Raw genomic sequence first — 91,573 nt, 5'->3', positions numbered from 1 at the left:
GGATGCTTTGATTCCACAAACTGATGCGATGCACTTGAAAAGTGGATTCATAGGCTCCTTTGATTCCACAATCGCTTGGATGTGCTTGAAAAGTGGAATCATTGGGCTGTTTTGATTCCACGATCGTTGGAATGCACTTGAAGAGTGGAATCATGGCACTTGAAGAGTGGAATCATGGCACCTGAAAAGTGGAATCATAGGCCCTTCATGATTCCACGAGGTAACCATCATAATCTCGCATATGCCAATCTAGCGACGGAAACAGAAAAGAAGAAATTAAAAATTCCCATTTCCCAACTCTTTCGTTAAGCCCAAAAGAAAAAACGCCCAATTAGAAATCGGGCGTTTTTCAACTGCTTTTCAATATTTACCTAACTTGTCCATTCCCCGTCATCCTATACTTAATCGTTGTCAGCGCCGGCAAGCCCATTGGTCCGCGTGCATGGAGCTTTTGGGTAGAAATGCCGATTTCTGAGCCGAATCCAAGCGCGCTGCCATCTGTAAATCTTGTTGAAGCATTATGATAAAGGGCTGCGGCATCGACTACGTGCATGAAGCGCTTAGCTGTTTCCGCGTTTTCTGTGATGATGGCTTCTGAATGTTTTGTGCCGTATTGATCGATGTGATCAATGGCTTCCTCAAGATTGCTTACTGTTTTAATCGCAAGATCCAGGCTTAAATATTCGTCCGCCCAGTCTTCTTCATTTGCAGGAATCACATTTGGAAGAGCATCGGCTGCTTCCTTGTCGCCATGAACGGTAATGCCATGCTTTTTCACTGCATCTGCAAGTACTTCTTTATTTTCAAAAAGCCAGTCACGATGAACAATCAGAGTTTCCGCCGCATTACATACTGCAGGACGATCTGTTTTGGCATTGATGAGAATGTTCAGCGCCTTATCCGTGTCAGCTTCTTTATCAAAATATATATGGCAGTTTCCTACTCCAGTCTCTAAGACAGGTACTGTCGCATTTTCAACAACCGCCTTGATTAAAGAAGCGCCGCCTCTTGGTATCAGAACGTCAATATGCTCCTTCATTGTGAAAAGCTGCTGTGTTGCCGCACGATCCGTTGAAGCGATAAACTGAACGGCTTCTTTCGGAATTTTCGTTTTCTCAAGCGCACGGTGCATCACTTCCACAATCTTTTTGTTAGATGATAGGGCAGATGATCCGCCTTTCAGGACAATCGCATTCCCTGATTTAAGCGCAAGTCCTGCCGCATCTGCCGTTACATTTGGGCGTGCCTCGTAAATCATGCCGATGACGCCGAGAGAAACACGAACTTCCTCTACTTTCAGACCGTTTTCAAGCGTCCAATCGGATAGAACATCCCAAGTCGGATCAGGAAGATCGGCCACCTGGCGCAGACCCTCTGCAAAATCGCCGATTCGTTCTTGATTGAGAGCCAATCTGTCCATATAGGCCTCATCAAACCCTTTTTCTCTGCCCTTATCCAAGTCTTCTTTATTCGCATCCAAAATCACTTGGTATTCTTTTTCTAATTCATTTGCTACCATTCTAAGAGCTTCATTTTTTTCCTCTGTCGTTAACAAACTTAATGCTTTCTGTGCTTTTTTCGCTGTGATTGCCTGTTCTTCCACCGTCATTGGTTTAAGAGCTGCAATACTCATCAAAACGCCTCCAGTTCATTTTTAGCTTGGCACCTTTATTGAAAAATCGAGAGAGCAAACAAATGTCTCCTGATCAATCGCTGCCATTGTTTCATTTTTAGTATCTCTTTTTAAGTTTTCCGTTGAAAAGTTGATTCTGCCAAGACCGAATTCTTCTCCGTCTTCATCAAGGATCGTAACGACTGCGCCATCATTAAAGCGTCCGTTCACTTCCTGTATATCGACGGGATAAATGTTTCGCTGTTTATCGATTATGGCTGTTTTCGCTTTATTCGAAATCATAATCTTGCCTTCAGGACCGGAATGGAATGCGATCCATTGTTTTTTCTTATCAAGATTGAACGCATTCGGCTTAGGTTCAAAATACGTGCCTTTTGCTGTTCCGTTTACAGCATCCATCAAGATATCTCTTGTGCTTGATTTTCCTAAGAAAGATTGAATGCCAGATGCCATCGCTATCTTAAAGGCTGCAATTTTAGATTTCATGCCGCCAGTTCCGACTGCACTTCCAGAACCGCCGGCTGCTGCTTCAATTTCCGGTGTGATGGCATCCACTTTATCGAGGAGTTTGGCATCCGGATTGCTGTTTGGATTATCATTATAAAGTCCATCGATATCGGATAAAATAATCAGCAGATCTGCGCCAATCAACGCTGCAACCTTAGCAGAAAGCGTATCATTATCTCCAAACTTCAAACGATCGACTGTTACCGTATCATTTTCATTCACGATTGGAATAATGCCCCTTTCAAGCAGCACATTCATCGTATTTTTCATATTTCCATAGCGTGTTTCATCGGAAAAATCACTTCTTGTAATCAAAAGCTGTGAAGCGACATATCCGTGAGATAAAAAGAGTTCTGAATAAGATTCCATTAACAGACCCTGTCCGATGGAAGCTGCTGCCTGTTTTTCAGGCAGCGCTGACGGCCGCTGAATGCATCCAAGCTTGCGGTAGCCCGCTGCCACGGCTCCTGATGAAACTACTACCGTTTCATAGCCGGCATCCTTGAGTTCGACAATCTGATCTGCCAGCTTCTCAAGCTTTCTGCGGCTTACCTCGCCGTGCATACTTGTCAGCGAGCTGCTTCCGATCTTAATAACAACTCTTTTTATCTTTTTCTCTTCTTTCAACATCCTATCCCTCCTGAGAATCTGTGTCTAACCTTATCTAGTACATTCGGGTTAAGACGTCATCAATGCTCCTGCCATTTCTTCATTCAGCTCTTTCGAACGTTTTGCCGCATGATGAATCGCCTGTGAAATGGCTTTTCCGCCATTATTTTTCCGCAATGCCTCAAGTCCTGATGCTGTTGTTCCATTTGGTGAAGTCACTTTTTTCCTTAAACTCTCCGGTGCTTCGTCGTTTGCCATAATCATTTTCGCTGCGCCGAGAATGGTTTGAGCAACTATCTCGCGTACCATTTCCTCGTCCATTCCTTTTTCAACGCCCGCCTGCTCCATATGCTCCATTAAGTAATAGAAGTAAGCCGGACCGCTTCCTGCAATTCCTGTGAAAATATCCATCTGCTCTTCTTCAATTAAGAAGACTTTTCCCATACAGCTGAGCAGTTCTTTCACCGCAAACACGTTATCCATAACGGTATGTCTTCCAGGGCTTAGTGCTGTAGCTGATTCCTGGATCATGCTTGACGTATTCGGCATCACGCGTACAACCTGCTGATTCAGGTTTAAATGATCTTCCATGAACTCTGTAGAAATACCAGCTAAAACAGAAATCACAACCTGATCCGCTCTTACTTTATCTTTCAGTTCCCGGAGCGCATCTGCTGCGCCCTGCGGCTTCATCGCCAGGATAAACAAATCGATTTCTTCATATGGCAGTGCATCCTGCTGTACCGCGTTCACGCCATAAACATGATTCATTTCTTCAAGACGCATTTGATTGCTTCTATTTGTTACATAAATTTTTTCTGCAGGGATGCTTCCGACTTGTACAATCCCTGAAATCATGGATTCTGCCATCGATCCCGCACCTAAAAACGCAACTGTTTTTTCTCTTAACATAATGAGCCCCCTCAAAAATCTCTGTTCGTGTCCGTTCGTTTTTTTCAACGGTTATAATCGTAACATGCTGAGAGAGAGATTCAAGGGAATCCAGGACATTCATAAGGAATAGGCCGAGATAGTGAAAGGAAGCGTTATCATTGACGGGTTACCTATCAGCAAATCGGTTTAATCGGGAATAATCGGCTGTAATCGGGATATTTGCGGAAATTTGGATTTAACGTATTAGAGATAATGAACAGGTCCTGCTGGGAGACGCTTGGAAAAAGGAAAGTATTTTAGCTATTTCGGCAAGTAAAATTCTGATTGAGGCAAGTAAATCTGGTGAAAAGGAAAGTATTCGGCCGAAAATGGAAAGTATTCAAAAAAGAGCGCCCCCGTTCTTATCAAAGGACACTCTTCTCTTTATTAAGCTTCCAATTATTGCGGGATTATTCAAAGCTCTTCCAAACCACAGGAAGCAGATCCATTAATTCATGGGCAAGCATCGTATGTGCTGACCTCTTTTCTGACCATTTATCTGCACATGCTCCGTGAAGATAGACAGCATTTAAGACAGCATGTTTCCATTCGTTATGGCAGCACAGCATGCCAAGCATCATCCCTGTTAAAGTATCGCCTGTGCCGCCTTTTGCAAGTGCGCTGTTCCCTGTCGGATTTGCCCAGACTTCCCCATCCGGAAAAGCGCAAATCGTCTCGTTCCCTTTTAGAACGATCGTCACGCCAAGCTTTTTCGCCCATACGGAGGCTAGGTGCGGGCGGTTTTGCTGCAGCTCTTTTACATCAACACCCGTGATTTTTGAAAATTCCCCAGGATGCGGAGTCAGAATAACCGGTGATTGTCTTTTCCTATACGTTCTCTCAGACAGCGCCCCAGCATCCAATACAACGGGGCAATCCAGTTTCAGCACCTGTCTAATGGCCTTTTCTGTTTCTTCATCCGGCTCTATGCCGGGTCCTGCTGCAATCGCTTTGTACTTGGACAAATTAACTTTGTCATCTGCCAGCTTCTTCAATCCATTTCTCAAATAAGTTGCTTCCGGCAAACTCGGGACAACATACGGAATGACTTCTTCAACTGTGCCAATTTCAAGCTTCCCGATCCCGCTGCGCATCGCACCAAGACCTGAAAGCAGTGCAGCTCCAGGCATGTCCTCGCTTCCTGCTATAAGAAGACCCGTTCCGTACGTGCCTTTGTGGCCTGAAGCTTCTCTTTCAGGAAGAGTCGATTTGACGTTCTCTTCTGTCCAAAAGGAAGTCATGCAGATTACCTCATTTCTAATTTATGGATAGCTCCCTAATACGAGGACGCGCTGCCCTGTACCATTGAAGGCAGAGAATAAAAATAATCACGATATCAGCCAAATCTCCGCCGTAGTACATCAGCATACTGCCAGTCTCAGCCTGATCTGCCGGCACTCCGTTTGGCGGATGAGCATAGATATACTTCGACAAGATTCCGTGGCCTCCAAGTGCAAGCACAAGGACAATTGCCCGATAAACATAACTCGTCCTGTGCGGCGCGGGATCAATGTAAATGATGGATACTGTAAATAAATAACCTGCTAAAAATACATGAATATGGATGACGGCATGTAGCAGGATGAACTGATGCATGACTGCGTATAAATCTGTTGTATAAAGGACCCAAAGACCTCCCACATTCAATAAAGCAGCCGTAGCCGGGTTACTTAGAACGCGGACTGGACCGCTCTTCAGCAAACCCGTAAGCCGTCTTGCCTGATTCACTTTTAAGGCTCGTAAAAAGAGTGTCATTGGTGCAGCAAGAGCCATAAGCAGCGGCGCAATCATGCCGAGAAGCAAGTGACAGAGCATGTGCGCGGTGAAATCCATGTGGGCACGGTTAGCTAGAGGCCAGCTAACTGCAGCAATTGCGCAAAGAATCCCAATAAACCAGAAAACAGTTCGGTAAACTGGCCACTTTTTGCGCCTGTGATTAGAGGTCAAGACAGCCGCGGCATACAAAACCAATGCCACGACAAACGGCAGAGCCAATAGTATTTGAGGTCCAATTCCGACTGCATGATGAGAATGATGCATTCTACTCAGCCTTCCGCTTTTTTGTCTGTATGATAAGAATAATGCCGGCAATCAGCATCAAAGCTGCAATGATATTCCAGATCCAATCATATATGTACACATTGTCCACATAGCGAATCTGGTGAAGCCCCATCAGCTTATGCTGAACAGTGCCATCATACAATTGAAACACGCCTGCTCCAAAAAAGACGCCGCCCCACCATCTCTTTAACCATAAACCATTCCGGCGTCTGAGGTCCGCAAACAAAAATAACCCTCCAATTGTCGCAAGCCAGCTGAACGCGTGAAAAAGGCCATCCGAAACCAAGCCAATATCTGTTGTCGATTTATCATAAAAATGATGCCAGTGAAGAAGCTGATGAAAGATGGTTTCATCAATAAAAGCGACAAGGCCAAGACCAAATAAAAGACCGGACCATACATTCCGCGATAAATAGTTATAGCGATTTGAACCTTGAGTATCCATACGAGCCTCCTTTTGAAATATGTCTTATCTCAAAAATTCCCTTTCCCTTTCTCCTGTAAACGCTATAGATGATAATCCCTTCTTTTTACATACTGGATGATTTAAATATAGAAAAAAGATAAGACTTTCTTTCCATTAAAAAAGGTTACGAGGATTGTCATTTTTACAAAAAGAAAACCTCCACTGCTTAAATGCAATAGAGGTAACAGGGAGCTATTCAGGAATACCTGCTTGATTTAATGGAAAAAAACGCAGTTTTACTTCGCCGATCATTTTCTTTTCAGAAACCGGGCCTATCTCGCGGCTGTCCCTGCTTTGCCGCCGGTTATCTCCCATCACATAATAAGCGTCTTCGGGAACGATAGCCAGAAAATCTTCTGTCAGCTGTTCATTATAAGGGAGGTTCTTTTTAGATGCAGCCAAATAAGGTTCACCGTATTTTTTTCCATTAATATACAAAGTATCCTGTCTCATTTCAACTGTATCACCCGGAAGTCCGATGACACGCTTGATATAATCCTTTCCCCGCTCTGGCGAATGAAAAACGACCATATCAAAACGCTGAATGCCGCTTGTCTTAGAAATAATCAGCCTGTTTTGATCCTGAAACGTCGGCTGCATGGACTTTCCTTCCACCAAAACAGGCGCAAATAAAAATTCTCTGCAAATCAATGCAATCACGACGGCAAATACAATTGACTTGATCCAGCTCCATACTTCTTTTCTTGTATTCTCTTTCATTGCTGTCCCTCCAATCGAGCTCGACTGCTTTTCTCTTAAAAAGAGGCAGTCTGCATCAAAAAGATTCAAGCCTTCATATAATTTTCCGTTGCGATTTATTTTTTTGAAGACCAGAATGCGATTCCAAAAACAATCCCGATGGCAATTCCCATTCCAATATTATCAAGCGCGATTCCAATTCCTGCACCAAGTGCAATGCCAAGGGCCAAACCCGTTTGGTTCTTTTTTTCAGCACTCATTTTCACCCGCTCCTTATATGACTATCTACGAAAGTTAAAAGCGGAAAGTTTCAAAATGCAGGGAATATATCTATATAGTGCCATAAATAAGGAGTGATGTCCCTTATGAAACATATTGCGTCAGCCATCTATTTTTCATTCGGCTTTTTGTTTTATTTTCTTCAGTGGTTTGGAGGATTTTATGCACCGCCATTCATTAGCTTCATTATCTTTCTTTTCTTCTGTGCCGGATTTGCCTATTTTTTGTCTGCCATCAGACCATCAAAGCAGAGCGGCGAATAAAAGAAGGCGGACCTCTTAATAAGGCCGCCTCTCCTGGTTACTGATCCGGATATGTTTCCTTTAAAAAAGTGACAGACTGCCGAATCAGTTTCCTCATCACCTCAATATCAATATCAGCCACCTTGTTTATGTAGACACACGCCTTCCCGGTCGTATGCTTTCCAAACTCCTTTAAAAGCTCGTCGCGCTTCGTTTCACCTGGTGCAAAGTAAAGGCTGATTTTTGCTTTGCGCGGCGAAAAGCCTACAAGCGGTGCATCCCCTTCATGACCCGACGCATATTTGTAATGATACGAACCGAAGCCGATGATGCTTGGTCCCCACATTTTAGCCTCATAGCCCGTCGTTTCTGTGAAGATATCCAGCAGCTCGTAAGCATCCTCCCGCTTCTTAGCAGAATCAACAGCCTCTATAAACTCAAGAACACTATTGTCGGTTTCTTTTGTTTTCAATTCATACGCCACAAACTTCGCTCCTTTACAGATTCTTTTTCAAATAGTGGTGCTTAAAGTCTCTTCCAACTCCATCAAGCGTGCCATATACTTCGTATCCATGCTTCTTGTAGAAATCCACGGCCTGAAAGCTGAGGGTGTCGACTTTTACAAAATCGCATTTTTTAAGTTTAGCCAGATTTTCGGCTTCTGCCAGCAGCTTTGATCCGTGGCCTGAGTGCCGCAGATCCTCATCGATCATCAGAGTATGAATCTCAAGCCAGTTCCAGCAGATTTCTCCTAAAATCCCTCCGCGGACCATGTCATTTTCATCTTTGAGATACAAATTAACCTCCTCATACCTGCCGTTTAAATCCTCCGGAAAGTGAAGAGAATTGTACTCATAAAGTTTTTGATTGACGATGTTTTTGCTGTACGGACTATCTTCTTTTAAAATGTAGTAAGTCATATGCTGTCTCCCTGTCTATTTAATATGTTTCTTAATAATTCTTTTTAAAGATACCAAGTTCCTGTTTCTTTTTGTTCTTTTTCTGTGAAATAAACAAAAAAGCCAAAGAAACTTTGACTCTTTGTTTTGCTGATCGATTAAGGTGTATTTCCGTATACCTTGCCGGTTGAAGAACTGATCGTGCCGTTATTGACATTCAACGTATAAGACAGGCCACCTGACCCTGTCCATGTTGAGAGATTGAACGTGTTTCCATCAGTCAGCTTGTAAATGGAAATATTATTATATGTAAGCGAGCTTCCGCTTACACATCGAGTTGGCGTCTGATTGGATTTGGCCATGTAAACAGCCGCATTCACTGCTCCAGGCTGAGTAACCACTTTGGCTGTTCCGTCTTTTTCAACAAGGAGCGCCGATTTTTCATTCAGACCGATGCCTTTAGCAGATGTACCGGTTTCTTCCCCGTCCTGTATGTTGCGAGCCATGAAAGTGAGCAATCTTCCCATACGGTCTCTTTGCTCAAAATGCGTGTCTGTTTGGATGTTGTTATTGTGCGGAGTCTGAATCAGATAGTCTGTAAAGGAAATGAGAGAGCTGTAAGGGTTAGTAAGTGCAGTAACAGAGTCGAGTGTTCTTGATCCTGCAGAGATGGCATCATAAATATGATCTCCCTGTATCATGGCACCCGCACTTGTGCCGCCAAACGGAACAGTTTGAATTCGGTTGTTCAAGGCTGTTAAAGCTTGAGAGCCTTCAAGGAAATCTACATAATCCGCCTGATTTCCACCTGCGAAAAATATAGCTTCTGCTTTGTTGATTCTGTTGATGAGCGAGGAATCCGAGCCTGCCTGTGTTAAATTGTCTACCACGACAGTATTAACCGAGTTAAGAGGTTTTCCAATGGACTTAGCCAGATCATATACATACTGATTGTAGCCGTCAGTACCGGTCGCCCGGAGAATAAGGAAATCTCCTCCGTTTGCCTTTTGAATCATCCATTCAAATGCTTTGTCGACATCTGTGCTTCCTCCCATGTAAACCTGACCAAATGAAGTAGTTGTTACTTTATCCGCCGTGCTTCCAGTGGTGTAGAGAGTATACGGTGAGGCAGCAGCATCCGCCGAACCCTGAGGTGCTGAAACAATAAATCCTCCTATTAATGCAGCACAAATCAATAGCTTCTTCCCGGCCACTCGCAAATCCTTTACTCGTTTCATTTTATTCCTCCTATTATCTTTTTTGAAAATTCAAACTAATAATATGCAAGATATGTGCCAAGAAGAAAACAAGCAGAATTATCAAGAGTTTCGCTACTGGAGACTTTCTTTTTGGATGATTTTGGTTGTTGGAAAAAGCTAAATAAGAACCTAAACAACCAATTATTTTGACAAAAAAAGAAGCTGCCATTGTTCAGCAGCTTTCCCCTGTTTATTTGACAATCCCAAGCACAAATCCATCGTACCCTTTGCTTCCGACCGTCTGAATAGCCGCCGCCTCGATTCTAGGCTCCTTTGAAAGCAATTCCATCAGCGACCGGACACCGTTCACATTCTCGTCCAAGCTGTTTTCATCGATGACCTTTCCTCCGCGGACCACATTGTCTCCCAAAACTACGGTTCCAGGTTTAGAAAGTTTCATCGCCCATTCAAAATAGCCTGGATAATTTACTTTATCGGCATCAATAAAAATAAAATCAAATGGTTCCTGATCTTGAAGTGCGGGAAGCGTTTTGAGCGCAGCTCCAACCATAATCTCAATTTTATGATCAAGACCGGCTTTTTTCATATTTTCGATGGCAACACTCGCATGCTTTTCTTCATATTCAAGCGTGATCAGCTTTCCGTCTTCAGGCAGCGCACGCGCAAGCCAAATACTGCTGTAGCCGCCGAGCGTCCCTATTTCAAGAATCCTTTTCGCCCCTTTCATCTTCGCGAGCAAATAAAGCTGCTTGCCCTGGTTAGGGGCCACATCAATCTCTGGCAGCCCCGCCTCTTCGTTTGCTTTAAGAATATAAGACATATCAGGGTCAGTCGAATGAAGTTTAGATGCAAAATAATCGTCTGCTTTCTTCCAAATTGCTGGTGTCGTCATATGAGATCGTCTCCCTTTTCTTTAATTCTGGTTCTTATTCCCACTTAAACGTAAAACTCGCCACGATAAAAGCTCCCACAACCCAGCATCCCAAAATCAGCGTTTCCGTTCCAAGTGCCAAAAAGGATGCTCCGACGTTCATCACTTCCCTTAATGCATGGCTCAAATGGGAAATTGGAAGCACATAGACTATCGGCTGCAGGAAATCCGGCATGTTTTTTATCGGGAAAAAGACGCCTCCTAAAAAAAGCATTGGGAAGGAAAGGAATCCTGCGATTGGTGCCGCACTCTCCGGTGTTTTTGCAATTCCGGCAATGATAAATCCGATCGCCATAAAGGCAAGCGTGCCTAAAATAACAAAAGCAATCAGTGTCAGCCAAGATCCGCGTACATCCACCCCGAAAATCAGCTGCGCTATTACAAGGACAAGCAGTGCCTGCAAACCATTCAGCATAAGGCGCGCCGTGATCTGAGCTGCAATGAAGGTCGACGCCTTAAGTGTCGTTCCCTGCATTCTTCTTAAAATACCCCGTTCTCTCCATGCCGCGATCTGCCCTGCCACCCCGTTCATGTTGTTGCTCATAATCATCATCGCCACAATTCCCGGTACTAGAAAATCAATATACTGCAGATTCAGCGTTTCAATTCCTTTCGGCTCCGTGACGACGACAGGCTTGTAATCTGCTTTTTCTTTGCTGATCTGATCAACCGCTCCATTTACAAGCTGCAGTCCAAGCTGGGAGACTGCTGTATTTGTTTCGTCATAATAGACCGGGATTTTGAAAGGAGTCTCCTGATCAAGCTCTTCACCATAACCTTTTGGAATCACAATCAAGATTTGCAGATTCCCCTGATTCACCTCACTGAAGGCGATGTCCTCTTTCGACTCCATTTCAAGCTCCATCGCTTTATTTTTCTTTAATGAAGATACAAATGCCTCCGATTCAGCGGATTGATCCTGATCGACGACTCCAACCGTCACCGACATGCTGTTCCCGCCTCCCAAAAACGAGCCTAGCATGACCATCAGAAAAATCGGAAACGCAAGCGTCCAAAACAAGACTTGGCGATTGCGCATAAAAATACGCAGCTGGGTTAACGTTAACTGCCAATATGCCCTCATGCTTCCCTCAGCCTCCTTCCCGTCATATGAATAAAGACGTCCTCAAGCGTTGCCGTCCGAATTTGTAAGTCTGCCAATTTCAAGCCGCGGTCTGCAGCCGTTTGAATAAGGCTCGTTAAAGTCGCCTGAAGATTATCCGTATAGAGAATGGTTGCATCCTTCTGCTTTCCGACCTGCTTAACGCCCTCAATTTGAGTGAGATCCATCTCTGGTGCTTCTTCCTCAAAACGGAATTCCACCGCATTTTCAGAGTGAAGGCTGCGGACAAGCTCGGCCGGCGTATCGAGTGCAATCAGATTTCCCTGATCCATAATGGCGATCCTGTCGCAAAGCACATGAGCTTCATCCATGTAATGTGTTGTCAAAACAACCGTCACACCTTTTTCCTTCAGGTTAAAAATAATATCCCACAGCGTTCTTCTGGCCTGCGGATCAAGTCCCGTCGTCGGCTCATCCAGAAAAATAATCAAAGGATCATGGACAAGAGCGAGCGCAATTGCAAGTCTCTGCTTCTGTCCGCCTGACAAACTTTTAATTCTGCTCTTTGTTTTATCCGTTAAAAGCATATCCTCAATCAGCGGATGAATCGGAATTTGTTTTTTATAAAAACTCGCATACAAATGAAGGATCTCCTCCACCGTCAAAAGCTCAAAAAGAGTCGTCGACTGCAGCTGGACACCAATCACTTCCTTTACTTTCTTCAGATCCCTTACCACATCAAACCCGCCGATATCAGCCGAACCGCCATCCGGCTTCCGCAGCCCGACCAGCATCTCCAAAGTTGTCGTCTTCCCTGCACCATTCGGCCCAAGCACTCCAAATACTTCACCTTTATACACGTCAAAAGCAATTCCATTTACCGCAGTAAAATCGCCATACTTTTTCACCAGGCCATTCACGGCAATAATCCGTTCCTGATCACTCATTTTTTCACACTCCAAAATGAGACAGTCTTGCTGCTGCCTCAGATTTGTTTATATAGGTATGTATTCTTTGCGGGAGGGCTTTATCCCTTTCTATGCCATCTCATTAATCTTAAGTTCAATCATTGCAAACTCCCTCAGTAAACATTTGGACTTATCATCTAGAAATGACGCAGTATAATGAAGGTAAGGAACACTTATTAAAAGGATTGAAGTTTGATGTTTGCAAACTTCATGTGCGAAATCTCTTTTCAAGGAAGGAGGATTGCTATGACATTAGATCAGCGTTGTGTGGGGATTTTAAACAAAATTGTGGAAACGCCCCGTTTTGTGCCGACTTCAGAGATTATGGAAGCGATGAATATCTCGAAGCGGACTGTCTATTATGATATTGATAAAATTAATGATTGGCTGAAGGATCATGAGCTTGAAGCATTAAATTATGTCCGCTCTGCTGGTTTTTACGTATCTGATATCACACGTGAACAAATCAAACAAAAATTTACACATCCCCGGCAAGATCAGATGTATGAACATTCTCCTCAAGAAAGAAAAGCCTGGGCTGTGGTAATGATTCTGACAAGGGAAGAACCAGTTTTTCTGCAGACGTTTCTAGATCGTTTTCTTGTTAGCCGCAGCACCATGCTTTCAGATATTAAGCAGATAAAACAGGAGTTAAGCAGCTACAACCTGACTATTCTCTTTAAAAAAGAAAAAGGGTACTACTTATCAGGAGCTGAGCAGGACAAACGAAGTGCATTGGTTTCTTATATTACAGAGCTGACTGACGGACAAAGTTTAGATCAGCTTTTATCAGACGCAAAGAGGAGTTTAATAGCAAGCGGACCAGCATCACTTAAAGACTTTAAGAGACTTACAATCAGCGAGATTCATACTCTCTTAAATGAAGCAGAACAACTAATAGGGGTTCACTTTACAGATGACATTATCAATCAAATGAGCGTACATCTAGCTTCATTTATAAAACGTTTTGCTCAATCCAAATTTGTAACAATAAACCCTGTGGAAAAACAGGTTATCGTTCAAACAAAAGAATTTCAGGCATCTAAATCTATTTGCTCAAAAATTGAAAACGTTTACCAAATAAAAGTTCCTGAAGATGAAGTTTATTATATGACGACCTATCTTCTAGGAGCCAAAATCAGCGAATATAAGCGGGAACCGATTGATGACCAAGACTCTTTAAATATGAAGAAAATAATTACCAGGATGGTAGATTCCTTTCAAACATATGCATGCGTGGTTTTTAAAGAAAGACAAGCGCTTGAGAAAAACTTATTTTTGCATTTAAAACCTGCATACTATCGAATTAAATATGGGATTGATCTTGAAAATCCGCTGACCTCATCTGTCCAAGAGAAATATCAGGACATTTACTTGTTAACACAAAAAGTCATTCATCACTTTGAAGATGTACTTGGAAAACAGGTATCTAAAGACGAAATCGCTTATATATCGCTGCATTTTGGGGGCTGGATAGAAAAAGAAGGTGTTTCTGTACAAGCCAGAAAGAAAGCAGCGGTAGTATGCGGAAGCGGGATCGGCACCTCAAGAATTGTCCAAAAACAGCTGGAGGATTTAATTCCAACATTAGATGTCATTAAAGTGATGACCAAACGAGAGTATCATAAAAGCGAACTCGGACAGATAGATTACGTCATCTCAACAACTCCTATTAATGAACGGGATGTCCCTGTTTTCATCGTTCACCCCATATTAACCCATGCTGAAAAGACAAACCTGCTTGCACAAATTGAGGCATCGCCAACTTCAATGCCGGGTGACGTTGAAGCATTAATGACAATCATGAAAAAACATGGTGTGATTACGGATGAAAAAGGGCTGCAGCAAGAGCTTATTCACTATTTTAAAGCGAATAGATCTACAGAAAATGAGGTGAGGAAAAGACCAATGTTAAATGACATCTTAACAAAAGAAACGATTCAGTTTACAAATCAAGTTGATAGCTGGAAAGAAGCAATAAAGATTGGAGCAGAACCTCTTTTAGCAAATGAGTCTATTAAAGAGAGCTATATTGAAGCAATGATTAACAACGTAGAAAAACTCGGACCATATATCGTCATTGCTCCAAAAATCGCCCTGCCTCACGCCCGCCCGGAAGATGGAGTAAATAAAGTAGGGATGAGTTTTCTCAGAATAAAAGAGGGCTGTTCATTTTCAGAAAAAACTGAACACCATGTACATCTTTTATTCGTGCTGGCAGCAATCGATAATGAAACGCATTTAAAAGCCTTATCTCAATTTTCAATGATGCTGTCAAACCCAGAAAACATTTTGAAACTGGAACAAGCTGAAACAACGGATGAAGTTCTATCTGTTATCAATCAATATTCAACTAATTAGGAGGAAAAATGATGAAAAAGATTTTAGTAGTTTGCGGGAATGGATTAGGAAGCAGCTTTATTGTTGAAATGAATGTAAAAACGATTTTAAATGAGCTTGGCGTTCAAGCTGAGGTATCTCATACAGATTTAACAACAAGTAAATCAGAACAGGCCGATCTTTACCTGGGTTCGAAAGATTTAGTAGAGTCACTGGATGATGGAACAAGAACCGTTGAAGGGTTAACAAATATTTTAGACACCAATGAACTAAAAAGCGTTTTGGAAAAACACCTTAAATAGAAAGAGCTGCTCAAGTAAAGAGGAGGGTCTCGAATGATTGATTTTATTATGAAAGATGTGCTGGGTACACCAGCCATTCTTGTTGGATTGTTTGCTTTTATTGGACTTGTTCTTCAGAAAAAAGGGATTGCAGATACGATTTCAGGAACACTGAAGACCATTATGGGATTTGTTATTCTTGGTGCCGGAGCCACGATCTTAATTGGCGCTCTTGACATATTTGGAAGCATGTTCGAAAAAGCATTCAATATTCAGGGAATTATCCCAAATAACGAAGCGATCGTTGCAATTGCACAAGAAACACTTGGAACGGAAACAGCCATGATCATGCTTTTCGGGATGCTCGTTAACATCCTTATTGCCAGGTTCACTCGTTTCAAATACATTTTCTTGACAGGGCATCATACCTTATTTATGGCCTGCCTGCTTTCTGCCGTTTTCGCAACAGGCGGAATTACAGGAGTTCCGTTAATCATTATTGGATCACTTATATTAGGAAGTTTAATGGTGCTTATGCCGGCACTTCTTCAACCATATGTAAGACAAATTACGGGAAACGACAGTATCGCTCTTGGCCACTTTGGTTCGATTGGATATTTCACTTCTGCATTCTTGGCAAAACGGACAGGAGACAAATCGAAATCTACAGAAGATATCAAAGTGCCGAAATCTCTTGGTTTCTTGCGTGATACATCTGTAGCCATGAGCTTAACAATGACTATCCTCTTTTTAATTGTCGCACCCATGGCAGGAAAAAGCTTTGTCGAAACAGAACTGAGCAGCGGCACAAACTTCCTTGTTTTCTCCTTTATGCAAGCGATCACTTTCGCTGCCGGGGTATACATTGTATTAGCGGGCGTTAGGATGTTAATTGCTGAAATCGTGCCGGCTTTTAAAGGGATTGCAGATAAAGTGGTAAAAGATGCGAAGCCCGCACTTGATGCACCTGCCGTTTTCCCTTTCGCTCCAAATGCTGTCATTATCGGGTTTCTATCAAGTTTTGCAGCTGGTGCACTATCGATGTTTATCCTGCCATTACTAGGATTAAAAATCATTGTACCAGGCCTTATCCCCCATTTCTTCACAGGTGCTGCAGCAGGAGTTTTCGGGAACGCCACCGGGGGCAGACGCGGCGCTATTATTGGAGCATTTGCCAACGGACTATTAATCTCGTTTTTACCGGCACTGTTATTGCCTGTCCTTGGATCATTAGGCTTTGAGGGTACGACTTTTGGAGATTCAGACTTTGGGGTTGTTGGTATATTAATTTCATTCATCATTAAACTGTTTACGTAAGATAGAAACAGCAATTCATTGATGCGCAGTATAAGAAGTCCTTCATCAGATGTAATTTGCTCAAACTAAAAACCCAAGAACGCTGATATATAAGCATTCTTGGGTTTTATATTTTTGAGCTTGAAAGGTATTTTTTGGGAACCCTCTCGTTTTTCTTCCTTTTTTGATCAGCGCCCACCAAATAAGAAAACCTTGAAACCCATTTTGACAGCTTCCGCTACATTATACTTAAATGATTATTTTCGTCCCATCAAATCTTGTAAAGGTAAAGCCTTTAAACTTTTCATTATAGGTTTTCTTATAGGATTGAAGGATGCCAATCGCCACTGATTCACCTAATTTCAGACCTTCGACTCCGTCAGATCGAAAGTGTACGCCAGCCGTATCTCGTCCATGTGCAATATTAGAGGCAAGTTTATTTAATTCTCCTCCTATTGTTAAGGTTGAACCAACATAAGGAATGAGGGCTGTACCATCAGAATTAGCAGTCACCGGATTTGGAATGGCGAAGGATTCATTAAAGAAAGCTTTGAGGATTGTAACACAAGCTCCGGCAATGCTTGCATGTCCGGCAGGGTATGAAGGATGGGTCGGACAGCCTTCAGGATAGGCTATTGGAAGCAAGTACGTACCAAATTTTCTTTTTATATGTTTAATTGCATTAGATTCCAGCAATTCTTGTTCTATAGGGTAGGACGATGCACCTGTTAGATGATTATGAACAAAGCCCCCAAACTCCTCTGGCCGAAGTTTGCGATGAACTAACCATTTATGAAACCATGCTGCTTCTAACGCATTTCTAGTTGCTTTTGTGATGAAATCCAGCATATGCACGGATCCAAAGGTAATAAAGCCGCCTTGAGTTTTCGATTGGAAATAAGGATTATCTTGATCAAGAGCGCCTTGTCCATATGGGATCAGTATTAAGCAAGCGTTAAGAAAAGCCTGGAATGAATAGTCTTGATGAACCCATTCTCCGAGATCTCTGCCGCTCCGGATATACCTTGGGACTGAATCAAGATGATTTGGTGAAGATGGGAGATGGCCATTCTGAACAGCTGCCCATTCGTTATATGACGTCAGGTAGTCGTCCCCCGGCACTGGAGTATAGTATTGCTGTGTTACAGTTTTAATTCCTTGCCGAATATCCTTCCAGAGGAATTGAGAAATCAATGGTCCTGTCAGCTCTCCATCTGTATTCCCCCTGAACAAGGTTCGGCTCGTAACTGCTCCATTCTCTTTTGGTCCCCTAAAATCAGACAGCTTTGAAAGTTCAGAGGCCGCTTCCACTATCAGCGGATTCTGATCGTAATCTGAATAAGGGACATCTCTGGTAAGTGCCCGCCAGTAAAGCTCCGCCATTTCACCCGCTTGCCACGCACTGCTGAACCGGGGAGGAACAGCTATGCTTAACTGATGACTATCTTGGCCCACCAGATTAAATGAATAGGCGGCCTGAGGATTGGCAAGCTTCACAACATTGCCCATAAGGATCGATTCGAAGTCTTCGGGTTTTCCTGATGTTAGTGCTTTCTTCAAGGTTTTATATGCTTTTTTATCTGCTTCCCCAAGCAGATTATGAGGCAAAGCTTTAGAAAAATTCCCGATTTTATTTGGATAAAGCCCCTCATCTCCGTTACATCGATGTGCACGGTAATGTCTATCAAAATACTTTGCTTGTTTCATACGCAGCTTCAGTACTTCATCCCGACGTTTTTTTTGTGAAAAAGGTCCGATTTGACATGAATTCTTTTTGGAATGCGGCTTACTGCCGTTTGCACTTAATCTTTTCGATTCTTCCATTACATCATACCCCTCATAGTAGGTTTCTATAAATTTCCAAAAAAGCTTAAAAATTACAAAAATCCTGTTATAACTTCAAATTATGTAAAGGTATTTATAATGTATAGTCTATTGGATTAGGGTATTTAGATCATTTTGAATGAATGGTTAACTTTTAACAGAAAAACAAGGAATTATTGACATGATTGGTTCTAAGCTTGCAATAGGGAACTAACTCTTAGCATAAAAGAAAAAATAAATTATGCTATGATAAGAGAAAAACGTTTTCAAGCAACAGGGGGATATCAATGAAACTCGGAGGCTTGCCGCAGCAGCTCTACACCATAACCGAATGGATCACCAGAATCTTTACAGCCAACATTATCTGGCTTTTCTTCAACCTGCCTATCGTCTACTTAACATTCAATCTATTTGCTATTAATGAACCAGCCGGCTTAATAGTTAACGGTCTGACCATTGCATTTTTTGCTCCATTTATCCTGTTCCCGGCTACAACTGCACTCTTTGGCATCGTACGCAAATGGGTGACCACGGACAGCCAAGTTCCGCTGATCCGCTCCTATTGGCGTTTTTACAAAGAAAACTACGTACGCAGCATGACCGGCGGCCTGATTATTGTCCCACTCTGGATTATCCTGGTCATCGACTATTTTTACTTTGAGAGCGCCAACTCGCCGCTCTACTATGTTTTTCTTGCAGCTGGCATGTTCATGTTTGTCTTTACTCTGCACTTCTTTTCCAACACGGTGCACTTTCATCTAAAATTGTTCCAATCGCTTAAAAACTCCATGCTGCTCTCACTGGGAAAGCCGGTACATACAGTTGGTATTGCGGCATGCGCTTTAATCCTGTTTTACATAAGCACAAGCCTGTTTCCTCTTCTGGTGCTGCTTGGATTAGGGAGTCTTGTGGCATTGGCTGCGTTTTTTGTTTTTCGTAAGGCTGCCTGAAAGGTAAGATTGAAAGCCTGCTTTCTTTTAAAGTCAGGCTTTTTTGATACGATATTCTTGTAAAAATTCGTTTTGCTGACTTTTGCAGAACGCCGGAAGATGATTGCTTCCCTTTTTGATTTCACAATAAGTCTTATATTCGATACGCACACTGAGCTGGCTTGAAAATTTTTTTGTTAATTCGACGTAACATATTAAATCCACTGTAAATTATTCTAGGAAATAAATCTCTCACATTTATAAAACTAATCTCCTAAATTTCACAGTCAGATCCTTGAGAAATCAAGGGTATTTATAACTCCTATTCCCTTTACAAAGTTTATTCCCTCTAATACATATTTTTCACAATCAGACGTTATGCTTAGTAGGTAAGCACTCATACTTAGGAGGGAAAACAGTTGAAAGAACGATTAAAACCTATTTTTTTCGCGGCAATGGTACTCGCCATGGTAAGCAGTTTGTTTTCAGGAATGCAGCATGTTTCAGCTGCAGAAAAATCCAAGCAATCATCCGAGGTAGACTTAAGGGCAATGACTTACAATTTAAGATATTTAAACAGCAATGATCCTTCCCCGCATACTTGGGCGGAGCGGGTTCCGACCATCAAGAAGCTTATTCAAAAGGAACAGCCGGATATCATTGGAACTCAGGAAGCTGTCTATCAGCAAATTAAAGATCTAAACGACCAACTGCAAAAATACAATTGGATTGGCCTGGGTCGTGAAGGCGGAAGCAAAGGCGAATACTCAGCCATTTTCTACAACGAAAATAAGTATACGCCAATTGAATATGATCACTACTGGCTATCGGATACACCGGGAGTTATTGGATCAAAAACTTGGGGGAATCAAATTCCGCGCATGGTCACATGGGCAAAGTTTCTTGATAAAAGGAGCAGCCAGCAGTTCTATGTTGTAAATACGCATTTTGATCATCAATCACCAGAAGCCAGAGAAAAAAGTGCCTCCCTGATCTTAGAAAAAACAAAAGAATTCAATCCGGATTTACCTGTTATCTTAACAGGTGATTTCAATGCTGGACCTGCTAGTCTTCCGCATCAAACTCTTACACAAGACGGAGCATTCAGTGATCTTTGGGATACAGCCCAAACTCGCGTAAACGAAGATCTTGGAACATTCAACGGCTTTAACGATCCTACTGGGCAAGGTCCTGAAAGACGCATCGACTGGATCCTTGCAAAAGGCAACATCTTAGCAAAAACAATCGAAATCATTAACTATCAAAAGAATGGGCAATTTCCAAGCGATCATTACCCTGTTGTGACTGATTTAACAATGAAGTATAACTGAAAACAGCTGGACCCCGCATCATTACAGATGTCTTTTTGCACTTGTATTTATTGAGGATTTTTTAATTGTATAACCCCTCAAAATATTTCCTTTTTATTCTAGGATGGAAAGTCTTCTTTGATTTACAAATAGAAACGGCGCATCGTATATGCGCCGTTTCTTATTTATGCTTATATAAAATGACTATTCGCCTGAATAAAGAACTGAGAATTTTCGTAGTTGTATGTGATTTTGGAAAAGTCGAAAGGCTGGCCGTTGGTTAAGTGAAAAATACTCTCGCCGTACAGTTTTGGTGATCCGTTCGGCAAACCTAAACACTTCGCTTCATCTTCATTCAGGATTCCAGCATTAAGATATAAATCGGAGAAGCCGATCTTCAATCCCAGTCCTTCCATAATATAGCTGAATATGGATTCAGAGACGATCTCTCTGTTTAAATACGTAACGATCGATTTGTTAAAATAAGATTCTTCCAGGCACAACGTTTGTCCGTTCACAAACCGGACCCTTTTTACATAATAGACATCGTCTTCAAGTTCAATATTTAAATTGTAAGCCACTTCTTCTGTCGGCTTCCTCACGTCTAATTCAATCACTTTTGAAGTGAGCGTAAAATTCTCAAGATCTTTTTTAAATCCTTGATTTGAAAGCAGACTGATATATCCTTTTCTCTTATGCCTTCTGACAAAAATTCCGCTGCCTCTGACTTGATATATAACCCCTTTTTTCTCTAACAGATCCAACGATTTCGTGATTGTGCTCTTACTCACTTCAAATTGAGTCATTAATGCCTCCAGAACAGGCAGTTTATCTCCCTGCTGAAGCTCATGTTCTTCAATATACTTTTCCATTTCTGCTGCGATTTGCTGGTACTTTAACATGCACATTCCTCATTTATTGATCATTTCCAACACCCAAATTATAGCATAACCTTCTAAAACGCACAGTTAATATTATTATACCCAATAAAATAAATTGTTTATGTATTGATAAATTGTACCGGTACAATTATACTGTAAGCGTATACTACAATTTTCATTCAAGGGGGAATTAAATTGTCGGGTAAAGTGAGAAACTATCCAAAGCTCGCGAAAGACATCTTAGAAGCGGTCGGCGGAGAAGAAAATGTGGTTGGGGTTACGCGCTGTGCAACAAGGCTCCGGTTAGTGCTTAAACGGTCAAATCCGAAAGCGAAAGAAATTGTAGGATCCATGCCCGGCGTCATTACGGTAGTAGAAAACAGCGGACAATTCCAAATCGTAATCGGACAGCATGTAGGAGAAGTCTATGACGAATTTTCTAGTTTAGTAAACGTTGACGCATCGAATGAAAAAAGCGAAAACAAAGGAACGATCTTAAACCGTGTCATAGCAACGATGTCAGCCGTTTTTGCTCCTTTTATTTACATATTGGCAGCAGCCGGTATTTTGCAGGGATCACTAATCATAATCAATTTATTTTTTAATAGCTTTGCAGAAACTGGTACTCATCAAGTTTTAAGTTTTATATCATGGGCACCATTTACGTTTTTACCTATTTTCATTGCCATTACCGCATCCAAGCATTTTAAAACAAACACCTTTATAGCTGTAGCTTGCAGTGCCGCATTGGTCAGTCCAACGTGGTCAGATATGGCGGCAAAAATTGCAGAAGGAGACAGCATTACTTTCCTTGGGCTTGCCTTATCAGAAACGGTGTATACTTCTTCCGTCCTGCCTCCGCTATTCTTAGTGTGGATCTTGTCTTACCTAGAAAGATTTTTAAATAGAAATATCCATGAAGTGATACGGCCTTTATTTGTTCCATTATTTTGTATGATTCTCATGGTCCCTTTAACCATTCTATTAATTGGGCCTGTTACAACAATGGGGGCAAATGGGATTGCGAATGGATATAACTTTCTGGCCGAAAACGCACCTGCTTTAGCTGGAGCGATTATCGGCGGCTTATGGCAGATCGTCGTTATTTTCGGTGTCCATTGGGGAGTCACACCAATGGTACTGGCGAATTTTGAACAGTATGGACGCGATTCCTTCCAGGCTTACCAGACCATTGCCGTGATTGCTCAGGTCGGAGCTGTCCTTGGAGTCATTTTAAAAGCAAAAAAGCAGGAAACACGAAAAGTCGGGATTTCAGCAGGAATCACCGGAATCTTTGGAATTACTGAGCCGGCCATTTACGGAGTGACTTTAAGGTTTAAGAAACCGTTCATTTTCGGTTGCATTTCCGGGGCAGCCGGAGCTGTTGCCGCGAGCTTCTTCACTCCTTACTACTTTGTTTACGCCGGACTGCCGGGACCGCTGACGATTGTTAATGGAATCAATGCCGAGATCCCAACGTCCATTTGGGGAATTCTGATCGGTTCGGCAATTGCCATCATTCTTCCGGTCACTCTCATTCAGCTATTCGGATATGGAGAGGATACAGCTAAAGAAGCAGATAGTGGACAAGCAGATCAAAGCAGAGTTAATTTACAGTCACCTCAAAACAATGAAGAAACAGTGGATGCTCCGTTAAGCGGCAAGGTAGTTCCCCTTTCAGCGGTGCCAGATGAAGTTTTCAGCACTGGTGCGATGGGACAAGGCATAGCCATTCATCCAGCAGACAACAAATTATACAGTCCTTTTGACGGAAAAGTAGTCATGGTAGCTCCTACAAAGCATGCAATTGGGCTTCGTTCAGAATCCGGAATTGAAATGCTTGTCCATATCGGGCTGGACACGGTTACTCTAGAGGGAAAACCTTTTGAAATGAAAGTGAAAGACGGAGACCGATTGAAAAAAGGCGATTTGCTCGTCGAATTTGATAAAGAAAGCATAATAAATAAAGGGTTAAAGACTGTTACGCCAGTCATCATAACGAATTCAGCAGCTTATGAAAAAATTATCATTGAAGAGCTTGAAGAAACTTCTTTACATCAAAAATTATTAACAGTTGTGAAATAGGAGGAATCAATTATGAAAAAAATGCCAAACGATTTTTTATGGGGCGGCGCATTGGCTGCACACCAATTTGAAGGCGGATGGAATCAAGGCGGAAAAGGACCAAGTGTTGTCGATGTCATGACCGCTGGTGCACATGGCGTACCGAGAAAAATCACTGAAACAATTGAAGAGAATGAATTCTACCCAAACCATGAAGCCATCGACTTCTACCATAACTATAAAAGCGATATTGCTCTATTCAGCGAAATGGGATTAAAATGCTTAAGGACTTCAATCGGCTGGAGCAGAATTTTTCCTAAAGGCGATGAAGCGGAACCTAACGAAGATGGCTTAGCATTTTATGATGATGTATTTGATGAACTGCTGAAGCGTGGAATTGAACCAGTCATTACCTTATCCCACTTTGAAATGCCGCTGCATTTAGCAAGAGAATATGGCGGATTCAGAAACAGAAAAATGGTCGATTTCTTTGTGAAATTTGCGGAAGTCTGCTTTAAACGTTATAAAAACAAAGTGAAATACTGGATGACCTTTAACGAAATCAACAACAAAATGGATGTAAACAACCCGCTGTTTTTATGGACAAACTCAGGGGTTCAGGTTAAAAAAAATGAAAACGCGAAAGAAATTATGTACATTGCGGGACACCATGAACTTCTTGCCAGTGCAATGGCTGTATCTATTGGAAAAAAAATAAATCCGGAATTCCAAATCGGTGCCATGGTTTCTCATGTACCGATCTACCCATACTCATCAAACCCGGAAGACGTCATGCTGGCGGAAGAAACAATGAGGCAGCGCTACTTCTTCCCTGATGTACATGTCCGCGGCTACTATCCAAGCTATGCTCTAAAAGAGTTCGAACGAGAAGGATTCAACATCCCAATCGAAGAAGGCGATGAAGAAATCCTTAGGAACGGAAAGGTGGACTACTTAGGCTTCAGCTACTACATGTCCACTACCGTAAAAAGCGGTGTAGTTAATGACAACTCGGGAGATATCGTCAACGGCGGATTGCCATACGGAGTGGAGAACCCATACATTAAATCCAGCGACTGGGGATGGGCGATCGATCCAACTGGTTTACGATACACCCTAAACCGTTTCTACGATCGCTACCAAATTCCATTGTTCATCGTGGAAAATGGCTTCGGCGCAATTGACACAGTAGAAGAGGACGGCTCCATCCATGACACTCAAAGAATCGACTATTTAAAATCCCATATTGAAGCATTGGAAAAAGCCGTAACATACGATGGCGTTGATCTGATGGGCTATACGCCATGGGGCATTATTGACATTGTGTCATTCACTACCGGGGAAATGAAAAAGCGATATGGAATGATTTATGTGGATCGTGATAACGAAGGAAATGGATCTATGAAGCGGTATAAAAAGGATTCATTTGATTGGTATAAAAACGTGATTGAGACAAATGGTGCAGAATTATAATATAAAACATAACATGTTGTACCTTGGACGAATATCATGTCAGCTAAACATTGATGGATTCAATTCCCAAGCGATCATTATCCCGTTGTGACTAATTTTATGATGAGGTATAACTTCAATAGTGGAACCCCTGCATCGTTGCAGGGGTCTTTTTTAACTTAGTATTAATTGAGGAATTTTAGTTATATATTTCTTAACCTAACCTTTATAGTTTACTTTTCAAATAATAGCGTTAAGATACTCTTTTTTATATTTCCCTGTATTCTCACCAATCGAACAATAATAAGGATGAGGTAAACGAGGTGCAACGGGATAGTTTAGTTTTTTAGTTCTGACCATATGCTCTAGAGTTTTTTCCACTTCTTTACTAAGTGGTATAATCACTTTTGGATTCACAATATCCATCTCGTTTATAAAGGACTCAGTAAATGCATTGGCTAGGTGATGCGGCAACTTATAGTAATTTAGTTTTTTTCCGTCTTTCTTAAACCCGAACCACGAAAGATTCGTCATGTATACTCGCTTGTGAAAATCTTCAATTCCAACCTCTTTTATGATAGATAATATAAATTGTGCACTTCTCTCCCAATCATCATTGAAAACATCTGATAAAACATGAGAGGCTCCTCTGAAGTCAATGAATGGGATTCCTGTTTTGCCTGCACCGTTTCTGCCAGGATTAATGCCACACAATACAATTCTTTCATCCTGCAGTTTATACATCGTTTCATAATATTTTTTAACAAGCCCTAAGTTTTGATGAAAGCCATCCAGTATTGTAATGTTTTCTTTTTTAAGCTCCATACTAATCGAAGGATCCTTAGTTATCTTTTCATAAAAATCTGCGTGCATCTGGACAATTCTTTCCATGTAAACACTTCCTTTGATTAATTTATGTGTTACATTCTGCTCACTGCTCCTTTTTATCCCTTATCAGATGGAGAGTCTGCCCTGATTTGCTTGACAGATTCACAAACAACTTCATACATTTCCTTCATTCCGATTTCCGTTGCTTCAAAAGAATACGCATCAGAACTTTTGATCCCTATATTTTCAGCTTCTTCTGCAACATCTATGTTGGCACCCATAAAAATGAACTCCCAGCTGTATTTTTCTTGCTGGTGCTTTATGAGTTCACTGACTTTTTCATATGAGAATTCTTTGCTCGCATTTTCCTGTCCATCTGTCGTAATCACAAAAATCACTTTCCCTGGACGCTGTTCATCAGAAGTATTAGAAAGTCTGCGTCCTACATCTATGATCGTTTTCCCAATAGCATCTAAAAGTGCAGTCAGCCCTCTAACATAGTATTCTTCCTCAGTTAATTGGATGGATTTTGCATCTGCCCCACTCCAAAGAACTACATATTCATCATCAAATAAAACGGTTGTAAGCACTGTATCCCCTTGAAGCTTGCACTGGTTCTCAACAAAAGAATTAAATCCGCCAATAACATCCTTTTCAAGTCCGCCCATTGATCCGCTGCGGTCCAGCAAGAAGATAATCTCCGTTAACTTATCGTTCATGATCATCAACCTCCTTATATATTCATGTTATAATCATAACTGGAAATATCCATATTATGGTCGCTTTGAAAGCGACATTTTGGAGGCGGTCATTTGCTTAATCAAAAGTTTATTGATGAATTGAAAGACTACATAAGCAATACATTATTTTCTTCAGATTCCATTTACTATTCAACAGAATCAATTATTATAGACGTGTATTCGTCTGAAATAATTTCTCAAGATATCAAAGATTACATCGATAATAACCGCCAGCCTGTTCTAAACCAGGTATTATTTGACCTAATTGATAAAAGAGGCTTTACTGATGCACAAGTGTATAATAAGGCTGGATTAGACAGAAAGCTGTTTTCAAAAATAAGAACAAACCCTACCTATAAACCTAAGAAAAATACTCTTGTATCCATTGCATTCGCATTAAAGTTAAATCAAGATGAGTTTACTAATCTCTTAGAATCTGCTGGTTATTCACTCTCCAGAAGTGACACACAAGATCTTATTATTATGTTCTTTTTAGAGAAAAAAAGATATGATATCGACGAACTGAACGAGGCATTTGAAATCTTCACCCTTAAAAAGCAGAAGAAAAAAGCTGGGGATGGAACTTTAAATAATAAAATTTTAATAGAAACGTTAAAAACAATCACTGAATTGCAGCTAAACAAGCACAAAAAAAGCGACCTGTTCAACGCTGAATGTTTAACACGGCAGCCGCATCAACGCCGTAAAAACGTAATTGGGGACATATGTCCTAATGGAACATACTTCACCCTTTATAAAAATGGGTCATGGACTTCTAGAAATAAACTCGGAATTAAAACCATTGAACAGGCTATAAAGCACATAAAAATGGACATTGATTTTTTAAGCAGATAAGCATTTGTGAACAATAAAGCCCAGGAGCATCTGATGGAATATGCTCCTGGGCTTTATTTATTTTATCAGGTATTGAAGGGCCGCGATGAACGGAAATAGACAAAAGAGAAACGTTCAGCACGCGCTGACCGTTTTCTTTATCTGCATCTAAAAAGATCATCTAATTCTCTTAAGAAATCGCCTAACTCTTCCTCTGACTGAAACTTAAAAGAATAGCCAAAATGAATGGCTGTCTTGCCTCCATTCTTCCTTTTTGGAAAAATGCGCAGCGCCGTGCTATGCACAAGCCCGTCGCTTTTTTCGGTCAGACGAAGACACTCTGCTGTATCAGGATGAAGGACGATGTTGATTCCTTTTGTGTTCTGAGTATAGATGTTGTCTTTACTGATGATGTGTTCGTATTCTATTGCTTTGGTGGTTTCTTTAGATAGTTTGAAATGATATTCTGCGAATATCTCGTTCATGTGTCTCCCTACTTTCATGCCTCAACAGCTGAATTCAGACTAATTATCACCTTTTCCCTATTAATCCTGCATGTTCTTGTTAAAAAGAACAAGATTCATTTGAGAATCCCCCTGTTTTTCTTCTATGATTCTTCTAAATTAAACAATAGGCATCTGTCACGCATTCTCCTCCCCGGCATAGAATGAAAGGACTATTTTCAGGGAGGCTGACAGAGTGGCCATTTTAGAGATTGACTATACATCTCCAAAGAACAAGTATACTTATGATTTGAACAACAACCAGCTGTTTAAAGGAGACGCGCGTAATTATATAAACTCCCTCGGGCGCAATAACATGAACACCCTTGGCAACGTCTCGCTGCTTGATATCTTTTTGAGCAAAGGCAAGTATGTAGAACCGCATATTCACCAGAATGCGTCGGAGCTGGTTTATTGTGTATCAGGATCTGCCGTTGTTTCATTCATCAATCCGTTTACAAATCAGCTGATGAACTTTCCAATTAAACCCGGCCAAGTGGCAAATGTGCCGCAGGGATTCTGGCATTATGAAGTGGCTTCTGAAGACAATACTCACCTTCTTGCCATCTTTGATGCCCCATATCCCCAGGCGATTTTTGGATCTGACATCCTTCGCCTCACTCCAGCCAACGTCATGGCAGATACGTATTGCCTGGATGAGCGCAAATGGAAAGAAGACATCGCGCCGATTAAAAAAACTGTCATCATCGGTCCATCTAATGACTGCAATGGGAGACAGGAGTTTGAGCCGCCTGTTATGACTTATCAGCAGCAGTTGCCGGCTTACAATCCTTATGCAGCACAGTATTACAATCCGCAGGGGCATACTCAATATCCTTATCCTGCCCAGTATAATCCGTATTACTGAAAGGAAATAAGAAAACAAGACAGGAACTTTGCTCCTGTCTTGTTTCTATTAGGCCTGGATTTTCAATAACTCCTCAACTTCCTCCGCAGTCGGATAAGAAGACTGAGTACCGCGTTTAGTAACACTCAATGCAGCAAATGCTGTAGCCATTTTTATCGCCTGAAGCACATTCCCGTTTTTCGCAAAGTAGTGTGCAAAGCATCCGATGAATGCATCGCCTGCTCCAGTGGTATCAACCGCTTCCACTTTATGCGACTCGATTACTTGTGTTTTTTCCTTTGTAATCCACATCACGCCGCGGCTGCCCATTGTGACAATGACATCTTTTACTCCTTTTTCAATCAGGACAGATGCTGCTGCTTTGACTTGCTCATCAGATTCAACTGGCATGCCAGTTAAGATCTCAAGTTCACTTTCATTCGGTATGAAAAAGTCGCTTTTGCATACAAATTCAAAATCTAAATCCTTAGTTGCAGGTGCCGGATTTAAGATAACAGGAATGTCATTCTCTTTTCCAAACTCAATTGCGCGGTAAACCGTTGGAAGCGGAACTTCAAGCTGAAGAACAATAAGGGAGCATGTTTTAAGCTTCTCAGCTGCACGGTCAACATCATCTGGCTGCAAGTGCTGGTTTGCTCCTTTAATAATCAGGATGCGGTTCTTTGATTCCGGATCTACAAAAATCGGTGCTACACCGCTTGATGTACCTGGTACCTTCTTTGTAAACTCCGTATCGATTCCATAGTTTTCAAGGTTTTGAATTGTATTGTCTGCAAAAAGGTCTTCGCCAACTTTTGTGACCATCATGACGTCAGAACCCATTTTGGCAGCTGCAACGGCCTGGTTTGCTCCTTTGCCGCCGCACCCGATTTCAAAGTCAGGCGCTTCTAGCGTTTCCCCTTCTTTCGGCATTTTATCAATGTATGAGATAAGATCCACCATGTTGGATCCGATAACTGCTATATCCATGTTTTTTCCTCCTTATTTCTTTCCGGTTACAACCGTGAATGATCGTTCTTCCCCCGCTTTAAGCGAAATTAGCGTTCCTGCTTTCTCAGCAGCCTTGAAGCCTTCTGGCCGGCATGTTGCTGGCAGGACAAACGCTCCTACTTGCTGGTCCGAATTATGTAATAGCCATCTTGTGGCATAATTTAATTCCTCTGTTTTAAACTTTGTGAAGAAAATCACATCATTAGGCGATACCATTTCAAACTCTGCTATGTCTTCGTATTGATTGAGTTCATCTGCAAAAAACACAATCTCAGGGTCATACATGTCTGGATTGATTAATTGCGTGAGTAATTCTTCGCCAGTCGATAGCTTCTTATTATAATTCAGCCATTTTTCAGTCGGCTTCACATGACCTGGAATCGATTCCCTAAGCTTAAAAGCATCCTGTGGAATATTTTGCTTCATCACTGCCTGATCAAGATAGGCAAAATTTGTATGGCACATATATTGAAGCGGCATAGCTGCACCTGAGAGGTTTTTCACAGTCATATTCATCTTAATGAATGATTCTCCGCTTATCATTTCTACGCTTGGGGAAGCCAGGTAATGATGGCCGAAGCCTTTAACATACTCTGTCTCCCCGCATACTTTAATGCCTTTATCCGTAATCTCAAGCCACACTCTGTCCATCTCTGCACACGCCATTTCCCCGTGGAGTTCATGATCATCCCCGGGACCTGGGCATCCATTGCTGATTAATCCTGAATGAAAAGCGAAGCAGCCATATGTATCAATCACCCGTTCAGCCTTTTTTGGCTGAGAGAACATATTTTTCATTTTCAGATCAGCACCGTCAAATTCCAAATCCCAAATCATTTGGCCCATATAAGGAAGCACAACCATTCTGCCGCGGGAATTTTTCAGTTCAATCGCTTCGACACCAGATGGATATTTAAATAAACTTGCAGTAAATTCAGTGTTTCTGAAAATTACTTTCCTGCTTTCTGTGAAAAATGCACGCTGAAATTCTATCATACCTGTCATTCTTTCCATTCCTTTCGTGCCCACTATAGATCGGGCAGCCAGGATTACAGCTGCCTTTTCTATTGGTGACTAAGTCTTATGCTGTGGCTTTTGATTTTACTTGCTCAGCATTTTTTTGTGTTTTCATTTCACCGTAGAAATAAAAACCTACATAAACAAAGCAAGCCATCGATACAAGGAAAGCGGTCTGCATAGAACCGAAGATGTCAGAAGCAAATCCCTGAACGGCTGGGATAACTGCTCCCCCGACAATTGCCATCACTAGAATCGCTCCAGCTGTTTCTGTGTATTTTTTCTCTTTAACGACTTCAAGCGTTTCCGCATAAATTGTTGGCCAGCACGGTCCAAACAGCATGCTCACAGCAACCGCTGCATACACCGCTGTCATGTTCGGCACGAATGCCACATAAGCAAGCAGAACTGAACCAATGATTGAATATGTAACCAATACTTTTGAAGGTGAAAAACGAGTCATCAAGAAATTTGCAATGAATTTACCAATAAAGAATGCAATAAAGCTGTATACCATGAAGTTTGATGCTGTACGTTCATTAATGTCCGGATTAAGATCCAGCGCTAGACGTATCGTAAAGGACCAAACAGTTACCTGCATTCCTACATATAAAAACTGAGCGGCAATTCCTTTGCGGAAACGTTTAATGCCAGCTAAGTATTTAAGTGTCGGCAAGATGCCAGGTGCTTTCTCTGAAGCTTTGCTGCTTTTCACTTCCGGTTTACAAGATGGGAATTTCGTAAGAACAAACAGAATAAGTACACCGACAAGAACGAAAATAATATATTTATAAGGTTCAAGAGTATGTTCTAGCATTTTCAATCCAAACGCCTGTGCTTCTGCAGGAGTCATCGTTGCCATTTGTGCTTCAAGACTAGCGCCTTCCTGGAACACAAGATATTTTCCAAGCAGGATTCCGGAAATGGCACCAATCGGGTAAAACGTCTGGCTGATGTTCAATCGAAGAATCGCATACTTGCGCGGTCCGATCATTGAACTGTATGTATTCGCAGCCGTTTCAAGAAACCCTAAGCCAATTGCGATTGAAAAAATGGCAAATAAGAACATTGTGTAAGTGGCCATATGTGATGCCGGGTAAAAGAGTGAACACCCCACAATATAGAAAAGCAAACCTGTTATAATGGCAAACTTATAATTTGTTTTCTTGATAACCATAGAAGCAGGAATCGCTACCAGGAAATACCCTCCGTAAAAGGCACTTTGTACTAAAGCGCTTGCAAAATCACTAAGTTCAAACACATGCTTGAACTGTGTAATCAGAATATCATTCAAGCTTGCCGCCACTGCCCATAACGGGAACAGCAGAGACAAGAGGATAAACTGAAAAATCGGTGTGCGGTTCAAATACCCGTCCTGAAGCTGAATAATGTTGTTTGCCTTCATTTCTAACATCCCCTTTTGTCTAATTAATCTCTTATTCTATAAAAAGGTAAAAATAAAACGCTTTCATTATATAGAAAGGCGCAGGATCAAATCTGATCCATTGGTGCCCTGTTCTTATTCTCAGACCGGCTGACTCGATAACCGGCAAGATTCTCTGATTTTCAGCTCTGGAGACAATAAATACTCCCGCTTCGGAAGAGCTCCTTTAAATGAAATCCGCTCATGAAGCAGCTGAAAAGCAATTTCCCCAATCGCATTCATAGGTCTTGCAACGACACTAAGCTTTGGATTTAAGAATGTAGCAATATCCACTTCATCAAACCCAATGAACGAAACCTCACTGCCAAGCTTCCAGTTCAATTCATCCAGCGCTTTCATACACCCGATCGTCATCAAGTTGTTGGAAGAAAAAATCGCTGTCGGCTGATCATCCAGTTCAAACAGTTTCTTAGTACTCTCGATCCCGCTCTGCTCTCCGAAATCCCCATGAATCACATACCGCTCGTCCAATTCAATGTTGTAATCCTCAAGCGCCTTCTTATAACCCAAGAACCTTTCAAGTCCAGGGGTCGTGCTCTGCGGACCACATATGATCGCAATCTTTTCATGTCCCTGAAGGATTAAATGCTGAACCGCCTGATAAGATCCCTTCTTGTTATCCACCAGAACTGTATCTACTTCGAACTTCTTAATACTGCGGTCTACCGCCACAACTGGAATTCCCTGCTCATGAAGCAGCCTCAAGTGGTCCCCATTTTCATTGGCAGTCGTAATGATCACACCATCTACACCGCGTTCAATAAAATTCTTTACAATCTCCACTTCCACTTTCGGTGATTCATTGGTACTGCTCAAAATCGTAAAGTATTCCTTCTCACGGGCTTTCTGTTCAATCCCTGCCATAACAAGAGGAAAGAACGGGTTCTTGATATCAGGAACAATTACACCAATAGTATTCGTTTCTTTTCGCTTCATCGTTCTGGCTGCTGCACTGCGGATATAGCCAAGTTCCTCAATCGCCTTAAGGATCCGGTCCTCTGTTACCCTGCGAACGCCACCCTGGTTATTAATAACCCGGGACACAGTTGCAATCGAAACATCTGCAAGCTTAGCTACATCCTGAATATTTGGTTTTGCTTCCACTATCAACACCCCAAAAATGTAAACGTTTAGATTTTTTTAGAAAAAAAGGCGTTTACTGTGATTTCAACTATGTGATCGTCACTTTACAAATGTAAACGTTTAGATTTTATTCTTGGGATTAGATTAGCATGTTTGAATTCTGATGGCAAGATGTTTTTTGAATACGGTTTCATTTTTTTAATAAGGTGATTCTCATGCTCCCAATATACAAAAGAACCACCTTTATTTATACCGTCATCTTCCAACTAGAAACAGCCAGCCAATGCTCTTGCTCCTTATACCCCGGCATCATCTTCCCAACCAGGCGCCAGAAGGAGCGGTCGTGATTCAAATGAACCATATGGCACATTTCGTGGATGACGACATAGTCGATTACCTTCTGAGGTGCCATGGCCAGCTTCCAGTTAAAGGTCAGCTGCTGGCTGGCGTCACAGGTTCCCCAGTTCTTTTTGCTGTCGACGATGCGAACCGATCGTGGCTTCAATTTGAAGTTGGGCTGATAGGTTTTGATGCTCTTCTCAACGATCATTTTACATTGTTGATAATAAAATCGCTTCAGCGCCTGCTTGATTTTTTCATCCTCAAGCTGCTTTACATAGATCTGCAGCTTGTCTCCCTCAAACTCGGCATGATCCTGCTGGATGGTTTCATCATGAACAATCTGAATCGGATAGTCCCTTCCCAAATAAAGAAATCTCTCCCCATGTTCATAGACTTTCTTCTTCGGACCGAGCATCCGCTCCTTTATTTCCTTTGCTTTTGCCTGTATGAGACCCCAGTTTTCCTCTAGAGCCTGAACCACACGTTCATCAGATGTTCCTTTCGGAGCCAGGACCTCTACATTCCCATATTGGTCCATCCGAAGGCCAATGGACTTTCGGTTTTTGCAGGTAACCTCATACTGGATGGTTTCGCCTGAGTATGTATGAATCATCCTTACTTAAGCTCCTCTGTATTTTACAGCCAATCCCTTTAAGAAGTTTCTCGCGAATTTATCCCCGCACTCTTTGTAATTTTTATGGCCTTCTTTTCGCAATAAAGCGCCTAATTCCCCTTTTGTCACATGAATACCGGCTTTATCGAACACATCAAGCATGTCCTCACTTGTCATCGAGAGGGCAATTTTCACTTTTTTCAAAAGAAGATTGTTCACATTCGCACTTCGCCCCAAAGTCAGTTCCGGTGTTTCAGGCTGTCCCGGCTTTGGCTCCTGTTTGCCTCTTTTAAATGTCACGAAGCCATTTAAAAAGGACTCGAACATCACATTGTCGCATGTAATGTTCTCTTCATCCTCATCAAACTCATCATCGTAGCTGTCTTTTGATTTTGTAAGGATCTTCGGCAAATCCTGCCTGTCCACTTCAATCCCGCCAAGCTTAAAAATCTCTACCATTTCTGTATTTTTCAGATCCAGTGCATATCTTAATCGAATTAATATATCGTTATTATCCATCGATAAACCTCCTATATCATTGCCTATAGCGAAACCTGTCACTACATTTTAAACCACAACTATAGTGAATGCTACTTCCCTTTCCTCTTCATGTTGTTTCTGTACAAAAAAAGACCACTTAATGTGGTCCTTAATGCATATTAAACTAACATACCAAGCCCTTGATATTTTGTTTTTTGGCATCACAGGTAATTTTACAGGGTAAAGCCAGAACTTATCCGCTATAAACATTATCACATGTTCCTGCTTTGGGCTCATAAAAGCAATGTTTCTTAAATTGACCAGAAAAAGGCTGATCGTACCATGTTGGAGGGCATGGGGCATATGGATTGAAATACCATAGAGCAAATTTTGCCGGGTGCTCTCTCCAATAATCCAAATTCTTTTGTGCTAATCTTTTTTCAACAGACCTCGCTCTATTATAAAATACATTTCCTTTTTGAACCGCTTCAAAAGAGTAATTTCCTCCCTGCACTTGATAAATGACTTGTGGAATGGTTCTCAAGTTTTTAAAGTCTATACAATTTCCTTTAAGGCGATTAACAATGACATTCCCAACATATAACATCCCTTGTTTTCCTTCACCTTCAGCTTCTGCTCTCATCATCCTGGCCATTAAGGCAACGTCTGAATCTTTGTATTGTACTCTTGGCATTTTTTCACCCCAAAAATATAGTATGAACAATAGCCTAAATTGATGTCATTGTTATTAAAATTATGAAAAGGGTGCCTGCTTCCAGACAGTACATTCAGCTTTGATTAAAAACGAATATTTTAAATAAAAGGCTGTTTTCACATAGATTGTTGTTTTTGATTACTCTCTATAAAATTGGTTATTAAGCAGAATCAAATGCACGCTATAATTCCACAAATTTGGTTTTTGCACGGAAAAGTGGAATCAACCACATGCTCTGGTTCCATCATTTGGGTTTTTTGCAACGAAAAGTGGAATCAGCCGCATGCTATGATTCCATCATTTTGCTTTTTTGCACTGAAAAGTGGAATCAACCAATTCCCTCAATTCTCTGAAGAAATCAAGTTCCTTCCGCTACAGAACTTATAGTTATAACTTCTAGCCTAAAAGCACCAATCCTTAAGAAAAGAGCCAAATTGCAAAAGTTGTTTTCCATAAAAGCATTTATTACCCATATAATACTCAATCAATTTTATTTCCACCACAAGATACATTCTTCTATTTCATAGTTTGGCAATTGTGTCATTTATATGGTACTATAAATGCGAATATTTGTTCTGTACTTGGCAAGAATAAATGAATATGAGGGAAAGCAGGATGATACTTTCCTAACGTTGATGCAGCAATTTTTTTTTAGGCATTTTGCGAATCGAAAGGAGAAAGACGTTGAAAAATCAAAAAGAGTCGGCTGAAAATGGAGGAACATTCGGGAGCAGAGGAAACTTTTTGCTTGTTATGATTATGATTCTGGGTGTGTTTGTAGCCATTTTAAATGAAACGCTGCTTAACGTAGCCTTAACAAAGATTATGGATGACTTCGGAATTGAGCCGGGTACCGCGCAATGGCTGACTACCGGATATCTCCTTGTTATCGGCGTCCTTATCCCGGTAACCGCTTATTTAATTCAGCGTTTCACGACAAGAAGCCTGTTCCTTGGAGCGATGGGGCTGTTTACGGCTGGTACATTTGTAGCGGCTGTCTCTCCGGGAATAGAAATGCTTTTATTAGGAAGGCTGCTTCAGGCAGCAGGAACCGGACTGCTCTTTCCTTTATTGACGAATGTGGTCTTCTCCATCGTTCCTATAGAAAAAAGGGGTTCTGCAATGGGGACCATTGGAATTGTTATTACGTTTGCCCCCGCGATTGGACCCACGCTATCAGGAATCATTGTTCAGCATTTCAGCTGGCGGGTTCTTTTTTACGGCGTTCTGCCGATCGCATTGATAGTAATGGTCTTTGCCTTTATGAAGCTTAAAAATGTTACGGAGACAAGTAATCCGAAGATTGATCCCCTTTCGCTTCTCCTTTCAACATTAGGATTCGGGGGGATTGTGTACGGGTTCAGCAGTTCTGGAGAAGGACAGGGCGGCTGGTCGAGCTATGAAGTTCTCATCCCGCTAATAATCGGTGTTGTTGCTTTAGCCCTGTTTACGTGGAGGCAATTGACGATTACACAGCCGCTGCTGGATTTACGGACCTTTAAATACACCATTTTCAGGATGTCTACGGTAATTATGATGATTATCATGATGGCAATGTTTTCAGCAATGATGCTGCTGCCGATTTTCCTCCAGAATGCGTTAGGCTACAGTCCGCTTAAGGCAGGCTTGGTCATGCTGCCAGGTGGAATTGTCATGGGAATCATGTCGCCCATTACAGGCAGGTTATTTGATAAATTTGGCGCCAAATGGCTTGCGCTTATCGGCCTTGGGCTGGTAGCCAATACTTTGTGGCAATTTGCCTTCATTACAGTGTCAACCTCCTACAGCACGATTATGATTTTCAATACACTGTTAATGCTGGGGATTTCGATGGTTATGATGCCGATTATGACCAATGCTCTGAACGAATTGCCGCCTCCTTTATATCCGCACGGAACGGCTATTATCAGTACGCTTCAGCAGGTTGCCGGCGCTGTCGGGACAGCATTGCTTGTTTCTATCATGACCAATGGTTCTGCTCGTTTTATGGAAAATCCACTGATGAAAGAAGACCCGGCTGACTTACAAATACTAGCTATGATTTCCGGAATGAAAAGTGCGTTCTTATTTGCATTCGGACTGGTTGCCGCCGCATGGATCATTTCATTATTTATCAAACGTGCTATGCCTCAAGAACCGAGTTTGAAAATGAAGCAAGGTGCTGTGGAATGACAAAGAAATAACTCATTTCACCTTTGCATATAACCAACTAAAATAAGAATAATTGGTTATTATGAGTTCAATAAAAAGTTACAATGTTTCACCCCTCTGGTTATGTGTAGCCGAAGGGGTTTTTTTATATTAAATAAAAAAGCTTGAGCGGATCAGTTTGTTGGAAGGAGATGATTTTTGCTAAAAAAAACCTGTCAGCTTGTAAACGAAATCTTTTATACTCAATTTCAATTGTTTTCAAAAATTGGATATGGTATATTAACACCGTAACTTATTAAAGATATTTAATAAGTTAATTTTATAGGCGGTGAATCTAGTGAATGAGTTATTAGCTACTCCAAAATCTATGAAGAAGGTGATTCTTCGTGGTATTCGTACAACCCTTTTAGAACTTGGAAGTGCAACAAAAGCTGAACTCAGCCATACATTAGGAATTAGTTTTCCGACAATCAGTAAATTTCTAGCACAGATGGAGAATGATGGGGAAATTGTTTTAATCGGTTTAGATGGTTCTAGCGGCGGAAGAAGAGCAAAAAGATATACATACAATCCTGAGCATATGTTAGGTCTGTCATTATTTTTAGAGAGAACAGAAACGAATTACACCATTTTTAATTGTGCGGGAGAAGTAAAGGAACAAGGAAACGTTCCGAGTGTATTAATAGAAGATGGTTTAAATTTATTAACTAAGTGCATTGAAACCTTGATGGCCAAATACCCGAAAATCAGTTCTGCGGCAATTGGCGTTCCTGGTTCGGTTGATAGTGGCCGGATTTTTTATATACCAGGCTACGAGCAGTTTCAAAATTTCGATTTAAAAGGATACTTTGAGGAGCATTTTTCTATACCTGCCGTAGTGGAGAATGATATGAATGCTGCTGTACTCGGATATCACAATAATAGGGGAATTAAGGACAATCAATCCCTTATCTATTTGTATTCCGGCCAAAATGGCCCAGGTGCAGGAATTATGATAAATGGAGATGTGGTGCGAGGAAGCACTTTTTTCTCAGGAGAGGTTTCATTCGTACCTCAGTATGATGACCGGAATTTCAGGCAAGCTTTGGATAATGGAAGTGGAGCTAAAAAAGGAATGATCTGTGAGGACTATGAAATTGATGCAATCAGCAGGTTAACAGCCTCGTTTGCAGCTATCATTAACCCTCATACTATCATTTTTTGTAATGAAGAAGTTGAAAAAGCAATCTTAGATAAAATCACCATATGCAGCTCAAAATATATCCCGTCAGAACATCTTCCAGAGCTTACAATGAGTGATTGGAAACAAGACTATTTATTTGGCTTACAAACTCTGTGCCTTGATCTTATGATTGATGGAATAAACAGTTAATTTGTTTCTTTTTAACTATATTTGATCCGGGCTGTAATCATCTTTTCCATATAAACTATATATATGACTATAAAACTCAAGGGATAAAATAGTAAATGCTGCTGCAGCATTTATTATTTTATCATGTTACTTATTAAAGAAGTTTAATAAGTTTTTATTTCTTCACTTATTAAATATCTTAAATAAGTTTGTTTGCATAAGAGTTAGAAAAGTACAAGTGACCACAAAATAATTAAAGGAGAGTTTTATATATGACAATATTCCTTTTAGTCATCATTTATTTGGCTTTTATCAGCTTAGGCTTACCTGATTCATTATTAGGGGTAGCATGGCCTGTCATGCAATCGGACTATGGAGCCCCACTTGAGACTGCTGGATTACTTTTTATGACGATTGCAGGGGGGACAATTATTTCCAGTTTAGCTAGCGGACCGGTGCTTAAACGCTTTGGAACGGGAAATGTCACCGTTGTCAGCAGCTTTTTGACGGCTGTTGCTTTACTTGGTTTTCATTTTGCTCCATCACTTGTTTGGTTATTTGTATGTGCCGTACCACTTGGACTAGGTGCAGGGGCTGTTGATTCAGGATTAAATGATTATGTCGCCAGACGCTATAAGGCACACCATATGAGCTGGTTACATTGTTTTTGGGGTGTCGGAGCAACTTTTGGTCCTATTATTATGGCTCAATTTATTTCAGGACAACATTCTTGGAGAGATGGATATTTTGTAATTTCCGGAATTCAATTCGCGTTAGTTGTCATCCTTTTTATTACGTTGCCCTTATGGAACAAAGTAAACAAAAACAGCAATATCAGCTTAAATGAAAAGCCGGCAGATTTAAAAAGTGAATCTTATCATGAGGATTCTAAAGAAGTAAAACCTTTACAAATGAAAGGAGTTAAACTGGCACTGATATCATTCTTGTTTTATTGCGGGGTTGAATCAATAGTGGGTCTGTGGGGAAGCAGCTACTTGGTAAATGTCAAGGAGTTACCCGCAGCAGCTGCTGCACAATGGGTTTCCTTTTATTATGCAGGAATCACAATTGGAAGATTTATTACAGGCTTTATTACCTTTAAGGTGAGTAATCGTACTCTCATTCGGATGGGGCAAATGATAGCACTAGCAGGTTCCATCCTTTTACTCCTGCCATTGCCGTCAACTTTCTCCCTTGCTGGTTTTATTATGATTGGTTTAGGATTAGCACCGATTTTTCCTTGTATGCTGCATGAAACACCCACACGTTTTGGGAAGAAGCACTCCCAGACAATTATGGGCTATCAAATGGCTGTTGCCTATACAGGCAGTACATTCATGCCGCCTCTTCTTGGATTCCTTGCATCTCATTCAACAATAGGCATCTTCCCATTTTGCCTTGTTGTTTTTGTTGCAGGAATGCTGCTCAGTTCAGAAAAATTAAATACCTTCCTGACCAGGGATATATTAAAGAGCAGAGAAATAAGCTCATCAGCAGAGGTTTAATAGATAAAGTTACTTATTTTTAGATTTTAATTGTTCCTTTAAAGGTGAGCTTGTTAATTAAATCCCAATTTCTCATTTTTTACACTGAGAAATTGGGTTTTTTAATACTAAAATACTTTTAAGGCTGTAATACGCGGTATTCGCATATACAGCAAGCCAGGCATCATCGAATGATAGCCTATTATTTAGTATTGAAGGATTTCCTGGCAGGTGTATTGTTAATAATATAGTAGCTTAAAATTAATATGAGGATAACCAAAGCATGCAATAATGTCTTGAATGGGTCGTGATGATCAACAATAATTAAGCGGATCATTGCTGTAATGCCAATATAGAGAAAGTATCGCATCGGAAAATGGTAGTCTTCGCGGAAATATTTTACGATCATTGAGATAAATTCAAAATAGAGAAAAAAGACAAGGATTTGTTCGAGGAAATGTTGAAAATCAAGTTTATCAGATGTGACAATGAATTCTAAAAAATGAAGGATTTCTTTAGCCATTAAAATACATAAAACCGTCGCAAGTATGATTAATGATGCATTTAAGATAAATTGTAATATTGATGGAACAGCGATACGAATAGCCGGAAGTTTACTAAACTCAAACATCGCTTTTTGCGAGGTAATCCTCCATGTCTCCCTCATTCATTGATAGCCCCCTTTATCTTCGCAGACACAAGCCTGCATGATTATTCATGAATCGGAGTCTTGGCTTAAAAGCATCTTTATTCATACCTTGCCATCAAAGTTCAGTGACACTCTTTACTAATCTTACAATTGTTTCACAAGTCATCTGTCTACAAGGAATTTTGTTCCTTACTAATAGTCAGATCATCTTATCATTATCATGAATTTAATATATATTATCACTTAAAATGGAATTACAGTTGAAAAATGGTACATTATCTGCCGTATAAAATAAAATTATCCTCATGGTACGAAAAAAAAGCCCTTCCAATTGAAAGGGCTTTTTGGTTCATCCTCCATTTACTGTCCACTTTGTTCTTTGGGCTCTCCTCTTTGAGGAATTTCCACTCCAAGCTTTCCGAGTTGTTCTTGGGCTTCTTCCCGGGTAATCTCACCAGCTCTTTGCTGTTCCATGATGCTTTGAACTTTAGCTCTCGTCTCCTCATCCAGATCGGAAAACATTTCCCCCGGGTTTCCTTTTCCTTGCGGCATCTGTCCCCCGCCAGGTCCTCCCATTCCTCCTGGACCGGAGCTTTTTGCGGTTGTCACTCCTGATTCGTCGAGCCATGTAACAGAATCTGAAATCTTGAACTCTACTACTTTTATTCCGTCTTGATAGTCTCCTTCTGCATAAAGGCCATTACTTTTTTTGCCTGTCGATGTTCCTTCTGAGTAAAGGGTATAAGAAGCATCCTTTGTCAGGTTTGGCGAACTGATAAGGAGCGATTGATAGTCTTTTTCCGGTGCAGCCGTTACGATTGTGTTTCCTTTGCTGTCTTCAAGATGAAGGAGCGTCCCTGCTGCTTGGGTCTCAGGATAACTCATCAGGATGGCGTTTTGTGATGATTCTTCTGAAGTTGCCATCGCCATCCCTGAGCTTCCGGCAGCGATCAGGAATCCGCCGCTCATGTTAAAGCTTTGGTCATAATCCAGAGAACCATTGCCATCATTCGTTGGCCCGCTGACAATCACAGTACCGTCTGTCATGGAAATGGATCCATTTGAATCGAGTCCATCACCGCCTGAATTGACATAGATATAGCCGCCATTGATGGAAAGAAGATTGCCTTCAATTTCTGTTTGCTGCATATCCATGCCTGAACCGTCGTTGCCTCCTCCAATGTTTATGCCATCATCACTTGCATTAATATGGATTTTCCCATCTGCGATCGTGATGGCTTCGCTTTCTAATCCTTCATAGCTTTTAGTTATGTGAATGCTTCCGCCTTTGGTGAGAATGGATCCATCTGCATGAATGCCGTCATCACCTGAAGCTGCTTTTAAATCTCCACCTGTAATGGTGATTGAGTTATTGCTGTGAACAGCATCATCGAATGAATCCAGGTTAAAGCTGCCTCCCCCGATTGCCACTTCTACAGCTGCCTTCAGCCCTTTTGCACTTTCAGTTTCTGTATCCGAACTGGCACTATCTGTGCTTGTATTCATTTCTCCCGGTGCTTGTCTGTTATTTTCACGGCTGGCTATCCTTTCCGGACTGCCGCCGCCAGTTGAAATGGTAAAATCTCCATCTGCGATCAGCAGTGAAGTCTCTGCCTGGATCCCGTCGCTTGCTGTCTCGATGTCAAAGGTTCCTCCTTCAATGACAATTTCGGCTTTTGAAGCATCTTTGTCATTCGTGGACTTCATGCCGTCTCCACCCGCTTTAATAGTGACATTCCCTTCTTTAATAGCCAGAAGGTCTCGTCCCATTAATCCATCATCAACAGAATCAATTTCGATTGTTCCGCCTGTAATTTTTAATTGATCTTTACTGGTAATCCCGTTGTTGTAATTACCTCGCACGACTAGTTTCCCGCTGCCATTAATGGTCAGATCGTCCTTGCTGAACAGGGCGGCGTTCGGTTCATCTTCTTCTGAATCCTCATACACATATTTTGTACCATCTGACAAATAGTTTTCTGTCCCTTCCTCTAGTGAAACAATTGTTTTTTCTGCCTGTTTCACATAGATTGGAGAATTAGCAGCAGAATTAATCTCTGCACCATTTAAAACGAGTCTAACGCTCCCTTTATCCTCTGCATCGACAATGATTTGCCCATCGTCCAGCTTTCCGCTGATCGTATAAACACCAGAGGTCCTAATCGTGATGATGTTATCGCTGATGACCACTCCGCCATCGCCTTCAAAGCTTGCATCACTTCCATTCAGTTGAATAGACGTTGCATTTTCCCACTTGCTGTAAAAGTCTTCATCAGAATACGTTGCCTTCTCACTTATGACACTGGCTATTTCCTGATTGCCGATCGTACTCAAGCTCTCGGCTTTGGCTATAGAATTACCTGTGGTGTCCACGCTTTCTGAATTGCTGCTGCAGGCAAATAAAAACGCCGTGCACATAAGGGATGCCGTAACTTTTATGAATGTAGAATGTTGTTTTTTCATCATTAGCTCCTTTTCTTCAATAAACTCTCAACTGTTTGCTATGAGTCACATTATTAAGGACGAAGCTTAAACAAACCTTAAAAAAGATATGCTGAATAAAATTTGCTTTTATTTCAATTGATCCTATAATCTAACGTATCTGATTAAATAAGCGATAGATTAAAAAGGAGAGCGGGATATGAAAGTATTAATCATTGAAGATGACAAATATCTCTCTGAATCAATATGTGAAACCATAAAGGATATGTTCGAAACAGAGCAGGCTTTCGATGGCGAGGAAGGGCTGTATCTTGCTGAACAAAATATTTTTGATGCCATTATTTTGGATATCATGCTGCCGCATCTGAACGGCTATGAAGTATTGCAAAATTTAAGAAAGCAAAACATCACAACACCTGTTATCATGCTGACAGCCAAAGATGGAATTGATGACAAGATTCAGGGCTTTAAAGTAGGCGCCGACGACTATTTAGTGAAACCATTCCACCGGGAAGAGCTATTATTGAGGCTTGAGGCTATGGTGAGGAGATCTGGAGGATTGCTGAAGGAGAATATCCTTACTTTTAAGGAATTGCGATTAAATATTAAAAACAAATCCGCAGACATTAATGGCGAAGCCGTAAAACTAAATGGGAAACAATTCGATTTGCTTGAGTATTTGCTAAGTAATAAAAATACGATCTTAACAAAGGAACAAATTTTTGACCGGATATGGGGATTTGAGTCAGATACCTCTACTACTGTTGTGGAAGTATACGCCAGCAATCTACGGAAAAACCTTAAAAAGTATGGCTACGACCAATATATAAAAACCTTCCGCGGATTAGGCTACATGCTGACCGACAATGGTGAGGGCCATGTTTAATAAGACGATCTTCAGGAAACAGCAGCTGAAATTTATGTTATTTAACTTGATTGCTTTCACTGTAATTTTTGCCATTTTTAGTATCATCATTTTCAGCCAGGTTCAACGGACGTTATTTTCAAAAACAGACGAGGAACTGTTATCATTTAAAGAAATGATGATAGATAACACTCCAGACGGCTTAATGCCTCCTCGGCCAAAAGGAGGTATAGACGAAACTTCGCCTGCCAAAGAAAGGCAAAGAAAGGCGCCAAATCCCAGAATCATCGTCGTACATTGGGATCACGCAGGGAACATACTTAATGAAAATGAAATCGGAACATTGTTCTTTGAAAATTATCTCCAAGATTATGAACTTGATAAAAGTCAGCTGGATGAGATCACGATGACGGCGATCCATGATCTTTACCATTTTAGATATCTGCTTTTTACAGACAACAATGACCAGGATGAAATTGCCTATACTCAGCTCATGATCAATGTTGATGCAGAACAAACAATCATATCTAACTTCGAAAAACTGATTATCATTTGTTCTGCCATCTTCATCGTTCTCTCTATTTCCGCAAGTTTTATTTTATCAAGAAAAATGATGAAGCCCATTATTCATTCCTGGAATAAGCAGGCAGAGTTTGTTGAAAATGCTTCGCATGAACTCAGGACTCCGTTAACCATTATTCAAAATAAGCTGGAGCTGCTGCTTACAGCGCCGCAAAAAAGAATCGCGGACAAGTTTGAAAATATAGCCCTGAGCTTATCTGAAACTCGGCGATTGTCCAAGCTGACTTCCGATTTATTAACCTTGGCGAGAGCGGATTCAGAGGAAACACAGCTTATTAAGCAGCCCATACACATTGATCCATTTATCCAAGATGTATGTGCTCCCTATAAGGAAATTGCCGAGTCACAGGAAAAGCATTTTTGGCTGAATTTAAACTGTTCTTTTACGATAGAAGCAGACGAAACCCGTCTTCATCAGCTGTTAGTAATTTTACTGGACAATGCCTTAAAATACACTTCTGCAAACGATAGTATTGGAGTAAAAACATATGAAGAAGATCAGAAAGTAGTGGTTGAAGTCAGCGATAAGGGAATTGGGATCAAAGAAGAAAATATCCAATACATTTTTGACCGCTTTTATCGCGAAGACAAAGCCAGATCAAGAGAAACAGGCGGCATGGGACTAGGATTATCAATTGCCCAGTGGATTGTAGCGAAGCACAGCGGGACGATAAAAGTGAGTAAAAACCAGAATAAAGGCACCACCTTTCTAGTAAAGCTTCCAAAGTAGGAGATCACATACACGTGATCTCCTTTTTTAATCTCCTAAACTCTTTTAAGGTTTGTTTAAGGTTCGTCCTTAATAATGTGATTCATAGAGCGGCAGTAAAAAGGAGAATGTTGAACATGGAAGCTATGAGCAAAAACTGCGTTAAGGGCAGAACGGAATTAAAACATGAAATGACGAAGATGGACTGCTATCTTCTAAGAAATAAATTAAAGCATGTCATGAAAGCCGATCCTCATGCCAAAAAAGATGGCAAGTATTTCATTCGAAGTGTTTATTTCGATAACTTTGACAACAAAGTTCTAACCCAGAAAAAAGAGGGTTTTTATGAACGTGATAAGTTCCGGGTAAGATTGTATGACTACAACATGGACTTCCTCAACCTGGAAAAAAAGAGCAAGCGGAATAATCTTACGTACAAACAAAAATGCAGCATCACAGCATGTGAGTACGAAAGAATGCGAAAGGGAGACATTTCATGGATGGAGCATGATTCAAGATTGCTTCTCCAAGATTTATTTATCCAAATGAACTTGTTTCAGTTAAAACCACTAACGGTCGTCGACTATGAAAGAGAAGTGTTTATTTATGAAAATGGAAATGTCCGCGTAACCTTTGACAGCTCCATAAAAACAAGCTTTCGGAATAACGATGTGTTAAACCCGGATTTAGCCATGGTAGATACGAACCCTGATATCGTCATTCTTGAAGTAAAATACGACGAGTATATACCGGATGTGATTAAATATTTGCTTCAGCTTGGCGACAGACGGAAAGGTACGTATTCGAAATATCAAATCAGCAGAATGTTCGGCTGAAAATAAATGATCTTTGGAGGATTAATAATGGATACAACTAATTTTAAGGATATTTTTAAATCCAGCATTTTAGAAAAGACAAGCAGCTTTTCAATTATCGATTCCCTTATTGGATTACTAGTAGCTTTTGCAGTGGGATTATTTATTTATTTTGTGTATAAGAAAACATTCACAGGTGTCATTTACTCTCACACCTTTAATATTTCCTTGATCATTATGTCAATGGCTACCGCATTAATTATTATCGGGATTTCATCCAACGTTCTATTATCACTGGGTATGGTCGGCGCATTATCGATTGTTCGTTTTAGAACTCCCATTAAAGACCCTATGGATATTGTTTATATTTTCTGGGCGATTGTTTCCGGTATTTTATGCGGTGCAGGCTTCATTCCGCTCGTCATTATCGGTTCGATTTTAATCGGGTTCGTCTTGATCCTGTTTATTAACCGCATTACTGTTGAAAATCCATATTTATTAGTCATCCGCTACAATGAAACATCCATTGAAAACTCTCTTGAACATGTGATTTCAGGACACGCAAAAAAACATTCCCTTAAATCTAAATCGGTTATGCCCGGAAATGATTTTGAAGTGACCTACGAAATCCGCGTCAAAGAAAATGACATGAGTTTTATGAATCATATTTCACGCATGGAAGGTGTAAAATCAGCGATTATGTTAAGCTATGACGGCAATTTTACGGCTTAAATAAAAGACAAGTGGTAAACAGACAAGGCGGGAAAAGTATTCACTTTGCCCGCCTTGTTTAAATATGTACTTGTAAAAAACGTCCATTTCATTGATTAAATATACATTGATAAAACCGGGAAGCTGTGATATATTACTATAGAAACACAATTTTAAACTAAAATAACATAAATTTATCCCTATCTTAATCTTACAACACAACCCCCTCTTCCGTCAACCCTTTTTTAAAAATTTTTTTAAAGGAGTGATATGAATGAACAATGCACTTCGGCAGGAGCAGGAACGATTAGACCAGGTGACCGGGACCATTACGGAGCAAATCGGCAAGCTTACAGATGAAACAGGACGGCGCCGGAAAGAAGTAGTCCATATTCAAAAACACTTCTGGGATGAAGTGAAAGTAAATACAGATACTTTTGACGATTATCTTGAGACGATCATCGGGTTAAGGCAGCAGGCTCAAGCCCTGACCGTAAGCCAGAGCACCCACAGGCACGCCAAAAGCAGGCTGTCTGTCCTGCAGCGTATGCAAAAAACGCCTTATTTTGGTCGCATCGATTTCACGGAAGAAGGAACACAGGAAGCCGAAAGAGTCTATATCGGCATCTCAACGCTCACGGATCCAAGCGGAGAGAACTTCCTGATTTACGACTGGAGGGCGCCGGTCTCGAGTGTCTACTACGATTATCCGCCCGGTCCAGCTGAATACACGACTCCCGGAGGCGTAATCAAAGGCAATCTGGAGAAAAAGTGGCAGTATATCATCCGCGGAGGCGTTGTCGAATCGTTGTTCGATACGAGTCTTACTATTGGAGACGAGATTTTACAGCAGGTGCTTGGAAAAGGAACAGACAAACATATGCACAGCATAGTGGCCACCATTCAACAAGAGCAAAACCGGATTATCAGGCATGTCAGCAGCAGACTGCTCATTGTGCAGGGTGCTGCAGGCAGCGGCAAAACATCGGCTGCCATGCAGCGGATTGCATACTTGCTCTACAAATATCGGGATCGTCTGAAGGCTGATCAAATTATTCTTTTCTCCCCTAATTCAATGTTTAACAGCTACGTATCCAACGTCCTGCCTGAGCTTGGCGAAGAAAATATGCAGCAGGTTACGTTTCAGGAATACTTGAACCACAGGCTGAGCAGTACATTTGAAGTCGAGGATCCTTATGAGCAATTGGAATATGTGCTGACTGAAACTGATGACCCTTCCCATTCAACAAGGAATGCGAGCATTCGATTTAAGGCATCGGTCCAATTTTTCGAGACAGTTAAAACATACAGTCAATCTCTTGAAGCGTCCGGCATGATTTTTAAAGGAATAAAATTTAGAGGAAAACCATTTGTCTCAGCCAAACAAATTGAAGACAGGTTTTACAGCAGCGATACCTCTATCCGCTTTTCCAACAGAATCGAGAAGCTCAAAGAATGGCTGAGTGAAAAAATCGATAAAACAGAGAAAGCCGAGCTTACCATGCCGTGGGTACAGGAAGAAATTGAGCTCCTCAGCAAAGATGAGTATCAAAAGGCTTTTGCCTATTTAGAGAAAAATCAGGGTTCCGATGTCGAACTTGATGATTACGAAAAAGAGATCAAGGTGCTCGGCCGGATGGTAGTACGCAAGAAGCTGAAGCCGCTTCGAAAATGGGTTCAGTCGCTTCGTTTCGTCGACTTTACCGCTATTTACAGGCAGCTTTTTTCAAACCCTGAAAGCATCAAAAGGTGGATTGGGGGGACCACACCTGAGGAGTGGGATGATATTTGCCAAATGACCATGAACATGCTTGATGAAGGCAGGCTGTTTTACGAAGATGCCCCGCCGTTTTTATATTTGAAAGAGCAGATTCAGGGGTTTCAGACTAACACCTCTATTAAGCATGTCCTTGTAGACGAAGCACAGGACTATTCGCCTTTTCAATTTGAGTTTTTGAAACGTTTGTTTCCTTTGGCAAAAATGACCGTGCTCGGTGACTTTAACCAGGCCATCTTTGTTCACGCAAGCGAAATGTCCGATTTTCACCAGCTTACCGGCTTATACGGACCCGATGAAACTGAAGCGATCCTCTTAAACCGAAGCTACAGATCCACAAAACCGATTACAGAATTCACACGGAGACTCGTTCCAAGCGGCGAACAAATTGTTGCTTTCGAACGGGGCGGCGAGATGCCTGAGCTGACCCAAGTATCCTGCCATGCCGAGCTTCACCGCTGCATCGCTTCCAAAATCGCTGACTTTCAGAAGCGGGGGTACCATTCGATCGCGATCATATGCAAATCCGCTGCCGAGAGCTCCCATGCTTTCAACGCATTAAGAAACATCGAAGACCTTAAGCTGGTAAAAAGCGGCTCAGCTGAATACGAGCAAGGTGTTGTTGTCATCCCTGCGTATTTGGCCAAGGGCATCGAATTTGACGCCGTCATCATCTATGACGCATCTGCACAAGTGTACGGTGATGAGAGCCTTCGCAGATTGTTTTACACTGCCTGCACACGGGCTTTGCATCACTTGCAGCTGTACAGTTTAGGCGAGCCAAGTCCTTTTTTGCAAGAACCGGAAAGCTTCATTCAGAGCCCTTAAAGAACTTGCAGAGCCAAGAAAAGAACGAAAAAGGAAGGAAAGGCATACATTCTGCCTTCCCTTCCTTTTTTAATCCTATTTCGCATTCGCATCAGGCTGATGAATCCCAAAGATATTGCCTTCAGTATCATGGTAATACCCTTGCCATGCCATTCCGGGAAGCGCATACTTCGGCAATGCTACTTTGCCGCCATTCTCAATTATTTTAGCTTCCGTTACATCGTAATTTTCTACTCCCATAGTACAGGAAAATCCATTTAACGGCTGATTTTGTTCCGGTGGAGGACCTTGTCTCTGCATCAAAGCACCATTGATTCCAAGTTCATTCTCATCGCCTGTCACTGCTCCGAAATAAGGCAGACCTGCATACTCACTCCAGTCCTGAAATGTCCAGCCGAATACCTCTCCGTAAAACGTCTTTGCGCGTTCCATGTCATTTACGTGAATTTCAAAGTGAACTAATCTGCCCATGATTTCCTCCCATATCCCGCTATATTTTCTGATGATTTTCATAATACTTCTTTATAGTAAATCAATCTCTAGATCAAGTTCAATGATTTATCTTATTTTCTTACAAAATCCTTGAATGATAAAAACTTTCTTACATACTTCTTTTGCATCCTGCAATCATTGTGGAGCTCTATTTCACATATACAACCCTAAAATATCAACTCCAAATATCTCACGACAGACAACCATAAGTAGTTAAAAACCTTAATATTCTCCCTTAATGACAAAAAACGAGCCCCGGATGGTTCCAGCGAGTTTAGACTTCTGCCTGGCAAACTTAAACTTGCCATCTAACTCCTTTGGCACCTCCATTCCCTCTGACAGCTTAAAACCCACTGCCCGCTTCTTCTGATCATCAACCGTATACATGACGTTGACCGCGAGACCATCTTCATAAAAGACGTAGGCAAATTTAATATTTGCCACTTGAAACCTGGACGTTTCAAGCGGTTTGGCCGCAAACTCGATATCACGTTCTTCCTTTAAAATCCGGTTCACATAATCGATTGTCTCCAAGCTTTCACCCGCTGGTTCAACCGCAAATTCGTGTTTGTATTTGTTCATAAAGTACCGGGCTTCATTGGCCCGTAGACCAGCAAGCGCTTCTGCTGCAGGCGAAGACTCTAAACCAGCCGCAGACACATTTTTAAAATCAACGATACAGGACATCTCAAATCCCTCCTTTTGATTATTTCCTGACAACAGGAATCCACATTTCACCATAAATCATGCCGTTTCGATGCTCAATCTCAACGCTTGCATTTGGTCCGCCAACATAGGCAACATCCTTTGCTTCTGGAAGGACTTGATCAAAAGCAACAGCAGCAAGCTTGTTATTCAAATCATCCGCTGTCTTTCCTTCCCCTTTAACCACTACGTATTCCCCTTTTGGAAATTGGATTATTCTCGCTTCTTCTGGTGCTTGTTCCTCTGTCATGACACCGGCATAATGCATCATCTTGTTATTTACCGCTTCATTCACAGCAAAAACGTAGTCATTGGAAGCCGTAGATTTTAAAGCATCCAGTCTTCCATCTCGGCTGACAGCTTCCCAAAAATCGGATTTTTCTTTGTTTATGCCTTCATAGTCTGTGTAATCACTCTTAAGCTCAGTTCCAAGACCGATCACGGTAAAGCCATCTTTTTCTTCCAGCGTATAAGTCGCCATTTACAATCCCTCTTTTCTGCATTTTTTCAATGATTTGTATTATTCACTTGCTAGGTATATCATAATCTTAAATCATGTCAAATAATGATACTGTTTAGGAGCCCTCATGAAAAAAGTTGAACGGATCAATATCATCATGCGGTATATCAACAACCGCGCAAGTTTTACCATTTCTGAAATTATGCGGGAGTTTAACATCTCCCGTTCGACAGCTATTAGAGATATTAGAGAAATTGAGGCTTTGGGGATGCCGCTTGTGGCTGAGGTTGGAAGAGATGGGGGTTATTTTGTCATGCACAACTCCGTCCTGCCGGATGTTCGCTTTACCAACAATGAGGTCAAAGCACTATTTATTGCTTTTATGGCCACAAGAAACCAGCAGCTTCCATATCTGAAGAGCCGTCAGTCACTAGCTGAAAAATTACTTGGCCTCCTATCCAAAAATCAGCAGGATGACCTCGTTCTTTTAAATCAAATCCTGCTTTTTGAAGGGACCAATCCCCATAACCCTGACCTGCTTGATCTGTCTGACCTCCCACATCCCATGTTAGAAACACTCATCCAAACCCTTCTTACAGACAGCTATCTATTCATCACTATTAAAGCAGAGAAGGTAACAGAGTCATATCCAATTTATCTCTTGCACCTTTATCGTGAAAAAAGCGCATGGTTAATCGAAGGCTATGACTTAATAGAAGAAAAAAAGAAAATCATTCCTGTTGACCATCTTACTGATGTCAAACCCTATCCGCCGAAAAAAAGGGTCAGCAAGAAAAAAATCTTAAAAAAACTTAGCAAGCAGGAACAAGCCATCAACCTCGTCCTTGAGCTTGGTCCAAACGCGATTGCCCAGTTCAAAAAATACCACCCTTTAAAGCTTTCACTTTCCTATACGAATCCATACCAGACCACAGCCATTCTAAAGACCTTTATCAATGTGAATAAGCTTGAAGAACTGACCGAACTAACCAATTGGCTGCTTTTTCTAGGCACTGATGTCAAGGTCAGGGAAATGCCTGAGGAAGTCTTGGAGGTTTTACATGAGAGAGCAGGCTTGTATCGATCATAGACTTTTGGCTGACAGAGAAACGGAAAAAGGCAACTTCTCATATGAGATAGTTGCCTTTTTTCAAAATCACTGTGCCATACACTTGGGTGCTGACGGGTATATTATATTCTTAAGACTTTTTCAAAAACCAGACTTTATCAAAAATTGTTCCGGCAGCAAAGGATCCTAATGCTGAATTATATTCCCTGCTTTTTGAGACTTACATCCTGTCACTGTTTTCTTCTTCAAAGCGTTCAAGCAAAGCCCTCACGTCATCTGTTGATTTCGTGTTCATCAATTGATTTCGCAGTTCAGCAGCTCCAGGGAATCCTTTGACATAAATTTTGAAAAAGCGGTGAAGCCCCGTGACAGAACGCGGCACTTCTTCTGCATATTGATCCTGAAGATCAAGCTGCAGTCTTAAAAGGTCAAGGTATTCTTTGCTGCTGTGTTCTTTTGGCTCTTTTTCAAAGGCAAACGGATTTTTAAAGATCCCCCGGCCGATCATGACGCCGTCAATTCCGTATTGTTCTGCAAGCTGCAGTCCGGTTTGCCGGTCAGGGATGTCGCCGTTGATGGTCAGCATCGTGTTTGGTGCGATGCGGTCACGCAGTTTTTTGATTTCCGGGATGAGCTCCCAATGCGCATCGACCTGGCTCATTTCGTCTCTTGTACGCAAATGAATGGAAAGGTTGGCTATGTCCTGTTTCAGGATATGCCCAAGCCACTCCTCCCACTCCTCTATCTTCTTAAAGCCAAGCCTTGTCTTCACGCTGACAGGCAGGCCGCCTGCTTTCGCCGCTTGAATAAGTTCTGCCGCGACGTCCGGACGCAGAATCAGACCGCTGCCTTTTCCTCTTGATGCCACGTTCGGGACAGGGCAGCCCATATTGATATCGATTCCTTTAAAGCCCATTTCCGCCATGCCAATGCTCATTTGACGGAAATAGTCGGGATTATCTCCCCATATATGTGCAACCATTGGGTGTTCATCTTCAGTAAACGTCAAGCGGCCGCGCACACTTTTCAAACCCTCAGGATGACAATAGCTGTCCGAGTTTGTAAACTCGGTAAAAAATACATCCGGACGGCCTGCTGCACTGACTACGTGACGGAACACAACATCTGTCACGTCCTCCATTGGGGCAAGTACAAAAAATGGCTTCGGCAGATCACGCCAAAAATTATTGATCATGTCAAACTCAAATCCTCTCAAAATGGATACTGCTTCAAAAAATATTCTTTTACACTTATATCATGTTTCCTGACTGTTTATCAATCTCTGCTTATTAATAAATTTTTGGAAAACCAAATAAAAAAAAAAGCAGATGGAATAGAATGTTTCTATCTCAGCTGCTTTCCTATTATACCAATTTCAGACACGCGACCGCTTCACAATGTGTCGTATGCGGAAACATATCCACCGGCTGCACTTCCACCGTTGCATAGCCGCCATCCTCCAGCACGTTCAAATCACGTGCAAGAGTTGCCGGGTTGCAGCTTACATACACAACCTTATTCGGTTTCATATCCAAAATCGTCTGCAGTAAGGCTTCATCGCACCCTTTACGAGGCGGATCGACCACAATCACATCCGCTGCATTTCCTTCTTCATACCATTTCGGAATGACAACTTCAGCTTCTCCGACTGCAAATGCTGCATTTTCAATTCCGTTCAATGCTGCGTTGCGTTTGGCATCTTCAATGGCTTCAGGTACGATTTCAACGCCGAACACTTTCTTAGCCTTTTGAGCTAAAAACAACGAGATTGTACCAATTCCACAATAAGCATCAATGACTGATTCTTCACCGTTCAAATCGGCATACTCCAGCGCTTTGTCATACAAAACTTTCGTCTGCTCAGGGTTAACCTGATAGAAAGATCGCGCTGAGATGGCAAATTTGATGTCTCCGATGTAGTCGTAAATGTATTCTTCACCCCAGAGCACGGTTGTTTTGTCGCCAAAGATGACGTTTGTTCGTTTTGGGTTAACATTTTGGACGATGGACTTGATGGCCGGAAATTGAGCTATGATGTCGTCGATGATGGCTTTTTTGTTCGGGAAGTCAGGTGTCCGGGTGATGAAAACGACCATCATTTCGTTTGTCACGATGCCGAGGCGGACCATGATGTGACGGAGCCAGCCTTTGTTTTTCTTTTCGTCGTAGGCGCGGATGCCGTGATGGTTTGCGATAGCTTTTATCGCTGCAACAACTTCATCGTTCTCACTTTGCTGGATGAGGCACTGTTCCATGTCGATGATTTCATGGGAGCGCTGCTGGTAGAAGCCCGCGATGAGACCGCCTTCTCGTTCTCCGACAGGGACCTGTGCTTTGTTGCGGTAGTTCCACGGGTCTTGCATGCCGAGTGTAGGGTGAACCGTGACATTGTCCAGATTCAGCTTGCCGATTCGTGCGAGCACTTCTTTGACCTGCTTATGCTTAAAGTCAAGCTGGCCCTGGTAGCTTAAGTGCTGCAGCTGGCAGCCGCCGCATTGTTTATAAATCGGGCACGGGGCATCGGTGCGGTGTGAGCTTTCCTCGTGCAGCTCGACAAGGCGTCCGAATGCGTAGCCTTTATTGATTTTCGTGACTTTGATCTGGCCTTTTTCGTTTGGCAGGGCGTTTGGTACGAAGATTGGGTAGCCTTCGATTTTCGCGACGCCTGATCCATCGTGTGTCAGGTCTTCAAAGGTCACGTCGTAGTATTCGTTTTTTTGTACAGGCGCTATTGCCTTTGTCATGATAACCTTCCTTTGTGTTTACTGATTATATAGAAAAGCGGAAGCGCCTGTTTAGCTCCGGTTGCAGAAAAGGATCCGACGGAAAAGTACGGTTTTGACTTTTTTGGCGGAGCCGTTCTGACCGGGGAGTTAGGCGCTGGAGCCAGACATGATAACTTAATTCAAACCGTTACTCACATTTTATCACACAGCAGACATAAGAAAAACTTGGCGCAGGGCCAAGTTTCTATTCGTCCATGGACTGTGCTTTAGCAAGCGGCATGAGGACGTCGATGTGTCGGTACATGTTGACGAATTCGCCCGGCAGATCGCCGCCGTATTCGCCGTCTAAGTTTAATTGCATTTTTTGAGCGGATGTTACTTTGACTCGATTTGCAGTTGTGTAAATGATGTTGCTGTCGCTGATATGCTCACCGCGGAGGGCAAGACTTGCGACCCGGATGAAATCGGCAAGGTTTGCTTTTTTCAAGATCAGCAGGTCGAACATGCCGTCGTTCAGCTTGCTGTCCGGCGCTAGCTTTTCAAAGCCTCCGACAGAATTTGTGAGTGAAACGAGAAACAGCATGATTTCGCCTTTGAACAGCTTTCCGTCGTATTCAATTTCTACTTCAGCAGGACGGATGGAAGGCAGCATTTCGATGCCTTTCAGGTAGTAAGCGAGCTGGCCAAGGACGGTTTTCAGCTTGCTTGGGACTTCATATGTGAGTTCTGTAAGACGTCCGCCGCCTGCGATGTTGACGAAGTAGTGGCCGTTGACGCGTCCGATGTCAATCGCTCTTGCTTCGCCTGCAAGGATGGATTCTACTGCTGTTAAGATATTGTCGCGCGGGATTCCGATTGCACGCGCAAAGTCGTTTGTTGTTCCAACGGGAATTACGCCAAGCTGAGGTCTTTCTTCAAGGTCAGCAAGTCCGTTGACCACTTCATTTACGGTGCCGTCTCCGCCTGCTGCAATGACAAGGTCAAAGCCGCGTTCGCCTGCGTCCCTCGCTGCCTGGATGGCGTCGCCTTCACAGGTTGTCGCGTGGCATGACGTTTCGTAGCCGGCTATTTCAAATTTCTGAAGAACTTCAGGTAATTGTTTTTTAAAGGCTTCGCGCCCTGATGTTGGATTATAGATTATTCTTGCTCTTTTCATTTTCCCCATCATCCTAAGTCAGAATGTATTTCCATGATTTGTTGTATCTAACAAACCATCAATTATACTACACCTTTTTTGTTAGATACGCAAACCCTAGAACTAGTATAGCCAAAGCCGGATAAAAACAACGGCGCCATACGTGATGTTCACTCGCGGCGCCGTCTCTGGGTTTTATCGTTTCTGAATTTCCTCAAGTAAAAGCTTGTTGACCATCGGAGGGTTCGCCTGCCCTTTAGTTGCTTTCATGATTTGACCGACAAGGAAACCGATCGCTTTTTGTTTGCCGCTTTTGAAGTCCTCGATGGATTGCGGATTCGCATCCAGTGATTCGTTCACGATTTTGCGGAGCGTGCCTTCGTCAGAGATTTGGACAAGTCCTTGATCCTTAACGATTTGCTCGGCATTGCCGCCTTTTTCAATCAGTTCTTTGAACACTTTTTTCGCGATTTTCGTTGAAATTGTGCCGTTTTCGATGAGCTTGATCATGCCTGCAAGTCCTTCTGGTGTAAGAGCCACATCCTGAAGCTCTTTGCCTTCAGCATTCAAGTAGCCGCTCACTTCACCCATCAGCCAGTTGGAAGCCTGCTTAGCGTCTGCTTCTTTTGCAACCGTTGCTTCAAAGAAATCGGACATTTCTTTTGTCAAAGTCAGGACCTGTGCATCATATGATGGCAGGCCAAGCTCTTTGACGTAGCGCTTTTGACGCTGGTCCGGAAGCTCAGGAATTGTTGATCGAATGCGTTCTTTCCACTCATCATCAATGTAGAGGGACACAAGGTCCGGCTCAGGGAAGTAGCGGTAGTCGTCAGATCCTTCTTTGACGCGCATCAGGAGTGTTTTTCCTGTAGCCTCATCAAAACGGCGGGTTTCCTGCTCGATGATGCCGCCTGATAAAAGAACTTCTTCCTGGCGCTTTACTTCATGCTCAAGGCCTCTGCGGACAAAGTTGAACGAGTTCAGGTTTTTCAGCTCTGCTTTTGTCCCGAATTTCTCTTGCCCGACTGGACGAAGGGAAATGTTGGCGTCACAGCGGAGTGATCCTTCTTCCATCTTACAGTCAGAAACACCTGTGTATTGAATGATCGCTTTCAGCTTTTCAAGATAAGCGTAAGCCTCATCAGGTGTGCGGATGTCCGGTTCTGATACGATCTCGATCAGCGGTGTGCCCTGGCGGTTATAGTCACAAAGAGAATAACCGTCGCCTGTATGCGTCAGCTTGCCTGCATCTTCTTCTAAATGAAGGCGGGTAATGCCGATTCGTTTCTTGTAGCCATTCACTTCAATATCAATCCAGCCATGCTCGCCGATCGGCTTGTCAAACTGGGAAATCTGGTAAGCCTTCGGGTTGTCCGGGTAAAAATAGTTTTTGCGGTCGAACTTCGTATCTGTCGCAACTTCACAGTTCAAAGCCATAGCAGCTTTCATGGCGAAATCAACAGCTTCTTTGTTAAGTACCGGCAAAACGCCAGGGTAGCCAAGCTCGATCACGCTTGTGTTTGTATTTGGATCAGCGCCGAAATGGTTCGGTGCGCTTGAGAAAATTTTCGATTCTGTTTTTAATTCAACGTGGACTTCAAGCCCAATGACCGTTTCAAAGTTCATGATTTCACCCCTTACAATTCAGGTTTTGCTTTATGATGGTCGGTTGCCTGCTCAAAAGCATGTGCAACACGGTAAACTGTGCTTTCGTCAAAATGCTTGCCGATAATTTGTAGTCCGAGCGGCAGTCCGTTTGAGAATCCGCAAGGCACGGAGATTCCAGGTACACCTGCAAGGTTCACAGGGATTGTCAAAATATCGTTCGCATACATTGTCATCGGGTCATCTGTTTTTTCGCCTACTTTAAAGGCAGGAGTAGGAGTTGTCGGTCCAACGATGACATCATAGTTTTCAAATACATCTTCAAAGTCTTTTTTGATGAGCGTGCGGACTTGCTGTGCTTTTTTATAGTAAGCATCATAGTAGCCTGAGCTGAGAGCGAATGTTCCAAGCATGATGCGGCGTTTCACTTCATCGCCGAAGCCCTCTGAACGGGACTGCTTGTACAATTCAATCAGGTTCTTCGCATTGTCTGAACGGTAGCCGTAGCGGACGCCGTCAAAACGTGCGAGGTTCGCAGATGCTTCTGATGAAGACAGCAGGTAGTAAGTAGCGAGCGCGTATTTTGAATGAGGCAGAGATACCTCTTCCCATGCTGCACCCTGCGCTTCCAATACTTTTAATGCATCAAGGACAGACTGCTTCACTTCTTCGCTGACGCCTTCGCCAAGGTATTCCTTCGGCACGGCGATTTTGAGGCCTTTAACATCGCCAGTCAATGCAGATAAAAAGTCAGGCACTTCCACGTTTGCTGAAGTTGAATCCATTTTATCGACGCCAGAGATAGCCTGAAGCAGGAATGCATTGTCTTCTACGTTTGTAGTTAATGGCCCGATTTGATCAAGAGACGATGCAAATGCGATCAGTCCAAAGCGTGATACGCGGCCGTATGTAGGTTTTAGTCCAACAACACCTGTGAAGGCTGCCGGCTGGCGAATCGATCCGCCTGTATCTGATCCAAGAGCGAATGGTACCTCTCGAGCTGCAACTGCTGCAGCCGAACCGCCGCTTGATCCTCCTGGAACGGTTTCAAGATTCCATGGATTTTTCGTGACTTTGTAGCCAGAGTTCTCTGTTGAAGAGCCCATTGCGAACTCATCCATGTTTACTTTTCCGATAGTGACAGCTTCTGCTTTTTGAAGATGCTGAACGACGGTTGCGTCATAGATCGGGTCGAAGTTTTCAAGGATTTTACTTGCTGCTGTTGTGCGCAGGTTTTTTGTGACGATGTTGTCTTTTACACCGATAGGCATACCGAACATAAGACCGAATTCACCGCGTGTTCCGATCGCTTCGTCTAATTCCTTTGCATAGGAACGTGCTTTTTCTTCATCTAATGTAAGGAAGGCATTCACTTGATCGTCGACGGCATGAATTCGTTTGTACGATTCGTCAACAAGGTCCGTTACGGTGATTTCTTTTTTATGTAAAAGTGTTTTTAACTCTGACAGTTTATGGTCAAATAATGACATGGTGTCTGCTCCCTCCTTATTCTAAAATGGACGGTACGCGAATGTATCCGTCTTTATGGTCAGGAGCGTTTTTCACGACATCCTCAACTTTCAATCCTTTTTCTGCTTTGTCTTCGCGCAGAATGTTCTTCATTTCTAATACATGTGTTGTCGGCTCAACGCCTGTTGTATCAAGCTCATTCAATTGCTCGGCGAATGTGATGATCGCGTCCAATTGATTTGTGAACATTTCCGTTTCTTCTTCAGTGATCGCTAAACGCGCTAAATTCGCAACGTGCTTCACTTCTTCTTTTGAAATGCGTGACATGTGCTCCACCTCCGTTAAATCTCGTGTAAACAATACTCTGATGATATCAAAAGTCAGTGCATTAAAGCAACAAAAGGTCTGAATTATTGCGCCTCTCGGTATTCCTGATCGAGCACTTTTTTCACAATGTTCGGATGATCCGTCATGATCCCGTCCGCGCCGATTTCAACCAGCTTCCGGACACTGTCTTCATCGTTGATCGTCCAGTATTGCACAGCGATGTTCCGCTTGTGCAGCGATTTGATGATTCTCTCGGCAGTCAGGTCAAGACCGCTTGCTCTCATTGGAATTTGCACTGCCGTGTATTTATTCATGGGAATCAGGCTGTCAACGAACAGCTTGTGTGCAAGGACGAAGTTGCGTGTTGCTTCTGATGGCGAGCTGACAGGAATTTTGCCCTCAGATGCTTCGATGAAGTAGTTCAGCACTTCATCATAGAATGAGGCGATGATGACTTTGTCGGTCATGTTGTGTTTTTGAATCAAGCCGGCCATTTTATCTGCCAATAAAGAATCTTCGGTTTTCAGTTCGATAGTCATCGGATAACCTGGGAAAGCTGTGAAAATTTCATCCATAGTTGGGATGGTGACGCCTTTATTCCGGTAAGGGCGGGTTCCGTCCGGTCCAACGAAGTGATAGCCTGCATCCAGCTGCTTCAATTGTTGGAGCGTCATGTCTTTTACCGTTCCAGTTCCATTTGTTGTGCGGTCAACAGTGTCATCATGAATGACAACGACTTCTCCGTCTTTTGAGAGGTGGACGTCCATTTCAAGCATGTCGACTTCAAGTTTTTCAGATAAGGAGAAAGCTGCCATCGTGTTGCCGGGTGCCATGCCGTCTCCGCCTTGATGGGCGATAATGAGCGGACGCTTCCCTTTTTTGAGGAATGCCTGTTTTTCTACAGGTTGAACAGGGATGAATGAAAGGATAGTGATGAACAGGATCAGCGTGATGAGAAGTGCAGAGGTGAATTTGAGTTTGGTTCTTTTCTTTTGAACGGACTGCGGCACGATTTCCATGGTTTGGTCCCCTTTTTTGGTTGGTTAGTTTCTTTATATCATGGATGGGGAAATTGTTGTGTCGGTTTTTATCTTTCGGCTAGAAAAAGCCATTCCTTGTCACCATATTTCTAGTATTCACACCACTTACTTGCCAGATTACCGAAAATACTTGCCGATTCGCTCTAAATACTTTCCGGATTCCCATATTTACTTTCCAAAACACCATGAATACTTCCTTTTTTCCAAATCCCTCCCAAAAAACAAAAAACACCAGCATCCACGCGGTGTTCTTCGTTTAAACAAACGTTTAATTAAAACGCTTAAAGACTGCTTTGACGCAGTTTCAGCTTGGTTGCAATCATTACCTGCTTCGCAATTTTCCGTTCGGTAATCCGTTCAACAAGCAGATCAACCGCAGTCTCGCCCATGACTTCTGTGTACACCTTTACCGTACTGAGTGCCGGGAAAATGTATTTTGAGACGCTGATGTCATTTACCCCGATGATGCTGACCTGCTCCGGGACGCGGATGCCGTGCTCGTGCAGGGCCTGGAGGCTGCCGATGGCGATGGAATCGTTGCCTGCAAAGAAGGCGCTCGGCAGGGAGTCGCCGAGCTCTGCAATAGCTTTAGACATCATGCGGTGGCCGTCCTTTACCGTGAATGAGCCGATGAACATGGCGTCCTCACGCAGCATGTCTCTTTTAGACAAGTACTTGATGAATGTCTGCTCGCGCTGATCGTCAAGTGTTGTGCTGTGCTCGCGGTAGGCTTCGCGTCCGCCGATGTAGCCGATTTGCGTGTGTCCTTTTGCGATGAAATGATCGAGGACGCGCTCTGTTGCCCGTTCGAAGTCGACAATGACGGAATCGAATTTTTCCGGATCCGGACTTGAGTCGACGAAGACAACATTTCGCGCGGCTTTTTTGAATTCCTCTGCCTGCTGCTTGCTGAATTTGCCTACTGCGACGATCCCCTGAAGCTGATCCTGGTTGATCGCCTCAAAATCGTCGTAAAAATAGGTGGCAAGCTGAAGGTTGTGGCTTTTCGCCCGCTCCTCGATGCCGAGTCTGATCGACATGTAGTAAAGATCGTTCAGCTCCTCCTGCTCTGTGTACCAGTGCACGATGGCGATTTTTGGAACGAGGCTTTTCTTTGTTTTTCGTTTTTGATAAGACAGCTCCTCGGCCACTTCGAAAATTCGCTTTTTCGTTTCGTCTCCAACGGATAGCGTTTCGTCAAAGTTCAGGACCCTCGAAACCGTCGCAATGGATACACCCGCTTTTTCAGCTATATCTTTTATCGTAGCCGCCATATACCGTAACCCCTTTGTTATAGATAAGAAAAATTAGATTAGTCCGAATGTAAATGATGTTCTGGATCTGTACGCTTCATGCGCCGCAAGCTTATGTGTCGGCAGGCCTGGGATCAGCAGCGATTCAGGAATTCGCTGTGTTTCAATGCAGATGGCCGCATATGGCCCTGTTGCCTGACCCGGTTTTAATGGATGATCGGTGTCCATCTTGTTCGCCATGTAAATGACAGCTGCGGGATCAGTTGTCTGCACAACCATCTTCCGGCCGCTTTCCTGCTCCTCTACTGACACTTGGTTGAGCTCACTTTGTTCAAATAGAAAAAGGTGGTCAAAACCGTTTCCGACCTTGATGATCTGCTCGTGGTCAGACTCTGCTGCTTCTCTTAATAGTTTACCAGTTTTCAGGTCAAATGGGGTTTCTTTTGCACGAATCCATCTGCCTGTCGGAATCGAATCATCATCAAATTCCGCAATGGCATCACTCTTCATAGTAAGAGAGTGATTCAGCACGTCCCTTCCGCTGTCTGCTGATAAATTAAAATAAGCGTGGTTTGTCAGGTTGAGCCATGTATCTTTGTCCGAGCGCGCTTCATAATCAATGGTGAAAGTGTTGTCACAGTCAAGACGGTATGTAACCTGCACATCCAGATTCCCTGGATAGCCGCCTTCCCCGTCCCTGCTGAAATGTGTGAGAATGACTTCTGCTGCATCCTCATGCTCGACAGTTTTTACGTTCCAGAAAACCTGATGCAAGCCATGAGAGCCTCCGTGCAAATGATGCTTTCCTTCGTTTTCCTCAAGTCTGTACGGACCAAGCTCTGCATTTTGCACCCTTCCTGCGACGCGGCCAATCAGCGCCCCTAAATAATATGGATTTTCGATATACTGCTCAGCATGGTCATAAGCCAAAACAACATTCTCAAAGTTTCCGTTTTTATCTGGCGCCATGATCGACGTGATCGTTCCGCCAAGGTTTAAGAAGCTGACCGAAAAACCCTGATGATTTTCAAGCGTATATTTCTCAATGTTTTGCTGTGGGTGCGTGAGTATCGTTTCGTGAAGGATTTTCATTTTTATCGTTCCTCTCTCTTTTTATACACTGGATAAAATGATTAAAATGATTATTCCCTTCATTAGTTCTTTTAAAAACACCCGCATCCTCTAATACTCTGCTGAATTTTAATCCTGTTTCGTTTTTCAGGATCCCATCAGCCGTTGTTTTTTCAAACGACTGATATTTTGAGAGCAAGTACTGAACCCATTCCCCATGGTGCTCCGGGACTTCGGCCTCTTCTCCAAGGAGGAACGCTTCTATTTGCTGAAGCTCCTGTTTCAATCGTTCTGGAAGAACAGCCAGGCCCATGACTTCTATCAGTCCGATGTTTTCTTTTTTAATATGATGCAGATCAGCATGCGGATGGAAAATCCCCATCGGATGCTCTTCGCTCGTTCGGTTGTTGCGGAGGACAAGGTCAAGTTCAAAGCGGCCGTCTCTCATTCTCGCAATCGGCGTCATCGTTTGATGGGCTTCATCTCCTGTAAAAGCGATAATCTCTGCTTCTTCATTGGAATAGGATTTCCATGTAGTCAGTACGTGCTCTGCTGCAGAAACGAGCGCCGCTTTATCTGATGATCGCAGTCTCAGAACCGACATTGGCCATTTCACCTTTGAGAAGGCTACCTCAGGAAAGCTTGCAAGTTCAAATGTTTCTTCATCAGGAGCTTCGGCCATTGCAAACGTGTACTTGCCCGCCTGATAGTGATCATGAGAGAGGATCGATCCGCCGACGATCGGAAGGTCTGCATTTGAGCCGATAAAATAGTGCGGAAACTGCTCAACGAAAGCAAGCAATCTTCGAAAAGCATCTCCATTTATTTTCATGTCTCTGTGCTCGCCTGATAAAACGATGGAATGCTCGTTGTAATAGATGTATGGTGAATATTGAAAATACCACTGCTCATTCTCAAGGTTCAGTTCGATCACACGGTGATTGGATCGTGCAGGGTGTCCGATTCGGCCTGTATAGCCTTCGTTTTCTGCGCAAAGCAGGCACAGCGGATACTTGTCTGCCGATTTGACTGCCCGCTCCCTTGCGATATCACGCGGATCTTTTTCAGGCTTCGAGAGATTGATTGTAATGTCTATTTCCCCGTATTCAGTCGGTGTTTTATAATGGATGTTTTTCGCGATTCGTTTTGTCTGGATGTAATTGCTGTTTTGGCTCAGCTTGTAAAAATAATCTGTCGCGATTTCAGGCGACAGGCTGTAATACTCTTCAAATGTTTGCTGAATGGAAGACGGCTTATCAAGAAACACATTCATCAGATTGGCAGACAGCTTTTCTTTTTCATCAAAGGTTCCTTCAATGATGCCCCGTTCTGCTGTCTGCCGGACGATGATTTCAAGCAGATCAGGTATGGGAAGCAGCTTTTCCGGCAGGTCACAATCTTCATAGGCATCAATCCCAAGCAGACCGAGGATCTGGTTTCGGGCATACATCCGGTCCCTGTCTGTGATGAATTTTTTCTGGATGGCTTGCTCAACTAATTGATTGACGAATGAAGAATTGTTCATCTGGAATCCTCTCCATATCCGTTTGGTTTTGTTTGGTGCCAGTTCCATGCGTCCTGCAGGATCGTTTTGATATTCGTGCGGGATGGCTCCCAGCCGAGAATCGCTCTTGCTTTTTCAGGTGAAGCGACAAGTGTGCTCGGGTCGCCTGCACGTCTTGGAGCGGCCTTTGCAGGAATTGGATGGCCTGTTACTTCTCTTGCCTCTTTAATCATTTCATTGACTGAGAAGCCCTGGCTGCTGCCGAGGTTCAAAATGATGCTTTCGCCTTGTCGGCTTAAATAATTCAGAGCAAGCAGATGGGCATCAATTAAATCTTCCACGTGAACGTAATCACGGATGCATGTGCCATCTGGCGTTGCATAGTCATCTCCGAATACAGAGATGTGTTCTCTTTGTCCTAATGCTACCTGCAGAATAATCGGAACCAAGTGTGTTTCAGGTGTATGATCCTCGCCGATTTCAGCTGTGGCTCTTGCTCCCGCAACATTGAAATAGCGCAGGGATACATAGCGGATGCCGTATGCTTCCTCACACCAGCGCATCATTTTTTCCATCATCAGCTTGGATTCGCCATAAGGATTTGTCGGATTTGTACGCTCCTTTTCTGTTATCGGAATATACTTCGGTTCACCGTATACAGCTGCGGTTGATGAAAAGACAATTTCTTTCACATCGTGCTTCTGCATCACTTCAAGCAGAACCTGCAGCCCGTAGACATTGTTATGAAAATATTTGAGCGGCTGATGGACAGATTCTCCTACTAACGAATTGGCTGCAAAGTGCAGCACCTGGGTGATGTCTTCTTTTTCAAACACGCTGTTTAAAAATACATCATCCCTCAAGTCACCTTCGTAAAAAGCAGCTTTCGGATGGATTGCTTCTTTGTGGCCGGTCTGGAGGTTATCGACCACGACAACGTCCAATCCCTGATCTGCTAATTGATAGACTGCATGGGAGCCGATGTAGCCGGCACCCCCAAGAACTAAAACGCTCATATATGAACCCCCAATTCAATTTCGCATGCTCCGTCCCCGATATCTGCGATGTAAAAGGATGCCTCATAGCCTATTGCCCTTAGGTAAGATTGGCCGACTTCATCAAGGAACTCTTTTACACTTCCGCGCTCAACAATCGCGATCGCACATCCGCCAAAACCTGCGCCTGTCATGCGGGCACCGATGACGCCGTTTTGCTTCCAGGCAGCCTCGACAAGTGCATCGAGCTCAGTACCTGTCACTTCATAGTCGTCACGCAAAGAGCGATGGGAAGCATTCATTAAGTCGCCAAATGTATAGAGATCGTTCTTTTCAAGTGCTTCAAGCGCGTAAATCGTCCGTTCATTTTCACTGACAGCGTGACGCGCGCGCTTTCTTACGGTTTCATCTGCAATGGAATCTGCGTATAGATTGAAAGTTTCCATCGAGAGTTCGCCCAACGACTGCACGGGTACCTTTTCCTGCAGGATCTTCAAGGCATCTTCACACTCTCCGCGGCGTTCGTTGTATTTTGAAGCGGCAAGCTCTCTGCGTTTATTTGTGTTCATAATCACGATAACGTGATGCTCTAGATGGATTGGTGCATAACGGTATTGGAGCGTATTGCAATCCAGCAGCATGCCGCACGCTTTTTTCCCCATGCCGATGGCGAACTGATCCATAATCCCGCTGTTGACGCCGATGTATTGATTTTCGACAATCTGACCGAGCTTAACGAGCTCAATCCGGTCTATTTTCAAATCAAAGAGAGACTCAAGCATAACGCCTGTAACCATTTCAATGGAGGCGGACGATGATAGGCCCGCACCGTTTGGAATGTTTCCGTAGATTAAGAGATCAAGTCCCTCTTCAATGAGAAAACCGCACTGTTTTAAAGCTGAAATCATCCCTTTAGGGTAGTTCGCCCAATCATGTTCTGTCTGATAGCTCAAGTCATCAAGCGAGCACTCAACAATCCCCTTATCAGGAAAATTCACCGAGTACATGCGCAGCATCCTGTCTGAACGCTTTGATGCAAGCGCGTAGGTTCCGTACGTAATCGCACATGGAAAGACGTGCCCGCCGTTGTAATCTGTATGCTCCCCGATCAGGTTAATGCGCCCCGGTGCAAAGAAACTTCGATAGTCTCCGCTGCCGAACTTTTCGCTGAATAAACCTTCTAATTCCCCCGCATTCATGATGAGTGTCCCCCTCGCTCCATGATTTTCGTTTCAAACGGCTGCAGCACTTCTCCTTCGAAAACGGCTTCCTCGTGGTTGTGGTTCATGACAATCGCATGACCGCGGCGAACGACTGCTTCAACACCTGGCGCGCTCTCGATGTATGAGATGCCTGATTCATTTAAAAGTGTTAAAGCTAACTCAGATAGGACGCCTGCTTCAGCACCTGTCCCGACGTAATATGCCTTTCCTTTTCCATACTCATTGACTGTCAAGGCTGCATAGTTTTTATAAAAACGGTCGCTGTAGGAATAGAGAGCATCTGCAGATGTTGTCCGGATAAGATCTCGCCAAACCTGTCCCTGCGCTTCTTTTTTTCCGTCTTTTGAAAGGATGGAAACGTGCTGGCCCGCATGAAGCGATTCCGCTTCATCAATTTCGATGCCCAGTAATTCTTTTAATTGATAAGGAGATTTGTCTCCGAATGGAATGTTGTTGTCTTTGTTTTTCATGCCGGCACGGAATGAGAAGATTACAGTGCCGCCGCTCTCGGTGAAGGCTTTTAATCTTTCAGCAAGCTCTTCATCTACGAGTGTAAGGACGGGTACAAGCACGACTTTATAGTCTGAGAAATCATGGTCGTATTTGAGAACGTCCACGGATACATTCACATCATAAAACGGCTGGTACAGGCGCATTAATTCATTTGTAAACTCAAGCTGTGAACTCTGCTGCTGAATGCGCATCGACCAGATGTTATCAAAGTCATAAAGCACAGCTACATCTGATTGGACAGGTGCCTGGAACACGTCTTCATGCTTGCGGATTTCTTTAAACACTTCCTGAACTTCGTAAAATTTTCGTGAACGGGTATTGTCGGCATCAATAATGCCAAGGCAATACTGCTCTGCCCCTCTGTTCATGCCTCTGAAGCGGAAGTACAGCATGTTGCTGCATCCGTGTGCAAATGCGTGGTACGACCATAATTGCGCCTGGCCTGGTCTTGGAAGATACCCGATAATGTTATGACCCTGGGCTCCCATCAGCTGTTCGACAATCCAGAAGTTCTCACGTTTGATGCCGCGGACAAATCCGAGCGTGAAGGATAAGAAGGCTGGTGTGACTGGCTCTGTCAGCCCGCCCCAAACCGGGTAATTGTCATAGGACACAAAATCTAAGTCTCTTGAAAACTCGTTGTGGTCGAACCATTTTCCGAAGAAGCCGCCCGGGAGATTGGTTGTAACCTCCTGATGAGTTCCTTTCAGCTCTTTTACTAGATTCAGGTGCATCTTCGCGAATTCGCTTAGAGACTCGCTTCTGAATCTTGCCCAGTCGAGCATCATCGCCGGGTTATGAACCGTGATCGTCGGCTTTGGAACCGGAATTTCCTCAAACGCGTTATACGTCTGTCCCCAGAAAATCGTTCCCCAGCACTTGTTCAGTTCATCAACCGAGTCATATTTTTTTTCAAGGAATGTGTGAAAAGCTTCTCTGCACTGACCGCAGTAGCACATATCGCTGCCTTCATGTCCCAGTTCGTTATCAATCTGCCAGGACACGATGCCGGACTCATTTTGATAGTGGGTGACCAGCTTTTCTACGATTGCTAATGAATATGTTTGATAGTTTTTAGAGTTATAGCAGTACTGTCTTCTGCCGCCGAACGATTTCGGATGGCCGTTTTCGTCTTCCAGCAGAATATCCGGATGTTTTTTTACGAGCCAGGCCGGAAAGGTTGCGGTCGGCGTGCCAAACATAACCGCGATGCCTTCTTTCTTAAACCGGTTTATGACTGCGTCAAAAAAAGAGAAGTCATACTGACCTTCTGAAGGCTCCATTAAGTGCCAGGCAAATTCACCGATCCGCACCATGTTGACGCCCATTTCCTTCATCTTTTCAATGTCTTCTCCGAATAGGGATGGATCCCAATGCTCCGGATAGTAATCAACGCCTAAATACATGTCTCATCCCCCATTTTTCATTAAGTGGAATACACTGGATTGGAAATCTCCGCCTCGCTCTGCATGATTCTTGTTCACACCGTTGTATTCAACCGGAAGCTGCAGTCCTCTTTGCATCAATTCATCTCCGCCATACGCCTGATCTGACCCGTTCACATGGTATGTGCTGTTTGCATCAAGGCCCGCAAGCTTCAATGTCTTGATTTTCTTCGGATTTGGAGTGGCCAGTGCTTGATACCAGCCGATTAGTGCTTCTGTCTGATCCTTTGTGACGATCATCCATGCTGTTTGATTCGTTTCAAACGGGCTGATCAATCTGTAAAAATCGCCGTTTCTGATTAATGTACGGTGTGATTTATATGTTTCAATCTGAACTTTTACTTCTGCTTTTTCTTCCTCGGTCATTTTATTCGGATCCAGCTCATAGCCGAACGTTCCGAAGTATGCGGCATCACCGCGCGCCTTTAAGGATGTTTTGCGGAGCGTCTGATGATTTGGTATATCGGATACGTGCGAGCCTATGCTGTAGATCGGATAGATAAAAGAAGATCCGTACTGAATTTTCAACCGCTCAACCGCATCCGTATCGTCGCTTGCCCAGGCTTGAGGTGCATAATAAAGCATTCCTGCATCAAAACGGCCGCCTCCCCCTGCGCATGATTCAAACAGCACATCAGGATATTTTGAAGTCAGTCTTTCATACAAGTCGTAAACCCCAAGAATGTACCTGTGGAAAAATTCTCCCTGGCGATCCTGTCCGAGTGCTGCAGAATACGCTTCCGTGATATTGCGGTTCATATCCCATTTGATATAGCTGAGCTTTGCTGACTGGATAATGGAGGAAATTCTCTCAAAAAGATAATCCACCACTTCTTCTCTTGTGCAGTCAAGCACCCACTGATTTCGTCCGTATGAAACCTGCCGCTCTGGATCATGAATGACCCACTCGGGATGCTTTGAAAATAGATCACTTTCCTCTGAAATCATTTCAGGCTCAAACCATAGACCGAACTTCAAACCTTCTTTTCGGACCGACTGTGACAAAGCGTCGATTCCGTCCGGCAGTTTGTTTTTGTCCACAAACCAGTCACCGAGTGATGTCGTATCATCGTTCCGACTTCCAAACCAGCCATCATCCAAGACGAATAATTCAACGCCGAGTTCCTTTGCCTGCTTAGCAATTGCGACAACTTTCTCAGCATTAAAGTCAAAGTAAGTGGCTTCCCAATTGTTGATCAGCACTGGACGCTCTCTTTTTTGCCAGACAGGTGCAATGAGATGCTCTCTGAAAAGGTTGTGAGTAGACTGGGTAAGACCGTTCAGCCCCTGATCGGAGTAAGTCATGACAGCCTCTGGCGTATGGAACGTTTCGCCCGGATTCAGGCGCCAGTTAAACTGAAACGGATGAATGCCCATTTGAATACGCGCTGTATCATAGTGATCGACCTCAGCCTGCGCTAAAAAATTGCCGCTGTATACGAAGTGAAAGCTGTAGGCCTCCCCGCTTGTTTCTGTTGTATTTGAACGTTTCAGCGCCATAAACGGGTTATGATGATGCGAGCTAGCTCCGCGAATGCTTGAGATTGACTGAATGCCGGTCTGCAGTTTTCTTTCTTTCACATGTCTCTCTCTTGACCATGTTCCGGCAAGATGAACCATTGTAAAATCATGATCGGCAAGATCAAGCGACAAGCTCATCATTCTCTCGATATCGACCGGCTGCTCTCCCGCATTTTCAAGGGTTGCATGACGTGTGATTGAAGAGCTGTTTTCAAAGATTGAATAGGAGAGTTTAAGTTTCAAATCTCTCACTTTATCAATCAAGGTAATGATGAGCGTGCGTGCTTCGCCGGCATTGGCAAACGTAGCCGGCATTCCGGGGATGCGCTCTTTTCCATCAATTACTTCATAGCATGTATACTCAAACTTGCTGACAGAGCTTCCATTTGGATGCCGCAGGGAAATCGCCGGCTCTCTGAAATCGCTCGTTCCATACAGCGGGTATTCCTGGCACACTGTCTCAAGGGAAAAGGCAGGGTCGTTCTTTTCCGGATGACAGCTTGCCGCAGTCGGAATATGATACGCGGCAAAATGAGAAAAGTCAGGCTGGTGTTTCATTTTTTTTCCGTAGTACAGCTGGCCAAGCTCCCCGTTTTTCATGACATGAAAAATATAGCTGACCGTTTTGTTTGTAAGATGGAATTGGTTGCGTTCTTCATTTATGAGTATAGGCATCGCAGCATGCTCCTTTAGCCAAGATTTGGTTCATTTAAAAGAGTGACGGAATGTGAATTTGTACCTTCTAGTTCGATAAGTAAAATCTCATTTGTTCCCTTTTTCAAAATAGGACCCGGCACGTACAGGCTTTTTTGAGGTCCTTCTGTGACCCAGTAGCGGCCTAGGTTAAAGCCGTTCACCCACACATTTCCTTTCGTCCAGCCTTCAAGATCAATAAAGGTATCCGCAGGTTCTTCAATCGAAAGTTCACCTTTGAAAAAACGCGGAAAGCGTTCATCTTTTCCTTCAATGAATGAAATGGCTTCCTCATCAGGATTAAGCGAATAGACGTCCCAATGGAACCAGTACTGATTGCCGATCCAAAGGTTATCGATGATGCCCTTTTTATCCTTTAAATGCTTGCCGTAATTGACGCGTCCCATGTTTTCAACAAAGATTTCAAGGATGTTTTCCTTCTCGCCGAATGGCAGCTTAATCGTTTTTTCTGAATCATTGCGGTACACGGTGCGCTCGAGCTTCCCATTAATATAAATAAACGCTCTGTCGCGGATCGGCGTGATATCCATTTCGAGCTCGCCTTGCTTTGTGATCGTTGTTTTGTAAAGGATATAGCCGTAGTTCTGATCCAGTTCCTCCATTGATTTTGGAGCTATAAGCGTTTCCGGTGCTTTTTGTTTCAGAAAATCGAACACACTCATTTGCTGTGTCAGCTGAACGGCACCATAGTGTTTCTTTTCAGATGGAACCGGATCTCCATTAGGTACATCCGTGTATTTAGACAGCACTTGCTTTACAGCACGGTATTTTTCCGTCGGGTCACCCCATTCTGTCAAAAGTGCATCATAATCATAGCTCGTAATGGTCGGAGTATAGAATTCGTAATGATTTGCACCGTTCATGTATCCGAAGTTCGTTCCGCCGTGGAACATATAGAAGTTAACGGAAGCACCCTGTGATACCATTTTTTCGTATTCAGCAGCTACATCAGCAGCCTCTCGCGTATGATGTTTTCCTCCCCAATGATCGAACCAGCCGATCCAGAATTCGGCGCACATTTTCGGAGAATTCGGTCGAAACGTTTCGAGTTCAGCAAAGGCTTCCTCAGAGCGGGAACCGAAGTTCAAGGTTGTCACAGCGTCCTTCATGGAGCCGTGCTGGATGAACTCTGGTCCGTCTGAGGTGAATAATAAAACATGAATTCCAGCCTCTTTAAAAAGCTCTGCAGAAGCATTCAAATACTCAAGGTCGTTGCCGTATGCGCCATATTCATTCTCTACCTGAACAGCGATAACCGGTCCGCCGTTTGACGTTAAATGAGGCACGATTTTCGGAAGCAGGACATTAAAATAGGAGCGCAAATGCTCAAAGAAAACAGGATCTGAACTGCGAAGCCCCATGCCATGCTCCTTCAGCAGCCACCCCGGAAATCCGCCGAACTCCCACTCTGCACAGATATAGGGAGCCGGTCTGAGGATAACGTACAGATTCAATTCTTCTGCTTTTTTTATAAAGCGTTCAAGATCCGCTAATCCTTCAAAGTAAAACTCGCCCTTTTTAGGCTCATGAACATTCCACGGAATATAAGTTTCAACCGTATTCATGCCGAGCTGCTTCAATTTGAGCAGCCGGTCCTCCCAATACTCCGGAACGACCCGGAAGTAGTGGATGCTGCCGGATAAAATCTGAAATGGCTCATCTTTTAAATAAAATTGGTTCCCCTTTGTTGTCAGCATCTAATTTCCCCCTATTTCACAGCACTGCCGAGCATGCCTGAGATAAATTGCTTTTGCAATACCAAGAAGAAGATAATGATTGGAATCGTCGCGATTGAAACACCCATCATGACTTGACCGTAATCAATGTATGAAAGACCCATCAAGCTTGAAAGCGCAACCGGGAATGTGTACATGCTTGCATCATTTAACACAACAAGCGGCCACATGAAGCTGTTCCACTGTGTCATGAACAAGAAAATCGATGCTGCCGCAAGGGCCGGACGCATAGATGGTGCTACAACTTTAAAGAAAATTTTCAGTTCTCCTGCTCCGTCTAGACGCGCTGCTTCAATCAACTCTGTCGGAAACGCAAGGAAGTTCTGTCTTAATAAGAAAATTGCAAATGGGTAGCAAAGCTGCGGTGCAATTACCGCAAAGTAAGTATTGAGCAAATTCAGCTCAGACATCATGCGGAACAGCGGAATCAATGTTGCCTGATACGGAATCATCATTGACAGTAAAAACGCAGTAAAAATAAAATTTCTGCCTTTGAATTCAAATTTTGCAAGAGCGTAGGCAGCAAGCGAACATACGGCGAGCGCTGCGACTACATATAAAAGAGATACAAACAGCGAGTTGAACATAACCTGCGGAATATTTATGGATGCATTCAGGTTTTGGAAGTTCGTCATCAGCTGATCGCCTGGCGTCAGTGTCGGCGGATTTGTAAACATCTTTCCTGAATCATTTGTAGCGCCGATAAACATCCAGTAAAACGGGAAAATCGAGATGATCAAAAAAAGCATTAATAAACTGTACATGCCAAGCTTCTGCGGCAATTTTTTGCTGCGCTTCTTCTTTGTTTCGGTTAGGAAATTCGTCTGGATTGTATTACTCGTTTCTGCATTCATTATCTATCACCTGCCACTTTAAATTGAATGAACGTTAGGATGCCTACTAACACAACAACGATGTATGCAATGGCTGATGCGTAGCCGAACTGGAAGAATTCAAAGCCATTTTGATAGATGTATAAGCCAAGTGTCATCGTTGCATCAGCCGGTCCGCCTTTTGTTAAGTTGAATGGCTCATCGAATAGCTGCAGCGTTCCGATTGTCGATAATGTTCCCGCGAACAAAATGACCGGCTTCAGCTGCGGAATGGTAATGTAGAAAAACTGTCTGATCTTTCCTGCACCGTCTAAAGAAGCAGCCTCGTACATATCATTTGGAATGTTTTGCAGAGCTGCAAGGAAGATAACCATGTTGTACCCCGTCCATCTCCATGTCATCGCAAGAATGATGGATGCTTTTGCCCAGAAGCTGTCTGACAGCCATGGGATTGCTTCCATACCTAAAAATCCAATCACCGTATTAATGATTCCTTCCTCCTGAAGCATGATCGAGAAAAGGATGGAATATGCCACTAGTGATGTTACGGCCGGAAGGAAAAACGATACTCTGAAAAAACCTTTTAAGCGCAGCAGACCGCTGTTCAGCACACTTGAAAGCACAAGCGCCAGAATCAGCATGATCGGAACCTGCACGATAAAGATGATGAATGTATTCATAAGGGCCTTATGGAAAATTTCATCCTTGAATAACGTGACGTAATTATCGAAGCCGGTAAAGATATATTCACCTGCCTCAAAGGTTTGAAAGCTTAACAAAAGAGATGAAAATATCGGATAAACTGTAAAAATAATAAAGAGTATAACTGCAGGGGCAATGAACATATAAGGAAATAAACGTGTTTGACTCATGCAAGATCCCACCTTAAATTAGGAAAGGGCTGAATTAGATTCGGCCCTTTCTTTTTCATTTTTCAATGTATTATTTAATTCTGTTATCAAGGCGTTTCTGTGCTGCCTCGTATGCTTTTTCAATCGACACCTTGCCGCTGACTGATTCAGACTGGGCTTTGATTGATTCATCCATTGCCAGTGAATAGTTGCCTGTGTAGTTAACAGATGGAATACTGTCCATTTGCTCTGTGAACGTGCTCCAGATCGGCTGACCAGAGAAGAACTCCTGCTCTTCAGTGAAAATTGGCTCGTCATAGATCGTGTTCAGTGTCGGGAATAAGCCGCCTTTCATTGCTTCAAGCTGTGTTTCTTCATCAGTTGAGAAGTATTCCATGAAGTCATATGCTTCTTGTTTTTTATCCGTAGATTGCATGATGACGTAGTTGCTTCCGCCTAAGTTAGAAGCACGGTTTCCGCCTTCTTCAAATGCAGGAAGAGGAATAACGCCCCACTTGCCTGATGTATCTTTGCCTTGTCCTGTGATGGAGCCTGAGAGCCAGGCGCCAGATGGAGCTGCTGCTACTTCACCGCTTACCATCGCACTGATCCAAGCATCCCAGCCGACAGTATTTTTCACTAAGCCTTCATCTTTAAGCTGCTTGATCACATTTGCAGCATTCATTGATTCATCTGATGTTAAAGCAAGCTCGCCTTTATCATCAAAGTAAAGGGAACCCTGCTGATTCATCATCATGCGGTAAAGACCGTCATCACCGTTTAAATCAAGTCCGAGCATTGGTTTGCCTGTTTTTTCTTTTATAACTTTACCAGCTTCAACAAATTGCTCCCATGTTTGAATATCTTCTGCTTTTACACCGGCTTCTTCAAAGATATCTGTGCGGTAAAAGACGCCTGTCGGACCGCCGTCAAACGGAAAGCCGACAATTTTATCATCAACCGTTAAAAGGTCTGTTTTACTTGATGGGAATTTATCAGCCTGCTTATCAAAGCCGTACTCTTTTATATCTAAAAATGCTTTAGGATAAGATTCTGCATATCCCTGAATGCGGTCATCTTCTACAAGGACGATGTCAGGAAGACCTTGTCCGCCTGCCTGCAAACCTGTTGTTAACTTCGAATAAACATCTTCTCTCCCGATTTCTACAATCTCAAGTTCAAAATCAGGATTTTCTTTCTTATAGCGTTCGGCTGCTGCTTCAAGTACAGGAACGTTGATGTTCCAAGCCCAAGCCGTCAATTTTTTGTCGTCTTTGCTTGTTTTTTCAGAAGATCCTCCTGAACAAGCAGAGAGCATGCCGATGATTAGAACCAGACTAATCAAACCAAATACCTTTTTCATGTTTTACCCCCTATTAATCTTAATCAAAAGATGCTGACCGCAAAAATGAAATCGTTTACAAGATTTATAATAGAATAATAGTCGGAAAATTTCAAGTAAAATTTAACTAAAAGTTTTTACTATTTTACCTTTTATTTTACTTAAATAATTCTCCCCAAAGTAAAAGGCGCCGGAATAACCATCCGCGCCTTTCTATTATCGTATTCTTATCTTTTTTCATTTTAAAAATTGTACTATATCACCATATTTTTTTTACTTAAATTTCTGTATTTCTCTGATACATGTTTTACTTCAGTCAATCTCGATTTTAGTTGATGGCTTCTTTGGAATCGTGATTTTCAAAACACCATTCCGGTAATTCGCCTTTAAATTTCTTTTTACAGCTGAAGGGGGAATAGGAATTGATTGTTTGCCGTTTTTATTCTCATTTTTAGCTGATTTTACTGTAATGATCAAATCCTCTCCAAGAATTTCAAGTTTAATGTCCTCTTTTTCAATTCCAGGCAATTCTGCTTTTACAACAAATGCTGCATTCGTTTCCTCCGTCATAGCCTGAAATCCTTTTGGAGCAAATGATTGTTTGAAATAGTCGTCGATGCTTCCGAGAAGGGTATTCTTTGGCCGCGAGACAAAAAAATCATTGATCAATTTCATTGGATCTTTTCCATTTGAATCCATATTCTATCCTCCTGACATACGTTCATTTATATCTCATTATCATATGTAAAAACCCCGCTGTTTGCCTATCCTTAAAAAAGTTGTTTTGTTTTAAATCTGACTGCACATAATACATCATATTAAAAGAAAAAAGTTACATCAGAAAATTCTAAATAGTTTTACTTTAATTCTTTTAGGAAAGCGCTTACTTATACATACACCATAGGTCACAAGCGCTAAAACCCGCGTCATGACTGTTTCATTTCCTTGAAACAAGGGGAATAGTTTGTTAGGTTAGGTAACCGTAGGGCTGAACGGATTGCAATTTTTGGTTCTTATTACATGATCACTTTAGTCAAAGGAGAGATTTGGTGGAAATTGGAACATTGGTATCACTCGGAATTTATTTTGTCGGCATGCTTCTTATTGGATTCTATGCCTACAAGAAGTCAACAGACGATGTGTCCGGCTACATGCTTGGGGGACGAGGACTCGGACCCGCAGTAACCGCACTATCGGCAGGGGCTTCAGACATGAGCGGCTGGATGCTTATGGGGCTTCCTGGAGCTATGTATACAACCGGATTATCAAGCATGTGGATAGCAGTAGGGCTTACAGTTGGAGCCTATTTGAATTACATTTTAGTTGCTCCGCGTCTCAGAACCTATACAGAGGTTGCAGACGACTCCATTACAATCCCGGATTACTTTGAAAATCGCTTTAAAGACAAAACGCGTATTCTTCGGTTCGTTTCAGCGATAGTCATCCTTATTTTCTTCACGCTATACACTTCAGCAGGTTTAGTTTCAGGAGGATTGTTATTTGAATCTTCATTTAAGCTTGATTACATGACAGGTATGCTTTTAACAGCAGGAGTTGTTGTAGCCTATACTCTGTTTGGCGGATTTTTGGCCGTAAGTTTAACTGACTTTGTACAGGGAATCATCATGTTTCTTGCACTAGTACTTGTACCAATTGTGGCATTTACTAATTTAGGCGGAGTCGGACCAACGTTCGATACAATCCGCGCAATGGATCCAACTTATCTGGACATCTTTAAAGGAACATCCGTTATTGGCATTATTGGATTTTTAGCATGGGGCTTAGGTTATTTCGGACAGCCTCATATTATCGTCCGTTTTATGGCGATTTCTTCTATTAAAGAATTAAAACCTGCACGAAGAATCGGCATGGGCTGGATGATCATTTCTGTTTTTGGCGCAATGCTTACAGGTCTTGTAGGGATTGCTTATGTCGATCAGACGGCGACAACGCTAGCAGATCCTGAGACCATTTTTATCAAATTTGCACAGGTGCTTTTTCACCCGTTAATCACAGGATTCTTGCTTGCAGCGATTTTAGCTGCGATTATGAGTACCATTTCATCACAGCTGCTTGTTACTTCAAGTGCCCTGACAGAAGATTTTTACAAAACGTTCTTCAGACGTGAGGCAAAAGATAAAGAGCTTGTTTTAGTTGGAAGGCTTTCCGTACTGCTGGTAGCCATTATCGGCGTAATGCTGTCACTTACTCCAAGTGATACAATTCTTTCTTTAGTAGGGTATGCATGGGCAGGCTTTGGTTCCGCATTCGGACCGGCCGTGCTGCTCAGCTTATACTGGAAACGAATGACGAAGTGGGGCGCACTTGCCGGTATGATTGTAGGTGCTGTCACCGTTCTGATTTGGGTAAACGTCCCTGCATTAAAAGAATTTATGTACGAAATGATTCCCGGCTTCTTCTTAAGTTTACTTGCTGTTTACGCAGTCAGCTTGATCACAAGCAGACCTTCTAAACGCGTTCAAAATACGTTTACTGAAATGGAAGAAGTTTTAGAGGAAGAAACAAAATGATATGATTAACAGCGCTCAAGGTGACTTGAGCGCTGTTTTTTTACACCAGTCAGGCGGTTAATCCTGGTCTTTTCAATCAAAGAGGTCTTGAATCGTATATTTAGCATAGGGAAGGAAGCAAATGGAAAAAAGAAAGTAAATTGCTTCATTTGGCTAGTATCCGATTGGTTTTTTCAAGTAATAGAAGACATTTGGAAAGTATTTGAGGTATTTTGGAAAGTAAATCACAATTCGACTGTATTTAAACGCCTTCTACTGAATTCAGAGAAACCAATATGTCAAATGCCCTGGAAAATCCTGCCCAAAACAAAAAAGAGCTTAAACAAACGTTTGTTTAAGCTCTTTTCTCCTTTTATTACAGCGTTTCTGATGTTGTTTTGGCCTGAAGGTGAAGCAATAAATAATCCGGTCCGCCCGCTTTTGAATCTGTTCCGGACATGTTGAAGCCGCCGAATGGCTGGTAGCCGACGATGGCACCGGTACAGCCGCGGTTGAAATACAGATTTCCAACGTGGAAGTCTTCGCGCGCTTTTTCAATGTGATCACGGTTGTTTGTCAAGACTGCGCCTGTTAAACCGTAGTCCGTATTGTTGGCAATTTCAATCGCATGATCAAAATCTTTTGCTTTCGTAAAGCCGACAACCGGACCGAAGATCTCCTCCTGCATCAAGCGTGCTTTTGGATCGAGATCCGCAATGATTGTAGGCTGAATGAAGAAGCCTTTGGAACTGTCTCCTTCTCCTCCTGCAGCGAGCTTCCCTTCTTCTTTGCCGATTTCTACATAACTCATAATTTTATCAAATGCAGCCTGATCGATGACAGGACCCATGAAATAAGATTGATCTGCTGTATCCCCGACTGTTAATTCTTTTGTTAGTTCAATTGCGCGGTTCAGTACCTGATCATACACATCTTCAACGATGACAGCACGGGAACAAGCAGAACATTTTTGTCCTGAGAATCCAAATGCAGATTTCACGATTGATTGTGCAGCTAATTCCAAATCAGCGTCTTTATCAACGACAATCGTATCCTTGCCGCCCATTTCAGCAATAACGCGCTTCAGCCAGATCTGGCCTTCATTCACTTTAGAAGCACGCTCATAGATGCGTGTGCCTACGTCACGTGAACCTGTGAAGCTGATAAAACGCGTGCGCGGGTGGTCAACTAAATAATCGCCAACCTCAGCGCCGCTTCCAGGCACGAAGTTCAATACACCTTTAGGAAGTCCAGCTTCCTCCAATACTTCAACAAACTTGGCCGCAACGACCGGAGTAGTCGAAGCCGGTTTTAATAAGACTGTGTTGCCTGTTACGATTGCTGCGATTGTCGTTCCTGCCATAATCGCAAACGGGAAATTCCACGGAGAAATAATGATCCCTACACCTAAAGGAATGTAGCTGTAGCGGTTGTATTCACCCGGACGGCTTTCAACCGGCATGCCATCCTTTAATTTCAGCATTTGGCGGGCATAGTACTCAATGAAATCAATCGCTTCCGCTGTATCCGCATCTGCTTCATTCCAGGGCTTGCCTGCTTCTTTTGTTAATAGCGCAGAAAACTCATGCTTGCGGCGGCGAATGATCGCTGCAGCACGGAACAGAATGTCCGCACGAACTTCAGGCTTCACTTTACGCCATGTTTTAAATGTCTCATCAGCTGCTTGCATAGCTTTCTCGGCTAACTCCCGGTTCGCCTTCGAAACGCGGCCAATCACCTCTTCTTTATTTGAAGGATTCACAGAAACAATTTTATCCTCTGTTGAAATACATTCTCCGCCAATGACCAAATGATAATCCTGCCCTAAATATGACTCAACAATCTTCAAGCCTTCAAGGTAGGATTTCTTATTCTCTTCTGCTGAAAAATCAGTAAATGGTTCGTGTTTGTACGGTATCATGATTTACATTCGCCTCCCTGCAAGTATGAAACGTTTACACCCCCATTCTAACGAAAGAAATGGAAACTTTCAAACTATGAATAATTATCATAATATGAAGTTGAATAAATTAAGAGAGTAGTAAAATGACTAGATTGACGCGGAGGACTCTGTTTAGTGCGCTTGATAAGTCAAAGCTTCGTTTCTGCCAGTTACACTGAATCTGGATTCCCGCTTGAGCAATTCTCATCTCTAGTTCCACCTATAAAAAAACCACCTCACAATTGTGAGATGGCTGCGCTATTTATTGATAAATATGAACGGTCGGCTTTTCCTGCCCAGGTTTACGGACGATCAGCGCTTCTTGGCCGCTTGTTGAATTGATATTTACTTCAACTGAAACATAGTCAGGGAAATAGTCGACCACTTTCCCAGTAACAAACTGGGTAAAAGCAATGACTTCTGATTTTCCGTAGAACTGCATCGGTATATCAATCTTCAATTCTTGCATTTCTTCCCCTTTGTAAAAGGCTTTGCCGATGACGCCCGTGTAGTTAGGGAAAAATTCATCGATGTCCTGTTTGAATCGCTCAAAAAGATTGGCATCCTCGCGGTAGTCTTCTGTGCCTTGAGGCGACGGGAAAAAGACATATTCCTCATCAATGCTGTCCCATTTGCCGATTTGATTGCTGCCGCCGTCTACTACTGTGCTCGCGATAAAGCTGCCGGGCACAATGGATGACTTCGGCGCTTGCTTGTATAGGGCAATGACAACAGGGATATTTTCAAGGCCTTTTTGGCTGCGTACGCGTGTAATGACTTCTTCCGCCATCTTTTTGCCTTCCGCTTCAAGCTTCTGCGGATCGATGACATATTCACGCTGCGGCTCACCGACCGCTTCACGGTAGTAATGAACCGAGTTTAAGGCAAGTCCGATGACCACTCCGCCAAGTTCAACTGTATTTTCACCTTTTCGGACTAAGTAATTGTGTTCAAGCATGTGTGCCAAGTAGATTGGGCTTTTTTCATTCTGTTGAATAAAATCGCCTTCGGTACTCGCTATTGGGTTCAGACCCTCATTTTTGAACGTTTCCTTATTCGCTTTCGCTTTATCCTGTGCTTCTTTCAATTTATCCCCTTCAAGTTTGCGGCCAAGCCAAGAGCGTACCGTCAACTCATCCAGATACTGACCTTCCTGATAAAGATGATTGTCAGGTGAAAACTCTTCCTGTGCCACTCTCATCAGTCCCGTTTCGAATTCATCGATGTCTAAACGGGTGTTGATATTTTCAGCAACGAGTCCTCTTGCTTTTCCTTCTTTAAACGGGAGGATCATTTTATAGTAGGAATCTGAAATGTTGTATTTAGGAATGATCGCTTTTTCGGTTGATTCATCTTCCGTTTCCCGCACGATTTCCTCTTGATCACCAAAGCTGGGTGCGCAGGCTGAAAGGAATAAACAGCCTGCGAGCAGCATTACCATTACTTTTTTCAAGTCGGAATACACCTCTTATTTTCTTAGTTCCAGAAGCAGTTTCATCTCATCCCAAATGTCGATGTTCAACTCTTGAGCCTTTGAAAGCTTGCTTCCTGCATCTTCTCCGGCAACGACTAAATCTGTTTTTTTGCTGACACTTCCGGCTACCTTGCCGCCCAGCGCTTCGATTTGTTCTTTTGCTTCGTTTCGGGAAAGCTCTTCTAGTTTCCCTGTTAAAACGACCGTTTTGCCTGCAAAGAAGGAATTTGATTCCTCTGCTTTTACTAGCTTTGGTCCTAAGTAAGCCATATTTACTCCGCATGATTTCAGTTCAGAAATCAGCTCATTCATCTCAGGCTGTTCAAAATAAGTTACGACGGCATCCGCCATCTTATCGCCAATTTCATTAACCGCTATAATCTCATCTCTTGAGGCTGTTTGCAATCGTTCCATTGTCTCAAAATGCTGCGCAAGCGTCTTTGCTGCCTTAGCGCCGATGAAACGGATGCCAAGGCCAAACAGCAATCTTTCAAGTGAGCTTTCTTTTGAGTTTTCAATCGCCAAAAGCAGGTTGTCCACTGATTTCTCACCCATCCGCTCAAGCTCGAGCAGCTGCTCTCGGGTCAATTTGTAAAGATCGGCAACATCTTTAATCAAGTTTTCTTTGAAAAGCTGGGCAATCACCCGCTCGCCAAGACCATCGATGTTCATCGCATTTCTAGATACAAAATGAATTAATCCTTCGCGAATCTGCGCCGGGCACTTAGGATTGATGCATCTAAGTGCAACCTCGCCTTCGATCCGCACAAGCTCGCTTTCGCATTCAGGGCAATGAGTCGGCATTTTGAACTCTTGCTCGTCGCCTGTACGGTGCTCGAGCATAACATTAACAACCTCGGGAATAATGTCTCCGGCTTTTTTAATAACGACGTAGTCACCAAGACGAATGTCTTTTTCACGAATGAGGTCTTCATTATGAAGAGAAGCGCGTTTTACTGTTGTACCAGCAACACGGACAGGCTCCAATAATGCAGTTGGTGTAATGACACCAGTGCGTCCAACCGTTAATTCGATATCAAGCAGCTTCGTCATCACTTCTTCTGCAGGAAACTTATAGGCCACTGCCCAGCGCGGACTTTTGGCTGTAAAACCGAGCTCCTCCTGCTGTTCAATCGAATCTACTTTGATCACGATGCCGTCAATTTCATATGGAAGATTGGCTCTTTTATCCTGGAAAGACTCAATCAGCGTAATTACGTCATCAATTGAATCACATCTGCGGCGCTCTGTATTCGTTTTAAAACCAAGCTCCTCGAGAGCATCAAGGCCTGCACTTTGAGTGGCCGCCCCAGTTTCTTCCCCAAGGTCTGCAATACTATAGACGAAAATATTCAGATTTCGTTTCGCCGCAATTTTAGGATCAAGCTGGCGAAGGGAACCTGCCGCCGCGTTGCGCGGATTGGCAAACGGCTCTTCTTCGAGTTGTATTCTTGTTTCGTTTAATTTTTCAAAAGATGATTTTGGCATGTAGGCTTCGCCGCGCACTTCAATTGAAAGGTTTTTCTTTAATTTAAGCGGAATGGACCGGATTGTTTTTAAGTTTTCGGTGATATCTTCGCCTGTTGTGCCGTCCCCGCGCGTGGCACCTCGAACGAATGCACCATTTTCATATGTGAGAGACACGGCAAGTCCATCAATTTTCAGTTCAACCATATACTGAACATCATCGCCGACTGCCTGTCTCACACGGCGGTCAAAATCTCTGATATCCTGCTCATTGAAGGCATTTCCAAGGCTTAGCATCGGTTTCTTATGCTGCACCTTTTTAAATCCTTCAAGGATATTGCCGCCGACACGCTGTGTTGGGGAATCAGGCGTCTTTAGCTCAGGATAGCTTTCTTCAATCTCAATTAATTCATGAAGAAGCTGGTCATACTCAGAGTCAGGCACAGTCGGTTTATCAAGAACGTGATATTCATAGTTGTATTTATTTAATAAGTCATGCAGAGTTTCTGCGCGTTGTTTGGCTGCATTCATATCCATCCAGGGTCCATTCCTTTCCTTTAACGATCTACACTTTTTGAATCGGAGCAAACTTGGCAAGCAGACGTTTAATGCCTACAGGGCTTGGGAACGCAATATCAAGCTCTTTGCCTTCTCCTTCGCCTTTCACGCTGACAACTGTGCCGATTCCCCACTTTTTATGCTCTGCTTTATTGCCGACAGACCAGGCAATTTCGTCTCCGCCTGTTGAAGCAGCCATCGGTCTATTGACCTGAGGGCGTCTTTCCGGCCGGGTTTTCGCAGCAAATGGAGAAGTGCTCTTTTTCACTTCATTTAGATTCTCCAGCAGTTCAGACGGAATCTCTGAGATAAAACGGGATTCAGGATTCATGCTTGTACGTCCGAAAAGAGTTCTCATTTTAGCATTCGTAATGAACAGTTCTTTTTCGGCACGGGTAATGCCGACATAAGCAAGACGGCGCTCTTCTTCCATCTCTGCTTCTTCCATAAGGGAACGGCTGTGAGGGAATACGCCTTCCTCAACACCCATCAAGAAAACAACCGGGAACTCCAGTCCTTTCGCAGAGTGGAGAGTCATCAGCACAACGGCTTCTTTAGAGGCTTCCTCATCTTCATCTAATTTATCAATATCCGCAACTAAAGCCAAATCTGTTAAAAAGGCTACTAAGCTTTTATCTTCACTGTTTTTCTCAAAGTTTTGCGTAACAGATAAAAACTCATCAATGTTCTCTAAACGGCTTTGTGCTTCGATTGTTTTTTCCGTTTTCAGCATATCGCGGTAGCCTGTTTTTTCAATGACTTCCTCTGCAAGCTCTGTTACAGACAGGTAATCCTGCATGTTTGTCAGATTGCGCACAAGCTCGCGGAAATCAACCATCGCACTGACAACACGCGCACTTACTCCTGCAAATTCGATTTGTTCAATCGCACCGAACAGAGATAAATCATTGTCGACCGCATACTGGGCTATTTTATCGACAGAGGTGGCGCCTACACCGCGCTTTGGCGTATTAATTACCCGCGCTAAGCTGATATCATCGTCAGGATTGGCAATTAATCTTAAGTAAGCGAGTATATCTTTAATTTCTTTTCTGTCGTAGAACTTAATCCCGCCGACAATGGTGTAATTGATGTTAGATTTAAGGAGGATTTCCTCGATTACACGGGACTGGGCATTCGTGCGGTAGAGAATTGCAAAATCAGTCAGCTTCCTTCCTTCAGAAGAGACAAGCTGATTGATTTTCCCCGCTACGAACTGTCCTTCAGCTGATTCACTGTCAGCGCGGTAATAGTTGATTTTCTGGCCCTCATCATTTTGAGTCCAAAGATTTTTTGCTTTGCGGTTCATGTTGTTTTTAATAACTCCATTTGCCGCTTCAAGGATACGCTGAGTGGAACGGTAATTCTGCTCAAGCAAAATCACGCTCGCAGCCGGGTAGTCTTTTTCAAAAGAAAGAATGTTTGCGATATCCGCACCGCGCCAGCGATAGATCGACTGATCGGAATCACCGACAACACATAGATTCTGAAAACGTGATGCAAGCATTTTAACTAATAGGTACTGCGCCTTATTCGTATCCTGATACTCATCTACATGGATAAACTGAAATTTGCGCTGATAGAATTCAAGCACTTCAGGAACACGCTGAAATAGGTGAATCGTTGTCATGATTAAATCATCAAAATCAAGCGACTGGTTTTTCAGCAGTTTTTTCTGATAATCCTTGTACACATCGCTTGCAACCTGTTCATACATGCCGCCCGCTGTTTTTTCAAACTCTTCAGGTGTGATCAGTTCATTTTTCGCTCCGCTGATGCTTCCTAAAATACTGCGCGGATCAAACTTCTTTGGATCGATATTGCGATCTTTGAGAATTGATTTAATGACCGAAAGCTGGTCAGTCGTATCAAGAATCGAGAAGTTTCTGCTGATACCAATCCGGTCGATATCTCTTCTTAATATACGGACACACATGGAGTGAAACGTCGAAATCCAAATATCATCCGCACCTGGTCCAAGCAGCTTCCCGATTCTTTCTTTCATCTCGCGAGCCGCTTTATTTGTAAATGTAATGGCTAGAATATTCCAAGGAGCTACGCCCTTTTCCACCATTAAATAGGCAATTCTTCTTGTGAGCACACTTGTCTTGCCGCTTCCTGCTCCGGCCATTATTAAGAGCGGTCCATCTGTTGCCTTGACCGCTTCTTTTTGCATATCGTTTAAACCATTCAATAATTGATCTGTTAAAAATTGCACGTTCCGGACACCACCTTATATCAAACGTATGTTCTAATTTTATCTCATGTACTGAGTAATTTGCAATCAAGGTTTTACTGCTCTTACTGTTTTCACAGCTGACTCAAAATCATCATAGATAACATTGCCGATAACCACAACATCCGCATATTCAGCCATTTCAGCTGCCTGTTCAGGCGTTTCAATGCCTCCGCCGTAAAAGAGTTTGGTAGAGGATAAGACAGAGCTTGCAGCCTGTACCACATTAACATCTCCGTATATTCCGCTGTATTCTAAATAAAAGATCGGCATATGAAACATGTTTTCAGCCATTCGGGCATACGCCATAACATCATCTGCTGATAGCTCCGTATTTGCTTCTGTAAGCTTCGCCGCTTTGCAGTCACCATTTAAAATACAATAGCCTTCAACAATCAGCTCATCCCAGCTCATGATCTCGCCATATTCTTTTACAGCTTCATGATGCAGTCCCATTACCCATTTCGTATTCGTGCTGTTCATAACCGAAGGGATAAAATACAAGTCAAATCCCGGTATAATTGACTCAATTTCAGACACCTCAAGCACACAAGGTACAAGGTATCTTCTGATTCGGGACATTAAGTTTAACACATTATCCATCGTCACATTATCACTTCCGCCGACGATGATCGCATCTGTTCCGGATTCACATATTATTTCTAGATTTTCATCGCTTATCTCTTTATCTGGATCGAGTTTGAAAACATGTTTCCACTCGGTAACGTCGTACATGGTCTTTCCTCCTAACAATCGGGTTCCACCTGAAACATTATATCAAATTAACGCTCTGCAAAAAACGGACAGGCGCTATGAAGGTTTTGACAATCTGTTCATGAAATTGGGATTTGGGGTGCTTTAAGCCATTAGACATTTTTTTATAGCAGCAAGATTTTCAGAGTGATTGAACACTCTTTTTCAGCCATCCCCCGGTTTTTGACTTCTTTTTTCTCTAATATAGAAATTCTCATAATTCAATCCATAATGAAGATACTATTCCTATGGAGGGATTACAGTGAATGTTAAGAATCCAATTTGTTCGTCTGAACTTGGTACATTGTGGCTTACATATCAGGAAAAAACAATGATTTTAAGAATATTAGAGTATTTCATGGAAAAATCCGAAGATCAGCAGGCAAAAAACATAATGGGAGGCTTGTGGCAGGAGCTCAATCATTTTGTCATCAAAATAGAAGACATTTTTGAAACCGAGGGTGTCGTTATACCAAGAGGTTTCACAAAAGAAGATGTACACCCTGACGCTCCTAAGCTTTTTGATAATGGCTTTGACATTATGCTGCTCCGCATATTAAAAGAGGTAAGCATGGGGATGTATACACTCAATATGAATATGGCTTACCGTGAAGATGTCATGTCCATTTATCAAGGACTGACAACGGTGACTCAGAAGGTGTATAAGCTATCTACTCATTATCTCCTGAATAAAGGTATTCTAACGCTTCCTCCAATCGTCGACAAGCCTAAGACCACTGAGTTTATTGAAGATAAAAACTACATGAGCGGTTTCTCATTTTTCAAAAATAACCGGGCCTTAAATGATATCGAAATTGGTTATCTTCATCATGGCATTGAAACAAACAACATCGGCATGCAGCTGATATCAGGTTTTGCGCAGTGTTCAACCGATAAAGCGGTTAAGGCTTATTTTTCAAAAGGAAAAAAGCTTGCTAAAAAACAGATTGAACTGTTTGAAGAACTTCTTATGGACAGTGATGTGCAATTCACTGCAGGTTCAGGAGGGACCGTCACTTCTTCCACTGTCGCTCCGTTCTCTCAAAGATTGATGATGTTTTGCATCTATCTGTTAAACGGCTTTGGCCTTGTAGGGAGCAGCTTCGGATCGATTTTCAGTTTACGAAGCGATATATCTCTGAAAAACGCTTTAATCGCCAAAGATATTTACTTTTATGCAAATGACGGGATTAAATTGATGATTGAAAATGGCTGGTTTGAAGAACCGCCTCAAATGAAAAATTGAACCGCCCGGTTAGCGCAGACAGACAGATAAGGCGATTTTTTCGTTCGCCGGCGGGAGCCGTTCTGGCCGATGAGCCTAAGCGGTTCCGCTCGCCATCGAAGCACCTCTAAATAAAAACAAAGGCTAAAATCAAATCGATTTTAGCCTTCATGTATTAAGATTCTTTTGTTTCCTGTGTTTGAATGCGCTCAAGCGCCATTGTATAGGCATCGTTGCCATAGTTCAGGCAGCGTTTTACGCGTGAGATGGTTGCTGTGCTTGCACCTGTTTCGGTTTCGATCTTGTGGTATGTGAAACCTTCGCGCAGCATGCGTGCTACTTCGAGACGCTGTGCAAGGGATTGGATTTCGTTCACTGTGCACAGGTCATCAAAGAACCGATAGCATTCTTCCAGGTTTTTTAATGATAAAACAGATTCAAATAATTGATCGAGTTCTTTTCCCCGTAATTTTTCAATTTGCATCTTCATTCTCCTTTTATGAAAATTAGTGGAGTGAAACGTGATTTTCTAGAGCAGGCACTATGTTAATCCAGGTTTTACCCGGTACAAATCCAATTGGTTTTCCGTTTAAATAAGGCAGGATACGTCCGTCAATATTGCGCCATTCCACTTGGCGGCTGACGCCTTTTTGCAGCAGGATCCCTTTGCCTCCGGATGTTAAATCAATTGCTCTTCTTCCATAGTCGTCAATCGTTTGATGCTTCATTTCTGCGATAAATAAATTATCGACAGCAATGGCATTTCCTGATTCCAGGTCTTTCGTTTGTTCATTGTTGCTATATCGTAAGTACTTCTTCGTTTGTTTGTCGTATTTATAGACTGAATTCCACACTTCTGACTGGTCGTACCGGACAGTGGCTTCTAAACCTGAATCACCCTCAGCAGTTTCTTTTGCATCCGTAAACGGCAGCGGTTTCGGCTGCTTCGACAGGTTTATTCCGTTCAGATCTGCGCCTTCTTTTATGTTTTCAGCAGAGATATAAGAATTGTGAGGCGCTTTTCTGAATGTGGCTCTCCAAAAGAGTGTGCCATCATAAAACAAGCCATTTAAGTAATCATTATTTCCCTTTTCTAGCGTCTCTTTAGCCTGAGGACTCCAGCCGTGGCTGATAAAAACTGCATCATAGCCGGTGCTCAAGTCTACATAATATTCTCTGGCGCTCCTGACAGGCCCGATTACTGCCGGCTGATTGCTCTGGTAAACAGCAAGGAATCTGGTGATATTTCCTTCTGATAAAACCTCATATACAAGATCAGCCTGATGAAGTCCAGACTGCGGCCGGGCTGCGGGATGATTGTTGATCATCACAGCAAAGGCACGCTGTTCCGCTTTTTCACCAGAGGGCAAGCCTGTTAATGGATAAATGTTTTTCTTCACAATAGGTGCAGATGTTTCTTCCACTTTTACAACATCTGCTTTTGGGCTGCTGTTTTCTTCTTGCTTACAAGCCGTACACATGGCTAGCAGGAGCAATGCCATGAACAGCCGCTGCATTTTCATCTTGTTGTTTTTCACGATTGACACCTTCTGCTTACTTTTATATTTTAACGCATTATCGATGGAAAGAGTATTATTTTTTTAAGCACATCATAGATGCCCACAGGAGTTATCCTGATATAGGGCAAATGGGTCGACGACAGGAAAAAGAGGGAATAAACCGCATCACCTAACGTATATCCTCTTTCTTTCAGCAGCTGCTTAAACCTTTCCTCTTTTTGAACAACTTCACTAAACTCTTCAGCAGACGCTCCTCCGCAAATCTCCAGGGGTATTTCATGAAGAACCTCCCCTTTTTCTGCAAGAACAATGCCGCCTCCAAGTTCCTTCATTCTCTTAAATGCTGTGATTATATCATGCTTGCTTTTCCCGATTAAAATAATATCCCCTGTTGTTGAATAAGAACTGGCAAGACCGCCGAGTGATGAGGCAAATCCCTTCAGCATGGTGTTAATCCGCCATTTCCCTTTCTTATCAATTAACGCAAGAAAGCACTCATCGTGATGGCTGCCGAGTTCGTCAAATGAATTATCGATTGTAATGCTGTACGGTTCCATGATGACATCATTCTTCATTTTAAGGCCGAGGGGCATTGAAAACTGCAAATCATCATAAGACAGGGACCATTCAATCTTCATTTTTCCGTATCCGGATTTCCCCCAATTAAACTCACCGAAGCTTTCAGCCGGCAATCCGTCTTTTCTCAGCCACTTTCCTTTTGACAGCACAGCTGCAGGAGTTGGATTATCGGGTGATTCCAAAAAATTCAGATTGGCCAAACGTCCTGGGGCTACAGCGCCTGTTACATCTTCCATCCGGTAATACCTGGCTGTATTAAAGCTTGCCATATGGTACGCATCTATTGCCGGGATATTGTGCTCAATGGCCATTTTTATCATCGAATCCATCATGCCGTCTTTATAAAAATGCGGTGTGGCTCCGTCAGTAGTGAAAAAGAAATGATCATAGTGATGAATCTCTTTTTCACGAATGCCATTAAGCAGCTGCTGCAAATCTGGCCGGATCGAGGAATGTCTGAGTGAAACAGTATAGCCGAGTTTTAACCGCTCTAACACATCATCTCCAGTCATCGATTCATGATCGCAGTCTGCCCCGAATAATTTCATTTTGTTGAGTGTGTTTGCTGAAGCACCGGGAAAATGTCCTTCAATTCGTTTTCCCTTTCCTTTCATCTCGACCAACCATGACAGCATCAAATCATCATCCGAGAGCAGCTTTGGCCACCCGGTTAATTCTCCGCCTTGAATAACATATTCATGTTCCATCCATTTTTTCATAAAATCGAGAGATAAATATTCATGCTCATTAGCAACCTCTGTTTGAAGATCGAAACGGCTCCACCAAAAATACTGCAAAGGAAGCTCATTTAATTCGCGGATAAAAGTAAGCGCTTTCTTTTCGTTGGACTGAAAAAGCAAAAATAAGTTGTCGCATATGAGTGTCGTTGTTCCGAACTGTGACACATACTTCCCGAAAGAATGGGGATTATAAAGTTGAAATGGGTGAGCATGAGGCTCAATATATCCGGGTACAATAAAACGATTTTCGCAATCGATGATCTCAGGCTGCCCTTCGGCAGGAAGCTTATCGCCAATATAAACAATCCGGTCACAGGAAATCCAGACGTTGGCTTTGATCCATTGCTTCAGATAGGAGTTCAAGTACAGCCCATTTTTCAAAACAAGAGCTGGAGGCTTCTGGCCTGATGCCGCTTGTATGTGATTTCTGATTTGCCGGACTTTCCATTTTGCTTTTGACTGTGGCATTTCAGACCCTCCCTAAATTTCTTATCTTATATGTTAACATATGTAACCGTTTAACGCAGTAAAGATTTACTGTATTTTCAAAAAGAGGAGGAACATATTATGAAACCGAACATCGGCATTGTAAACGGACTGATCCGAATTACAATCGGACTGTTTTTACTATCATGGGCATCAGCAAAATATTCGAAAAAACCTTGGAAGGATTCTCTGCTGCTCATGATGCTGCTTGGTGCGATGAAAGTCGGAGAAGGCATCCTCAGATTCTGCCCGATGGTATTTATGTATCAAGAATACCGCAAAGAGGATCTGGAGTTTGAGGATAAGACTTATAATCCGTCTTAACCAGAAGTGCGGAATCGCCCG

At 42.7% G+C, this 91,573-nt stretch carries 80 protein-coding genes; 22 read left to right on the top strand and 58 right to left on the bottom strand.

Features of this window, described 5'->3' with window-relative positions:
* Nucleotides 1-367: 367 nt before the first annotated feature.
* The 8 genes from ABEQ24_RS15610 to ABEQ24_RS15575 all read right to left on the bottom strand — a co-directional run bounded on the left by ABEQ24_RS15610 (nucleotide 368) and on the right by ABEQ24_RS15575 (nucleotide 7,168).
* The gene (locus tag ABEQ24_RS15610; protein WP_430007638.1) at nucleotides 368-1,633 is read right to left on the bottom strand and encodes a glutamate-5-semialdehyde dehydrogenase; all 1,266 of its coding nucleotides are present in this window, start codon (nucleotides 1,631-1,633) and stop codon (nucleotides 368-370) included.
* Nucleotides 1,634-1,654: 21 nt separating this feature from the next.
* Nucleotides 1,655-2,770 carry a glutamate 5-kinase gene (gene proB / locus ABEQ24_RS15605; RefSeq protein WP_430007637.1) on the bottom strand — a complete coding sequence of 372 codons (1,116 nt, stop codon included), beginning with the start codon at nucleotides 2,768-2,770 and terminating at the stop codon, nucleotides 1,655-1,657.
* Nucleotides 2,771-2,818: 48 nt separating this feature from the next.
* Nucleotides 2,819-3,661, bottom strand: a complete 843-nt coding sequence (gene proC / locus ABEQ24_RS15600) for a pyrroline-5-carboxylate reductase (protein ID WP_430007636.1) — start codon at nucleotides 3,659-3,661, stop codon at nucleotides 2,819-2,821.
* A 431-nt stretch (nucleotides 3,662-4,092) separates the two neighbouring features.
* Nucleotides 4,093-4,923 (bottom strand): NAD(P)H-hydrate dehydratase, encoded by an 831-nt coding sequence (locus ABEQ24_RS15595; protein ID WP_430007635.1) that lies wholly within the window; start codon nucleotides 4,921-4,923, stop codon nucleotides 4,093-4,095.
* A gap of 16 nt (nucleotides 4,924-4,939) precedes the next feature.
* Complete coding sequence (locus tag ABEQ24_RS15590; protein WP_430007634.1) at nucleotides 4,940-5,722, bottom strand: cytochrome c oxidase assembly protein; 783 nt, start codon at nucleotides 5,720-5,722, stop codon at nucleotides 4,940-4,942.
* Nucleotide 5,723: 1 nt separating this feature from the next.
* Nucleotides 5,724-6,188, bottom strand: coding sequence for a DUF2243 domain-containing protein (locus ABEQ24_RS15585; RefSeq protein ID WP_430007633.1), 465 nt, complete (start codon nucleotides 6,186-6,188; stop codon nucleotides 5,724-5,726).
* 213 nt (nucleotides 6,189-6,401) lie between these two features.
* Nucleotides 6,402-6,929: a signal peptidase I gene (lepB, locus tag ABEQ24_RS15580; protein ID WP_430007632.1), complete on the bottom strand. Its 528-nt coding sequence runs from the start codon at nucleotides 6,927-6,929 to the stop codon at nucleotides 6,402-6,404.
* A 95-nt stretch (nucleotides 6,930-7,024) separates the two neighbouring features.
* On the bottom strand, nucleotides 7,025-7,168 hold the full coding sequence (locus tag ABEQ24_RS15575) for a hypothetical protein (protein WP_430007631.1): 144 nt from the start codon (nucleotides 7,166-7,168) through the stop codon (nucleotides 7,025-7,027).
* Between the two features lie 105 nt (nucleotides 7,169-7,273).
* Between ABEQ24_RS15575 and ABEQ24_RS15570 the strand changes: the two genes are divergently transcribed.
* Nucleotides 7,274-7,450 (top strand): hypothetical protein, encoded by a 177-nt coding sequence (locus tag ABEQ24_RS15570; protein WP_430007630.1) that lies wholly within the window; start codon nucleotides 7,274-7,276, stop codon nucleotides 7,448-7,450.
* A gap of 37 nt (nucleotides 7,451-7,487) precedes the next feature.
* Here ABEQ24_RS15570 and ABEQ24_RS15565 read toward each other — a convergent pair whose 3' ends face one another.
* The 6 genes from ABEQ24_RS15565 to ABEQ24_RS15540 all read right to left on the bottom strand — a co-directional run bounded on the left by ABEQ24_RS15565 (nucleotide 7,488) and on the right by ABEQ24_RS15540 (nucleotide 12,489).
* Nucleotides 7,488-7,913 (bottom strand): DUF1801 domain-containing protein, encoded by a 426-nt coding sequence (locus ABEQ24_RS15565; protein WP_430007629.1) that lies wholly within the window; start codon nucleotides 7,911-7,913, stop codon nucleotides 7,488-7,490.
* A 13-nt stretch (nucleotides 7,914-7,926) separates the two neighbouring features.
* Nucleotides 7,927-8,349 carry a GNAT family N-acetyltransferase gene (locus ABEQ24_RS15560; protein WP_430007628.1) on the bottom strand — a complete coding sequence of 141 codons (423 nt, stop codon included), beginning with the start codon at nucleotides 8,347-8,349 and terminating at the stop codon, nucleotides 7,927-7,929.
* A gap of 137 nt (nucleotides 8,350-8,486) precedes the next feature.
* Nucleotides 8,487-9,566 (bottom strand): cyanophycinase, encoded by a 1,080-nt coding sequence (locus ABEQ24_RS15555; RefSeq protein ID WP_430007627.1) that lies wholly within the window; start codon nucleotides 9,564-9,566, stop codon nucleotides 8,487-8,489.
* Between the two features lie 211 nt (nucleotides 9,567-9,777).
* Nucleotides 9,778-10,440 carry an O-methyltransferase gene (locus ABEQ24_RS15550; RefSeq protein WP_430007626.1) on the bottom strand — a complete coding sequence of 221 codons (663 nt, stop codon included), beginning with the start codon at nucleotides 10,438-10,440 and terminating at the stop codon, nucleotides 9,778-9,780.
* Nucleotides 10,441-10,474: 34 nt separating this feature from the next.
* Entirely contained in the window at nucleotides 10,475-11,563 is a 1,089-nt protein-coding gene (locus tag ABEQ24_RS15545; RefSeq protein ID WP_430007625.1) for an ABC transporter permease, read from the bottom strand.
* Nucleotides 11,560-12,489, bottom strand: a complete 930-nt coding sequence (locus ABEQ24_RS15540; RefSeq protein ID WP_430007624.1) for an ATP-binding cassette domain-containing protein — start codon at nucleotides 12,487-12,489, stop codon at nucleotides 11,560-11,562. Before ABEQ24_RS15540 ends, ABEQ24_RS15545 begins: the two co-directional genes overlap by 4 nt.
* A 267-nt stretch (nucleotides 12,490-12,756) precedes the next feature.
* Here ABEQ24_RS15540 and ABEQ24_RS15535 point away from each other — a divergent pair, with 267 nt between their 5' ends.
* Genes ABEQ24_RS15535 through ABEQ24_RS15525 form a run of 3 tightly spaced genes read left to right on the top strand, consistent with a single transcriptional unit; the run spans nucleotide 12,757 to nucleotide 16,448 of the window.
* Nucleotides 12,757-14,871: a BglG family transcription antiterminator gene (locus ABEQ24_RS15535; protein ID WP_430007623.1), complete on the top strand. Its 2,115-nt coding sequence runs from the start codon at nucleotides 12,757-12,759 to the stop codon at nucleotides 14,869-14,871.
* An 11-nt stretch (nucleotides 14,872-14,882) separates the two neighbouring features.
* Nucleotides 14,883-15,152 carry a PTS sugar transporter subunit IIB gene (locus ABEQ24_RS15530; RefSeq protein WP_430007622.1) on the top strand — a complete coding sequence of 90 codons (270 nt, stop codon included), beginning with the start codon at nucleotides 14,883-14,885 and terminating at the stop codon, nucleotides 15,150-15,152.
* A 33-nt stretch (nucleotides 15,153-15,185) separates the two neighbouring features.
* Nucleotides 15,186-16,448 (top strand): PTS ascorbate transporter subunit IIC, encoded by a 1,263-nt coding sequence (locus tag ABEQ24_RS15525; protein ID WP_430007621.1) that lies wholly within the window; start codon nucleotides 15,186-15,188, stop codon nucleotides 16,446-16,448.
* Nucleotides 16,449-16,676: 228 nt separating this feature from the next.
* On the opposite strand, the gene ABEQ24_RS15520 is transcribed toward ABEQ24_RS15525, so the two are convergent.
* Nucleotides 16,677-18,251: a vanadium-dependent haloperoxidase gene (locus ABEQ24_RS15520; RefSeq protein ID WP_430007620.1), complete on the bottom strand. Its 1,575-nt coding sequence runs from the start codon at nucleotides 18,249-18,251 to the stop codon at nucleotides 16,677-16,679.
* Between the two features lie 287 nt (nucleotides 18,252-18,538).
* On the opposite strand from ABEQ24_RS15520, the gene ABEQ24_RS15515 reads away from it, so the two are divergent.
* Nucleotides 18,539-19,201, top strand: a complete 663-nt coding sequence (locus ABEQ24_RS15515) for a YesL family protein (protein WP_430007619.1) — start codon at nucleotides 18,539-18,541, stop codon at nucleotides 19,199-19,201.
* A gap of 398 nt (nucleotides 19,202-19,599) precedes the next feature.
* Nucleotides 19,600-20,511 (top strand): endonuclease/exonuclease/phosphatase family protein, encoded by a 912-nt coding sequence (locus ABEQ24_RS15510; protein WP_430007618.1) that lies wholly within the window; start codon nucleotides 19,600-19,602, stop codon nucleotides 20,509-20,511.
* A gap of 170 nt (nucleotides 20,512-20,681) precedes the next feature.
* Here ABEQ24_RS15510 and ABEQ24_RS15505 read toward each other — a convergent pair whose 3' ends face one another.
* Nucleotides 20,682-21,392, bottom strand: a complete 711-nt coding sequence (locus ABEQ24_RS15505; protein WP_070879530.1) for a GntR family transcriptional regulator — start codon at nucleotides 21,390-21,392, stop codon at nucleotides 20,682-20,684.
* A gap of 174 nt (nucleotides 21,393-21,566) precedes the next feature.
* Here ABEQ24_RS15505 and ABEQ24_RS15500 point away from each other — a divergent pair, with 174 nt between their 5' ends.
* Nucleotides 21,567-23,456: a beta-glucoside-specific PTS transporter subunit IIABC gene (locus tag ABEQ24_RS15500; protein ID WP_430007617.1), complete on the top strand. Its 1,890-nt coding sequence runs from the start codon at nucleotides 21,567-21,569 to the stop codon at nucleotides 23,454-23,456.
* A 12-nt stretch (nucleotides 23,457-23,468) separates the two neighbouring features.
* The gene (bglA, locus tag ABEQ24_RS15495; protein ID WP_430007616.1) at nucleotides 23,469-24,908 is read left to right on the top strand and encodes a 6-phospho-beta-glucosidase BglA; all 1,440 of its coding nucleotides are present in this window, start codon (nucleotides 23,469-23,471) and stop codon (nucleotides 24,906-24,908) included.
* Between the two features lie 219 nt (nucleotides 24,909-25,127).
* On the opposite strand, the gene ABEQ24_RS15490 is transcribed toward bglA, so the two are convergent.
* Nucleotides 25,128-25,778 (bottom strand): uracil-DNA glycosylase family protein, encoded by a 651-nt coding sequence (locus ABEQ24_RS15490; RefSeq protein ID WP_430007615.1) that lies wholly within the window; start codon nucleotides 25,776-25,778, stop codon nucleotides 25,128-25,130.
* 53 nt (nucleotides 25,779-25,831) lie between these two features.
* The gene (locus ABEQ24_RS15485) at nucleotides 25,832-26,434 is read right to left on the bottom strand and encodes a vWA domain-containing protein (RefSeq protein WP_430007614.1); all 603 of its coding nucleotides are present in this window, start codon (nucleotides 26,432-26,434) and stop codon (nucleotides 25,832-25,834) included.
* Nucleotides 26,435-26,527: 93 nt separating this feature from the next.
* Here ABEQ24_RS15485 and ABEQ24_RS15480 point away from each other — a divergent pair, with 93 nt between their 5' ends.
* Nucleotides 26,528-27,310 carry a hypothetical protein gene (locus ABEQ24_RS15480; RefSeq protein ID WP_430007613.1) on the top strand — a complete coding sequence of 261 codons (783 nt, stop codon included), beginning with the start codon at nucleotides 26,528-26,530 and terminating at the stop codon, nucleotides 27,308-27,310.
* A 137-nt stretch (nucleotides 27,311-27,447) separates the two neighbouring features.
* On the opposite strand, the gene ABEQ24_RS15475 is transcribed toward ABEQ24_RS15480, so the two are convergent.
* The gene (locus ABEQ24_RS15475; protein ID WP_430007612.1) at nucleotides 27,448-27,774 is read right to left on the bottom strand and encodes a hypothetical protein; all 327 of its coding nucleotides are present in this window, start codon (nucleotides 27,772-27,774) and stop codon (nucleotides 27,448-27,450) included.
* A 220-nt stretch (nucleotides 27,775-27,994) separates the two neighbouring features.
* Here ABEQ24_RS15475 and ABEQ24_RS15470 point away from each other — a divergent pair, with 220 nt between their 5' ends.
* Entirely contained in the window at nucleotides 27,995-28,660 is a 666-nt protein-coding gene (locus ABEQ24_RS15470; RefSeq protein ID WP_430007643.1) for a cupin domain-containing protein, read from the top strand.
* Between the two features lie 48 nt (nucleotides 28,661-28,708).
* Here the strand turns inward: ABEQ24_RS15470 and rbsK are convergent, their stop codons facing one another.
* The 7 genes from rbsK to ABEQ24_RS15435 form a co-directional block, all read right to left on the bottom strand.
* Nucleotides 28,709-29,629: a ribokinase gene (rbsK, locus tag ABEQ24_RS15465; protein ID WP_430007611.1), complete on the bottom strand. Its 921-nt coding sequence runs from the start codon at nucleotides 29,627-29,629 to the stop codon at nucleotides 28,709-28,711.
* Between the two features lie 12 nt (nucleotides 29,630-29,641).
* On the bottom strand, nucleotides 29,642-30,655 hold the full coding sequence (locus ABEQ24_RS15460) for an aldose 1-epimerase family protein (protein ID WP_430007610.1): 1,014 nt from the start codon (nucleotides 30,653-30,655) through the stop codon (nucleotides 29,642-29,644).
* Between the two features lie 76 nt (nucleotides 30,656-30,731).
* Nucleotides 30,732-32,072 carry an L-fucose:H+ symporter permease gene (gene fucP, locus ABEQ24_RS15455; protein ID WP_430007609.1) on the bottom strand — a complete coding sequence of 447 codons (1,341 nt, stop codon included), beginning with the start codon at nucleotides 32,070-32,072 and terminating at the stop codon, nucleotides 30,732-30,734.
* Between the two features lie 120 nt (nucleotides 32,073-32,192).
* Nucleotides 32,193-33,215, bottom strand: a complete 1,023-nt coding sequence (locus ABEQ24_RS15450) for a LacI family DNA-binding transcriptional regulator (RefSeq protein ID WP_430007608.1) — start codon at nucleotides 33,213-33,215, stop codon at nucleotides 32,193-32,195.
* A gap of 226 nt (nucleotides 33,216-33,441) precedes the next feature.
* Entirely contained in the window at nucleotides 33,442-34,149 is a 708-nt protein-coding gene (locus tag ABEQ24_RS15445; RefSeq protein WP_430007607.1) for a M48 family metallopeptidase, read from the bottom strand.
* Nucleotides 34,150-34,155: 6 nt separating this feature from the next.
* The gene (locus ABEQ24_RS15440; protein WP_430007606.1) at nucleotides 34,156-34,668 is read right to left on the bottom strand and encodes a DUF1456 family protein; all 513 of its coding nucleotides are present in this window, start codon (nucleotides 34,666-34,668) and stop codon (nucleotides 34,156-34,158) included.
* A 214-nt stretch (nucleotides 34,669-34,882) separates the two neighbouring features.
* The gene (locus ABEQ24_RS15435; protein ID WP_430007605.1) at nucleotides 34,883-35,323 is read right to left on the bottom strand and encodes a cell wall hydrolase; all 441 of its coding nucleotides are present in this window, start codon (nucleotides 35,321-35,323) and stop codon (nucleotides 34,883-34,885) included.
* 705 nt (nucleotides 35,324-36,028) lie between these two features.
* On the opposite strand from ABEQ24_RS15435, the gene ABEQ24_RS15430 reads away from it, so the two are divergent.
* From ABEQ24_RS15430 to ABEQ24_RS15420, 3 genes are all read left to right on the top strand, one after another.
* Nucleotides 36,029-37,516: a DHA2 family efflux MFS transporter permease subunit gene (locus ABEQ24_RS15430; protein ID WP_430007604.1), complete on the top strand. Its 1,488-nt coding sequence runs from the start codon at nucleotides 36,029-36,031 to the stop codon at nucleotides 37,514-37,516.
* Nucleotides 37,517-37,832: 316 nt separating this feature from the next.
* Nucleotides 37,833-38,867 carry an ROK family protein gene (locus ABEQ24_RS15425; RefSeq protein WP_430007603.1) on the top strand — a complete coding sequence of 345 codons (1,035 nt, stop codon included), beginning with the start codon at nucleotides 37,833-37,835 and terminating at the stop codon, nucleotides 38,865-38,867.
* A 251-nt stretch (nucleotides 38,868-39,118) separates the two neighbouring features.
* The gene (locus ABEQ24_RS15420; RefSeq protein WP_430007602.1) at nucleotides 39,119-40,351 is read left to right on the top strand and encodes an MFS transporter; all 1,233 of its coding nucleotides are present in this window, start codon (nucleotides 39,119-39,121) and stop codon (nucleotides 40,349-40,351) included.
* A 181-nt stretch (nucleotides 40,352-40,532) separates the two neighbouring features.
* On the opposite strand, the gene psiE is transcribed toward ABEQ24_RS15420, so the two are convergent.
* A complete protein-coding gene (gene psiE, locus ABEQ24_RS15415) occupies nucleotides 40,533-40,961 on the bottom strand; it encodes a phosphate-starvation-inducible protein PsiE (protein WP_430007642.1) in 429 nt (142 codons plus the stop codon).
* A gap of 378 nt (nucleotides 40,962-41,339) precedes the next feature.
* Nucleotides 41,340-43,442: a carbohydrate-binding domain-containing protein gene (locus tag ABEQ24_RS15410; RefSeq protein ID WP_430007601.1), complete on the bottom strand. Its 2,103-nt coding sequence runs from the start codon at nucleotides 43,440-43,442 to the stop codon at nucleotides 41,340-41,342.
* Nucleotides 43,443-43,620: 178 nt separating this feature from the next.
* Here ABEQ24_RS15410 and ABEQ24_RS15405 point away from each other — a divergent pair, with 178 nt between their 5' ends.
* The 5 genes from ABEQ24_RS15405 (at nucleotide 43,621) to helD (ending at nucleotide 49,708) form a co-directional block, all read left to right on the top strand.
* The gene (locus ABEQ24_RS15405; RefSeq protein ID WP_430007600.1) at nucleotides 43,621-44,307 is read left to right on the top strand and encodes a response regulator transcription factor; all 687 of its coding nucleotides are present in this window, start codon (nucleotides 43,621-43,623) and stop codon (nucleotides 44,305-44,307) included.
* Entirely contained in the window at nucleotides 44,300-45,598 is a 1,299-nt protein-coding gene (locus ABEQ24_RS15400; protein WP_430007599.1) for a sensor histidine kinase, read from the top strand. Before ABEQ24_RS15405 ends, ABEQ24_RS15400 begins: the two co-directional genes overlap by 8 nt.
* A gap of 116 nt (nucleotides 45,599-45,714) precedes the next feature.
* Complete coding sequence (locus ABEQ24_RS15395; RefSeq protein WP_430007598.1) at nucleotides 45,715-46,413, top strand: polyphosphate polymerase domain-containing protein; 699 nt, start codon at nucleotides 45,715-45,717, stop codon at nucleotides 46,411-46,413.
* 27 nt (nucleotides 46,414-46,440) lie between these two features.
* A complete protein-coding gene (locus ABEQ24_RS15390; protein WP_430007597.1) occupies nucleotides 46,441-47,124 on the top strand; it encodes a DUF4956 domain-containing protein in 684 nt (227 codons plus the stop codon).
* Between the two features lie 253 nt (nucleotides 47,125-47,377).
* A complete protein-coding gene (gene helD, locus ABEQ24_RS15385) occupies nucleotides 47,378-49,708 on the top strand; it encodes an RNA polymerase recycling motor HelD (RefSeq protein WP_430007596.1) in 2,331 nt (776 codons plus the stop codon).
* A 75-nt stretch (nucleotides 49,709-49,783) separates the two neighbouring features.
* On the opposite strand, the gene ABEQ24_RS15380 is transcribed toward helD, so the two are convergent.
* From ABEQ24_RS15380 to ABEQ24_RS15370, 3 genes are all read right to left on the bottom strand, one after another.
* Nucleotides 49,784-50,179 carry a VOC family protein gene (locus ABEQ24_RS15380; RefSeq protein WP_430007595.1) on the bottom strand — a complete coding sequence of 132 codons (396 nt, stop codon included), beginning with the start codon at nucleotides 50,177-50,179 and terminating at the stop codon, nucleotides 49,784-49,786.
* 243 nt (nucleotides 50,180-50,422) lie between these two features.
* Nucleotides 50,423-50,887 (bottom strand): phage tail protein, encoded by a 465-nt coding sequence (locus tag ABEQ24_RS15375; protein ID WP_430007594.1) that lies wholly within the window; start codon nucleotides 50,885-50,887, stop codon nucleotides 50,423-50,425.
* Between the two features lie 19 nt (nucleotides 50,888-50,906).
* Complete coding sequence (locus ABEQ24_RS15370) at nucleotides 50,907-51,386, bottom strand: GyrI-like domain-containing protein (protein WP_430007593.1); 480 nt, start codon at nucleotides 51,384-51,386, stop codon at nucleotides 50,907-50,909.
* Nucleotides 51,387-51,492: 106 nt separating this feature from the next.
* Between ABEQ24_RS15370 and ABEQ24_RS15365 the strand changes: the two genes are divergently transcribed.
* Nucleotides 51,493-52,455, top strand: a complete 963-nt coding sequence (locus tag ABEQ24_RS15365; protein WP_430007592.1) for a helix-turn-helix transcriptional regulator — start codon at nucleotides 51,493-51,495, stop codon at nucleotides 52,453-52,455.
* A gap of 199 nt (nucleotides 52,456-52,654) precedes the next feature.
* On the opposite strand, the gene ABEQ24_RS15360 is transcribed toward ABEQ24_RS15365, so the two are convergent.
* From ABEQ24_RS15360 to ABEQ24_RS15270, 19 genes are all read right to left on the bottom strand, one after another.
* Nucleotides 52,655-53,629 (bottom strand): tRNA dihydrouridine synthase, encoded by a 975-nt coding sequence (locus tag ABEQ24_RS15360; RefSeq protein ID WP_430007591.1) that lies wholly within the window; start codon nucleotides 53,627-53,629, stop codon nucleotides 52,655-52,657.
* A 169-nt stretch (nucleotides 53,630-53,798) separates the two neighbouring features.
* Complete coding sequence (gene rlmD / locus ABEQ24_RS15355) at nucleotides 53,799-55,178, bottom strand: 23S rRNA (uracil(1939)-C(5))-methyltransferase RlmD (RefSeq protein ID WP_430007590.1); 1,380 nt, start codon at nucleotides 55,176-55,178, stop codon at nucleotides 53,799-53,801.
* A 226-nt stretch (nucleotides 55,179-55,404) separates the two neighbouring features.
* The gene (locus ABEQ24_RS15350) at nucleotides 55,405-56,316 is read right to left on the bottom strand and encodes a diacylglycerol kinase (protein ID WP_430007589.1); all 912 of its coding nucleotides are present in this window, start codon (nucleotides 56,314-56,316) and stop codon (nucleotides 55,405-55,407) included.
* Nucleotides 56,317-56,490: 174 nt separating this feature from the next.
* Nucleotides 56,491-57,921, bottom strand: a complete 1,431-nt coding sequence (gene gatB, locus ABEQ24_RS15345; protein WP_430007588.1) for an Asp-tRNA(Asn)/Glu-tRNA(Gln) amidotransferase subunit GatB — start codon at nucleotides 57,919-57,921, stop codon at nucleotides 56,491-56,493.
* Nucleotides 57,922-57,932: 11 nt separating this feature from the next.
* Nucleotides 57,933-59,390, bottom strand: coding sequence for an Asp-tRNA(Asn)/Glu-tRNA(Gln) amidotransferase subunit GatA (gatA, locus tag ABEQ24_RS15340; protein WP_430007587.1), 1,458 nt, complete (start codon nucleotides 59,388-59,390; stop codon nucleotides 57,933-57,935).
* A gap of 16 nt (nucleotides 59,391-59,406) precedes the next feature.
* Entirely contained in the window at nucleotides 59,407-59,697 is a 291-nt protein-coding gene (gene gatC / locus ABEQ24_RS15335; RefSeq protein WP_430007586.1) for an Asp-tRNA(Asn)/Glu-tRNA(Gln) amidotransferase subunit GatC, read from the bottom strand.
* Between the two features lie 83 nt (nucleotides 59,698-59,780).
* Nucleotides 59,781-60,716, bottom strand: a complete 936-nt coding sequence (locus ABEQ24_RS15330; protein ID WP_430007585.1) for a glycerophosphodiester phosphodiesterase — start codon at nucleotides 60,714-60,716, stop codon at nucleotides 59,781-59,783.
* 302 nt (nucleotides 60,717-61,018) lie between these two features.
* The gene (locus tag ABEQ24_RS15325; protein ID WP_430007584.1) at nucleotides 61,019-62,011 is read right to left on the bottom strand and encodes a LacI family DNA-binding transcriptional regulator; all 993 of its coding nucleotides are present in this window, start codon (nucleotides 62,009-62,011) and stop codon (nucleotides 61,019-61,021) included.
* Between the two features lie 33 nt (nucleotides 62,012-62,044).
* A complete protein-coding gene (locus ABEQ24_RS15320) occupies nucleotides 62,045-63,082 on the bottom strand; it encodes an aldose epimerase family protein (RefSeq protein ID WP_430007583.1) in 1,038 nt (345 codons plus the stop codon).
* Entirely contained in the window at nucleotides 63,033-64,586 is a 1,554-nt protein-coding gene (galT, locus tag ABEQ24_RS15315) for a UDP-glucose--hexose-1-phosphate uridylyltransferase (RefSeq protein WP_430007582.1), read from the bottom strand. Before galT ends, ABEQ24_RS15320 begins: the two co-directional genes overlap by 50 nt.
* Complete coding sequence (galE, locus tag ABEQ24_RS15310) at nucleotides 64,583-65,581, bottom strand: UDP-glucose 4-epimerase GalE (RefSeq protein WP_430007581.1); 999 nt, start codon at nucleotides 65,579-65,581, stop codon at nucleotides 64,583-64,585. Before galE ends, galT begins: the two co-directional genes overlap by 4 nt.
* Nucleotides 65,578-66,759: a galactokinase gene (locus tag ABEQ24_RS15305; RefSeq protein WP_430007580.1), complete on the bottom strand. Its 1,182-nt coding sequence runs from the start codon at nucleotides 66,757-66,759 to the stop codon at nucleotides 65,578-65,580. The genes galE and ABEQ24_RS15305 overlap by 4 nt, the downstream gene beginning before the upstream one ends.
* Nucleotides 66,756-68,702, bottom strand: coding sequence for a beta-galactosidase (locus tag ABEQ24_RS15300; RefSeq protein ID WP_430007579.1), 1,947 nt, complete (start codon nucleotides 68,700-68,702; stop codon nucleotides 66,756-66,758). Before ABEQ24_RS15300 ends, ABEQ24_RS15305 begins: the two co-directional genes overlap by 4 nt.
* A 3-nt stretch (nucleotides 68,703-68,705) precedes the next feature.
* Entirely contained in the window at nucleotides 68,706-70,937 is a 2,232-nt protein-coding gene (locus ABEQ24_RS15295; RefSeq protein WP_430007578.1) for an alpha-galactosidase, read from the bottom strand.
* 14 nt (nucleotides 70,938-70,951) lie between these two features.
* The gene (locus ABEQ24_RS15290) at nucleotides 70,952-72,673 is read right to left on the bottom strand and encodes a glycoside hydrolase family 35 protein (protein WP_430007577.1); all 1,722 of its coding nucleotides are present in this window, start codon (nucleotides 72,671-72,673) and stop codon (nucleotides 70,952-70,954) included.
* An 11-nt stretch (nucleotides 72,674-72,684) separates the two neighbouring features.
* A complete protein-coding gene (locus ABEQ24_RS15285) occupies nucleotides 72,685-73,476 on the bottom strand; it encodes a carbohydrate ABC transporter permease (protein ID WP_223443076.1) in 792 nt (263 codons plus the stop codon).
* An 89-nt stretch (nucleotides 73,477-73,565) separates the two neighbouring features.
* Nucleotides 73,566-74,417, bottom strand: coding sequence for a carbohydrate ABC transporter permease (locus ABEQ24_RS15280; protein ID WP_430007576.1), 852 nt, complete (start codon nucleotides 74,415-74,417; stop codon nucleotides 73,566-73,568).
* Between the two features lie 70 nt (nucleotides 74,418-74,487).
* Complete coding sequence (locus ABEQ24_RS15275) at nucleotides 74,488-75,759, bottom strand: ABC transporter substrate-binding protein (protein ID WP_430007575.1); 1,272 nt, start codon at nucleotides 75,757-75,759, stop codon at nucleotides 74,488-74,490.
* Nucleotides 75,760-76,050: 291 nt separating this feature from the next.
* The gene (locus tag ABEQ24_RS15270) at nucleotides 76,051-76,437 is read right to left on the bottom strand and encodes an Hsp20/alpha crystallin family protein (RefSeq protein WP_430007574.1); all 387 of its coding nucleotides are present in this window, start codon (nucleotides 76,435-76,437) and stop codon (nucleotides 76,051-76,053) included.
* A gap of 347 nt (nucleotides 76,438-76,784) precedes the next feature.
* Between ABEQ24_RS15270 and putP the strand changes: the two genes are divergently transcribed.
* Nucleotides 76,785-78,269 (top strand): sodium/proline symporter PutP, encoded by a 1,485-nt coding sequence (gene putP / locus ABEQ24_RS15265; protein ID WP_430007573.1) that lies wholly within the window; start codon nucleotides 76,785-76,787, stop codon nucleotides 78,267-78,269.
* 355 nt (nucleotides 78,270-78,624) lie between these two features.
* Here the strand turns inward: putP and pruA are convergent, their stop codons facing one another.
* The 5 genes from pruA to ABEQ24_RS15240 form a co-directional block, all read right to left on the bottom strand.
* Entirely contained in the window at nucleotides 78,625-80,172 is a 1,548-nt protein-coding gene (gene pruA, locus ABEQ24_RS15260) for an L-glutamate gamma-semialdehyde dehydrogenase (protein WP_430007641.1), read from the bottom strand.
* Nucleotides 80,173-80,452: 280 nt separating this feature from the next.
* Nucleotides 80,453-81,643: a CamS family sex pheromone protein gene (locus tag ABEQ24_RS15255; RefSeq protein ID WP_430007572.1), complete on the bottom strand. Its 1,191-nt coding sequence runs from the start codon at nucleotides 81,641-81,643 to the stop codon at nucleotides 80,453-80,455.
* Between the two features lie 15 nt (nucleotides 81,644-81,658).
* Complete coding sequence (ligA, locus tag ABEQ24_RS15250; protein WP_430007571.1) at nucleotides 81,659-83,668, bottom strand: NAD-dependent DNA ligase LigA; 2,010 nt, start codon at nucleotides 83,666-83,668, stop codon at nucleotides 81,659-81,661.
* A 28-nt stretch (nucleotides 83,669-83,696) separates the two neighbouring features.
* The gene (pcrA, locus tag ABEQ24_RS15245) at nucleotides 83,697-85,865 is read right to left on the bottom strand and encodes a DNA helicase PcrA (RefSeq protein WP_430007640.1); all 2,169 of its coding nucleotides are present in this window, start codon (nucleotides 85,863-85,865) and stop codon (nucleotides 83,697-83,699) included.
* A gap of 108 nt (nucleotides 85,866-85,973) precedes the next feature.
* Nucleotides 85,974-86,660, bottom strand: a complete 687-nt coding sequence (locus tag ABEQ24_RS15240; RefSeq protein ID WP_430007570.1) for a heptaprenylglyceryl phosphate synthase — start codon at nucleotides 86,658-86,660, stop codon at nucleotides 85,974-85,976.
* A 280-nt stretch (nucleotides 86,661-86,940) separates the two neighbouring features.
* Here ABEQ24_RS15240 and ABEQ24_RS15235 point away from each other — a divergent pair, with 280 nt between their 5' ends.
* Complete coding sequence (locus ABEQ24_RS15235; protein ID WP_430007569.1) at nucleotides 86,941-87,924, top strand: DUF3231 family protein; 984 nt, start codon at nucleotides 86,941-86,943, stop codon at nucleotides 87,922-87,924.
* A gap of 154 nt (nucleotides 87,925-88,078) precedes the next feature.
* On the opposite strand, the gene ABEQ24_RS15230 is transcribed toward ABEQ24_RS15235, so the two are convergent.
* Genes ABEQ24_RS15230 through ABEQ24_RS15220 form a run of 3 tightly spaced genes read right to left on the bottom strand, consistent with a single transcriptional unit; the run spans nucleotide 88,079 to nucleotide 91,210 of the window.
* Nucleotides 88,079-88,387, bottom strand: coding sequence for a YerC/YecD family TrpR-related protein (locus ABEQ24_RS15230; RefSeq protein ID WP_070879478.1), 309 nt, complete (start codon nucleotides 88,385-88,387; stop codon nucleotides 88,079-88,081).
* Between the two features lie 22 nt (nucleotides 88,388-88,409).
* Nucleotides 88,410-89,426 carry a DUF3048 domain-containing protein gene (locus ABEQ24_RS15225; RefSeq protein ID WP_430007639.1) on the bottom strand — a complete coding sequence of 339 codons (1,017 nt, stop codon included), beginning with the start codon at nucleotides 89,424-89,426 and terminating at the stop codon, nucleotides 88,410-88,412.
* Nucleotides 89,427-89,470: 44 nt separating this feature from the next.
* A complete protein-coding gene (locus tag ABEQ24_RS15220) occupies nucleotides 89,471-91,210 on the bottom strand; it encodes an adenine deaminase C-terminal domain-containing protein (RefSeq protein WP_430007568.1) in 1,740 nt (579 codons plus the stop codon).
* Between the two features lie 99 nt (nucleotides 91,211-91,309).
* Between ABEQ24_RS15220 and ABEQ24_RS15215 the strand changes: the two genes are divergently transcribed.
* A complete protein-coding gene (locus tag ABEQ24_RS15215; protein WP_070879475.1) occupies nucleotides 91,310-91,552 on the top strand; it encodes a YgaP family membrane protein in 243 nt (80 codons plus the stop codon).
* Nucleotides 91,553-91,573 lie beyond the last annotated feature (21 nt).

This window comes from Metabacillus idriensis (assembly GCF_050483325.1).
Classification (GTDB): Bacteria; Bacillota; Bacilli; order Bacillales; family Bacillaceae; genus Bacillus_P; species Bacillus_P idriensis_A.
This window is presented reverse-complemented; position numbering and strand designations above follow the sequence as displayed.

Excerpts from the sequence above, each read along its gene's own strand:
- ABEQ24_RS15280 (WP_430007576.1), bottom strand. The coding sequence starts at position 74,417 with ATGAGTCAAACACGTTTATTTCCTTATATGTTCATTGCCCCTGCAGTT.
- gatC (WP_430007586.1), bottom strand. The coding sequence starts at position 59,697 with ATGTCACGCATTTCAAAAGAAGAAGTGAAGCACGTTGCGAATTTAGCG.
- ABEQ24_RS15290 (WP_430007577.1), bottom strand. The coding sequence starts at position 72,673 with ATGCTGACAACAAAGGGGAACCAATTTTATTTAAAAGATGAGCCATTT.
- ABEQ24_RS15410 (WP_430007601.1), bottom strand. The coding sequence starts at position 43,442 with ATGAAAAAACAACATTCTACATTCATAAAAGTTACGGCATCCCTTATG.
- ABEQ24_RS15350 (WP_430007589.1), bottom strand. The coding sequence starts at position 56,316 with ATGAAAAGAGCAAGAATAATCTATAATCCAACATCAGGGCGCGAAGCC.
- galT (WP_430007582.1), bottom strand. The coding sequence starts at position 64,586 with ATGAACAATTCTTCATTCGTCAATCAATTAGTTGAGCAAGCCATCCAG.
- ABEQ24_RS15395 (WP_430007598.1), top strand. The coding sequence starts at position 45,715 with ATGGAAGCTATGAGCAAAAACTGCGTTAAGGGCAGAACGGAATTAAAA.
- ABEQ24_RS15545 (WP_430007625.1), bottom strand. The coding sequence starts at position 11,563 with ATGAGGGCATATTGGCAGTTAACGTTAACCCAGCTGCGTATTTTTATG.
- bglA (WP_430007616.1), top strand. The coding sequence starts at position 23,469 with ATGAAAAAAATGCCAAACGATTTTTTATGGGGCGGCGCATTGGCTGCA.
- pcrA (WP_430007640.1), bottom strand. The coding sequence starts at position 85,865 with ATGCAAAAAGAAGCGGTCAAGGCAACAGATGGACCGCTCTTAATAATG.
- ABEQ24_RS15590 (WP_430007634.1), bottom strand. The coding sequence starts at position 5,722 with ATGCATCATTCTCATCATGCAGTCGGAATTGGACCTCAAATACTATTG.
- ABEQ24_RS15405 (WP_430007600.1), top strand. The coding sequence starts at position 43,621 with ATGAAAGTATTAATCATTGAAGATGACAAATATCTCTCTGAATCAATA.
- ABEQ24_RS15525 (WP_430007621.1), top strand. The coding sequence starts at position 15,186 with ATGATTGATTTTATTATGAAAGATGTGCTGGGTACACCAGCCATTCTT.
- ABEQ24_RS15370 (WP_430007593.1), bottom strand. The coding sequence starts at position 51,386 with ATGGCGACTTATACGCTGGAAGAAAAAGATGGCTTTACCGTGATCGGT.
- ABEQ24_RS15440 (WP_430007606.1), bottom strand. The coding sequence starts at position 34,668 with ATGGATAATAACGATATATTAATTCGATTAAGATATGCACTGGATCTG.
- ABEQ24_RS15295 (WP_430007578.1), bottom strand. The coding sequence starts at position 70,937 with ATGCCTATACTCATAAATGAAGAACGCAACCAATTCCATCTTACAAAC.
- rlmD (WP_430007590.1), bottom strand. The coding sequence starts at position 55,178 with ATGACAAAGGCAATAGCGCCTGTACAAAAAAACGAATACTACGACGTG.
- rbsK (WP_430007611.1), bottom strand. The coding sequence starts at position 29,629 with ATGGATATAGCAGTTATCGGATCCAACATGGTGGATCTTATCTCATAC.
- ABEQ24_RS15535 (WP_430007623.1), top strand. The coding sequence starts at position 12,757 with ATGACATTAGATCAGCGTTGTGTGGGGATTTTAAACAAAATTGTGGAA.
- ABEQ24_RS15215 (WP_070879475.1), top strand. The coding sequence starts at position 91,310 with ATGAAACCGAACATCGGCATTGTAAACGGACTGATCCGAATTACAATC.
- ABEQ24_RS15505 (WP_070879530.1), bottom strand. The coding sequence starts at position 21,392 with ATGTTAAAGTACCAGCAAATCGCAGCAGAAATGGAAAAGTATATTGAA.
- ABEQ24_RS15485 (WP_430007614.1), bottom strand. The coding sequence starts at position 26,434 with ATGAACGATAAGTTAACGGAGATTATCTTCTTGCTGGACCGCAGCGGA.
- ligA (WP_430007571.1), bottom strand. The coding sequence starts at position 83,668 with ATGGATATGAATGCAGCCAAACAACGCGCAGAAACTCTGCATGACTTA.
- gatB (WP_430007588.1), bottom strand. The coding sequence starts at position 57,921 with ATGAACTTTGAAACGGTCATTGGGCTTGAAGTCCACGTTGAATTAAAA.
- ABEQ24_RS15595 (WP_430007635.1), bottom strand. The coding sequence starts at position 4,923 with ATGACTTCCTTTTGGACAGAAGAGAACGTCAAATCGACTCTTCCTGAA.
- ABEQ24_RS15390 (WP_430007597.1), top strand. The coding sequence starts at position 46,441 with ATGGATACAACTAATTTTAAGGATATTTTTAAATCCAGCATTTTAGAA.
- ABEQ24_RS15445 (WP_430007607.1), bottom strand. The coding sequence starts at position 34,149 with ATGATTCATACATACTCAGGCGAAACCATCCAGTATGAGGTTACCTGC.
- ABEQ24_RS15375 (WP_430007594.1), bottom strand. The coding sequence starts at position 50,887 with ATGTCCTGTATCGTTGATTTTAAAAATGTGTCTGCGGCTGGTTTAGAG.
- ABEQ24_RS15420 (WP_430007602.1), top strand. The coding sequence starts at position 39,119 with ATGACAATATTCCTTTTAGTCATCATTTATTTGGCTTTTATCAGCTTA.
- ABEQ24_RS15490 (WP_430007615.1), bottom strand. The coding sequence starts at position 25,778 with ATGGAAAGAATTGTCCAGATGCACGCAGATTTTTATGAAAAGATAACT.
- helD (WP_430007596.1), top strand. The coding sequence starts at position 47,378 with ATGAACAATGCACTTCGGCAGGAGCAGGAACGATTAGACCAGGTGACC.
- ABEQ24_RS15515 (WP_430007619.1), top strand. The coding sequence starts at position 18,539 with ATGAAACTCGGAGGCTTGCCGCAGCAGCTCTACACCATAACCGAATGG.
- ABEQ24_RS15325 (WP_430007584.1), bottom strand. The coding sequence starts at position 62,011 with ATGGCGGCTACGATAAAAGATATAGCTGAAAAAGCGGGTGTATCCATT.
- ABEQ24_RS15575 (WP_430007631.1), bottom strand. The coding sequence starts at position 7,168 with ATGAGTGCTGAAAAAAAGAACCAAACGGGTTTGGCCCTTGGCATTGCA.
- ABEQ24_RS15460 (WP_430007610.1), bottom strand. The coding sequence starts at position 30,655 with ATGACAGGTATGATAGAATTTCAGCGTGCATTTTTCACAGAAAGCAGG.
- ABEQ24_RS15285 (WP_223443076.1), bottom strand. The coding sequence starts at position 73,476 with ATGTACAGTTTATTAATGCTTTTTTTGATCATCTCGATTTTCCCGTTT.
- ABEQ24_RS15305 (WP_430007580.1), bottom strand. The coding sequence starts at position 66,759 with ATGAATGCGGGGGAATTAGAAGGTTTATTCAGCGAAAAGTTCGGCAGC.
- proC (WP_430007636.1), bottom strand. The coding sequence starts at position 3,661 with ATGTTAAGAGAAAAAACAGTTGCGTTTTTAGGTGCGGGATCGATGGCA.
- ABEQ24_RS15275 (WP_430007575.1), bottom strand. The coding sequence starts at position 75,759 with ATGAAAAAGGTATTTGGTTTGATTAGTCTGGTTCTAATCATCGGCATG.
- gatA (WP_430007587.1), bottom strand. The coding sequence starts at position 59,390 with ATGTCATTATTTGACCATAAACTGTCAGAGTTAAAAACACTTTTACAT.
- ABEQ24_RS15555 (WP_430007627.1), bottom strand. The coding sequence starts at position 9,566 with ATGAAACGAGTAAAGGATTTGCGAGTGGCCGGGAAGAAGCTATTGATT.
- ABEQ24_RS15550 (WP_430007626.1), bottom strand. The coding sequence starts at position 10,440 with ATGACGACACCAGCAATTTGGAAGAAAGCAGACGATTATTTTGCATCT.
- ABEQ24_RS15330 (WP_430007585.1), bottom strand. The coding sequence starts at position 60,716 with ATGGAAATCGTGCCGCAGTCCGTTCAAAAGAAAAGAACCAAACTCAAA.
- ABEQ24_RS15610 (WP_430007638.1), bottom strand. The coding sequence starts at position 1,633 with ATGAGTATTGCAGCTCTTAAACCAATGACGGTGGAAGAACAGGCAATC.
- ABEQ24_RS15320 (WP_430007583.1), bottom strand. The coding sequence starts at position 63,082 with ATGAAAATCCTTCACGAAACGATACTCACGCACCCACAGCAAAACATT.
- ABEQ24_RS15570 (WP_430007630.1), top strand. The coding sequence starts at position 7,274 with ATGAAACATATTGCGTCAGCCATCTATTTTTCATTCGGCTTTTTGTTT.
- ABEQ24_RS15300 (WP_430007579.1), bottom strand. The coding sequence starts at position 68,702 with ATGTATTTAGGCGTTGATTACTATCCGGAGCATTGGGATCCATCCCTA.
- psiE (WP_430007642.1), bottom strand. The coding sequence starts at position 40,961 with ATGTTTGAGTTTAGTAAACTTCCGGCTATTCGTATCGCTGTTCCATCA.
- fucP (WP_430007609.1), bottom strand. The coding sequence starts at position 32,072 with ATGAAGGCAAACAACATTATTCAGCTTCAGGACGGGTATTTGAACCGC.
- ABEQ24_RS15230 (WP_070879478.1), bottom strand. The coding sequence starts at position 88,387 with ATGCAAATTGAAAAATTACGGGGAAAAGAACTCGATCAATTATTTGAA.
- ABEQ24_RS15475 (WP_430007612.1), bottom strand. The coding sequence starts at position 27,774 with ATGAACGAGATATTCGCAGAATATCATTTCAAACTATCTAAAGAAACC.
- ABEQ24_RS15270 (WP_430007574.1), bottom strand. The coding sequence starts at position 76,437 with ATGGATTCAAATGGAAAAGATCCAATGAAATTGATCAATGATTTTTTT.
- ABEQ24_RS15365 (WP_430007592.1), top strand. The coding sequence starts at position 51,493 with ATGAAAAAAGTTGAACGGATCAATATCATCATGCGGTATATCAACAAC.
- ABEQ24_RS15585 (WP_430007633.1), bottom strand. The coding sequence starts at position 6,188 with ATGGATACTCAAGGTTCAAATCGCTATAACTATTTATCGCGGAATGTA.
- ABEQ24_RS15380 (WP_430007595.1), bottom strand. The coding sequence starts at position 50,179 with ATGGGCAGATTAGTTCACTTTGAAATTCACGTAAATGACATGGAACGC.
- lepB (WP_430007632.1), bottom strand. The coding sequence starts at position 6,929 with ATGAAAGAGAATACAAGAAAAGAAGTATGGAGCTGGATCAAGTCAATT.
- ABEQ24_RS15225 (WP_430007639.1), bottom strand. The coding sequence starts at position 89,426 with ATGAAAATGCAGCGGCTGTTCATGGCATTGCTCCTGCTAGCCATGTGT.
- ABEQ24_RS15240 (WP_430007570.1), bottom strand. The coding sequence starts at position 86,660 with ATGTACGACGTTACCGAGTGGAAACATGTTTTCAAACTCGATCCAGAT.
- ABEQ24_RS15400 (WP_430007599.1), top strand. The coding sequence starts at position 44,300 with ATGTTTAATAAGACGATCTTCAGGAAACAGCAGCTGAAATTTATGTTA.
- ABEQ24_RS15520 (WP_430007620.1), bottom strand. The coding sequence starts at position 18,251 with ATGGAAGAATCGAAAAGATTAAGTGCAAACGGCAGTAAGCCGCATTCC.
- ABEQ24_RS15435 (WP_430007605.1), bottom strand. The coding sequence starts at position 35,323 with ATGCCAAGAGTACAATACAAAGATTCAGACGTTGCCTTAATGGCCAGG.
- ABEQ24_RS15530 (WP_430007622.1), top strand. The coding sequence starts at position 14,883 with ATGAAAAAGATTTTAGTAGTTTGCGGGAATGGATTAGGAAGCAGCTTT.
- ABEQ24_RS15560 (WP_430007628.1), bottom strand. The coding sequence starts at position 8,349 with ATGACTTACTACATTTTAAAAGAAGATAGTCCGTACAGCAAAAACATC.
- ABEQ24_RS15540 (WP_430007624.1), bottom strand. The coding sequence starts at position 12,489 with ATGAGTGATCAGGAACGGATTATTGCCGTGAATGGCCTGGTGAAAAAG.
- ABEQ24_RS15360 (WP_430007591.1), bottom strand. The coding sequence starts at position 53,629 with ATGATCAATAATTTTTGGCGTGATCTGCCGAAGCCATTTTTTGTACTT.
- ABEQ24_RS15220 (WP_430007568.1), bottom strand. The coding sequence starts at position 91,210 with ATGCCACAGTCAAAAGCAAAATGGAAAGTCCGGCAAATCAGAAATCAC.
- proB (WP_430007637.1), bottom strand. The coding sequence starts at position 2,770 with ATGTTGAAAGAAGAGAAAAAGATAAAAAGAGTTGTTATTAAGATCGGA.
- galE (WP_430007581.1), bottom strand. The coding sequence starts at position 65,581 with ATGAGCGTTTTAGTTCTTGGGGGTGCCGGCTACATCGGCTCCCATGCA.